Source organism: Pseudomonas sp. BN102, from assembly GCF_029871245.1.
GTDB lineage: Bacteria > Pseudomonadota > Gammaproteobacteria > Pseudomonadales > Pseudomonadaceae > Metapseudomonas.
In genome coordinates, this window is the sequence record NZ_SSON01000067.1 from 1 (window position 1) to 114009 (window position 114009).

General features: G+C 65.2%; 96 protein-coding genes and 1 pseudogene (1 of these 97 only partly in view). 52 read left to right on the forward strand and 45 right to left on the reverse strand.

The features are described 5' to 3' along the window. Nucleotides 1-1222, reverse strand: a 1222-nt coding sequence (locus E8F12_RS14570; protein WP_280325965.1) for a retention module-containing protein, incomplete at its 3' end; no start/stop codon positions are given. A gap of 351 nt (nt 1223-1573) precedes the next feature. Here E8F12_RS14570 and E8F12_RS14575 point away from each other — a divergent pair. The 3 genes from E8F12_RS14575 (at nt 1574) to E8F12_RS14585 (ending at nt 6543) form a co-directional block, all read left to right on the forward strand. Beyond that, nucleotides 1574-2926 (forward strand): TolC family outer membrane protein, encoded by a 1353-nt coding sequence (locus tag E8F12_RS14575; RefSeq protein ID WP_280325966.1) that lies wholly within the window; start codon nt 1574-1576, stop codon nt 2924-2926. Nucleotides 2927-3038: 112 nt separating this feature from the next. Continuing rightward, nucleotides 3039-5195: a type I secretion system permease/ATPase gene (locus E8F12_RS14580; protein WP_280325967.1), complete on the forward strand. Its 2157-nt coding sequence runs from the start codon at nt 3039-3041 to the stop codon at nt 5193-5195. Further along, nucleotides 5185-6543 (forward strand): HlyD family type I secretion periplasmic adaptor subunit, encoded by a 1359-nt coding sequence (locus tag E8F12_RS14585; RefSeq protein ID WP_280325968.1) that lies wholly within the window; start codon nt 5185-5187, stop codon nt 6541-6543. The genes E8F12_RS14580 and E8F12_RS14585 overlap by 11 nt, the downstream gene beginning before the upstream one ends. Before the next feature lie 188 nt (nt 6544-6731). Here E8F12_RS14585 and mmsB read toward each other — a convergent pair whose 3' ends face one another. Genes mmsB through E8F12_RS14610 form a run of 5 tightly spaced genes read right to left on the reverse strand, consistent with a single transcriptional unit; the run spans nt 6732 to nt 12286 of the window. Further along, nucleotides 6732-7616: a 3-hydroxyisobutyrate dehydrogenase gene (mmsB, locus tag E8F12_RS14590; protein WP_280325969.1), complete on the reverse strand. Its 885-nt coding sequence runs from the start codon at nt 7614-7616 to the stop codon at nt 6732-6734. A 43-nt stretch (nt 7617-7659) separates the two neighbouring features. Beyond that, a complete protein-coding gene (locus E8F12_RS14595; protein ID WP_280325970.1) occupies nt 7660-8763 on the reverse strand; it encodes an enoyl-CoA hydratase/isomerase family protein in 1104 nt (367 codons plus the stop codon). 23 nt (nt 8764-8786) lie between these two features. Further along, nucleotides 8787-9605: an enoyl-CoA hydratase gene (locus E8F12_RS14600; RefSeq protein ID WP_280325971.1), complete on the reverse strand. Its 819-nt coding sequence runs from the start codon at nt 9603-9605 to the stop codon at nt 8787-8789. A 10-nt stretch (nt 9606-9615) separates the two neighbouring features. Beyond that, nucleotides 9616-10779 (reverse strand): isobutyryl-CoA dehydrogenase, encoded by a 1164-nt coding sequence (locus E8F12_RS14605; RefSeq protein WP_280325972.1) that lies wholly within the window; start codon nt 10777-10779, stop codon nt 9616-9618. Nucleotides 10780-10792: 13 nt separating this feature from the next. After that, nucleotides 10793-12286 (reverse strand): CoA-acylating methylmalonate-semialdehyde dehydrogenase, encoded by a 1494-nt coding sequence (locus tag E8F12_RS14610; RefSeq protein WP_280325973.1) that lies wholly within the window; start codon nt 12284-12286, stop codon nt 10793-10795. A 131-nt stretch (nt 12287-12417) separates the two neighbouring features. Here E8F12_RS14610 and E8F12_RS14615 point away from each other — a divergent pair, with 131 nt between their 5' ends. After that, nucleotides 12418-13299, forward strand: a complete 882-nt coding sequence (locus E8F12_RS14615) for an AraC family transcriptional regulator (RefSeq protein ID WP_280325974.1) — start codon at nt 12418-12420, stop codon at nt 13297-13299. 107 nt (nt 13300-13406) lie between these two features. Here E8F12_RS14615 and E8F12_RS14620 read toward each other — a convergent pair whose 3' ends face one another. Further along, a complete protein-coding gene (locus E8F12_RS14620) occupies nt 13407-14249 on the reverse strand; it encodes an HDOD domain-containing protein (protein WP_280325975.1) in 843 nt (280 codons plus the stop codon). A 109-nt stretch (nt 14250-14358) separates the two neighbouring features. On the opposite strand from E8F12_RS14620, the gene ung reads away from it, so the two are divergent. Continuing rightward, entirely contained in the window at nt 14359-15054 is a 696-nt protein-coding gene (gene ung / locus E8F12_RS14625; RefSeq protein WP_280325976.1) for a uracil-DNA glycosylase, read from the forward strand. A 12-nt stretch (nt 15055-15066) separates the two neighbouring features. Here ung and E8F12_RS14630 read toward each other — a convergent pair whose 3' ends face one another. From E8F12_RS14630 to E8F12_RS14655, 6 genes are all read right to left on the reverse strand, one after another. Then, entirely contained in the window at nt 15067-15927 is an 861-nt protein-coding gene (locus E8F12_RS14630; RefSeq protein ID WP_280325977.1) for a DUF6279 family lipoprotein, read from the reverse strand. A gap of 159 nt (nt 15928-16086) precedes the next feature. After that, nucleotides 16087-17100, reverse strand: a complete 1014-nt coding sequence (locus E8F12_RS14635; RefSeq protein WP_280325978.1) for an AbrB family transcriptional regulator — start codon at nt 17098-17100, stop codon at nt 16087-16089. Further along, entirely contained in the window at nt 17093-18604 is a 1512-nt protein-coding gene (locus E8F12_RS14640) for a tripartite tricarboxylate transporter permease (RefSeq protein ID WP_280325979.1), read from the reverse strand. Before E8F12_RS14640 ends, E8F12_RS14635 begins: the two co-directional genes overlap by 8 nt. A 1-nt stretch (nt 18605) precedes the next feature. Continuing rightward, nucleotides 18606-19049: a tripartite tricarboxylate transporter TctB family protein gene (locus E8F12_RS14645; protein WP_280325980.1), complete on the reverse strand. Its 444-nt coding sequence runs from the start codon at nt 19047-19049 to the stop codon at nt 18606-18608. Nucleotides 19050-19145: 96 nt separating this feature from the next. Next, entirely contained in the window at nt 19146-20120 is a 975-nt protein-coding gene (locus E8F12_RS14650) for a tripartite tricarboxylate transporter substrate binding protein (RefSeq protein ID WP_280325981.1), read from the reverse strand. 38 nt (nt 20121-20158) lie between these two features. Further along, entirely contained in the window at nt 20159-21424 is a 1266-nt protein-coding gene (locus E8F12_RS14655; RefSeq protein WP_280325982.1) for an OprD family porin, read from the reverse strand. A gap of 201 nt (nt 21425-21625) precedes the next feature. Between E8F12_RS14655 and E8F12_RS14660 the strand changes: the two genes are divergently transcribed. Both E8F12_RS14660 and E8F12_RS14665 read left to right on the forward strand, forming a co-directional pair. Continuing rightward, nucleotides 21626-22297 carry a response regulator gene (locus E8F12_RS14660; protein WP_280325983.1) on the forward strand — a complete coding sequence of 224 codons (672 nt, stop codon included), beginning with the start codon at nt 21626-21628 and terminating at the stop codon, nt 22295-22297. After that, the gene (locus tag E8F12_RS14665) at nt 22290-23675 is read left to right on the forward strand and encodes a sensor histidine kinase (RefSeq protein ID WP_280325984.1); all 1386 of its coding nucleotides are present in this window, start codon (nt 22290-22292) and stop codon (nt 23673-23675) included. The genes E8F12_RS14660 and E8F12_RS14665 overlap by 8 nt, the downstream gene beginning before the upstream one ends. Before the next feature lie 40 nt (nt 23676-23715). On the opposite strand, the gene E8F12_RS14670 is transcribed toward E8F12_RS14665, so the two are convergent. The 3 genes from E8F12_RS14670 to E8F12_RS14680 all read right to left on the reverse strand — a co-directional run bounded on the left by E8F12_RS14670 (nt 23716) and on the right by E8F12_RS14680 (nt 26354). Further along, nucleotides 23716-24471 carry a transporter substrate-binding domain-containing protein gene (locus E8F12_RS14670; protein WP_280325985.1) on the reverse strand — a complete coding sequence of 252 codons (756 nt, stop codon included), beginning with the start codon at nt 24469-24471 and terminating at the stop codon, nt 23716-23718. A gap of 67 nt (nt 24472-24538) precedes the next feature. Beyond that, nucleotides 24539-25375 (reverse strand): HDOD domain-containing protein, encoded by an 837-nt coding sequence (locus E8F12_RS14675; protein WP_280325986.1) that lies wholly within the window; start codon nt 25373-25375, stop codon nt 24539-24541. 31 nt (nt 25376-25406) lie between these two features. Beyond that, nucleotides 25407-26354, reverse strand: a complete 948-nt coding sequence (locus E8F12_RS14680; RefSeq protein ID WP_280325987.1) for a folate-binding protein — start codon at nt 26352-26354, stop codon at nt 25407-25409. A 119-nt stretch (nt 26355-26473) separates the two neighbouring features. Here E8F12_RS14680 and E8F12_RS14685 point away from each other — a divergent pair, with 119 nt between their 5' ends. Together E8F12_RS14685 and E8F12_RS14690 are read left to right on the forward strand one after the other, a co-directional pair. Then, complete coding sequence (locus E8F12_RS14685; RefSeq protein ID WP_280325988.1) at nt 26474-26728, forward strand: succinate dehydrogenase assembly factor 2; 255 nt, start codon at nt 26474-26476, stop codon at nt 26726-26728. Further along, nucleotides 26712-27164, forward strand: coding sequence for a protein YgfX (locus tag E8F12_RS14690; RefSeq protein ID WP_280325989.1), 453 nt, complete (start codon nt 26712-26714; stop codon nt 27162-27164). Before E8F12_RS14685 ends, E8F12_RS14690 begins: the two co-directional genes overlap by 17 nt. Here E8F12_RS14690 and nadB read toward each other — a convergent pair. Beyond that, the gene (nadB, locus tag E8F12_RS14695; protein ID WP_280325990.1) at nt 27133-28749 is read right to left on the reverse strand and encodes an L-aspartate oxidase; all 1617 of its coding nucleotides are present in this window, start codon (nt 28747-28749) and stop codon (nt 27133-27135) included. The genes E8F12_RS14690 and nadB overlap by 32 nt on opposite strands. A gap of 384 nt (nt 28750-29133) precedes the next feature. On the opposite strand from nadB, the gene rpoE reads away from it, so the two are divergent. The 11 genes from rpoE (at nt 29134) to pdxJ (ending at nt 39244) form a co-directional block, all read left to right on the forward strand. Beyond that, nucleotides 29134-29715 (forward strand): RNA polymerase sigma factor RpoE, encoded by a 582-nt coding sequence (rpoE, locus tag E8F12_RS14700; protein ID WP_280325991.1) that lies wholly within the window; start codon nt 29134-29136, stop codon nt 29713-29715. A 31-nt stretch (nt 29716-29746) separates the two neighbouring features. After that, on the forward strand, nt 29747-30337 hold the full coding sequence (locus E8F12_RS14705; RefSeq protein WP_280325992.1) for an RseA family anti-sigma factor: 591 nt from the start codon (nt 29747-29749) through the stop codon (nt 30335-30337). 8 nt (nt 30338-30345) lie between these two features. Beyond that, nucleotides 30346-31296, forward strand: a complete 951-nt coding sequence (locus E8F12_RS14710; RefSeq protein ID WP_280325993.1) for a MucB/RseB C-terminal domain-containing protein — start codon at nt 30346-30348, stop codon at nt 31294-31296. Between the two features lie 192 nt (nt 31297-31488). Then, entirely contained in the window at nt 31489-32913 is a 1425-nt protein-coding gene (locus E8F12_RS14715) for a DegQ family serine endoprotease (protein WP_280325994.1), read from the forward strand. Nucleotides 32914-33064: 151 nt separating this feature from the next. Beyond that, nucleotides 33065-34864, forward strand: coding sequence for a translation elongation factor 4 (lepA, locus tag E8F12_RS14720; protein ID WP_280325995.1), 1800 nt, complete (start codon nt 33065-33067; stop codon nt 34862-34864). 5 nt (nt 34865-34869) lie between these two features. Further along, entirely contained in the window at nt 34870-35724 is an 855-nt protein-coding gene (gene lepB / locus E8F12_RS14725; protein WP_280325996.1) for a signal peptidase I, read from the forward strand. A 115-nt stretch (nt 35725-35839) separates the two neighbouring features. Continuing rightward, nucleotides 35840-36217: a DUF4845 domain-containing protein gene (locus E8F12_RS14730; RefSeq protein ID WP_280325997.1), complete on the forward strand. Its 378-nt coding sequence runs from the start codon at nt 35840-35842 to the stop codon at nt 36215-36217. Beyond that, complete coding sequence (gene rnc, locus E8F12_RS14735) at nt 36214-36903, forward strand: ribonuclease III (RefSeq protein WP_280290196.1); 690 nt, start codon at nt 36214-36216, stop codon at nt 36901-36903. Before E8F12_RS14730 ends, rnc begins: the two co-directional genes overlap by 4 nt. Beyond that, a complete protein-coding gene (gene era, locus E8F12_RS14740) occupies nt 36896-37798 on the forward strand; it encodes a GTPase Era (protein WP_280325998.1) in 903 nt (300 codons plus the stop codon). The genes rnc and era overlap by 8 nt, the downstream gene beginning before the upstream one ends. An 8-nt stretch (nt 37799-37806) precedes the next feature. Continuing rightward, a complete protein-coding gene (gene recO, locus E8F12_RS14745; protein WP_280325999.1) occupies nt 37807-38505 on the forward strand; it encodes a DNA repair protein RecO in 699 nt (232 codons plus the stop codon). Beyond that, on the forward strand, nt 38498-39244 hold the full coding sequence (gene pdxJ, locus E8F12_RS14750; protein ID WP_280326000.1) for a pyridoxine 5'-phosphate synthase: 747 nt from the start codon (nt 38498-38500) through the stop codon (nt 39242-39244). The genes recO and pdxJ overlap by 8 nt, the downstream gene beginning before the upstream one ends. Before the next feature lie 143 nt (nt 39245-39387). Here pdxJ and cra read toward each other — a convergent pair whose 3' ends face one another. Continuing rightward, complete coding sequence (gene cra / locus E8F12_RS14755) at nt 39388-40371, reverse strand: catabolite repressor/activator (protein WP_280326001.1); 984 nt, start codon at nt 40369-40371, stop codon at nt 39388-39390. 205 nt (nt 40372-40576) lie between these two features. Between cra and ptsP the strand changes: the two genes are divergently transcribed. From ptsP to arfB, 4 genes are all read left to right on the forward strand, one after another. Then, a complete protein-coding gene (ptsP, locus tag E8F12_RS14760) occupies nt 40577-43438 on the forward strand; it encodes a phosphoenolpyruvate--protein phosphotransferase (RefSeq protein ID WP_280326002.1) in 2862 nt (953 codons plus the stop codon). Further along, on the forward strand, nt 43438-44394 hold the full coding sequence (gene pfkB / locus E8F12_RS14765) for a 1-phosphofructokinase (RefSeq protein WP_280326003.1): 957 nt from the start codon (nt 43438-43440) through the stop codon (nt 44392-44394). Before ptsP ends, pfkB begins: the two co-directional genes overlap by 1 nt. Continuing rightward, nucleotides 44391-46133 (forward strand): fructose-specific PTS transporter subunit EIIC, encoded by a 1743-nt coding sequence (locus E8F12_RS14770; RefSeq protein WP_280326004.1) that lies wholly within the window; start codon nt 44391-44393, stop codon nt 46131-46133. Before pfkB ends, E8F12_RS14770 begins: the two co-directional genes overlap by 4 nt. Nucleotides 46134-46321: 188 nt before the next feature. Beyond that, nucleotides 46322-46735 carry an alternative ribosome rescue aminoacyl-tRNA hydrolase ArfB gene (gene arfB, locus E8F12_RS14775; RefSeq protein WP_280290189.1) on the forward strand — a complete coding sequence of 138 codons (414 nt, stop codon included), beginning with the start codon at nt 46322-46324 and terminating at the stop codon, nt 46733-46735. Nucleotides 46736-46830: 95 nt separating this feature from the next. Here arfB and E8F12_RS14780 read toward each other — a convergent pair whose 3' ends face one another. From E8F12_RS14780 to phhA, 3 genes are all read right to left on the reverse strand, one after another. Beyond that, nucleotides 46831-48024, reverse strand: coding sequence for an amino acid aminotransferase (locus E8F12_RS14780; RefSeq protein ID WP_280326005.1), 1194 nt, complete (start codon nt 48022-48024; stop codon nt 46831-46833). Beyond that, the gene (locus E8F12_RS14785; RefSeq protein WP_280290187.1) at nt 48021-48377 is read right to left on the reverse strand and encodes a 4a-hydroxytetrahydrobiopterin dehydratase; all 357 of its coding nucleotides are present in this window, start codon (nt 48375-48377) and stop codon (nt 48021-48023) included. Before E8F12_RS14785 ends, E8F12_RS14780 begins: the two co-directional genes overlap by 4 nt. 74 nt (nt 48378-48451) lie before the next feature. Continuing rightward, on the reverse strand, nt 48452-49237 hold the full coding sequence (phhA, locus tag E8F12_RS14790; RefSeq protein WP_280326006.1) for a phenylalanine 4-monooxygenase: 786 nt from the start codon (nt 49235-49237) through the stop codon (nt 48452-48454). Between the two features lie 259 nt (nt 49238-49496). Between phhA and E8F12_RS14795 the strand changes: the two genes are divergently transcribed. Further along, a complete protein-coding gene (locus tag E8F12_RS14795; protein ID WP_280326007.1) occupies nt 49497-51056 on the forward strand; it encodes a sigma-54-dependent transcriptional regulator in 1560 nt (519 codons plus the stop codon). A 246-nt stretch (nt 51057-51302) separates the two neighbouring features. Here E8F12_RS14795 and mdtI read toward each other — a convergent pair whose 3' ends face one another. The 3 genes from mdtI to E8F12_RS14810 form a co-directional block, all read right to left on the reverse strand. After that, complete coding sequence (mdtI, locus tag E8F12_RS14800) at nt 51303-51632, reverse strand: multidrug/spermidine efflux SMR transporter subunit MdtI (RefSeq protein WP_280326008.1); 330 nt, start codon at nt 51630-51632, stop codon at nt 51303-51305. Next, complete coding sequence (locus E8F12_RS14805) at nt 51629-51985, reverse strand: multidrug efflux SMR transporter (RefSeq protein WP_280326009.1); 357 nt, start codon at nt 51983-51985, stop codon at nt 51629-51631. Before E8F12_RS14805 ends, mdtI begins: the two co-directional genes overlap by 4 nt. 431 nt (nt 51986-52416) lie before the next feature. Further along, a complete protein-coding gene (locus tag E8F12_RS14810) occupies nt 52417-53298 on the reverse strand; it encodes a LysR substrate-binding domain-containing protein (RefSeq protein ID WP_280326010.1) in 882 nt (293 codons plus the stop codon). Nucleotides 53299-53435: 137 nt separating this feature from the next. On the opposite strand from E8F12_RS14810, the gene E8F12_RS14815 reads away from it, so the two are divergent. Both E8F12_RS14815 and E8F12_RS14820 read left to right on the forward strand, forming a co-directional pair. Then, nucleotides 53436-54074 (forward strand): NAD(P)H-dependent oxidoreductase, encoded by a 639-nt coding sequence (locus E8F12_RS14815; protein ID WP_280326011.1) that lies wholly within the window; start codon nt 53436-53438, stop codon nt 54072-54074. 11 nt (nt 54075-54085) lie between these two features. Further along, nucleotides 54086-54391 carry a multidrug efflux SMR transporter gene (locus E8F12_RS14820; RefSeq protein ID WP_280326012.1) on the forward strand — a complete coding sequence of 102 codons (306 nt, stop codon included), beginning with the start codon at nt 54086-54088 and terminating at the stop codon, nt 54389-54391. A 152-nt stretch (nt 54392-54543) separates the two neighbouring features. On the opposite strand, the gene E8F12_RS14825 is transcribed toward E8F12_RS14820, so the two are convergent. Next, nucleotides 54544-57483: a transglycosylase domain-containing protein gene (locus tag E8F12_RS14825; RefSeq protein WP_280326099.1), complete on the reverse strand. Its 2940-nt coding sequence runs from the start codon at nt 57481-57483 to the stop codon at nt 54544-54546. A 261-nt stretch (nt 57484-57744) separates the two neighbouring features. Between E8F12_RS14825 and E8F12_RS14830 the strand changes: the two genes are divergently transcribed. The 10 genes from E8F12_RS14830 to E8F12_RS14875 all read left to right on the forward strand — a co-directional run bounded on the left by E8F12_RS14830 (nt 57745) and on the right by E8F12_RS14875 (nt 68352). Continuing rightward, the gene (locus tag E8F12_RS14830) at nt 57745-58413 is read left to right on the forward strand and encodes a class I SAM-dependent methyltransferase (RefSeq protein WP_280326013.1); all 669 of its coding nucleotides are present in this window, start codon (nt 57745-57747) and stop codon (nt 58411-58413) included. A gap of 230 nt (nt 58414-58643) precedes the next feature. Next, on the forward strand, nt 58644-60044 hold the full coding sequence (locus E8F12_RS14835; RefSeq protein ID WP_280326014.1) for an amino acid permease: 1401 nt from the start codon (nt 58644-58646) through the stop codon (nt 60042-60044). A gap of 120 nt (nt 60045-60164) precedes the next feature. Then, nucleotides 60165-60572 carry a VOC family protein gene (locus tag E8F12_RS14840; RefSeq protein ID WP_280326015.1) on the forward strand — a complete coding sequence of 136 codons (408 nt, stop codon included), beginning with the start codon at nt 60165-60167 and terminating at the stop codon, nt 60570-60572. Between the two features lie 76 nt (nt 60573-60648). Further along, nucleotides 60649-61470 (forward strand): aldo/keto reductase, encoded by an 822-nt coding sequence (locus E8F12_RS14845; protein WP_280326016.1) that lies wholly within the window; start codon nt 60649-60651, stop codon nt 61468-61470. Nucleotides 61471-61660: 190 nt separating this feature from the next. Continuing rightward, entirely contained in the window at nt 61661-62440 is a 780-nt protein-coding gene (locus tag E8F12_RS14850; protein WP_280326017.1) for an efflux RND transporter periplasmic adaptor subunit, read from the forward strand. After that, a complete protein-coding gene (locus E8F12_RS14855; RefSeq protein ID WP_280326018.1) occupies nt 62437-63756 on the forward strand; it encodes an HlyD family efflux transporter periplasmic adaptor subunit in 1320 nt (439 codons plus the stop codon). The genes E8F12_RS14850 and E8F12_RS14855 overlap by 4 nt, the downstream gene beginning before the upstream one ends. Then, nucleotides 63753-65849, forward strand: a complete 2097-nt coding sequence (locus tag E8F12_RS14860) for an HlyD family efflux transporter periplasmic adaptor subunit (protein ID WP_280326100.1) — start codon at nt 63753-63755, stop codon at nt 65847-65849. The genes E8F12_RS14855 and E8F12_RS14860 overlap by 4 nt, the downstream gene beginning before the upstream one ends. 38 nt (nt 65850-65887) lie before the next feature. Beyond that, nucleotides 65888-66688 carry an aspartyl/asparaginyl beta-hydroxylase domain-containing protein gene (locus E8F12_RS14865; RefSeq protein WP_280326019.1) on the forward strand — a complete coding sequence of 267 codons (801 nt, stop codon included), beginning with the start codon at nt 65888-65890 and terminating at the stop codon, nt 66686-66688. Nucleotides 66689-66690: 2 nt separating this feature from the next. Then, a complete protein-coding gene (locus E8F12_RS14870; protein ID WP_280326020.1) occupies nt 66691-67650 on the forward strand; it encodes a sulfotransferase family protein in 960 nt (319 codons plus the stop codon). A 198-nt stretch (nt 67651-67848) separates the two neighbouring features. Continuing rightward, complete coding sequence (locus E8F12_RS14875) at nt 67849-68352, forward strand: GNAT family N-acetyltransferase (protein ID WP_280326021.1); 504 nt, start codon at nt 67849-67851, stop codon at nt 68350-68352. Between the two features lie 63 nt (nt 68353-68415). Here the strand turns inward: E8F12_RS14875 and E8F12_RS14880 are convergent, their stop codons facing one another. Beyond that, on the reverse strand, nt 68416-68727 hold the full coding sequence (locus E8F12_RS14880; protein ID WP_280326022.1) for a hypothetical protein: 312 nt from the start codon (nt 68725-68727) through the stop codon (nt 68416-68418). Nucleotides 68728-68780: 53 nt separating this feature from the next. Continuing rightward, nucleotides 68781-69368, reverse strand: a complete 588-nt coding sequence (locus E8F12_RS14885) for a tail fiber protein (RefSeq protein ID WP_280326023.1) — start codon at nt 69366-69368, stop codon at nt 68781-68783. A gap of 489 nt (nt 69369-69857) precedes the next feature. Between E8F12_RS14885 and E8F12_RS14890 the strand changes: the two genes are divergently transcribed. Genes E8F12_RS14890 through E8F12_RS14900 form a run of 3 tightly spaced genes read left to right on the forward strand, consistent with a single transcriptional unit; the run spans nt 69858 to nt 80405 of the window. After that, nucleotides 69858-70703 carry a sulfotransferase gene (locus E8F12_RS14890; RefSeq protein ID WP_280326024.1) on the forward strand — a complete coding sequence of 282 codons (846 nt, stop codon included), beginning with the start codon at nt 69858-69860 and terminating at the stop codon, nt 70701-70703. Between the two features lie 50 nt (nt 70704-70753). After that, a complete protein-coding gene (locus E8F12_RS14895; protein WP_280326025.1) occupies nt 70754-78856 on the forward strand; it encodes an Ig-like domain-containing protein in 8103 nt (2700 codons plus the stop codon). A gap of 52 nt (nt 78857-78908) precedes the next feature. Beyond that, on the forward strand, nt 78909-80405 hold the full coding sequence (locus E8F12_RS14900; protein WP_280326026.1) for a TolC family protein: 1497 nt from the start codon (nt 78909-78911) through the stop codon (nt 80403-80405). A gap of 274 nt (nt 80406-80679) precedes the next feature. Here the strand turns inward: E8F12_RS14900 and E8F12_RS14905 are convergent. The 4 genes and pseudogenes from E8F12_RS14905 to E8F12_RS14920 all read right to left on the reverse strand — a co-directional run. Continuing rightward, a pseudogene (locus tag E8F12_RS14905) lies at nt 80680-81234 on the reverse strand (cytochrome c); the annotation flags it as partial. A 10-nt stretch (nt 81235-81244) separates the two neighbouring features. Beyond that, nucleotides 81245-82174, reverse strand: a complete 930-nt coding sequence (locus E8F12_RS14910) for a copper resistance protein B (RefSeq protein WP_280326027.1) — start codon at nt 82172-82174, stop codon at nt 81245-81247. Next, on the reverse strand, nt 82164-82451 hold the full coding sequence (locus E8F12_RS14915) for a hypothetical protein (protein WP_280326028.1): 288 nt from the start codon (nt 82449-82451) through the stop codon (nt 82164-82166). The genes E8F12_RS14910 and E8F12_RS14915 overlap by 11 nt, the downstream gene beginning before the upstream one ends. Nucleotides 82452-82462: 11 nt before the next feature. Then, nucleotides 82463-84247, reverse strand: coding sequence for a copper resistance system multicopper oxidase (locus tag E8F12_RS14920; RefSeq protein WP_280326029.1), 1785 nt, complete (start codon nt 84245-84247; stop codon nt 82463-82465). A 325-nt stretch (nt 84248-84572) separates the two neighbouring features. Here E8F12_RS14920 and E8F12_RS14925 point away from each other — a divergent pair, with 325 nt between their 5' ends. Together E8F12_RS14925 and E8F12_RS14930 are read left to right on the forward strand one after the other, a co-directional pair. Then, a complete protein-coding gene (locus tag E8F12_RS14925; RefSeq protein WP_280326030.1) occupies nt 84573-86057 on the forward strand; it encodes a DUF3300 domain-containing protein in 1485 nt (494 codons plus the stop codon). Between the two features lie 12 nt (nt 86058-86069). Further along, on the forward strand, nt 86070-86960 hold the full coding sequence (locus tag E8F12_RS14930) for a DUF2950 domain-containing protein (protein ID WP_280326031.1): 891 nt from the start codon (nt 86070-86072) through the stop codon (nt 86958-86960). A 145-nt stretch (nt 86961-87105) separates the two neighbouring features. Here E8F12_RS14930 and E8F12_RS14935 read toward each other — a convergent pair whose 3' ends face one another. Then, nucleotides 87106-87762 carry a hypothetical protein gene (locus E8F12_RS14935; protein ID WP_280326032.1) on the reverse strand — a complete coding sequence of 219 codons (657 nt, stop codon included), beginning with the start codon at nt 87760-87762 and terminating at the stop codon, nt 87106-87108. Nucleotides 87763-88603: 841 nt separating this feature from the next. On the opposite strand from E8F12_RS14935, the gene E8F12_RS14940 reads away from it, so the two are divergent. Then, the gene (locus tag E8F12_RS14940; RefSeq protein WP_280326033.1) at nt 88604-89737 is read left to right on the forward strand and encodes a hypothetical protein; all 1134 of its coding nucleotides are present in this window, start codon (nt 88604-88606) and stop codon (nt 89735-89737) included. Between the two features lie 59 nt (nt 89738-89796). On the opposite strand, the gene E8F12_RS14945 is transcribed toward E8F12_RS14940, so the two are convergent. Beyond that, a complete protein-coding gene (locus E8F12_RS14945) occupies nt 89797-90168 on the reverse strand; it encodes a hypothetical protein (protein ID WP_280326034.1) in 372 nt (123 codons plus the stop codon). Next, on the reverse strand, nt 90165-90452 hold the full coding sequence (locus E8F12_RS14950; protein ID WP_280326035.1) for a hypothetical protein: 288 nt from the start codon (nt 90450-90452) through the stop codon (nt 90165-90167). Before E8F12_RS14950 ends, E8F12_RS14945 begins: the two co-directional genes overlap by 4 nt. 571 nt (nt 90453-91023) lie before the next feature. Between E8F12_RS14950 and E8F12_RS14955 the strand changes: the two genes are divergently transcribed. Further along, entirely contained in the window at nt 91024-91392 is a 369-nt protein-coding gene (locus E8F12_RS14955; protein ID WP_280326036.1) for a hypothetical protein, read from the forward strand. A gap of 143 nt (nt 91393-91535) precedes the next feature. On the opposite strand, the gene E8F12_RS14960 is transcribed toward E8F12_RS14955, so the two are convergent. Then, on the reverse strand, nt 91536-91733 hold the full coding sequence (locus E8F12_RS14960; RefSeq protein ID WP_280326037.1) for a hypothetical protein: 198 nt from the start codon (nt 91731-91733) through the stop codon (nt 91536-91538). Between the two features lie 253 nt (nt 91734-91986). On the opposite strand from E8F12_RS14960, the gene E8F12_RS14965 reads away from it, so the two are divergent. Both E8F12_RS14965 and E8F12_RS14970 read left to right on the forward strand, forming a co-directional pair. Then, entirely contained in the window at nt 91987-93372 is a 1386-nt protein-coding gene (locus E8F12_RS14965) for an FAD-binding oxidoreductase (RefSeq protein ID WP_280326038.1), read from the forward strand. Nucleotides 93373-95189: 1817 nt separating this feature from the next. Continuing rightward, nucleotides 95190-96206 carry a 1-aminocyclopropane-1-carboxylate deaminase gene (locus E8F12_RS14970; RefSeq protein WP_280326039.1) on the forward strand — a complete coding sequence of 339 codons (1017 nt, stop codon included), beginning with the start codon at nt 95190-95192 and terminating at the stop codon, nt 96204-96206. A 118-nt stretch (nt 96207-96324) separates the two neighbouring features. Here the strand turns inward: E8F12_RS14970 and E8F12_RS14975 are convergent, their stop codons facing one another. The 4 genes from E8F12_RS14975 to E8F12_RS14990 all read right to left on the reverse strand — a co-directional run bounded on the left by E8F12_RS14975 (nt 96325) and on the right by E8F12_RS14990 (nt 101026). Next, a complete protein-coding gene (locus tag E8F12_RS14975; RefSeq protein ID WP_280326040.1) occupies nt 96325-96990 on the reverse strand; it encodes a hypothetical protein in 666 nt (221 codons plus the stop codon). Between the two features lie 216 nt (nt 96991-97206). Next, a complete protein-coding gene (locus E8F12_RS14980; RefSeq protein WP_280286870.1) occupies nt 97207-97488 on the reverse strand; it encodes a peptidylprolyl isomerase in 282 nt (93 codons plus the stop codon). Between the two features lie 310 nt (nt 97489-97798). Then, a complete protein-coding gene (locus tag E8F12_RS14985; protein WP_280326041.1) occupies nt 97799-99937 on the reverse strand; it encodes a calcium-binding protein in 2139 nt (712 codons plus the stop codon). 201 nt (nt 99938-100138) lie between these two features. Further along, nucleotides 100139-101026, reverse strand: a complete 888-nt coding sequence (locus tag E8F12_RS14990; protein ID WP_280326042.1) for a LysR substrate-binding domain-containing protein — start codon at nt 101024-101026, stop codon at nt 100139-100141. A 188-nt stretch (nt 101027-101214) separates the two neighbouring features. Between E8F12_RS14990 and E8F12_RS14995 the strand changes: the two genes are divergently transcribed. From E8F12_RS14995 to E8F12_RS15020, 6 genes are all read left to right on the forward strand, one after another. Continuing rightward, complete coding sequence (locus tag E8F12_RS14995) at nt 101215-102678, forward strand: aldehyde dehydrogenase family protein (RefSeq protein WP_280326043.1); 1464 nt, start codon at nt 101215-101217, stop codon at nt 102676-102678. 488 nt (nt 102679-103166) lie between these two features. Further along, nucleotides 103167-104270, forward strand: coding sequence for an extracellular solute-binding protein (locus E8F12_RS15000; protein ID WP_280326044.1), 1104 nt, complete (start codon nt 103167-103169; stop codon nt 104268-104270). A gap of 95 nt (nt 104271-104365) precedes the next feature. Further along, nucleotides 104366-105274, forward strand: coding sequence for an ABC transporter permease (locus E8F12_RS15005; protein WP_280326045.1), 909 nt, complete (start codon nt 104366-104368; stop codon nt 105272-105274). Further along, a complete protein-coding gene (locus E8F12_RS15010) occupies nt 105271-106116 on the forward strand; it encodes an ABC transporter permease (protein ID WP_280326046.1) in 846 nt (281 codons plus the stop codon). The genes E8F12_RS15005 and E8F12_RS15010 overlap by 4 nt, the downstream gene beginning before the upstream one ends. A 13-nt stretch (nt 106117-106129) precedes the next feature. Continuing rightward, on the forward strand, nt 106130-107185 hold the full coding sequence (locus E8F12_RS15015) for an ABC transporter ATP-binding protein (RefSeq protein ID WP_280326047.1): 1056 nt from the start codon (nt 106130-106132) through the stop codon (nt 107183-107185). Nucleotides 107186-107266: 81 nt separating this feature from the next. Beyond that, on the forward strand, nt 107267-108049 hold the full coding sequence (locus E8F12_RS15020; protein WP_280326048.1) for an SDR family oxidoreductase: 783 nt from the start codon (nt 107267-107269) through the stop codon (nt 108047-108049). A gap of 120 nt (nt 108050-108169) precedes the next feature. Here the strand turns inward: E8F12_RS15020 and E8F12_RS15025 are convergent, their stop codons facing one another. The 6 genes from E8F12_RS15025 to E8F12_RS15050 form a co-directional block, all read right to left on the reverse strand. After that, entirely contained in the window at nt 108170-109783 is a 1614-nt protein-coding gene (locus E8F12_RS15025; protein WP_280326049.1) for an FMN-binding glutamate synthase family protein, read from the reverse strand. Between the two features lie 369 nt (nt 109784-110152). Then, nucleotides 110153-110854 carry an ATP-binding cassette domain-containing protein gene (locus tag E8F12_RS15030; RefSeq protein WP_280326050.1) on the reverse strand — a complete coding sequence of 234 codons (702 nt, stop codon included), beginning with the start codon at nt 110852-110854 and terminating at the stop codon, nt 110153-110155. Nucleotides 110855-110857: 3 nt separating this feature from the next. Next, complete coding sequence (livG, locus tag E8F12_RS15035) at nt 110858-111625, reverse strand: high-affinity branched-chain amino acid ABC transporter ATP-binding protein LivG (protein ID WP_280326051.1); 768 nt, start codon at nt 111623-111625, stop codon at nt 110858-110860. Next, complete coding sequence (locus E8F12_RS15040; protein ID WP_280326052.1) at nt 111622-112878, reverse strand: high-affinity branched-chain amino acid ABC transporter permease LivM; 1257 nt, start codon at nt 112876-112878, stop codon at nt 111622-111624. The genes livG and E8F12_RS15040 overlap by 4 nt, the downstream gene beginning before the upstream one ends. Next, nucleotides 112875-113798, reverse strand: a complete 924-nt coding sequence (gene livH, locus E8F12_RS15045; protein ID WP_280326053.1) for a high-affinity branched-chain amino acid ABC transporter permease LivH — start codon at nt 113796-113798, stop codon at nt 112875-112877. Before livH ends, E8F12_RS15040 begins: the two co-directional genes overlap by 4 nt. A gap of 115 nt (nt 113799-113913) precedes the next feature. Beyond that, on the reverse strand, nt 113914-114009 hold the final stretch of the coding sequence (locus E8F12_RS15050; RefSeq protein ID WP_280326054.1) for a branched-chain amino acid ABC transporter substrate-binding protein. The gene runs 1026 nt beyond the window's last position; the window shows 96 of its 1122 coding nt (coding positions 1027-1122); the start codon falls outside the window, past its right edge; the stop codon is at nt 113914-113916.

A 114009-nucleotide genomic window follows, 5' to 3' on the forward strand; every position in this document is an offset into this window, starting at 1 on the left:
CATTGCCGCTGGCCGGCGTGTCTTCGGTGACAGCGACCGGACCGTCATTGGCGGCGGCGGGGGCATCGTTGACCGGGAAAACATCAGCAAAGCTCAGCTCGCCGGTATCGGTAAGGTTGCCGTCGCTGACGGTGTAGGTGGCGGTCGGTACGGTACCGGTGTAGTTCGCCGCGGGAGTGAAGGTGTAGCTGCCGTTGGCATTGATCACCAGGGAACCGACGCCATTGATCACGGCAGTCTGGCCGGCCTGGTAGATGGAGCCGCCAACGTTGAACTGAGTAACGGTGAGGCTATCGCCATCGGCATCGCTGTCGTTGCTCAGCACATTGCCGCTGGCCGGAGTGTCTTCGGTGGCGGAAACGGGGCCGTCATTGGCTGCGGCCGGAGCGTCGTTCACCGGGTTCACGCCTATGGTGACCGTGATGGTGTCAGTGCCACCTTTGCCGTCATCGACAATGGCGGTGAAGCTGTCGCTGCCGTTGAAGTCGCCGTTCGGCGTGTAGGTGTAGGAGCCGTCCGGGTTGACCACCAGGGTGCCATTGCGCGGCCCGCTGTCCAGGCTGTAGGTGAGGGTGTCGCCATCCGGGTCGTTCGCACTCAGCTGGCCCTGCACCGGTGTGTCTTCGTCGGTGGTAATGCTGGCGCCCTGGCCTTGCGGGGAGCTGTTCGGGCCATCCGGCACCGGAACGGTTTCGCTCGGCAGGGAGTCCTGAGGCTGGGCGGCGACAAGCGGCAGCGCCTCTTCCTCGTCCAGCGCTTCGGTGGTCAGTGGTGCGGTGTCGGTGGCGAAGCCGATCGTGGGGTCGACGTTCGCGGCGGTGGCATCCAGCATGACGAAGCTGTGGCCGCCGCCGGCGCCACCGCTGCCAGACGCGCCACTGGCACCCGCGCCGGCCGCGGTGGCTTCGAGTTCCTTGGTCGGGTCGGCGCCAGCCTCGATCGCCTTCTGCAGCTGCGCTACGTCGTCGGCGGGAGTCTGGATTGCCAGCTGGGCGGGCGGGGCATCTGCAGCGGCAACGGCGTCACTCCATTGGCTGTCGCGACCCAGGTCGACGGTGCGGCCGTCGGTCAGTTCCAGGGTCGCCATGCCTTCATTGCCGGTCAGCAACTGGTCGCCCTTGAAGAGGCGATCGCCTTCCACGATCAAGCGTTGGAACCCCTCCGGCGACATGGCGTAGACCTGGCCAACAATGCTTTTGACGATCGCAATAACACTGCTCATGGGGCGACTCTCCTGGAGTGACTTTCAGTTGGCTTGCCGTCGCTGGCGTCGTTGTTGTCGACGACCCAGCGCAGGACTGACATTCCCTTCTATGATTTAAGTACGTGGCACAAAGATGGCGCCAGAATATTGGCTTATTACGTTTGGTTATTGCGGTTATGCCAAAGTATTGACCAATTGACTCTCATCCTAAACAATCAATTCAATGCTGTCACTTTGATATTTGCTTCCTCGTTTCAGGTCCTTCGGTGTGGCCTGGTTCACGAAGTCTGAAGGTGAACGAGAAGCGCTTTCGGCAGGTTTCCGGCGAGGTTTCCGGGCCTTCAATTCAATGAAAAGGATGCCAAGAACATGCGTTTGCGTTTCTCATCGGTTCTTCCGTTCGCCCTGGTCGCAAGCCTTCCAGCCCAAGCCCAGACCCTCTCCGAGGCCATGCAACGGGCCATGGACGTCCACCCGGAGGTCCAGGCCGGGGCTAACAGCCGCCTGTCGGCCGACAAACAGTTGCAGGCTGCCAAGGGTGGCTATCTCCCCTCCGTGGACCTATTGGGCGGATACGGCCGTGAAGGCACCGACAACACCACGACTCGCGCTACAGGCGATGACCACTGGGAGACCCTGAACCGTGGCGAGTCCCGCCTGCGCCTGCAGCAGATGGTGTTCGACGGTTTCGCGACCAAGAACGAGGTTGGCCGCCAACAGGCCACCGTGAATTCCCGTGCCTACGCCTTGCTCGGCACCTCCGAGCGCACCGCGCTGGATGTGGCCCAGGTCTATATCGACGTGCTGCGCCGCCAGGAGATGGTGCGCCTGGCCCAGGAGAACCTGCGCAGCCACGAGCGCATCTTCGACCAGATCAGCCTGCGCAGTGAGCGTGGGGTAGGGCGCCTGGCGGACCAGGATCAGGCCGAAGCGCGCCTGGCCCAGGCCCGCAACAATCTGATCACCGAGCAGACCAACCTCAGCGACGCCCGCACCAACTACTACAGCGTGGTGGGCATGGACCCGGCCGACCTGAGCGAACCGGCGGGCTTGCCGGGACAGCTTCCGGACTCCCTCGAGGCGGCCCGGCAGGCGCTCCAGGCCAATAGCCCGATCCTGCGTTCCGCGGAGTCCGACGTCGCCGCGGCCGAAAAGCAGTACGAGGCGGCCAAGTCGTTCTTCTATCCCCGCTTCGACGCCGAATTGTCCCGTGGGGCGGACAATGACCTGGACGGCGAGAACGGCCATTCCAACGACTGGCAGGCTATGTTGCGCATGCGTTACAACTTGTTCGCCGGTGGCAGCAACAAGGCGGACCTGGAGTCCAAGGCCTACCAGATCAACGAGGCGCTGGATATCCGCAACAACGCCATGCGGGTCCTGAACGAAGACCTGGGACTGTCCTGGAACGCGCTGAACAACGCCCGCGAGCAGGTGCCGATCGCCCAGCAGTACGTCGATTACAGCACCCGCGTGCGCGAGTCCTACCAGAAGCAATTCAGCATCGGCGAGCGCACCCTGCTCGACCTGCTGGACAGCGAGAACGAGCTTTTCACCGCTTCCCGTCGACTGGTCGATTTGCGCTACACCGAGCTGTTTACTCAGTACCGGATCAAAGCAACCCTAGGCGAGTTGCTGAAGAGCCAGGGAGTGGTGGCACCGATGGCATCGGTCGTACAGACCGAACTGAAGCCGCAGGCAACCCTTCCCGGCTTGAACTAGGAACCTGACTCGGATCTGCACGGCAGAGGTGGGATTGCTCCCGTCCCACCTGCGCCCGCGAGGTCCGGCCTAGGCCCTGTCTCCCGACGAACCCAGAGCAGAGTATCCAGGCGTGGATCCAGAAGTCAGTCGCGTACAAGTCAACATCGATCCCCGCGGGCAGCATGACGATCCCTTGCTGGATTCGCTGCTGTCCCTCTGCAAGCTGCACCGCAAACCTGCCAACCGGGCCATGCTCACCAGTGGCCTGCCGCTGCCCAGGCAACGCCTGACCGTCGAGTTGCTCCCCCGCGCGGCGGCTCGGGCCGGCTTGCAAGGGCGCCTGTTGCAGCGGCGCCTGGAGCAGATTCCGAAGATCGCCATGCCGGCGCTACTGCTGCTGAAGGAAAGCCGCTGCGCGGTGATCCTCGGCTGGGACGCCGATGGCGGTGCGCGCCTGCTGCTCAGCGAAAGCGATGGCGGCGAAGTGAAGGTCGCCCGCGACCTGCTGGAGGAGGATTACAGTGGCCAGGTGTTCTTCGCCCAGCCCCAGCACAAGTACGACCTCCACCAGGGCAGCCTGATCCCGCGTACCCAATCCTGGTTCCGCGACACCCTCAAGCGTTCCCGCTGGCTCTACATGGATGCGGTCGCCGCCAGCCTGCTGATTAACCTGATCGGCCTCGGTGCGCCGCTCTTCGTGATGAACGTCTACGACCGCGTGGTACCCAACCAGGCCGTCGCCACCCTCTGGGTCCTGGCCATTGGCATTTCCGGCGCCTACATCTTCGACCTGCTGCTCAAGACCATGCGCGGTCTGTGCCTGGACCTGGCCGGCAAGAAGACCGACCTGATCATCTCCGCCACCCTGTTCGAGCGGATCGTCGGCATGGCGATGAAGTACCGTCCGATGCGGGTCGGCAGCTTTGCCCAGAACATCCACGAATTCCAGACACTGCGGGACTTCCTCGCCTCGCTGACCCTGACCAGCGTCATCGACCTGCCCTTCACCCTGTTGATCCTCCTGGTGATCGGCATGCTCGGCGGACATCTGGTCTGGGTGCCGCTGCTGGCCTTCCCCCTGGCCATGGGCATCAGTTGGCTGTTGCAGAAGCCGCTGGTGGCGACCATGGACCGCACCATGGCGCTGGCCGCCGAACGCCAGTCGAGCCTGATCGAAACCCTTTCCGGCCTCGATGCGGTGAAGGTCAACAACGCCGAGAGCGACCGCCAATATCTCTGGGAACAGACCATCGGCACCCTCGGCCGTCTCGAACTGCGGGTGAAGATGCTCTCCAGCCTGGCGATGAACCTCACCCTGATGATCCAGCAGCTGGCGGGCGTGGTGATGATAGTCGCCGGCGTCTACCTGATCATGGCCGGCGACCTCAGTATGGGCGGCCTGATCGCCTGCTACATGCTCAACGGTCGCGCCCTCGGTCCGCTGACCCAGCTGTCCGGCCTGTTCACCCGCTACCAGCAGGCGCGCCTGACCATGCACTCGGTGGACCAGATGATGGACCTGCCGCAGGAGCGCCAGGAGGGCGAGCAGCCCCTGGTCCGCTCCAAGCTGCAGGGCAGCCTCGAGCTGCGCCAGGTCAACTTCACCTATCCGCACCAGCAGACCCCCGCCCTGAGCGAAGTCAACCTGATCATTCGCCCGGGCGAGAAGATCGGCATCATTGGCCGCAGCGGCTCGGGTAAGAGTTCCCTGGCCAAGCTTATCGTCGGGCTCTACCAGGCCGACTCGGGCAGCCTGCTGGTGGACGGCACCGACATCCGCCAACTGGACGTCAGCGAGCTGCGCCACAACATCGGTTACGTGCCCCAGGACATCCAGTTGTTCAGCGGCACCCTGCGCGACAACCTGGTGTCCGGCGCCCGCTACGTCGAGGACGAACTGGTGCTGCAGGCGGCGGAACTCTCCGGCGTGCACGAGTTCGCCAGTCTGCATCCGCAGGGTTATGAGCTGCAGGTTGGCGAGCGCGGCCAGAACCTTTCGGGCGGTCAGCGGCAGAACGTTGCCCTGGCCCGCGCGTTGCTGCTGGACCCGCCCATACTGCTGCTAGACGAGCCCACCAGTTCCATGGACAACCCCGGCGAAGAGCGCCTGAAAGAGCGCCTGACCGCCATGATCGCCAACAAGACCCTGCTGCTGGTCACCCACCGCGCCTCCATGCTCTCGCTGGTGGATCGGCTGCTTATCGTCGACCGTGGCCGGGTCATCGCCGACGGTCCGAAGGACGCGGTAATGGAAGCGCTGAAGAAGGGGCAGATCAGTGTCGCATAAGGGTTTCGGCGTGCTTCGCCAGTATTTCAAGGGCAGCGAATCTTTGTCGGACCAGCCCCTGCCGGAGGTCAACAAGGCGTTGGTGGAGGACGCGCCGCGCGTAGTGCGCCTGACCATCTGGACGCTCATCGGCTTCACCCTGTTCATGCTGGTCTGGGCGCATCTCGCTCAGGTGGACGAGGTCACCCGTGGCGATGGCAAGGCCATTCCCTCGTCCAAGTTGCAGAAGGTGCAGAACCTCGAGGGCGGCATCGTCTCCGAACTGTTCGTCCGCGAGGGGCAGGTGGTGGAAATAGGCGACCCGCTGCTGCGCCTGGACCCAACCCGTTTCCAATCCAACGTCGGTGAGACCGAGGCCGACCGCACCGCCATGCTGTTGCGAGTCGAGCGCCTGAGCGCCGAAGTCGAGGATCGTGCGTTGCGGATCTCGGAAGAAGTTCGCAAGCTTGTGCCCGAGCAGGCGGCCAGCGAGGAAGCCCTCTACCGCAGCCGCCAGCAGCAGCTGCAGGACGAGGTGGCCGGCCTTGAAGAGCAACTGGTGCAACGGCAGCAGGAGCTGCGCGAGTTCGTCTCCAAGCAGGGCCAGTACCGCAACAGCCTGCAGCTGCTGCGTCAGGAGATCGCCATCTCCGAGCCGCTGGTGGCCCAGGGCGCCATTTCCAAGGTGGAGGTCCTGCGCCTGCGCCGAGCCGAGGTGGAGAACCGTGGCGAACTGGAGGCCACTGGCCTTGCCATTCCCCGAGCCGAGTCGGCGATCAAGGAAGTGGAACGCAAGATCGCCGAGACCCGCTCGCGCTTCCGCAGCGAGGCGCTGACCCAGCTCAACGAGGCGCGTACCGACCTGAGCAAGGCCAATGCCACCGGCAGGGCGCTGGAGGACAGGGTCAAGCGCACCCTGGTCACCTCGCCTGTGCGCGGCATCGTCAAGCAACTGCTGGTCAACACCATTGGCGGAGTGATCCAGCCGGGCAGCGACCTGGTGGAGATAGTGCCGCTGGACGACACCTTGCTGGTGGAAGCACGGATCAGGCCCCAGGACATCGCCTTCCTGCATCCGGGGCAGCACGCCATGGTCAAGTTCACCGCCTACGACTACACCATCTACGGCGGATTGCCGGGCGAGCTGGAGCAGATCGGCGCCGACACCATCACCGACGACGAAGGCAACAGCTTCTACCTGATCAAGCTGCGTACCCAGAAGAGCCACCTGGGCACCGACGAGAACCCGCTGCTGATCATTCCCGGGATGGTCGCCTCGGTCGACATCATGACCGGCAAGAAGAGCATCCTCAGCTACCTGCTCAAACCCATCATCCGGGCCAAGGCCGAGGCGCTTCGCGAGCGCTGATCCCGTAGGTTGGTGCTGAGCCTGCGAAGCCCAACATTGGGTGGCAGGGCGTCTCGGCAGTGCTGCGCGCCCCTTGTTGGGCTTCGCTGCGCTCTGCCCAACCTACGCTTGCCGTCTCGTTCCGGCCGAAGCCCGGATGAAATCCGGGAATTGCGCGGCTGATCGTGCATGGTGCGGGAGACTCAGCGTCACTCGGTGAACAGCTTCTGCACCACCGAGAAATCCTTCTTGCCCTTGCCCTGCTTGAGCAGCAGGCGATAGAGCTGCAGCGCCAGGGCGCCCATGGGGGTGCTGCTGAGGCTGTTCTGCGCGGTTTCCTGGGCGAGGCCAAGGTCCTTGGCCATCAGCTCGGCCATGAAGCCGCCTTCGTATTCCTTGCTCGCCGGCGCGTTGGGCATCACCCCCGGCCAGGGGTTGTAGCGCTCCAGCACCCAGTTGCCGCCCGAGCTCTGGCGCATGATTTCGGCGAGGATGGTTGGGTCCAGGCCATTGGCTACGCCCAGGGCCATGGATTCGGCGGTGCCGATCATCTGCACCGCCAGCAACTGGTTGTTGCACACCTTGGCCACCTGTCCAGCGCCGTCGGGGCCGGCGTGGAAGATGTTCTTGCCCATGGCTTCGAATATCGGCCGCGCCTTCTCCAGCGCCGCCGCCTCGCCGCCGACCATGAAGGTCAGGGTACCGGCCGCGGCGCCGGCGGTGCCGCCAGACACCGGGGCGTCCAGCAGCTCGATACCGCGTACCTTGGCCGCCGCGTGTACCTTGCGCGCGGACTCGGGGGCGATGGTGGAGCACTCCAGCACCAGGCTGCCCGGAGCGATGGACTGCAGCAGACCGCCTTCGCCCAGCAGCAAGCCTTCCACATGCTTGCTGGCGGGCAGCATGGTGATCACCACCTGCGCACTGCTGACGGCGTCCCGCGCATCCCGCGCCGGCCTGGCGCCTTCGGCGGCCAGTTCGTCGACGGCCGCCTGCACCAGGTCGTAGGTCGCGAGCGTGTGGCCCGCCTTGAGCAGGTTGCGGGCCATGGGCAGGCCCATATGGCCGAGTCCGATAAAGGCGATCTTGCTCATCGTGCTTCTCCTTGGCCGGGGCCGCGCGGCTGCCGGCTGGTTGTCAGAGATCGTCCAGCGGGTGCCGGCCTTCCCACACCGGCTCGAAATGGGCGTCGATCACCGCCCGCGGAATCGCCGCCACATCCGGCCAGTGCCAGCGCGGTGCGTTGTCCTTGTCGATCAGCCGGGCACGCACGCCTTCGGGGAATTCCGGATGGCGGCAGCAGTTCAGGCTCATGGCGTATTCCATGCGGAAGACTTCGGCCAGCGAAAGGTGCTTTGCCCGGCGGATCTGCTCCCAGACCAGGTGGGCAGTGAGCGGGCAGCCGGCGGCCAGGGTCTTGGCGGCGCGAGCCAGGGGCACGTCGCTGTCGTGCTGCAAGGCGGTCATGGCCTTCCAGGCGGCAGGCAGGTCGGCCACGTCCAGCAGCTCGTCGATGCGCTTGCGCCGCGGCAGCCACTGGGCTTCCGGCAACTGGCCGCGGGCTTCGTGTTCCAGCGCCTTGAGCAGGCTGTTGAGCTGGGTCCGGGACTTGTCCTGCCAGTTGAGCTGCACCAGGCCATTGATCAGGGCGTCCTGCTGGTCTTCCAGGAGGAAGCGGTCGGCCAGGTCCAGGTCCAGGGCGTCATGGGCGTTGATGGCGCTGGCACCCAGGCCGAGGAAGAGGCCGAGCTTGCCCGGCAGGCGGGCGAGGAACCAGCTGCCGCCGACATCGGGGTAGAGGCCGATGTTGATTTCCGGCATGCCGAGGCGGCTGGAGGGCGTGACGATGCGGATCGCAGCGCCCTGCATCAGGCCCATGCCGCCGCCCAATACATGGCCGTGGGCCCAGCAGATCAGCGGCTTGGGATAGGTGTGGATGCGGTGGTCGAGGCGGTATTCGTCGGCGAAGAAGCGGCCCGCCAGCGGCGGCACTACGCCCGGGTGCTCGCGGCAGGCGTCCACCAGATGGCGCACGTCGCCACCGGCGCAGAAGGCCTTGGGCCCGTTGCCGCGCAGCAGCACGCAGACGATCTCCGGGTCCTTGGCCCAGGCGCGCAATTTCGCATCCAGGGCTTCGATCATCGGCAGGGACAGGGCATTCAGGCTCGCTTCGGCATCCAGGCTGGCGATGCCGATGCGGGCGCCATGCAGGCCGTTGCGTTCTTCGAAACTCACATTCATGGTCGTTCTCGTCGGGCTCTCGATCATTTGTTGCGCCAGTGCGGGTCGCGTTTTTCCAGGAAGGCGTTGACGCCCTCGCGGGTGTCGTCAGCGTCGAACAGGTCGACGAAGCGCTCACGCTCTTCCGGCAACCAGCCGTTCGGTCCGCGCTCCCGGGCGCCCTGGATCAGCGGCTTGATGGTGCGCACTGCCACCGGGCTCTGCCGCGCCACCTTGGCCGCCAGCAGCAGGGCGGTGCCGCGGGCCTCGCCGCTGTCCACCACCTGCTCCACCAGGCCGATGCGCAGGGCGGTTTCGGCGTCCACCCGTTCGCCACAGAGAATCATGCGCTTGGCCCAGCCTTCGCCCACCATCCAGGGCAGGGCCTGGGTGCCGCCGGCGCAGGGCAGCAGGCCCACGGCGGCTTCGGGCAGGGCCATCAGGGCCTGGCGCTCGGCGATACGGATGTCGCAGGCCAGGGCGCATTCCAGGCCGCCGCCCATGGCGTAGCCATTGATCGCGGCGATCGACACGCCACGGAAGTCCCGCAATGCCTCGAAGGCTTCGCCGAAGCGCCGGGCCATCTCGCGGGCGCGGGCTTTGTCGCCATCGGCGAACAGGTTGAGATCGGCGCCGGCACTGAAGAACTTCGGCCCCTGGCCGGTTACCACCAGAGCGTAGATCTCGTCGTCGTGGTTGAGGTGCTCGATCAGCTGCTTGAGGCCGATCAGCGACTCGCGGTCCCAGGTGTTGGCCGGTGGGTGGTTGATGGTGATCAGCGCGGTATGCCCGTGCTTTTCCACCGTGAGTTTGTGGGTCAGGTCGAAGATCCCGGGCTGGTAGGGTTCAACGGCAGTGGTCATGTGCATCTCCTTACAGCAGGCGGTCGAGCGTGCCGCCTTGTTCCAGTAAACGACGCGCCACGATGACGCGCATGATTTCATTGGTGCCTTCGAGAATCTGGTGCACCCGGGTATCCCGCACCCAGCGTTCCAGAGGATAGTCGTTCAAATAGCCGTAGCCGCCGTGCAGCTGCAATGCCTCGTTGCACAGCTCGAAGCACTGGTCGGTGGCGAAGCGCTTGGCCATGGCGCAATAGAGGCTGGCTTCGGCGTGGCGCTGGTCCAGGCGATGGGCGGCCAGGCGCACCATCTGCCGGCTGGCGGTGAGGGCGGTGAGCATGTCGGCGAGCTTGAACTGCAGGGCCTGGAACTCGGCCAGGGGCTTGCCAAACTGCTTGCGCTCCTCCACATAGCGCAGGCTCTGCTCCAGGGCCGCCTGGGCGGCGCCGAGGGAGCAACTGGCGATGTTCAGGCGGCCACCGTCCAGGCCCTTCATCGCGTAGACGAATCCCTGGCCCTCGGGGCCGATGCGGTTGCCGACGGGAATGCGCACGTTCTCGAAGGTGATGGTGCGCGTGGGCTGGGCGCGCCAGCCCATCTTGTCCTCGTTGCGCCCGTAGCGGACACCCTCGGCATCGGCCGGCACCAGGAAGCAGGAAATGCCCTTGGCGCCGTCCGCTCCCGTGCGCGCCATGACGATCAGCACCTCGGTGCTGCCGGCACCGGAAATGAAGCACTTGCTGCCGTCCAGCACGTAATCCTCGCCATCGCGGCGGGCGCGGGTGCGCAGGTGGGCGGCGTCGGAGCCGGCGTCCGGTTCGGTCAGGCAGTAGGAGGCGAGCCGTTCGCCGTTCACCAGGCCGGGCAGCCAGCGTGCCTTGAGGTCGGCATCGCCGAAGGAGGCGAGCATCCAGGCGGCCATGTTGTGGATGGTCAGGTAGGCGGTGGTGGCCACGCAGCCGGCGGCCAGTTGTTCGAAGATCAGCGCGGCGCTGAGCCGGGACAACCCAAGCCCGCCGTCTTCCTCGGCTATGTAGAGGCCTAGGTAGCCCTGCTCGGCGGCACGGCGGATCACTTCCAGCGGGAAGTGGTGGCCGCGGTCCCATTCCGCTGCATGGGGCGCCAGCTCATGGCTGGCGAAGGCGCGCGCGCTGTCCACCAGCAGGCGTTGTTCTTCGCTCAGGTCGAAATCCATGGGACGTCCCCGTTCATTTGAGCTGGATGGTCATGTTGGGGCCGGTGACCGGCGTGTCGTCGAACCAGCGCGTGGTGACCGTCTTGGTCTCGGTATAGAAGCGTACCGCCTGCTTGCCGTAGGCGTGCAGGTCGCCATAGAAGGAGCCCTTCCAGCCGGTGAAGGAGAAGAAGGGCAGGGGCACCGGGATCGGTACGTTGATCCCCACCTGGCCGACTTCCACCGCGTGCTGGAAGTGCCGCGCGGCGCCGCCGGAGCGCGTGAACAGGCTGGTGCCGTTGCCGTAGGGGTTGGCGTTGACCAGGGCGATGGCGTCTTCCAGGCTGTCCACCTCCATGCATACCAGGGCCGGGCCGAAGATTTCCTCGCGGTAGAGGCCCATCTTCGCTGTCACGCCGCGGAACAGGGTCGGGCCCAGCCAGTTGCCGTTCGGGTAGCCGGGCACCTGGCACTGGGAACCGTCCAGCAGGCATTCGGCGCCTTCAGCCTTGCCCTCGGCGATCAACCGCAGCACCCGTTGGCGCGCCTGTTGGCTGATCAGCGGGCCAAAGGCCGAGTGGGCGTCCTTCCAGTGGCCGGGGCGCAACTCGGCCATCTGTGCGGCCAGTTCGGGAATCCACTGGCGCGCCTCGCCGACGAAGATCGCCACGCTGATGGCCATGCAGCGCTGCCCGGCGGCGCCGCAACTGGCGCCCACGAGGTTGCTCAGCACCTGGTCCTTGTGGGCGTCGGGCAAAACCACCATGTGGTTCTTGGCGCCGGCGAAGGCCTGCACCCGTTTCAGGTGGGCGGTGCCGGTGCGGTAGATATGCTGACCCACCGGCACCGAGCCGACGAAGGAGATGGCGCGCACGTCCGGATGGGTGAGCAGGGCGTCGACCTGTTCGCGTCCGCCATGGATCACCTGCAGCACGCCCTTGGGCGCGCCGGCCTCGATGAAGAGTTCGGCGAGGCGGTTGGGAGTCAGCGGGTCCTGCTCGGAGGGCTTGAGGACGAAGGTGTTGCCGCAGGCGATGGCCAGCGGAAACATCCACAGCGGGATCATTGCCGGGAAATTGAAGGGAGTGACGCCGACGCACACACCCAGTGGCTGGACCCAGCTGGCGGTGTCGATCTCGCGGGCGACGTTTTCCATGGTCTCGCCCATCATCAGGCTGGCCACGTTGGCCGCGTGCTCGACCACCTCGATGCCGCGCCAGACGTCGCCCTTGGCATCGGCCAGGGTCTTGCCGGTGTCGCTGGCGAGCAGTTCGCCCAGCTCGTCGTGGTGCTCCTTGAGCAGCTGCTGGTAGCGCAGCATGAGCCGGGCGCGTTCCGGCACCGGCACTTCACGCCAGCTCTGGAAGGCGTCCTTGGCGCTGGCGACGGCGGCCTCGATCTCTTCGGCGGTGGCCTTGGGCGCCAGGGCCAGGACTTCCTGGGTCGCCGGGTCGGTGATCTCGATCAGCTCACGGGCGCGGCTTTCGCGCCACTCGCCATCTATCAATTGCGGGATTGCCTTGGCCATCTGGTCCTCCACCCGTAAGACGGGACCTTGTTGTTTCTTGCTCTTATAGCGGCCGCCGATCCAGATGTGGATTGACGATCTTGGTTGGGGGATGGACGATCTTGGGATTGCAGATCACAACAAGAACTCTCATGAGCCGCTCTGTGGATACCTCCAACTGGCCCCTGCCGGCCAATGGCGTGCGCTTCACCACGCCACCGCGGCTGCGCCGCCTGCTGGCCCGCCATCCGCTGACTTCAGCCTGTTATCCACTGGCCCTGGGCTACTACCCGGAGGCCCTGGGCCACCGCATGCAGCGCCAGGTGCCGGAGGACAACCTGCTGATCTACTGCCGTTCCGGGCAGGGCTGGCTGGAGGGCGAGGATGGACGATTCGAGGTGGGTGGTGGCGACCTTCTACTATTGCCGAAGGGCCGCCTGCATGCCTACGGCGCCGATGCGCAGCGGCCCTGGAGCATCTACTGGGTGCACTTCGAGGGCGAGCTGGTGGCGGAATACCTGCGTCCCCTCGGTCAGTCGGCACTGCGCCGTATCGGCGTGCAGCCACGCCTGCTGGCGGACTTTGATGCCCTGCTGGCGTTGCGCAAGCAGGGGCTGAACCTGCCGCACTTCATCCATGCCGCTCATCAGTTGCAGACCCTGCTCACCTCCCTGGCCGTGCTGCCGGTGCGCGGTTACCTCAAATCCGGCCGGGTGCTGGACGTGGACGCCGTGCAGGCGGTGATGCGGGCGCACCTGCACGACAGCCTCAACCTCGACCAGTTGGCGGCGCAGTTCAAGTTGTCGCGCTTCCACTTCGCCAAGACCTACCGCGCCCTGACCGGCCATGCGCCGATACAGGACTTCATCCAGCTGAAAATGGCCCAAGCCTGCCGGCTGCTGGACGAAGGCGACCAGGGCGTGCGGCAGATTGCCGAGCAGCTGGGGTACGAGGATGTCTATTACTTCTCGCGCCTGTTCAGGAAGGTGGTGGGCATGGCGCCCAGTCACTACCGGGCATTGCACCAGGGGTAGGGGCGATTTCAATCGCCAAGCGAACCGCAGGTTCGCCCTTGGGGCTTGCCTGGGGCAGCTACGCCGCCCTTGGCGAATGAATTCGCCCCTACAGATGATCGCGCCGTTCAATCTTCCTCCAGCGGCCTTCCACCCAGCAGTTTCAACCAGAGCGCCACCACTTCCGCCAGCTCCGCCCGCAGCACCTGCGGTGTCGGCAGTTCCAGCCGCTGATAGGCCGGCAGCCTGGCCAGGCGGACGTCGTCGCGGGGTTCTTCCAGCAGTTGGCCGGCGACCTGCACCACATCCGCCAGGTCGGCCGGTCCCTTGTGCTGGCGGCACCAGTCGCGGCGCAGGCGGGCGCAGTCCACCAGGGCCGAGGGCAGCTTCCAGGCGCTCAGCAGCAATACGCCCAGTTCGGCAGAGAGTTGTTCGCAGAGGCGCTGCACATCGCATTCCAGGCGCGAGACCTGCGGCCAGCGGTGCAGTTCCTGCAGCAGCGGCAGGCTGCCGACGTCCTGCACCAGGCCGGCCAGCAGGGCGTCCTCCTCCTTCAGGTGGGGCAGATGCTGGGCCAGGCCGGCGCTGAACGCCGCGCGCCGCAGGCTGAGGCTCCAGCGCTTGTTGAAGACCTTCTGCAGGCTCGGTTCCTGCCCGTCGAACAGCTGGCGCAGCTCGAAGGCCAGCACCAGATTGGCCAGTCGCTTGCTGTCGAGCTGTTGCACCACTTCCGGCAGCCGTGTGCTAGGCCGGATATGGCCGAGCAGGGGCAGGGCGGCGAACTGCATCAGGCGTTCGACCAAGTCCGGGGATTGTTCCAGCAAGGCGCTGACCTTTTCGACCGAGGGGTGTTCGGCGGCCAGCAGCCGGCGCAGCTGCAGCGAGCTGTCCGGCATCGGCGGCAGCGCGCTGGCGTCCTTGAGAAAACGCTCGTAGAGCGCGAGTTTCACGGCGTCGTGGCGATTTTCCATGCAGGCTTGCTCCTGGCGTCCTTGATTGACAAGGGTAGTGGGCATTTCTTAGGGTGCCCGACCATCGGACGGGAAGCGCCCCGGCACCCGCAACGGAACAGAATGAGCAATGACTGAAAACGACGATCGGATAAAGCTCGATGCGAGCTGGAAAGAAGCCCTGCGCGACGAGTTCGAGAAGCCCTACATGAAGTCCCTGGGGGACTTCTTGCGCCAGGAGAAGTCCGCCGGCAAGGTGATATTCCCGCCGGGGCCGTTGATCTTCAACGCCCTCAACTCCACGCCGCTGGAGCAGGTGAAGGTGGTGATCATCGGCCAGGATCCCTACCACGGGCCGGGCCAGGCCCACGGCCTGTGCTTCTCGGTGCAGCCCGGGGTACCGGCGCCGCCGTCCTTGCAGAACATCTACAAGGAGCTCAAGCGCGACCTCAATATCGAGATCCCGTCCCACGGCTACCTGCAGTCCTGGGCGGAGCAGGGTGTATTGCTGCTCAACACGTCTCTCACCGTCGAGCAGGCCCGCGCCGGCTCCCATGCTGCTGCCGGTTGGCACCATTTCACCGACAAGGTGATCGAAGTCGTCAGCCAGAAGCGCCCACGCCTGGTGTTCCTGCTCTGGGGCTCCCATGCCCAGGGCAAGGAGCGGCTGATCGACCCCACCAAGCACCTGATCCTGAAGTCGGCGCACCCGTCGCCGCTCTCTGCCTACCGGGGCTTCCTCGGCAATGGTCATTTCAGCCGCTGCAACAAGTTCCTCGCCCAGCACGGGCTGGAGCCCATCGACTGGAGCCTGCCGGCGCTCTGAGAGGCTGAGATCTCAGCCCGGATAGCACCCCAGTCCCTTGAGATCTGTGCTCAGTTCCCCGATACGCTCGCGCAATACGGTGCGCTGGCGTTCGTCGGTGCTGTTGAACAGATCGGCCAGCAAGCTCGCCAGGGCCTGCTCCACGGCCGGGTAGGCCTTTCGATAGGCCGGAGTCCAGAAGGCCTCGGGCTGCTGCAGCAGCAGCGTCAGGCGCCGCGAGAAGTCCGGTGTGTGGCGGCCATACAGCGTATTGCGCAGCTCCTTCTGCCAGTTCTCGCGGTTCACCGCCCATAGCCGGTTGTAGTCGCCCTGGGCTTTGGCCCAGGTGTCGATGCGTGCCTGCTGGGTCGGCCGCAAGGGGCCGATCCAATCCTCGACCCGCTTCCGCATGCGCTGCGCCCGTGCCTGCACCTGGGCTTTCAGCGGCGGTGCGGCGTGCTCCGCGCGCAGTTCCGCGTTGCGTTCATCCATCGATACATAGAGCTCGCCCATCTGCGTCGGGGTCAGGCTTTCCGTGAGGCCCAGCACCGTAGGGGTGATTTGCACCGCTACGTCCTGCATGGCGTCGCGGATCTGCGTCATCTGCCCCAGTACGTCCGACGGGGTCAGCCTGGCCTGCCGACTCATCTGGTCGAACTGCTCCAGCCAGGCGACATAGCTCGGCAGCTGGGTGCTGCAGTGCCAGGCCAGGTGCTTCTGCAGGCGAGGCTCGAGCCAGCTTTTCTGCTGGTCGTCGAGGCTGACGAAGTTGCTGATCCACCAGGGAATGATCAGGTCGAGGTTGCGGTAGGCCAGGTCGAGGCGGCTGCAGGCTGCCAGCAGTAGAGTGAAGGCGAGCAGAAAGAGGCGGAAGGGGGCGATGCGTCCGGACATGGAAGGCAGCCTTGGCGACGACCGAATAGGGGAGAGCATAGGCCCGGTTGAGCGCCGGGAAGGGACGATACGTCGATTCGCGAATGTATCGGTTCTCAGGGGGGTATGACCCCGAGAACCCAAAAAAGAGCCCGCACAAGGCGGGCTAAGCGTGGGTCTCTATTTTATTTTCTGCCAGCGGCGGAATACCGGCTCGGCGAGGAACAGCACCAGCAGCAGCCTCAGTACCTGCAAGGCCGTCACCAGCGGTACCGAGAGTTGCAGGGCCTCGGCCGTCAGGCAGAGTTCGGCGATACCGCCGGGCATCATGCCCAGCATCAACGCCCGATGATCGAGGCCGTCCAGCCAGCCCAGGGCCTCGGCCGCAAGGGCCGCGAAGGCCATGCCCAGGGAGGTGGCGAGCAGGGTGCGGGCGATGAAGGAGGGCGCGTGGCGAAAGAAGGCGCGGTCGAAATGGCAACCCAGCGCGCTGCCGATCAACCATTGGCCCAGCTGGCTACCGCCTGGCGGCAATCCTATCTGTAGGTCGAAGCCAGTGCTCAGGGCGGCGCTGACCAGCAGCGGGCCGATCAGCCAGGGGTTGGGTTGGTGGTAGCGCTGCATGAGCCAGGCCAGCGCGGCTCCAGCGGCCAGCAGGATCGCCAGCCAGCCCCAATCCGTGGGCACGGCATGGGCCGACGCGGGCGGCGCGCCGAGGACCCATTGGAACAGCGCCGGTACGCTGAGCACGACCAGCAGCAGGCGCAGGCTCTGGCCGGCGGCAACACGGCTGATTACCGCCCCGTTGCGCTGGCCGAGGTTGACCATCTCGCTGGCGCCGCCCGGCATGCTGGAGAAGAACGCGGTGGCGCGATCCTCGCCGCTGCGCAGCATCAGGCTGATGCCGATGACGCTGGAGAGGGTGGTGGCGATGGCGCCGACCAGGACGATGCCGCCGTGCGCCAGCACCTGTTCGATCACCGCGGGGGTGAAGTGCAGGCCGATGCCGACGCCGACTATCCACTGGCCGCATTTGCGCCCACCCGGCACCTCCGCCAGCGGCAGGTTGCCGATGCAACGCACGGCGATCACCGCCAGCAAGGATCCGACCATCCAGGGCAGCGGCCAGCCCACCAGGCTGGCCAGCCAACCCCCGGCGGCGCCCGCCACCGGCGTGAGCAGCCACTTAGGCATGAGCCAGCTTCGCCTTGGCCCGGCGTGTGCGCATCCAGCGGATGCCCGGCAGGGCCAGCATCAGTGCGGTGAGGCCCCAGAGGGCGATGGTGATGGGGCTGCTCCAGAGGATGCCAAGGTCGCCGTTGGTGATGGACAGGGCGCGGCGCAGGTTGGATTCCATCAGCTCGCCAAGGACGAAACCGAGGATCAGCGACGACAGCGGGAAGTCCATCTTGCGCAGCAGGTAGCCGAACACCCCGAGGGCGGCCATCAGCACCAGGTCGAAAGTGGTGCTGTGCACGGCGTATACCCCCACCACGCTGACGATGGTGATGGCCGGCACCAGGATCCAGGTCGGCACGCTGAGCATGCGTGCGAACAGGCCAACCAGCGGGATGTTCATCACCAGCAGGATGACGTTGCCGATGAACAGCGAGGCGATCAGGCCCCAGACCACATCGGGCTGCTGCTCGAACAGCAGCGGGCCGGGGGTGATGTTGTAGAGGGTCAGGGCGCCAATCATCACCGCGGTGGTACCCGAGCCGGGTACGCCGAGGGTCAGCATCGGGATCAGCGAGCCGCAGGCCGAGGCGTTGTTGGCCGCCTCGGGCGCTGCCACGCCGCGCAGGTCACCGTTGCCGAAGGTGCCGGAGCTTCCGGCCATGCGCTTCTCGCTCATGTAGGTGATGGCACTGGCGATGGTAGCGCCGGCCCCCGGCAGCACGCCGATGACGAAGCCGGCCAGGGAGCTGCGCACGCTGCTCCACCAGGTGAAGGCGAATTCCTTGAAGTTGAACAGCATGCGCCCGCTGGCCTTCACCGCCTGCTGGCCGGTGGCGGTGTGTTCGAGCATCAACAGCACTTCGCTGACGCTGAACAGGCCGATGACCACGATCACGAACTGGATGCCGTCGGACAGCCCGACGCTGTCGAAGGTGAAGCGGTAGACACCGGTGGTGGCGTCCACGCCGACGGTGGCCAGCCCCAGGCCGATCAGCGCCGAGAGCAGGGTCTTGACCGGCTTGTCGCCGACCATGCCGCCCAGGCAGGCGATAGCGAAGACCATCAGCATGAAGTATTCCGCCGGACCGAAGGCCACCGCCCAGTTCGCCAGGATCGGCGCGAAGAGCACCACGCCAATGGTGGCGATGGTGCTGCCGATGAAGGAGCTCATGGCCGACAGCGACAGGGCGATGCCGCCCTTGCCCTGGCGCGCCAAGGGGTAGCCGTCGAGGGTGGTCATGATGGCGGCGGCATCGCCCGGCACGTTGAGCAGGATGGCCGAGATGCGCCCGCCGTACTCGCAGCCGAGGTACACGGCGGCCAGCAGGATCAGTGCGGTTTCCGGCGGCAGGCCGAGGGCGAAGGCCAGCGGCAGCAGGATGGCCACGCCGTTGATCGGCCCCAGGCCCGGCAGCAGGCCGACCACGGTGCCGACGAAGGCACCGAACAGCGCCACCAGCAGGTTGATCGGGCGCAGGGCGACGTCGAAGCCCTGGGCCAGGAAGTTCAGGGTTTCCATATCAGTTCTCCAGGATTTCCAGCAGGCCCATGGGCAGCGGAACGTCCAGCAGGTAGTCGAACAGGCCGTAGAGCGAGAGGGCCATCATTATCCCGCTGATCAGGCTTGGTAGCGGCCGTCCCATGAACAGCAGGCCCAGGCCGAAGCCCACCAGCGATGTGCTGACGATGAAGCCCAGCGGCTCGAAGAGCAGGGCATAGGCGAACAGGGCGCCGACGCAGAGGGCGACCTTGCGTGCCAGGGACCAGGAGATCGGCAGGTCATCGCCATCGCCCGGCTTGTAGAGCAGCCAGACGGCGGCAGTGGCCATCAGGAACAGCAGCAGCAGGGGGTAGGCGCGCGGGCCGACCGGGTCGTAGCTGAAGGGCGCCTGGAAGCCCCAGGCGACCACGGCGAGCAGGGCGCAGACGAGCAGCCAGACCGCAGCGAAGATTCGTACGTACATGGCGGTTTACCTAGAAATTGTTGATCTCCCCTCTCCCGTTGGGAGAGGGGCCGGGGGTGAGGGGATTGGTTACCTCACCTGATCTTCAAGGGCTGCTTACTGCGCCAGGCCGAATTCGCCGGCGAGTTGCTTGTACTGCTTCACCTGGTCGAAGACGTAGGCCTTCAACTGGTCGCCGGTGAGGCTGAGGGGGAACAGGTCGCGCTGTTCACGGAGCTTGGCGAACTCCTCGCTGGCCAGCAGGGTGTCGAACTGCTGCTTCCACCAGGCGAACTCCTCGTCGCTGACTTCCGGGCCCATGTAGAAGCCGCGGATCACCGGCCAGGTGATGTCGAAGCCCTGTTCCTTGGCGGTGGGGATGTCCGCCAGCTTGCCCGGCAGGCGCTGGTCGGAGAGCACGGCGAGGACGCGGATCTTGCCGGCGGCGAGCTGCGGGGTGATCTCGCCGAGGCCGCTGCTGGTGACCTGAACATGGCCGCCGAGCATGGCGGTGAGGGTTTCGCCGCCGCCTTCGAAGGCCACGTAGCGCAGCTTCTGCGGGTCGATGCCGGCGGCGCGGGCGATCAGCGCGGTCTGCATCCAGTCCTGGCCACCGATGGTGGCGCCAGCGCCGAAGACGGTGCCGGCCGGGTCCTTCTTCACCGCTTCGACCAGTTCGCCGAGGGTCTTGTACGGGGAATCGGCACGTACCGAGATGGCGCCATAGTCGGTGCCGATGCCGGCCAGCCAGCGCACGGCATTCTCGTCGTAGCGGCCGAACTTGCCCTGGGCCAGGTTGAGCAGGGAACCGGAGGAGAAGGCGGTGATGGTGCCGGCATCCTTCGGACGTTGGGCCACCACAGCGTTATAGGCCACGGCGCCGACACCGCCCGGCATGTAGGTGACGCGCATCGGCGCCTTGAGCAGGCCGCCGTCCTTCAGGCCGCTCTGGGCCAGCTTGCAGGTGAGGTCAAAGCCGCCGCCGGGCTTGGCCGGGGCGATGCACTCGGGACGCTTGGGTTCGGCCAGCAGCTGGGTGGACAAGAGCAGGCCGGAGGTGATCAGGGCGATGCGGGACAGGGCGGATTTCATCAAAGGTTCTCCTGTGGAGTTTTATTGTGGTTCAAGCATCACCAGATCGGCAGTGCGTAACTGACGATCAGGCGCAGTTCGTCCGCATCGCGGGCGAAGTTGGAGCGGAATCCGGCGTGGCGGGCGCGCAAGGTGAGGTTCTTCAGGCTGCCGCTAGGCACCACGTACTTGAACTCGACATCGCGTTCCCACTCGCGGCCTTCCTCGCTGCTACCGGTCACTTCGGCGTTGTCGCTGGTGACGTAGCGGGTCATGAAGCTCAGGCCCGGCGCGCCCATGGCGGCGAAGTCCAGGTCGTAGCGCGCCTGCCAGGAACGCTGATCGGCGTTGGCGAAGTCGTTGATCTGCACAAAGTTGATCAGGAAGGGGTCGCTGCCATCGATGTAGGCATAGCCGGTGTCGCCGCTCATGCGCTGGTAGCCGAGGCCGACCTTGTGGCTGCCCTGGCCGTAGCTGAGCATGCCGTTGAGGGCGCGGTTGTCCACCTTGCCAGCTTCGGCGCGGCCGCTGTCGTCGCTGACGGCGTAGCGCAGGTCGGCGCTCAGGGTGCCGGCACCCAGCGGCTGGCTGGCCAGCAGGCCGAAGAAGTGCTGGCGGTAGACCTCGTCCAGTTCGGCGAAGTAGTAGCGGCCGGTGTAGTGCTCGCTGAAGGCGTAGTCGGCGCCGGCGAGGTCGAAATGATCGCCCGTGGCGGCCGCGGCGAAGCGCTTGTTCTTGTTGCTGATGGCCAGGTCTTCGGAGTTGGTGGAGGCGCGGTCCTTGACCTCCGAGAGGCGCCCGCCGGTGAAGGTCAGGTTGCTGATCTCCTTCGAGCTGAGCAGGCCGCCCTCGAACACCTGGGGCAGGATGCGGCTGTCGCTGGCCTTGACCACCGGCAGTTCGGGTATGTGGGTGCCGAGACGCAGCTCGCTTTTGGATGCCCTGACCTTGGCGGTCAGGCCCAGCTTGCTGTACTCGTCCGGGGTGCCGCCGTCGTCCTGCACCGGCAGCAGGTCGGTGCCGCTGGTGCCGCGACCGGAGTCCAGCTTGATGCCGAGCATGCCGAGGGCATCGAGGCCGAAACCCACGGTGCCTTCGGTGTAGCCGGATTCCAGGTTGAGGATGAAACCTTGCGCCCATTCATCGCGCTTGGACTGGCCGCTGCCGTCGCGGAAGTCGCGGTTCAGATAGATGTTGCGGGCTTCGAGGGTCGCCGAACTGTCCTTGATGAACTCGGCGTGGGCCTGGGGGGCCAGGGTACAGCCCGCGATGGCGAGGCTGAGGATGCGAACAGGCGGCAATGCGCGCCGTGCGGCAGTGTGCATCGAGTGGTCTCCATTGTTGTTCTTGTCAGCCGGCGCAACCACGGGCCGGCTTTTTACGGGTGGTCCTTGCCACCCTGTCGCGATGCTATGCAGCGAAGCTTTCGCCAGGCTTTCAGGCTGAAAGAAATCCGGCGCGGCGTTCACAGTGGGCGATGGGCCGTTAAACTTCTGACCGATCGCTGCCATTTCGGAGACCTTGTCGTGCGAATCCTGCTGGTCGAAGACCATCCCCAACTGGCCGAAAGCGTCGCCCAGGTGCTCAAGGGCGCGGGCTGGACGGTGGACGTGCTGCATGATGGCGTGACCGCCGACCTGGCCCTGTCCAGCGAGGACTACGCCCTTGCGGTGCTGGACGTGGGCCTGCCGCGTATGGACGGCTTCGAGGTGCTGGCGCGCTTGCGTGGGCGCGGCAAGACCTTGCCGGTGCTGATGCTCACCGCCCGTGGCGAGGTGAAGGACCGGGTCCACGGCCTCAACCTCGGGGCCGATGACTACCTCGCCAAACCCTTCGAGCTGTCCGAGCTGGAGGCGAGGGTCAAGGCCTTGCTCCGCCGCAGCGTGCTCGGCGGCGAGCAGCAGCAGCGCTGCGGCGCCCTGGTCTACGACCTGGGCACCCGGCGCTTCAGCCTCGCCGATGAGATCCTCAGCCTGACCTCCCGCGAGCAATCGGTGCTGGAGGCGCTGATCGCCCGGCCGGGCAGGGTGATGAGCAAGGAACAGCTGGCCTCCCAGGTGTTCGGTCTGGACGAGGAAGCCAGTCCGGAAGCCATCGAGATCTACATCCACCGCCTGCGCAAGAAGCTCGAAGGTAGTGCGGTGCGCATCGTCACCTTCCGCGGTCTGGGCTACCTGCTGGAGAGCCAGGATGCGTGAAGCCGGCAGCCTGCGCGGGCGCCTGCTGCGGCGCCTGGCGCTGATGCTGGGCGTGCTGCTGCTGATCGCCAGTCTGAGTTCCTACTGGAATGCCCGTGGCGCCGCCGATACCGCCTATGACCGCACCCTGTTGGCTTCGGCCCGGGCCATCGCCGACGGCCTCTACGAGGCCGACGGGCGTCTGAAGGCCGACGTGCCCTACGTGGCGCTGGACATCTTCGCCTACGACAGCGCCGGGCGGATCTTCTACCAGGTGCTGGACCCGGATGGAAAACTGGTATCGGGCTACGAGAACCTGCCGCCTCCGCCGCCAGGCACCAAACGCACCGACGACTACCCGGCCCTGGCGCGCTTCTATGACGGCGAATACCAAGGCGTGGGCATTCGGGTCGTCAGCCTCCTGCAGCCGGTGAGCGAGCCGCGCCTGAATGGTATTGCCGAGATTCGCGTGGCCGAGACCGAGAGCGCCCGCGAGCGCCTGGCCCGCGGCCTGCTGGTGGACAGCCTGTGGCGCCTGGTGCTGCTGGTGGTGGCGGCGCTGGTGCTGGTCTGGCTGGCGGTCAGCGCTGCCCTCAGGCCGCTGAACAAGTTGCGCCTGGCGGTGGAAGAGCGCCAGGTCGACGACCTGCGGCCCCTGCCGGAAGTCGCGGTGCAGCGCGAGCTGCGGCCGCTGGTGGATGCCCTGAACCAGTTCACCGAACGCCTGCGCGGACTGTTCCAGCGCCAAGCGGATTTCATCGCCGACGCGTCCCATGAGCTGCGCACACCGCTTGCGGCGCTCAAGGCGCGGGTCGACCTGGGGTTACGCGAACGGGACCCGGAGGTCTGGCGCGCCACCCTGGTGGAAGCGGCGCAGAACACCGACCGGCTGACTCATCTGGCCAACCAGCTGCTGTCCCTGGCGCGCATCGAGAGCGGTGCGCGGGCCATCGCCGAAGGCGGCGCCGAACGTATCGAGCTGGGTCAGCTCGCCCGCGAACTGGGCATGGCCCTGGCGCCCCTGGCCCACGCCCGCGGCATCGCCCTGGCCCTGGAGGCCGAGGACCAGGCCTGGGTAATGGGCGAGCCCACGCTGCTCAATGAGCTGCTGTGTAACCTGGTGGATAACGCCCTGGCCCACACGCCGAGGGGAGGCAACGTGGTGCTGCGGGTCTGCGCACCAGCGATGCTGGAGGTGGAGGATGACGGCAGCGGTATTCCCCCGGAAGAGCGCGACAAAGTGTTCCAGCGCTTCTACCGGCGCAATGCCCAGGGCAGCGGCGCAGGGCTCGGGCTGGCGATAGTCGGCGAAATCTGCCGGGCGCATCAGGCCGAAATCAGCCTGCACGATGGCGTCGGGGGCGGGCTCAAGGTGAGGGTCAGCTTCCCGCCGGCGTGATTCGGTATCGGGGCTGAACCCTACAGGGTGGGGAATCGACCTAGGGTGCGAGGCTCAGCGGCTGCTGCACTTCCAACAGGTACTGGGCCACCGTGCCGCTTTCCCGCAGCAGGGCCAGGCCCCGGTTGAAGCGTGCGATCAGCGCGGCATTGCCGGGCACCTCGCGGGACAGCATCAGGTGCAGGCTGTCGCTGCGCAGGGGGTGGGGGTGGAAGCTCATCTGGGCGCGCTCGGCGGAGCTGAACTGGTCGTTGAGCAGGGCGAAGGCCACCACTTTGTCCATGGGGAAGGCGTCGAGCCGGCCGGCCAGCACCATGCGCAAGCCTTGCTCCTCGTTGCTCAGGCGCTGCACCTTCAGGCTTCGCTGCTGCTCGGCCTGCTGGAAGGCGGCCCCGTAGTCGTAGCCGATGGCGCCGCCCAGGCGCAGGCGCTGGAGGTCGGAAACCTGCTTCCAGTCGAAGGGGCGATCCTTGCGATGAAACAGGTGGTAGGCGGTCTCGATCACCGGGTCGCTGACATGGAAAAGCTTGTCGCGCTCGGGGCTGCGCAGCCAGACGGCGGTGCCGTCCCGCTCGCCGCGCTCGGCCAGGTGCAGCGAGCGCGCCCAGGGATAGAACTCCCAGCGAACCTTTACGCCTTCCAGGGCGAAGGCTTCTTCCACTATGCGCGAGGCCACGCCCTGGTGCGGCAAGCTGGCGCCCAGGTAAGGCGCCCATTCACCGTTGGTCAGCCGCACTGCGTCCGCAGCGGCCAGGCCGCAGCAGAGGAGGCAGAGTGTGAGCAGCAATGCGCGCATCCGGATCCTTCCAGCGACATCAGGGGAGGACTGAGTCTAGCGCTGGAAGGCGGAGTGCGCGTGGTAATTACTGGAGCATGCTCATGGCCGCTTCCATGGCGGCGGAGAGGTCTTCGTCGGCCTGCATGTCGACATTTGGGTCGAGGCCGAGCTTGGCGAAGGCGGGTACCTGGCTCCAGTCGAGCTGGGTGTAGGGATGTTCGCTTCCCAGGTAGCTCTGAAGGGTCGCGACCTGCACGATGTCGATGTAGTCGGGCCGGGCCGAGTTGCGACCGAAGTCCAGGTACTGGCTGGGCACGGCGGCGATCGGCTCCGGGAATTCCCAGGCCCGCAGGATGTGGTCGCCGACCAGGGGGTGGATGCGCTCGATCACGTGGTTGAGGCTGATGGAGTCGGCCAGCAGCTCGTTGTGTTCTTCGGCGTAGGTGAGGATGGGCAGTATGCCGATCTGGTGCACCAGGCCGGCCAGTGTGGCCTGGTCGGGCATCAGGCGGGTGTAGTGCCGGCAGAGCACGTGGCAGATGCCGGCGATTTCGGTGCTCTTGTTCCACACTTCGCGCATCTTGCGGTCGACCACGTCGGAGGTGGCCTGGAACATCTGTTCCATGGCCAGGCCCGTGGCCAGGTTGCTGGTGTAGTTGATGCCCAGGCGGCTGATGGCCATCTGCAGATCGGTGATTTCCTTGTTGGTGCGCAGCAGCGGGCTGTTCACCACCTTGATGATGCGAGCGGTCAATGCCGCGTCGTTGCCGATTACCTTGGTCAGGTCCTGGATGCTGGCGTTCGGGTCTTCGGCGGTCTCGCGCACGCGCAGCGCCACCTCCGGCAGGGTCGGCAGCACCAGTTCGTCGTTGTCGATGGCCTGGATCAGTTCCTGTTGGACTTTGTCGGCAAGCTTGCTCATTGGAGTTCTCGTCAGGGCCGGCAAGGGCGGGCTAGCGTTGGATTTCGCGGTCGGCGTCCAGGGTATAGGGCAGGCTGAGCAGCTTCAGGGCAGCGCCGTCGGCGGCGCCCAGGTGGATTCGGCCATCGTTGACAGCATCTTCCTGGAGGACGGCGAGCAGCTCGCAACCGCCACCGCCATCTGCCGGGGCAGCCAGCACCACTTCGCCCACCGAGCTCTGATGCACCGGGGAGAAGAGTTCGAGGCCGGCCTCGGGCGCCTCGCCGTCGGCCAGGGCCAGGCGGTAGAGTCGGCGCTTGAGTTTGCCCAGGTACTGCATGCGGGCGACGATTTCCTGGCCGGTGTAACAGCCTTTCTTGAAGCTGACGCCGCCCAGGGCCTGGAGGTTGATCATCTGTGGGATGAACAGCTCGCGGGTGGCGCCGAAGACCTGGCCGATGCCGGCCCGGACCTGGGCCAGCAGCCAGGCGTCCAGCGCGGCCAGTGGCAACTGCGCGGCGAGGCGGGCCTGGAGCGTGGCGGCTTCGGCCTGGGGCGCCCAGAGCTCGGCACGGCCATCGGAGAGGCGCAGGGCGATCAGGTTGCCATCGCGGGCGACGCTGTCGACGGTCTGCGGCAGATCCAGGCCCAGGGCGAGCAGGGCGCCATCGCCCCGGCTCAGGCCGAAACGTGCCCAGTCGGCGCTTTCGTCGGTCAATTTGGACTTGGAGAACACGGCGTACTTTTTCAGGTCGGCCAGTTGGGCGTCGATCAGGTCGCTGGACAGCGCCAGGAGGAAGCCGTCGCCTTCGGCCAGGATGCGAAAACTGGAGATCATCCGCCCTTTGGGGGTGCAGCGGGCGCCCAGGCTGCTGGTGGCCTGGTCCAGGTAACTGAGGTTGCAAGTCAGCTGGCCCTGGAGGAACTTCGCGGCATCCACGCCGCGGACGGCGAGCAGGCCTTCATGGGTGAGCGGACAGAAGAATGCTGAGTCGGCCATTGCGGATCGCTGGAAAAAAGTCTGGGGCGCCATCATAGAGTCCCGCCGGTGGCTTGTCAGCGGGTGCCCGGGGAGGCGGCTGTGGTTATAATGCGCGCCTCTTCCCTGGAGGCGCTGTGATGGCCGACGCAACTGAACTCAATCGACTCTTCTGGCACAGCCGCCGCGGCATGCTCGAACTGGACGTGCTCCTGGTGCCCTTCGTGAGAGAGGTCTACCCCAGCCTCGACGCCGAAGACCAGGCCCGCTACCGCAAACTGCTGGAGTGCGAAGACCAGGACCTGTTCGGCTGGTTCATGCAGCGTGGCGAGCCGGAGGATGCGGACCTGCTGCGCATGGTTCGCATGATCCTGGATCGTGTCCAGCCCAAGTAACGTCTTCGAATGCCACTGGCGCCCCTCGCGGCGCCTGCTGGCCCTCTACCTGACCCTGCAGTGCCTGGCCATCCTGGCCGTACTGCTCGCCGAACTGCCGCCCTGGGCGCGCATTACCGGCGTGCTGGTCTGTCTGGGTCATGCCGCCTGGTGCCTGCCCAGGCAGATCCTGCTGAATTCCCCCAGGGCCTTTACCGGATTGCGTCTGAACGAGGACGGCTGGCAGCTCTGGCGCGCCGCCGATGGCTGGCGACCGGTGCAGCTGCGGCCGGACAGCATGGCGCTGCCGGTCGCGGTGATCCTGCGTTTTCGCCTGCCGGGGCAGTGGTGGGGGCGGGGACTGTGTATCCCGGCGGATGCCCTGGATCGGGAGCAGCACCGCCGGTTGCGGGTGAGGCTGGGGTTCAGTCGCCGAAGGTGGGCGGCGCCAGGATAGTGTCCTTGGCCTCCGGCAACAGGTCGGGGTAGTCCAGGGTGTAGTGCAGGCCGCGGCTTTCGCGGCGCTGCATGGCCGAGCGGATGATGAGTTCTGCCACCAGTGCCAGATTGCGCAGCTCGATCAGGTCGCGGCTGACCTTGTAGTTGCTGTAGAACTCGTCGATCTCGCTGAGCAGCAAGCGCACCCGGTGCTGGGCGCGCTGCAGGCGCTTGCTGGTGCGGACGATGCCGACGTAGTCCCACATGAACCGCCGCAACTCGTCCCAGTTGTGGGCGATGATCACGTCCTCGTCCGAATCGGTCACCTGGCTGGCGTCCCAGGTCGGCAGGTCGGCCGGCATCGGCACCTCGTCCAGCTGGCGGACCATGTCTTCCGCGGCCGAGCGGCCATAGACGAAGCATTCCAGCAAGGAGTTGCTGGCCATGCGGTTGGCGCCGTGCAGGCCGGTGAAGCTGGTTTCGCCAATGGCGTAGAGGCCGGGAATGTCGGTGCGGCCATGCTGGTCCACCACCACGCCGCCGCAGGTGTAGTGCGCCGCCGGGACCACCGGTATCGGCTCGCGGGTGATGTCGATGCCGAAGTCCAGGCAGCGCTCGTAGACGGTGGGGAAGTGGCTCTTCACGAACTCGGCGGGCTTGTGGCTGATGTCCAGGTAGACGCAGTCCACGCCCAGGCGCTTCATTTCATGGTCGATGGCGCGGGCCACCACGTCTCGCGGTGCCAGTTCGGCGCGCGGGTGGAAGCGCTGCATGAAGCGCTCGCCGTTGGGCAACTTGAGCAGGCCGCCTTCGCCGCGAACGGCTTCGGTGATCAGGAAACTCTTGGCCTGCGGATGATAGAGGCAGGTCGGGTGGAACTGGTTGAACTCCAGGTTGCCCACCCGGCAGCCGGCGCGCCAGGCCATGGCAATGCCATCGCCGCAGGCGCTGTCGGGATTGCTGGTATAGAGGTAGACCTTGGCTGCGCCGCCGGAGGCGAGCACGGTGAAGCGCGCATGGTAGGTGTCCACTTCGCCGCTGTTGCGGTTGAGCACGTAGGCGCCCAGGCAGCGCTGGCCCTCCAGGCCGAGCTTGCGCTCGGTGATCAGGTCGACGGCGACACGCTGCTCCAGCAGCTGGATGTTCGGCCGTTTCTTGGCCTGCTCCAGCAGGGTGTTGAAGATGGCTGCGCCGGTGGCGTCGGCGGCATGGATGATGCGCCTGTGGCTGTGGCCGCCCTCGCGGGTGAGATGGAACTCGAAACCGCCATCCTCGCGAGCATTCTCGTCGTCGCGGGTGAAGGGCACACCCTGATCGATCAGCCATTGGATGGACGCGCGGCTATGCTCAACGGTGAAGCGTACGGCGTCTTCGCGGCACAGGCCGGCACCGGCGACCAGGGTGTCTTCGACGTGGGAATCGACCGTGTCGGTATCGTCCAGCACCGCGGCCACGCCGCCTTGGGCCCAATAGGTCGAACCATTGCTGAGATCGGCCTTGCTCAGCACCACGATATTGAGGTTCGAGGGCAGGGTGAGGGCCAGGGTCAAGCCGGCGGCGCCGCTGCCGATGACCAGTACGTCTTGCTGGAAATGTTGGCTCATATCGGTTCCCGCGAGAAAAGCGGCGGCTAGTATATAGCCGGGGTGGGCGGCAAAATAGCGTGCTTATGACCATGTGTGGCGCCAGGGAACTTTTTAAGTCTTTCAGGTTCCATTCAGGGTCACCCATTTGAAGAGACGGTGCTTGCTTACATTGACGCAACGAATGCACATGAAATGTGCAACCGGGATGCCTGTAGATCAAGCGACTTATATTCGGCGCAGCATGGCCCGCGGCCCTGCTGCGCCATTCCGTGCGGATGAGAAAAGATCAATCTGCAGGAAGCTTGCTTGGAGGGGAGAACTTTTGCGCAACGCTCGAGTCTATTTTGGCAGGCCGATCCACTGGCTGGCGCAGCACCCCTTCGAGACCGACGAGGAGTGTTCATGCTAAGCCAGGAACAGGATCAGCAGCTGGTCGAGCGGGTGCAGCAGGGCGACAAGCGGGCTTTCGATTTGCTGGTGCTGAAGTACCAGCACAAGATTCTCGGGCTGATCGTGCGATTCGTGCACGACGCCCAGGAAGCCCAGGATGTAGCCCAGGAAGCCTTCATCAAGGCTTACCGCGCACTCGGCAACTTCCGCGGTGACAGCGCCTTTTATACCTGGCTGTACCGCATCGCCATCAACACGGCGAAAAACCATCTGGTGGCACGTGGAAGACGTCCGCCGGACAGTGATGTAAGTGCTGAGGACGCCGAGTTTTATGACGGCGACCACGCCCTCAAGGATATCGAGTCGCCGGAGCGAGCCCTGCTGCGCGACGAGATCGAGGCCACAGTGCACAGGAGCATCCAGCAACTGCCGGAAGATTTACGCACGGCGCTGACTTTGCGTGAGTTCGATGGTCTTAGTTATGAAGACATTGCAAGTGTTATGCAGTGTCCGGTGGGTACTGTGCGATCCCGCATCTTCAGGGCGCGGGAAGCCATCGATAAAGCCTTGCAACCTTTGTTGCAGGGAACCTGAGACAGCGGCGACAGCCAAGAGGGGAACCGCCATGAGTCGTGAAGCTTTGCAGGAATCGCTGTCCGCGGTGATGGATAACGAGGCGGACGAACTGGAGCTGCGTCGAGTTCTCGCCGCCAGCGAAGATCAAGAATTGCGGGCTACCTGGTCGCGTTACCAGATTGCTCGCGCCGTGATGCACAAGGAGCTGCTGGAGCCGCGCCTTGACATCGCCGCAGCCGTTTCGGCTGCGTTGGCCGAAGAAGCCGTGCCCGCCAAGGTGGTGCGTGGTCCGTGGCGTACCCTTGGCCGTCTGGCGGTGGCCGCTTCGGTGACCCTGGCCGTGCTCGCCGGTGTGCGCCTGTACAATCAGGACGATGTCGCGGGTACCCAGCAACTGGCGCAGCAGCAAGCCACACAGCCGGCGATGACGATGCCGCAGGCGCAGCAGGGTGCTGTCCTGGCCGGCTATAGTGAAGAAGGCAAGCAGGCACAGCAGCCGATCGGCGCGACCCAGGCGTCGTCCGGTTGGCACGAAAAACGCCTCCCGGCCTATCTGCGGCAACATGCCCAACAGGCCGCGATGAGCGGTAGCGACAGCGCACTGCCCTATGCCCGCGCTGCCAGTCTGGAGAGCCGCTGAGGAGGAACATGCGCGCACTACCGGTTTTCATCTTGCTTGGCGGCTGGCTGACGCAATCAGCCTTTGCCGCCGACGCTCAGGACTGGCTGCAGCGCCTCGCTGACGCGGAGCAGCGCCAGAGTTTCCAGGGAGTTTTCGTCTACGAACGAAATGGGAGCTTCTCCACCCACGAAGTCTGGCACCAGGTCCAGCAGGGCGGCGAAGTACGCGAGCGTCTGTTGCAGCTCGATGGTCCGGCGCAGGAGGTGGTGCGTGTCAACGGCCGCACCCAATGCGTGAGTGGCGCCCTTTCCGACCAGATGTCCGATGGCCAGGTCTGGCCCGCCCGGCGTCTGGATGCAAAGCAGCTCGCCGAGTGGTACGACCTGCGCTTGGCTGGTGAGTCCCGCGTGGCGGGGCGGCCAGCCGTGGTGCTGACCCTGACCCCCCGCGACCAGCACCGCTATGGCTTCGAGCTGCACTTGGACCGTGACACCGGCCTGCCGCTCAAGTCGCTGCTGCTGAGCGACAAGGGCCAGTTGCTGGAGCGCTTCCAGTTCACCCGCATCGACACTGCCGGCGACCTGGATGACGGCAAGCTGCAGCCCGGCGAGAGCTGCAAGGCGGTACGCGTCAGCGAAGCGCCGAAGGACAAACCGGCCCACTGGCGTTCCGAGTGGCTGCCGCCCGGCTTCAGCCTGACCAGTGCACTGGAACGGCGCAGTCCCGCGTCGTCCGACCCTGTGTCCAGCCTGCTCTACAGCGACGGCCTGGCGCGTTTCTCCGTATTCCTCGAGCCCCTGCACGGCGCTGTCGTCGAAGACGCGCGCAGCCAGCTGGGGCCCACCGTCATGGTGTCCAAGCGGGTCAGCACCGCAGATGGTGATGTGATGGTGACCGTGGTCGGCGAGATTCCCCTGGGGACCGCCGAGCGGGTGGCTCTGTCCATGCGCGCAGCGGAGGCTTCTGCGACGCAATGATCCCCGCTGCAGGAGCTTCAAGCGATTTTCGGTGCGGGAGCCCAGGCTCCCGCCGTGTCTTTTTCACGATGTTCCACCGAGCCTGGGGCTGACGCTCCGGGCTCTTTTTGCTTTTGTGTTTCAGTTTTGCTCGCCGAGCCGGGCGGCTCGGCGAGTTCATACCACTCGTTATGCGACGGGAGCTGTATGTCGATGCTTAACCTCAAATCCTGCATGACCGCTGTGGCAGCCTTGCTGCTGCTCGGTCAAACCCTTGTGGTCCGTGCCGATCTGCCGGACTTCACGCCCCTGGTCGAAGAGGCGTCTCCGGCGGTGGTCAATATCAGCACCCGGCAGAAGCTGCCGCAGCGTGGTGCGGGTGGTGCCCAGGTGATGCCAGACCTGGAAGGACTGCCGCCCATGCTGCGCGAGTTCTTCGAGCGCAACATGCCGCCGGCGCCGCGCAATCCCCAGGGCGGCCGCCAGCGCGAGGCCCAGTCCCTCGGTTCCGGCTTCATCATCTCCAAGGATGGCTACGTCCTGACCAACAACCACGTGGTGGCCGGTGCCGATGAAATCATCGTGCGCCTGTCCGACCGCAGCGAGCTTGAAGCCAAGCTGATCGGCGCCGATCCGCGCACCGACGTCGCCCTGCTCAAGGTCGAGGGCAAGGATCTGCCAATCGTGAAGATCGGCAAGTCCGACGAACTCAAGGTGGGTGGCTGGGTGCTGGCCATCGGCTCGCCCTTCGGCTTCGATCATTCGGTGACGGCCGGTATCGTCAGCGCCAAGGGCCGCAGCCTGCCGAACGAGAACTATGTACCGTTCATCCAGACGGACGTGGCGATCAACCCGGGTAACTCCGGCGGCCCGCTGTTCAACCTGGACGGCGAGGTGGTCGGCATCAACTCGCAGATCTTCACCCGTTCCGGCGGCTTCATGGGCCTGTCCTTCGCCATCCCGATCGATGTCGCCATGAGCGTTGCCGACCAGCTCAAGGCTGAAGGCAAGGTGAGCCGCGGCTGGCTGGGCGTGGTGATTCAGGAAGTGAACAAGGACCTGGCCGAATCCTTTGGTCTCGACAAGCCGGCTGGCGCCCTGGTGGCCCAGGTCCTGGAAGGCGGCCCGGCGGACAAGGGCGGCCTGCAGGTAGGCGACGTCATTCTCAGCATGAACGGCCAGCCGATCGTCCTTTCCGCCGACCTGCCGCACCTGGTGGGGGCGCTCAAGCCGGGCAGCAAGATCGATCTGGACGTGGTGCGCGGCGGAACCCGCAAGACGCTCACCATGGCCATTGGCGCGCTGCCTGAGGAAGGCGAGGAAATGGCCGCCTCCGGTGCCGAAGGCGTCGAGCGCAGCAGCAATCGCCTCGGCGTGAGCGTGGTCGAGCTGACCGACGAGCAGAAGAAGGCCCTGGACATCCAGGGTGGCGTGGTGATCAAGGACGTGCTGGAAGGTCCGGCTGCCATGATGGGCCTGCGCCCGGGTGACGTGATCACCCACCTGAACAACCAGGCCATCAGCTCCGCCAAGACCTTCACCCAGATCGCCAAGGACCTGCCGAAGAATCGTTCGGTATCCATGCGCGTACTGCGTCAGGGGCGCGCCAGCTTCATTACCTTCAAGCTGGCCGAATAAAGCGGTTCCAGGGAAAAGGGCGGCCTGGTGCCGCCCTTTTTCGTTTCCGCCGTCCGCTGCATGGACGTGACGGGTCCACTGCCGATCAGGTAAACTCCCCCGCTATTTTTCGGCGAGCAAGCCTGCTCGCGGCTTTCTTGAGTGTTGATCCGTGAGTGACCTGAGTCATATCCGCAATTTCTCCATCATCGCCCACATCGACCATGGCAAGTCGACCCTGGCAGACCGCTTCATTCAGATGTGCGGTGGCCTGTCCGACCGCGAGATGGAGGCCCAGGTACTGGACTCCATGGACCTGGAGCGCGAGCGTGGCATCACCATCAAGGCCCACAGCGTCACCCTGCACTACAAGTCGCAGGACGGTAAGACCTACCAGTTGAACTTCATCGACACCCCCGGCCACGTGGACTTCACCTACGAAGTCAGCCGCTCCCTGGCGGCCTGTGAAGGCGCGCTGCTGGTGGTGGACGCCGGCCAGGGCGTGGAAGCCCAGTCCGTTGCCAACTGCTACACCGCCATCGAGCAGGGCCTCGAGGTCATGCCGGTGCTGAACAAGATGGACCTGCCCCAGGCCGAGCCGGAGCGGGTCAAGGACGAAATCGAGCACATCATCGGCATCGACGCCACCGACGCCGTGCCCTGCAGCGCCAAGAGCGGCATGGGCGTGATCGATGTGCTGGAACAGCTGGTCAAGGTCATCCCGCCGCCTGAAGGCGAGATCGAGGCGCCGCTGCAGGCGCTGATCATCGACTCCTGGTTCGACAACTACCTGGGCGTGGTCTCGCTGGTCCGCGTGAAGCACGGCCGGGTGAAGAAGGGCGACAAGATCCTGGTGAAGTCCACCGGCAAGATCCACCAGGTGGACAGCGTCGGCGTATTCACCCCGAAGCACACCGAGATGGCCGACCTCAAGGCCGGTGAAGTGGGCTTCATCATCGCCGGCATCAAGGACATCCACGGCGCCCCCGTGGGCGACACCCTGACCCTCTCCAATACCCCCGACGTCGACGTGCTTCCGGGCTTCCAGCGCATCAAGCCGCAGGTCTATGCCGGCCTGTTCCCGGTCAGCTCCGATGATTTCGAGGACTTCCGCGAAGCCCTGCAGAAGCTGACCCTGAACGACGCCGCGCTGCAGTACGAGCCGGAAAGCTCCGAGGCCCTGGGCTTCGGCTTCCGCATCGGCTTCCTCGGCATGCTGCACATGGAGATCATCCAGGAGCGCCTGGAGCGCGAATACGACCTGGACCTGATCACGACCGCGCCGACCGTGGTCTTCGAAGTGGTGCAGAAGAACGGCGAGACGGTCTACGTCGACAACCCGTCCAAGCTGCCCGACCTCTCGTCCATCGACGAGATGCGCGAGCCCATCGTGCGCGCCAATATCCTGGTTCCCCAGGAGCACCTGGGCAACGTCATCACCCTGTGCATCGAGAAACGCGGCGTCCAGCGCGACATGCAGTTCCTCAGCAGCCAGGTTCAGGTTTGCTACGACCTGCCGATGAACGAAGTGGTGCTGGACTTCTTCGACCGCCTGAAGTCGGTAAGTCGTGGCTACGCGTCGCTGGACTACAGCTTCGACCGCTTCGAACCGGCTAATCTGGTGAAGCTGGACGTACTGATCAACGGCGAGAAGGTCGACGCCCTGGCGCTGATCGTGCATCGCGACCAGGCCCACTACAAGGGCCGTGCGTTGACCGAGAAAATGAAGGAACTGATCCCGCGGCAGATGTTCGACGTGGCGATTCAGGCGGCGATCGGTGGTCAGATCGTTGCACGTACTACCGTGAAGGCGCTCAGGAAGAACGTTCTGGCCAAGTGCTACGGCGGCGACGTCAGCCGTAAGAAAAAACTGCTGGAGAAGCAGAAGGCCGGTAAGAAAAGGATGAAGCAGGTCGGCAGCGTGGAAATCCCGCAGGAAGCCTTCCTCGCTGTGCTCAAAGTGGATAGCTAGGGTCTATGTCGATCAATTTCCCGCTGTTGTTGGTTATCGCCGTGGCAGTCTGCGGCATGCTCGCCCTCGTCGACCTGGTTCTGCTGGCCCCGCGCCGGCGTTCCGCGATCGCCACCTACGAGGGGCAGGTCGGCGAGCCCGATCCGGAGGTACTCGACCGGCTGAACAAGGAACCGCTGCTGATTGAGTACGGGAAGTCCTTCTTCCCGGTGCTTGCCATCGTCCTGGTGCTGCGTTCCTTCCTGGTCGAGCCCTTCCAGATCCCGTCCGGCTCGATGAAGCCCACGCTGGAAGTCGGTGATTTCATCCTGGTCAACAAGTTCGCCTACGGCATTCGCCTGCCCGTGCTGGACAACAAGGTGATCGAAGTGGGTGACCCGCAACGCGGCGATGTCATGGTGTTCCGCTACCCCAGCGACCCGAACATCAACTACATCAAGCGTGTGATTGGTTTGCCGGGCGACCGCATCGCCTACAGCAGCGGCAAGCACCTGACCGTCAACGGTCAGCCGGTGGCGGAGAAGCTGCTGGGCGAGGAGCCGGGTACCCTGGGCAGCGCCATGCTCTACGAAGAGAAGCTGGGCGAAGCCGAGCACCTGATCCGCAAGGAAATGAAGCGCTACCGCATGGAGCCGGGTCGCGAGTGGGTGGTGCCGCAAGGGCACTACTTCATGATGGGCGACAATCGGGACAACTCCAACGACAGCCGCTACTGGAACGACCCCCGTATCCCGAAGGACCTGCTGGGCATGGTTCCGGACCGGAATATCGTCGGCAAGGCGTTTGCCGTCTGGATGAGCTGGCCCGACCCGAAGCTGCGCAACCTGCCGAACTTCTCCCGAGTGGGCCTCATTCACTGATAGCCCGCTTGCCATCGTGGTTTTGCGGCGTTGTTCATGACAGCGCCGCAGACGCCATATAGTCTTGCTTGCGGGCCATTCGGCCTCCAAAAAAATATAGACATTGAGGTCGATCATGACGTTCGCGCGTAAGCAGAAGGGTATGTCGGTTCTGGGCTGGCTGCTGATCCTGGCCGTAGTGGCTTTCCTCGCCAGCACCGCCTTCAAGATCATCCCGCATTACCTCGATTTCTTCTCTCTGGAGAAGATCATCGGTTCGGTGGAAACCGAGAAGGCCCTGGACATCAGGACCATTCCCGACTTCTACAGCCATGTCAGCAAGGGCATGCAGGTCAACGGTATCCGCGACCTGGACCTGAACAAGGCACTGAAGGTGACCCTGGAAAACAACGAGTTCCAGGCCCATCTCCAGTATGAAAAACGCGAATCCCTGGTCGAGAACCTCGATCTGGTGGTGCGCTTCGACAAAGAATTCCGTGTGCGAGCCCAGTGAGCGTATCTCTCAGCCGTCTCGAGCGTAAGCTCGGCTATACCTTCAAGGACCAGGGCCTGATGACCCTGGCCCTGACCCACCGCAGTTACGCGGGGCGCAACAACGAGCGTCTCGAATTCCTCGGCGATGCCATTCTCAACTTCGTCGCCGGCGAGGCGCTGTTCGAACGCTTTCCCCAGGCTCGCGAGGGCCAGCTGTCACGGCTGCGCGCGCGGCTGGTGAAGGGCGAAACCCTGGCCTTGTTGGCCCGTGGCTTCGAGTTGGGCGAGTACCTGCGCCTGGGCTCGGGCGAGCTGAAGAGCGGCGGTTTCCGCCGCGAGTCGATACTCGCCGATGCGCTGGAAGCGCTGATTGGCGCCATCTACCTGGATTCCGGCATGGACGCTGCCCGCGAGCGCGTCCTCGCCTGGTTGGCCAACGAACTCGAAGGCCTGACCCTGGTGGATACCAACAAGGATCCGAAGACCCGGCTGCAGGAGTTCCTGCAGTCCCGGGCCTGTGAACTGCCACGCTATGAAGTGGTGGATATACAGGGTGAACCGCACTGCCGTACGTTCTTCGTCGAGTGCCAGGTCACCCTGCTGAATGACAAGACCCAGGGCCAGGGCGCCAGCCGCCGTATCGCCGAACAGGTGGCCGCGGCCGCCGCCCTGGTTGCCCTCGGCGTGGAGAACGGTAATGACTGATTTCGATACCCCCCGCTGCGGCTACGTCGCCATCGTCGGCCGCCCCAACGTGGGCAAGTCCACGCTGCTCAACCACATCCTCGGGCAAAAGCTGGCGATCACCTCGCGCAAGCCGCAGACCACCCGCCACAACATGCTCGGCATCAAGACCGAGGGCAATGTCCAGGCGATCTACGTCGACACCCCCGGCCTGCACAAGAAGAGCGACAAGGCGCTGAACCGCTATATGAACCGCAGCGCCTCGGCGGCCTTGAAGGACGTGGACGTGGTGGTCTTCGTGGTCGATCGCGACCGCTGGACCGAGGAAGACCAACTGGTGCTGGAGCGTGTGCAGTACGTGCAGGGTCCGGTACTGCTCGCGGTGAACAAGACCGACCGCATGGACGAGAAGGGCGACCTGATCCCGCACCTGTCCTGGCTTCAGGAACAACTGCCGAACGCCGAGCTGGTGCCGATCTCTGCCCTCCAGGGTCACAACCTGGACACCCTGGAGCGCCTGGTGGCCGAGCGTCTGCCGGAAGGTGACCATTTCTTCCCGGAAGATCAGATCACCGACCGCAGCAGCCGCTTCCTCGCCGCCGAACTGGTGCGCGAGAAGATCATGCGCCAGCTGGGCGCGGAACTGCCGTACCAGATCACCGTGGAAATCGAAGAGTTCAAGCAGGAAGGCCATGTCCTGCACATCCATGCCCTGATCCTGGTGGAACGCGACGGTCAGAAGAAAATCATCATCGGCGACGGCGGCGAGCGCATCAAACGCATCGGCCAGGACGCGCGCAAGGACATGGAAGTGCTGTTCGACTCCAAGGTCATGCTCAACCTCTGGGTGAAAGTGAAGGGCGGCTGGTCCGATGACGAGCGTGCCCTGCGTTCCCTGGGCTACAACGACCTCTGAGCCTCTCCATGCACAGCGCGGCGCTACCGGCCTTCGTCCTGCACAGCAGGGCCTATCGGGAAAGCAGCGCGCTGGTTGACTTCTTCACCCCCGAAGGCCGCCTGCGCGCCGTGCTGCGCGGTGCCCGTGGCAAGGCCGGCACCCTGGCGCGGCCGTTCCTGCCGCTGGAGGCCGAGTTCCGCGGCCGCGGCGAGCTGAAGAACGTCGGCCGCCTGGACAGCGCCGGCATCCCCAACCTGCTTGCCGGCGAGGCCCTGTTCAGTGGCCTCTATCTCAACGAACTGCTGGTCCGCCTGCTGCCGCCTGAAGACCCGCAGCCCGCGCTCTTCGAGCACTATGCCGCGACCCTCCAGGCCCTGGCAGCCAATCGTCCGCTGGAGCCCCTGCTGCGCGCCTTCGAATGGCGCCTGCTGGATGAGCTGGGCTATGGTTTCGCCCTAGATACGGACCTGGCCGGGCAGCCCATCGCGGCCGATGGCATCTACCGGCTGCTGCCCGATGCCGGGCTGGAGCCGGTGGGCCAATTGCAGCCCGGCCTGTTCCAGGGCCGCGAACTCCTCGCCCTGGCTGAAGCCGACTGGGACGCCCCCGGCGCCCTCGGCGCGGCTAAGCGCCTGATGCGCCAAGCCCTGGCACCTCACCTGGGCGGCCGACCTCTGGTCAGCCGCGAGCTATTCATGACGATCAAGGAACCTCCCCGTGACTGAAGCCAACCGCGTACTTCTCGGCGTCAACATTGACCACGTCGCCACCCTCCGCCAGGCCCGCGGCACCCGCTACCCGGACCCGGTCAAGGCAGCCCTGGACGCCGAAGAGGCCGGCGCGGACGGCATCACCGTGCACCTGCGCGAAGACCGCCGGCACATCCAGGAACGCGACGTTCGCTTGCTCAAGGACGTGCTGCAGACGCGAATGAACTTCGAGATGGGCGTCACCGAGGAGATGATGGCGTTCGCCGAGGAAATCCGTCCGGCGCACGTCTGCCTGGTACCGGAAACCCGTCAGGAACTGACCACCGAAGGCGGCCTCGACGTCGCCGGCCAGGAAGCCCGTCTCAAGGCGGCCGTGGAACGCCTGGCCAAGGTGGGCAGCGAAGTCTCGCTGTTCATCGATGCCGATGCTGCGCAAATCGAGGCGGCCCATCGTGTTGGCGCTCCGGCCATCGAACTGCACACCGGCCGCTACGCCGATGCCCATACACCGGAAGAAGCGGCCCGCGAGCTGCAGCGCATCCAGGACGGCGTCGCTCTTGGTCTCAAGCTGGGCCTGATCGTCAACGCCGGCCACGGCCTGCACTACCACAACGTCGAGCCGGTGGCGGCGATTCCGGGCATCAACGAGCTGAACATCGGCCACGCCCTGGTGGCCCATGCGCTCTTCGTCGGCTTCAAGCAGGCGGTCGTGGAGATGAAGCAACTGATCATCGGAGCGGCTGCGCGGGGCTGATTCATCCACTCGAATCACCCCTCTCCCTCGGGGGAGGGGTGGCTGAAGCTGAGGCGGGCGGAGGCATTTCTCCGGCACCTGGTCCCTGCATGCAGACCACCTGGGATCGCAACAGCTAGAGCCGTTCCCACAGGGAAAGCCCCTCAGCGCTCCTTCAGCAGTCGCGCAACGCCCTGGACCCCCGGTTCGTAGCGCTCCTGCTCCACCGCTGCCAACGCCAGGCGAAGCACCTGCTCGGCGATCAGTTCGTGCTGCTGGTACATGGAGTTCACCGGCAGCGGCAGGAAGTCCAGCAACTGGGTGTCGCCGAAGGTGCCCACGCGCATCCGCTCCGGCCAGTCGCCGCGTTCGCGCAGCACGTCCAGTACGCCGGCCAGCAACACGTAGGCGGTGGTGATCAACACATCCGGCAGTTCGCCCTGGCGCTCCAGCAGTTCGCTCATCAGACGCCGGCCGCAGTCGCGGCTGAATTCCTCGCCCTGTTCCTCCAGCACGTCGCAATCCAGCCCGGCCAGCGCCTCGCGAAAGCCCGCGCTGCGCTCGGAGCTGATGGGCAGCTCTGGCCGCGCGCCGAGCAGGGCGATGCGCCGGGGCGCCGGTTGCAGCAGGCTGCGGGTGAGTTGCAGGCAGGCCTGGCGGTCGTCGCTGACCACTGAACAGAAACGCTGCGGATCACGCATGCGGTCGACGGCTATCACCGGCAGCCCCTCGTCCAGTAGCTGCCCCAGGCTGTCGTCATCGTCCGGCAGGCAACTGGCGACTATCAGTGCATCGCAGCGCCGCGCACGGAACAGCTTGAGCAACTGCCGTTCACTTTCCGGCTCGTCGTCGGAACTGGCGATCAGCAGCTGGTAGCCCCTTGCCCGCGCACCCTGTTCCAGCAGTTTGGCCAGGCGCGCGTAGCTGGGGTTTTCCAGGTCCGGAAGGATGAAACCCAAGGTGCGCGTCTGCCGGCTGCGCAGACCGGCGGCCTGGGGGTTCGGCTTGAAACCATGCTCGTCCACTACCGCCCGCACGCGCTCGACGGTCGCCGGGCTGATGCGCTTCTGCTCGGCCTTGCCGTTGATCACGTAGCTGGCCGTGGTCACCGAGACACCAGCCAGGCGGGCGATATCACTGAGTTTCAACTTGATGACTCCTGTTATGCGGAACCGTTTCATCGGACGGGCTTCAAGAATCGAAGATTATCGAGTAACGTGCCCGCTCAGTTTAGTGAAACGATTCAGCATGCGTTCTGTCTACTCTTTGGCCAACCATTTCGACGGTTGGCAGCGCAGGCTGATGGCAGGTGACAAATACAATAAGGGCGCAAGGCCCGTGAGAGGTGACGCAATGCTCGAACTGACCGCAGGGCAGATTTCCATGGGCCTGGCCGCGGCGGACAAGGCCGCGGCGTTGCGGATGCTCGCCGAGCAGCTGGAGGACGACGGCTTGGTCGCCCCAGGCTACCTGGCCGGGCTCGAGGCCCGCGAGGCCCAGGGCTCCACCTACCTCGGCCAGGGCATCGCCATTCCCCATGGCACCCCGCAGACCCGCGAGCTGGTGTTCAACACCGGCGTGCGCCTGATGCAGTTCCCCGAAGGCGTGGACTGGGGCGATGGCCAGCGTGTCTTCCTCGCCATCGGCATCGCCGCCAGGTCCGACGAACACTTGCGCCTCTTGCAGATACTCACCCGCGCCCTGGGCGAGGCTGACCTGGGCAGCGAACTGCGCCGCGCCGAAACCCCGGAGGAGATCCTCAAGCTGCTGCAGAGTGCGCCCCAGGAGTTGGCGCTGGACGACCAACTGGTCGGCCTCGGCGTGCCGGTGGAGGACTACGACGAATTGGTGCTGCAAGGCGCCCGCCTGCTGCGCCGAGCAGAGTGCGTGGGGGGCGGTTTCGCCGCCGCGCTGCTGCAGGGCGAGCCGCTGCCGCTCGGCGACGGCCTCTGGTGGCTGCACAGCGACCAGTCAGTGCAACGCCCGGGCCTGGCCTACCTGACCCCGGAAAAGTCACTGCGCTACCTCGACCAGCCACTCAACGGTCTGTTCTGCCTGGCCAGCCTGGGGGATGCCCACCTGGCCCTGCTGGAGCGCCTGTGTGCCCTGCTGATCGAGGGTCGTGGCCGTGAGCTGGCCCGCGCCACCCAGCGCCGCGCCGTACTCGAAGCCCTGGGCGGCGAAACCCAGCCCGACTGGCCCAGCCTGCGCCTGCCGCTGGCCAACGCCCACGGCCTGCATGCCCGTCCGGCCAAGGAGCTGGTGCAGCTGGCCAAGGCGTTCGAGGGCGATATCCGCGTGCGGGTGGCCGACAGTGGCGCCGCTGCGGTATCGGCGAAGAGCCTCAGCAAGTTGCTCAGCCTCGGTGTGCGTCGTGGCCAGGTGCTGGAAATCCTCGCCGAGCCGGCCATCGCCGAGGCGGCGCTGCCGGCCCTGAAGACCGCCATCGAACTGGGACTGGGCGAGGAAATCGAACCATTGCCGCTCAACGAGGCGCCCATGGTGGACGCCGAACCGGAGGCCCAGCCTTTGGCAGCGCCCACGCCGGGCAGCCAGCTCCAGGCGGTCCCCGCCGCGCCCGGCATCGCCGTTGGTCCCGCGCATATTCATCTGCACAAGGAGCTGGACTACCCCCTGCGCGGCGAGTCCCCCGATCTCGAGCGTGAGCGCCTGCAACAGGCCCTGGTCCATGTGCGCGGCGAGATCGAGGCGCTGGTGCTGCGCAGCGAGGCCAAGGCCATCCGCGAAATCTTCATCACCCACCTGGAGATGCTTGCCGACCCCGAACTGGGTGACGAGGTGGACGCCCGTCTGAAACAAGGGGAAAGCGCTGCCGCCGCCTGGATGACCGTGATCGAAGCCGCCGCCACCCAGCAGGAGAGCCTGCACGATGCGCTGCTCGCCGAGCGGGCCGCCGACTTGCGCGATATCGGCCGGCGCGTGCTCGCCCAACTCTGCGGCGTGGAAGACGCCCCCGAGCCGGAAGAGCCCTACATTCTGCTGATGGACGAGATGGCACCTTCTGACGTGGCGCGGCTGGACCGCAACCGCGTGGCCGGCATCCTCACCGCCCGTGGTGGCGCCACCTCCCACAGCGCCATAGTCGCCCGCGCCCTGGGCATTCCAGCCCTGGTGGGTGCCGGTGCCGCCGTACTGCTGCTGCCGCCGCGCACCTCACTGTTGCTGGACGGCCAGCGCGGCCGTCTGATCGTTGCGCCCGACAACGCCCAGCTGGAGCGTGCCCGCCAGGAGCAGGAAGGCCGCCAGCGTCGCCTGCAACTGGCCGATGCCCACAAGCTGGAGCCGGCCATTACCCGCGACGGCCATCGCCTGGAAATCTGTGCCAACCTGGGCGACAGCGCCGGCGCCGCCAAAGCCGTTGCCCAGGGCGCTGAGGGCGTGGGCCTGCTGCGCACCGAATTCATCTTCATGGCCCATCCCCAAGCGCCGGACCTGGCCACCCAGGAGGCCGAGTACCGCCGCGTGTTCGATGCGCTCGATGGCCGCCCGCTGGTGGCCCGCACCCTTGACGTCGGCGGCGACAAGCCCTTGCCCTACTGGCCGGTGCCGGAAGAGGAGAACCCCTTTCTCGGCGTGCGCGGCGTGCGCCTGACCCTGCAGCGCCCGCACCTGATGGAAACCCAGCTGCGCGCGCTGCTGCGAGCCAGCGACGGGCGACCGCTGCGGATCATGTTCCCCATGGTCGGCAGCGTCGAGGAATGGCGCCAGGCCCGGGATATGAGCCTGCGCCTGGCCGCCGAGATTCCCCAGGCCGACCTGCAGCTGGGGATCATGGTCGAGGTGCCCTCGGCCGCGCTGATCGCCCCGGTGTTGGCTCGCGAAGTCGACTTCTTCAGCATCGGCACCAATGACCTGACCCAGTACTGCCTGGCCATCGATCGTGGTCATCCGACGCTCTCGGCCCAGGCCGACGGCCTGCACCCGGCGGTGCTGCAACTGATCGATCTCACGGTGCGCGCCGCCCACGCCCAGGGCAAATGGGTGGGGGTGTGCGGCGAGCTGGCCGGCGACCCGCTGGCCGTCCCGCTGCTGGTGGGTCTGGGGGTGGACGAACTGAGCCTCTCCGCAGGCGGCATCCCCGAGGTCAAGGCGCGGGTGCGCGAGTTCAGCCTGTCGGCAGCCCGCGAGCTGGCCGAAGGCGCGCTGTCGCTGGAAAGCGCGGCGGCGGTGCGCGAGCTGGCGGAGCGTTTCTGATGGCGCGCATCCTCAGTCTCACCCTGAATCCCGCCCTGGACCTGACCCTGAGCCTGGAGCGTCTCACGCCCGGCCAGGTCAACCGCAGCCAGGCCCAGGCCAGCCACGCCGCCGGCAAGGGCCTGAATGTGGCGCAAGTGTTGGCGGACCTGGGGCACAGCCTGACCGTCTCGGGATTCCTCGGCATGGACAATCCTGGAGCCTTCGAGGCGCTGTTCGCCCGGCGGGGCTTCGTCGACGCCTTCGTCCGCGTGCCGGGGGAGACCCGCAGCAATATCAAGCTCGCCGAAGCCGACGGGCGCATCACTGATATCAACGGCGCCGGTCCTCTGGTGGATGCCGCTGCCCAGACGGAACTCCTCGCGCGTCTCGATGCCATCGCTCCCGGCCACGACCTGGTGGTGGTCGCCGGCAGCCTGCCGCGCGGGGTGGAGCCGCGCTTTCTCGGCGAACTGCTGCAACGCCTCAAGGGCCTGGGCCTGAAGGTGGCGCTGGACAGCAGCGGCGAGGCCCTGCGTGCCGGCCTGCTGGCGGCGCCCTGGCTGATCAAGCCGAATACCGACGAACTGGCCGAAATCTGCGGCCGCTCCCTGGCCGACATCGACGCCCAGCGCGACGAGGCTGAGCAACTGCAGGCGCTGGGTATCGAGCAGATCGTCATCTCCCAAGGCGCCCAGGGCGTGAACTGGTTCGGCCCGGGCCTTGCCCTCCATGCCCAGCCGCCACGGGTCACGGTGGTCAGCACAGTGGGGGCGGGTGACTCCCTGCTGGCCGGCATGGTCCATGGCTTGCTCAGCGGCTGGCCGGCGGCGCGCACCCTGCGTCATGCCACCGCCATCGCCGCCCAGGCGGTGACCCAGGTGGGCTTCGGCATCAACGATTCCGCGCAACTGCAACAGCTCGAAGGCGCCGTGGTGGTCCAGGCGCTGCCAGAACAACAAGAGGTGCCCCGATGAAACTCGCCATAGTCACTGCCTGCCCCAATGGCATGGTCACCAGCGTGCTCTGCGCGCGCCTGCTGGACGCCGCCGCCCAGCGCCTGGGCTGGAGCACCAGCGTCGAAGTGGTGGACCCGCAGCACCCGGAACATCAGCTGTCTGCCGCCATCCTGGAGGCTGCCGACTGGCTTCTGGTGGTGCGCAGCGGCCCCCTGGACCTGTCCCGTTTCGCCGGCAAGCGCCTGTTCCTCGCTACCCCGGCCGAGGCCCTGCGTGATAGCGAGGCCTTTCTCTTGCGCGCCGCCGTGGAGGCGAAGGAGCAGCCGGTCGAGGTACAGGCCGCCGCGCCCGTTGCCGGCGCGAGGCCGCGCCTGGTCGCCGTGACCGCCTGCCCGACCGGGGTCGCGCACACCTTCATGGCCGCCGAAGCGCTGAAGCAGGCGGCCCAGCGCCTGGACTGCGAACTCCAGGTGGAGACCCAGGGCTCGGTGGGCGCCCGCGATCCCCTGAGCCTTGATGCCATTGCCGCCGCCGACGCGGTGCTGCTGGCCACGGATATCGAAGTCGATACCGCCCGTTTCGTCGGCAAGAAAGTGTTCCGCTGCGGCACCGGCGTTGCCCTCAAGCAGGCCGAGGTCACCTTGAAGCGCGCCCTGGCCGAGGGCCAGCCACTGGAGGCCAAGGCCGGTGACGCGCAACCGGGCAAGACCAAAGTCGAGCCCAAGGGCGCCTACAAGCACCTGCTCACCGGCGTCTCCTACATGCTGCCGATGGTGGTGGCGGGCGGTCTGCTGATCGCGCTGTCCTTCGTCTTCGGCATCGAGGCCTTCAAGGAGGAGGGCACCCTGGCCGCCGCCCTGATGCAGATCGGCGGCGAAGCGGCCTTCAAGCTGATGGTGCCGCTGCTGGCCGGCTATATTGCCTACTCCATCGCCGACCGGCCGGGTCTCGCGCCCGGCATGATCGGCGGACTGCTGGCCAGTACCCTGGGCGCCGGCTTCATCGGCGGCATCATCGCGGGCTTTCTTGCCGGCTATTCGGCGCGCGCGATCAATCGCCACCTGAAGCTGCCCCCGAGCGTCGAGGCACTGAAACCCATCCTCATCATCCCGCTGCTCTCCAGCCTGTTCACCGGCCTGGTGATGATCTACGTGGTCGGCAAGCCGGTGGCCGGCATGCTCGCCAGCCTCACCCACTTCCTCGACAACATGGGGACCTCCAATGCCATCCTCCTCGGCCTGTTGCTGGGCGGGATGATGTGCGTGGACCTCGGCGGGCCGATCAACAAGGCCGCCTATGCCTTCTCCGTGGGCCTGCTGGCGTCCCAGAGCTACGCGCCCATGGCCGCCACCATGGCCGCCGGCATGGTGCCGCCCATCGGCATGGGCCTGGCCACCCTGCTGATGCGCCGCAAGTTCGCCCAGAGTGAACGCGAGGCCGGTAAGGCGGCGCTGGTGCTGGGGCTGTGCTTCATCTCCGAGGGCGCCATTCCCTTCGCTGCCAAGGACCCGCTACGGGTGATCCCGGCCAGCATCGCCGGCGGCGCCTTGACTGGCGCGCTGTCCATGTACTTCAGCTGCAAGCTGATGGCGCCACACGGCGGGCTGTTCGTGATGCTGATCCCCAATGCCATCAACCATGCGCTGCTCTACCTGGTGGCGATAGTGGCCGGCAGCGTGCTGACCGGGGTGCTCTATGCGCTGCTCAAGCGCGGTGCGGAGCAGGAGATGGTGCTGGAAGAGGGGCGCACGGCCTGAGGACGGCTTCAAGTGTGGGATGTGGGCTGATCGGGGGCTGCTTTCGCGTGGGGGCGATTTCAATCGCTAAGCAGGCCGCAGGTCTGCCCGGAATCCTTGGGGAGCAACTGCGTTGCTCATAGCGAATGAATTCGCCCCCACAGGTACGGGGAGTATCCTTGGCGCTCTCGCCTTCTGGTCCTCGAGCCATGCTGCTGATCTCCAACAACGTCCACCTGCCCGACGATGAAGTCGAGCTGACCGCCATCCGCGCCCAGGGCGCCGGCGGGCAGAACGTCAACAAGGTGTCCAGCGCGGTGCACCTGCGCTTCGATATCAACGCCTCGTCCCTGCCGCCCTTTTACAAGGAGCGGCTGCTGGCGCTGCGCGACAACCGCATCACCGGCGAGGGCGTGATCGTGATCAAGGCCCAGCAATACCGCACCCAGGAGCAGAACCGCGCGGATGCCCTGGAGCGCCTGGCGGAGCTGATCCGCAGCGTGGCCAAGGTGGAAAAGGCGCGGCGGCCGACCAAACCCACACTGGGCTCGAAGAAGCGCCGGCTGGAAGGCAAGGCCAAGCGCGGGGCGGTCAAGGCGGGGAGGGGGAAGGTGGATTATTGAATTGAGCGTAGGGGCGAATTCATTCGCCGGGCAGGCTGAAGGCCTGCCGTAGGTTGGGCCGCCCGGCCCAACCTACGAGCTGGCGAGGGGACTGCTCAACATACCTTGGCGATGGCTGCCGCCAGCTCTTCGATGCGGCTGAAATCCAGACCCGCCACGTTGGCCCGCCCGGTGCTGACCATGTACACGCTGAACTCCGCACGCAGCCGCGCCACCTGCGCAGGCGACAGGCCGGTGTAGGAGAACATGCCACGCTGTTCGCCGATGTGGGCGAAGCGTTCGGCAAGGCCGTAAGGCTGCAGGGCTTCCACCAGGCCGAGGCGCAGGCCGGCGACGCGTTGGCGCATGGCGTCCAGTTCTTCCACCCATTTCGCCTTCAGGGCCGCGTCACCGAGGATGGTCGCGACCACGGCGGCGCCATGGGCCGGCGGGGTGGACCAGAGGTTGCGGGCGAGGAAGGCCAGCTGGCTGCGCACGTCGGTGAGCTTGTCGGCGTCGCCGGCGCAGACGATCAGCGCGCCGGTGCGCTCGCGGTAGAGGCCGAAGTTCTTCGAGCAGGAGCTGGTGACCAGCAGTTCCGGTAGCGCCTCGGCGAACAGACGCACGGCCCACGCGTCCTGCTCCAGGCCGTCACCGAAGCCTTGGTAGGCGAAGTCGATCAGCGGTAGCAGTTCGCGCGCCTTCACCACTTCCAGCACCCGGCGCCAGTCGTCCTGGCTCAAGTCGAAGCCGGTGGGGTTGTGGCAGCAGGCGTGCAGCAGCACCACGTCGCCGGCCGGCACTTTCTCCAGCGCTTTGATCATGGCGTCCACGTCCAGGCGGTTGGTCGCATCCACATAGGGGTAGTGACCGACCTTGAGGCCGGCGCCGCCAAAAATGGTTTCGTGGATCGGCCAGGTCGGGTCGCTCAGCCAGATGCCACGGCCTGGCAGGTTGCTGGCGATGAACTCCGCCGCCAGGCGCAGGGCGCCGGTGCCGCCCGGGGTCTGGGTGGCGCCGGCGCGGCCGGCGGCCTCCAGCGGGTTGCCAGTGCCCAGTACCAGGTCCAGCAGCAGGCGGCCGAAGGCTGCGTCACCGTGGCCGCCGACATAGGTCTTGGTGGTTTCGGTATCCACCAGGCGCTGCTCGGCGAGCTTCACTGCCTGGGGGATGGGCGTCAGACCGCGGGCGTCCTTGTACACGCCCACGCCCAGGTCCAGCTTGGCCGGGTTGGGGTCCAGGCGGTACGCATCCATCAAGCCGAGGATAGGGTCGCCGGGCACCCGGCCGACCTTGGCGAAATGGCTCATTTACGGCCCTCGGCGGTGGCGGCCACCTCGTCGGTGCGGGCCGACATGATGAAGTCATTGCGGTGCAGGCCTTTGGCCTCGTGGCTCCACCAGGTCACGGTGACTTTGCCCCACTCGGTGAGCAGGCCCGGGTGGTGGCCTTCTTCCTCGGCGATGGCGCCGACGGCGTTGGTGAAAGCCAGGGCATAGCGGAAGTTCTTGAAGCGGAACTCCTTCTCCAGCTGCATGATCCCGTCGCGGACTTCGATGTTCCAGTCGGGGATCTGCTTGATCAGCACGGCCAGTTCTTCGTCGGAGACTTTCGGCGCATCGGCGCGGCAGGCTTCGCAATGGGCTTGGGACAGGGCGGTCATGGTCGTTCTTCCAGAATGAGGTTCGTCGGTAGGGTGGATGGCGTTTTATCCATCCACCATTCGCGGGGGACGGGTCAGGCCGCCTTCGGCGGGAACTTCGGCGTGTGCAGGCCCATGGTCATGGCCTTGTGCACCAGGGCCATGATGTCTTCATGGGCGAGTTCGAACAGGCGCTTGAGTTCCGGCAGCACGAAGTAGAGCGGTTGCAGGATGTCGATGCGGTACGGCGTGCGCATGCATTCCAGCGGGTCGAAGGCCTGGTGCTCGGGTTCGCCGGATAGAGCGTAGACGGTCTCCTTGGGCGAGGAGAGGATGCCGCCGCCGTAGATGCGCCGGCCCTGCGGGGTGTCCGTCAGGCCGAACTCGATGGTCATCCAGTACAGGCGGGCGAGGTAGACACGCTCTTCCTTGGTCGCCTTGAGGCCGAGCTTGCCGTAGGTGTGGGTGAATTCGGCGAACCAGGGGTTGGTCAGCAGCGGGCAGTGGCCAAAGATCTCGTGGAAGATATCCGGCTCCTGCAGGTAGTCCAGTTCTTCCGGGGTACGGATGAAGGTGGCCACCGGGAATTGCTGGCTGGCCAGCAGTTCGAAGAAGGTCTGGAAGGGGATCAGCGCCGGCACGCGGGCAACGCGCCAACCGGTGGCGGCCTGGAGCACCTTGTTGATCTCGCCCAGTTGCGGGATGCGGTCATGGGGCATGCCCAGCCGCTCGATGCCATCGAGGTATTCCTGGCACGCACGGCCCTCGATCACTTTCAGCTGGCGGGTGATCAGGGTGTTCCACACCTGATGCTCGGAATCCGGGTAGTGGATGAAACCGTTGGCATCGGGTTCACGGGCCACGTACTGCGTTGCTTTCATTCGGCCTCCTGGGGGTGGGGCTTCGTTGTTGTGTTGCCCTATCGATAGCGCAGGATGGGCCGCGACGCAGCAGGGGCGGGGGCTCAAGGAGTCGCCGCGCAGCCTGGAAATCGTAAGGAAATTTTTACATTGGCGGCGAGGCGGCCAGATATCGCCTTGTCGCAGTGCTGATTTGTCACATATTCTTGACGGAAAAATAGGGTCGAGAACGGATTTTTCTGTCCGGAACCCAAGCAAAAGCCCGACCCAGGGGTGCCTGATGCGTATCAAAGTCCATTGTCAGAACCGCGTGGGGATCCTGCGCGACATCCTCAACCTGCTCGTCGATTACGGCATCAACGTCAATCGCGGTGAAGTCGGCGGCGACCAGGGCAACGCCATCTACCTGCTCTGTCCGAACCTGATCAACCTGCAGCTGCAGTCCCTGCGGCCGAAGCTTGAAGCCATACCCGGCGTGTTCGGCGTCAAACGCGTCGGCCTGATGCCCAGCGAGCGCCGCCACCTGGAGCTGAACGCCCTGCTGGGCGCGCTGGACTTCCCGGTGCTGTCCATCGACATGGGCGGTTCCATAGTCGCCGCCAACCGCGCCGCCGCGCAGCTGCTCGGGGTACGGGTGGACGAGGTGCCGGGCATTCCGCTGGCGCGCTATGTGGAAGACTTCGACCTGCCGGAGCTGGTGCGCGCCAACAAGGCGCGGATCAATGGCCTGCGCATCAAGGTCAAGGGCGACACCTACCTCGCCGATATCGCGCCGCTGCAATCCGAGCACGACGAAAGCGAAGCCCTGGCGGGCGCGGTGCTCACCCTGCACCGCGCCGACCGTGTCGGCGAGCGTATCTACAACGTGCGCAAGCACGAGTTGCGTGGCTTCGACAGCATCTTCCAGAGCTCGCGGGTGATGGCCGCCGTGGTGCGCGAGGCAAGGCGCATGGCGCCCCTGGACGCGCCGCTGCTGATCGAGGGCGAGACCGGCACCGGCAAGGAGCTGCTCGCCCGCGCCTGCCACCTGGCCAGCCCGCGCGGCCAGTCGCCCTTCATGGCGCTGAACTGCGCCGGCCTGCCGGAATCCATGGCCGAGACCGAGCTGTTCGGCTACGGCCCCGGCGCCTTCGAGGGCGCCCGCCCGGAAGGCAAGCTGGGCCTGCTGGAGCTCACCGCCGGCGGCACCCTGTTTCTCGACGGCGTCGGCGAGATGAGCCCGCGCTTGCAGGCCAAGCTGCTGCGCTTCCTGCAGGACGGCTGCTTCCGCCGGGTCGGCAGCGACGAGGAGGTTTACCTCGACGTGCGAGTGATTTGCGCCACCCAGGTGGACTTGTCCGAACTCTGCGCCAAGAGCGAATTCCGCCAGGACCTCTACCACCGCCTCAATGTGCTGTCCCTGCATATCCCGCCGCTGCGCGAGTGCCTGGATGGCCTGCCGCCCCTGGTCGAGCACTTCCTCGATTCGGCCAGCCGACAGATCGGCTGCGGCCTGCCGAAACTGGCGCCGCAAGTGCTGGACAAGCTCAGTCATTACCACTGGCCGGGCAATGTGCGGCAGCTGGAGAACGTGCTGTTCCAGGCGGTTTCCCTGTGCGATGGCGGCACCGTCAAGCCCGAGCACATCCGCCTGCCGGACTATGGCGCGCCCCAGCCGCTGGGCGATTTCTCCCTGGACGGCGGGCTGGACGTGATTCTCGGCCGCTTCGAGAAGGCCGTGCTGGAGCGCCTCTATGCCGAGCATCCGAGCAGCCGCCTGCTGGGCAAGCGGCTCGGGGTGTCGCACACCACCATCGCTAACAAACTGCGCTTGCATGGATTGGGCAAGGAAGAGAGTTAGACCATCGTTCAATGGTCCGGGGGGATGACGGGGCGTAAAAAGGGTCTTGTCTGAATCTTGCGTGATGCGGACACAAGCGTTTCTGACATTCCTCTCCCGGAATGATTGGGCGGGCGACCGGATGGTCGCCCATTTTTTTGTCCGTGATTTCTGGTGGGAAGATCGATGGGTTTCGCTGTGCTCTAGCGGAACGCCGCCCGCACCATCCCACGGTGCAACGGCTACGCCATCCTTTCAACCCATGGGCTAGGCCAGTTTCAGCAGGCCCATCCCCACCAGCAGCAACCCCAGTCCCAGCCAGCCTTTCCAGGCCAGTCTCTGGCCGAACAGCGTCCAGCCTACGGCCACGGTGGCGAGAATGCCGAAGCCGCCCCAGATGGCATAGGCCAGGGACAGGTCGATCCCGCGTACCGCCTGGGCCAGCGCGGTGAATGCCGCCAGGACGCTGAGAATCGACGCCGCCCCCAGCAGCCGACGGCGGAAGCCGTCGGAGTACTTCAGTAGTACGTTGGCCAGCACCTCCAGGGCAATGGCCACGCCCAGCCAGGCGAAATGAATCCAGGTCACGCTGTTCATGCCAAAACCTCCTGCTCGCGCGTCTCGGGTGCGCTGCGGGTACCAGACTTGATCAGCAGGATGCCGGCGATCATCACAGCCAGACCCAGGGCCTTGTACGGGCCGATGCTCTCGCCCAGCCAGGCGACGCTGACGGCGGTGATCAGCACGATGCCGATGCCTTCCCACAAGGCGTAGGCCACGCCTACCGGCACGCGCTTGACCGCCAGCGCGAGGAAGAAATACGACAGACCGATCAGGCCATACATCAGCAGGTAACCAAGCAGAGGCGAGTACTCGGTGGCGAATTTCATCGAAGTGGTGCCGACGACCTCGAAGAGGATCGCGGCAAGGAGATAAAACCAGGAACGCATGGTGCCCTCCCTTGGGCAATGCAGGGCCCTTCGCCTACGGGCGAACGGCGTATGTGCAGGAAGTCCTGGCCATGGCGAGACGGGGCATGCCCGAAGTCTCCACGGCAAAGAGGAAAGGGGAGGGGCTACAGGTCGCCGGTCCAGTGGCGCTCGCGGGAGGCGAGGCGGGCGAAGTGGAAGGGGTGAATCGTTGTGTTCAACATAATGAACACAATATTAGCCGTTCTGGTCTGTGTAAGGCAAATTTGTAGGTTTTGCGGCGTTTGTTGAGCGTATATGTTCGTTATTTTGTTCGGGTGGCTGGGTCGCCTTTCCTGTAGGGGCGAATTCATTCGCCAAGGACTGCGTAGCAGTCCCCGCCTGGGCATGGCAGACCTTCGGCTTGCTTGGCGAATGAATTCGCCCCTACAAGGTGCACCGATGCGGCCGGATCACCCCACCTCCCGGCTCAGCCAGTCGAAGAAAGCCTTCACCGGCGGATGCCGTTCCCGCCCCGGTACACAGAGGGTCAAATAGCCCGCGCCGGCCACCCTCACCTCCGGTCGATAGGGCACCAGCAGTCCACTGGCGAGGCTTTCCGAAACCAGAATGGAGCTGGCCAGCACCAGACCCTGGCCGGCGATGGCGGCTTGCAGGGCGTAATGTTCTTCGTCGTATTCCCGTTGCGGGGCGATCTCCAGCAGCCGTTCCTCGCCCGCTGCCTGGCACCAGGCCTTCCAGCCCAGTTCGTAGAGCACGGCGTTGCGCCACCGCACGGTGATCAGCGTCGGCACCTGGTCTCCGAGGCTGGAGACCAGGGCCGGCGCGCCGTAGACCCCGAAGCATTCATTCAACAGGCACTGGCTGTGCAGGTTGGGGTATTGGCCCATGCCGTAGCGGATCACCAGGTCGACGCTGGCGTCCTGGTGCAGGTCGATCAGCGCGTTGCTTGTGTCCAGGCGCAGGTTGATTTCCGGGTGTTCGGCGTAGAAGCGACCAAGGCGCGGGATCAGCCAAAGGGCGGCGAAGGCCGGCGTGGTGGAGAGCGTCAGGTTGCCGCTGCTGCGTTGCGGGCGGAGCTGGTCGAGGATCTGGGTGATCTCCAGCAGGGCGCCATGGAGGCTGCCGAACAGGCGCTGGCCGCAGTCGGTGAGACGCACGCTGCGGGGCAGGCGATCGAACAGCGGCACCCCCAGCCAGCTTTCCAGGCCGCGGATCTGGTGGGACACCGCCGTGGGGGTCACCGCCAGTTCCGCAGCCGCCGCCTTGAAGCTGGACAGGCGTGCGGCGGCTTCGAAGGTGCGCAGCGCGGTGAGGGGCAGGCTGGAAAACATGGAGGCTCCATGAATGAATTGAATTCATCCAAATGAACTAATGCTCATTTGTCCGTGATGGTTGGGGTAACTAGCGTAGCGCCTGAGTTTCCGCCAAATCATGTGCTTCTGAAAGAATAGACATCAAGGAGATTGAGATGAGTACCATTCTTTCCGTGCAAGGCAGCCCCCGTGGCGAACGTTCCCATTCCCGCCGTCTGCAGGAGTCTTTCCTCAAGGCTTGGCAGGCTCGCCAGGAAGGCCGCCAGGTCCTGCGCCGTGAAGTGGGCCGAGTGGCCATTCCGCTGGTCACCGAGGGCTGGATCGCCGCCTCCTTCCATCCCGAATCCGAGGCGCGCAGCGAGGTGATGAAGGCCGACCTGGCAGTGAGCGACCTGTTGGTGGACGAACTGCTCGCCGCCGATGGCCTGGTGATCTCCGCACCCATGTACAACTTCAGCGTTCCCGCCGGGGTGAAGGCCTGGATCGACCAGGTCATGCGTGTGCGCCGTACCTTCGGCCTCGATCTGAGCAACCCCGCCAACCCCTATACCCCGTTGGTGCTGGGGCGCAAGGCGCTGATCATCACCACCCGTGGCGACCACGGCTACGGCCCTGGCGGCGCCAATGCCCACATGAACCACGCCGATACCTACCTGCGCCTGGTGCTGGGCCATATGGGCATCACCGATGCGACGGTGGTGGCGGTGGAGGACGACGAATTCGGTGGCGAAGGCTTCCAGCAGTCCTACCAGCGCGCCGAGCGGGCGCTGGCGGACCTGGCGGAAACCTTCTGAGGAGCACGGCCATGGCCTGGATGTTCCTGCTGCTGGCGGCCTTCTTCGAAGTGCTGTTCGCCATGGGCATGAAGTACGCCGAAGGCTTCACCCGGCCCTGGCCCAGCCTGCTGGTGGTGGTGGCCGCGGTGGCCGGTATCTACTTCCTGACCCTGTCCATGCGGGTGCTGCCGGTGAGCATCGCCTACCCCATCTGGACCGCCATCGGCACCCTAGGCACCGTGCTGCTGGGCTTTCTGCTGCTGGGCGAGGCGCTGACGCCGGCGAAGCTGGTGTCGGTGGGGTTGATAGTCGTGGGGGTGGCGGGGCTACGGTAGGTTGTGGCTGAGCTCAGGGAAGCCCAACGATCGGGCCCGCTTCGCGTGCCATGTTGGGCTTCGTTCCTCAGCGCCAACCTACGGGGCGGCGGTGCCGCCCAATCGCGAATGAATTCGCCCCTACAGGCAGCGCGCAGCTCCAGCTTTCGGCTCTAGCGCCGGCTCACCTGCACCGCCGGCGCCAGGTCCTGGCACTGGGTGTTCAGGCCGGGTACCAGGTAGGGCTGGAGGATCGGCGCCATGCCCTTGAGCACTTGCACGGGCAGGGCGGAGGTGAAGCTGAACTTGTCGGCCTGGCTGCCTTCGACAAAGGCGGTCAGGGTGCCGAAGTGACGCGGCCCCAGGTAGAAGACGAAAGTGGCGGTGCGGTTCATCGGCTTGGAGCTCTTCACAGCGCCATAGCGGGTCACGGTCTGGATGCGGTTGTCGCCGGTGCCGGTCTTGCCTCCCAGCACCAGGGGGTGGCCGTCGGGCAGGGTGAAGCTGCCTTGCAGGCGCCGCGCGGTTCCGCCTTCCACCACCTTGGACAGTGCGTCGCGCAGGGTCGCGGCGACTTCCGACGTCATCACTCGCTTGCCTTCGCCGGTCTGGTGGCCCACCAGGGTCTCGTAGGGCGTATCGGCGGCGAAGTGCAGTTGGTCGATTCGCAGGGTGGGCTGGCGGATGCCGTCGTTGAGGACGATGCCCATCAGTTCGGCCAGGGCGGCCGGCCGGTCGCCGGAGCTGCCCAGGGCGGTGGCCAGCGACGCCACCAGGTGGTCGAAGGGGTAGCCCAGGCTCTTCCAGTGTTCGTGGATGTCGAGAAAGGCCTCGACCTCCAGCATGATGCGGATGCGTTTGTCGCGGGCATATTTGCGCTTGGACTTGAACAGCCAGCCATACACTTCACGGCGCTCGTCACCGCTGGCTTCCACGGCTTCGCGGTAGGTCGCCGTCGGGTGCGCCTGCAGGTAGCCCAGCAACCAGAGTTCCAGCGGGTGCACGCGGGCCACGTAGCCCTGGTCGTTGAGGTTGAAGGCGCCCGGTCCGTAGCGGGTGTAGAGGTCCTCGATGCGCTTGTCGGTCAGCGCCGGATTGGCCTTGGGCACCCGCTCGCGCATGAAGGCGGCGAAGGTGGCGAGGTCGGCCTGGGGCTGCAGGTAGCGGTGGATGGCGGCCATTCGCGCGCCCCAGGGGTTGAGGCCGTCGAGGAAGGTGGACAGACGCTGTTCCGCATCCTTGCCCTGGTACTTGTTCCAGAACCGGCGCAGGTAGGTCTGGCTTTCGCGGGAGATGAACAGGTCCAGGTAGCCCTGGCGGCGCGGGTCCTTGTCGTCGCTGAGCAGCTGCATCTTGCCGCCGTCGGGGCGGTACATGTCGTGCCGCACCAGGTCGCGCAGCAGCCGCACGAAGGGCAGGTTGATCGACTCGCGCAGGGCATCGCGCAGGGTCGGCCGGCGGTCGTTGTCTTCCTTGCGGAAGTTGTTGAAGGCATGCAGGCCGCCGCCGGTGAAGAAACTTTCATAGGGGCTGGCCGAATACTTGCGGTCCATGGCGCCCTGAAGCATGGCGGTGAGATCGCGGTCCTTGGTCTGGATCAGGTAGTCGATGGCCCAGCGGGTGATGAAATCGAGCTTGTCGACCGGCACCTTGCGCAACTCTTCCGGGGTCATGCCGGCATAGCGCCGATGCAGCGTGGCGACGTTCTCCAGGTAGGTGGCCAATACCCGCAGCTTGGCGGTGGAGCCCAGTTCCAGCTTGCTGCCCTCATTGATGTCGAAGGGTTGGTCGGTGTTGTCGGTCTGCACCCGCACGCGATTGCCGGACGGGGTGCGCTCGAAGAGGGTGAAGCTGTAGCGCACTTCGCGGGTCTTCTCCGGCGACAGCAGGCGTTCGCCGTAGAGGCCCACCTGTTCGGCGAAGGCCGGGTCGGCCAGTCGCCGCAGGTAGTCGGTGACGGCATTCTGCAGCTCGCTCTGCAGGGTGCTGCTGGCGGTGAGGTCGAGGCGATCGAGGTCGTAGAGCGGCATTTTCAGCAGGCCGGAGAGGCGGCTGCGGGCGACGCTGATGCCCTTGTTGGCTTCCACGCTCTGCATGGCCGGCTCTTCCACCCAGTTGCGGAAGCGCAGGCGCGCGCCGAGGGCGGCATCGCGCAGGGCAGGGTCAATGACCCCAGCGGCGGCCAGCACGCGGATATGGCTGTCGGTCAGGGCGTTCAGCTCTTCATGGGCGCTGGACAGGTAATAGGAAGGGCGGCGCTGGGCGATGAACAGCGAGAGCACCTGGCGCATGGCCAGGCCGCGCTCGGCAAGCCCACTGTCCTTGCTCGCCAGCACCTGGTTGACCTTGTTGAAATCCGCGCCGTACCAGACCCGCAGGCCGTCGGCGATGCCGTGCACCTCGCCATGCCCCGGCGCCGCCGACAGCGGCACGCTGTTGAGGTAGTCCATGACGATGCGTTCGCGTATGGCCAGGGTTTCCGGGCCGTTCCGGTAGGCGCGCACGCTGGCGGAGACCATCTGGCGGATCTTCTCGGCAGCCGAGACCGTACGGCCGAAGGGGGAGTGGCGATATTTCTCCAGCTGGGTGGCCAGGGTACTGCCGCCCGCGGACTGGCCGTCCAGGTCGATGGCCTTGCCCATCTGGGTCAGCGCCGCCTTGGAAAAGCGTGGCCAGTCAACAGCGGGGTTGGCCAGGGGTTCGTTGTGGTCCAGCAGCTTGCGGTTTTCGATGAACAGCAGGCTGCTCACCAACAGCGGCGGGATGCTGTCAAAGCTCGGGTAGCGCTGCTGCGGGTAGCTGAACTGGTAGAAGGGCAGCCCGCGGCAGTCGCAGATGCTGATGCCGGCCTGGACCTTTTCCCGGTAGGGCGGGAACAGTCCGCGCTCGGTGTAGTTGACCAGGGCCGGGGAGAAGCGGGCCTGCTGCTGGATCTCGAAGCCGCGCTTTTCCAGGCGGTCGAGCATCTGCGGCAGGAAGGCGTAGCCCAGGCGACGGTCGAAGGGACCGTCACCGGGGTACCTGATGGAATTACTCGGGCCGTCCCCCAGCTTGTAGCTCAGGGTGGCTGCGTAACGGCTGAATTCGCGTGCCTGGAACTTCGAAGTGCGCATTTCATGGGTGGCGGCCAGCCCCACTATGCCGACGGTCAGCAGGCAGACGCTCCAGAACAGCAAGCGGTGTTTGCGACGTGGCTTTTTCGGGGGAATGGCGGGGTCATTGAGATGACCTTGGGGTACCTCGTTTCTGGCTTCGTCGGATTGCCATATTGCGCCCATAGTCCACCGGCCTGGCCTGCTACCGCTCTTGCTTCCAATCTTAGTAGGTCGTTGGCCGGCTGCATGCCGGAGTGGCGGCAAAATGGGAGCGAATCAATGGCAGGCGATAATCGGAAGCAACTCAGTCACAGCTGGCGTGCCAACGCCCTGGCTTGGACCCGTGCGGTGCGGGAAAGTCGCATTGAAAGCAGGCAGCTGGCCACTGACCGGGCCATCATCGAGGCGGTGCTGGCGCGGCAGCCGGCGCGGGTGCTGGACCTCGGTTGCGGCGAGGGCTGGCTGTGCCGGGCCCTGGCCGGGGAGGGAGTGGAGGTGTTGGGCGTCGACGCTTCGGCACCTCTGGTGGACGCAGCGCGGGAGGCGGGCGGCGATTTCCTCTGTCTGGACTACGGCAAACTTCAGGCAGATCCCGGCCAATTGGGCCAATTTGCCGCGGTTGTGTGCAATTTCGCCTTGTTCGAGGAGCGGCTGGACCCGCTGCTGGCCGCCGTGCGTGCCCTCCTGGCGGCTGATGGCGTGCTGCTGATCCAGACCGTCCACCCCTGGCAGGCGCGAGGCCAGGAGGGTTACCGGGATGGCTGGCGATGCGAGGACTTCGCCGCTTTCGCAGGCGAGTTCCCGGAGCCCATGCCCTGGTACTTCCGCACCCTGGAGTCCTGGTGTGAACTGCTGCGGCGCAGTGGTTACCGGATCGAGACGCTGCGCGAGCCGGCACACCCGGATACCGGCGAGCCGCTGTCCCTGCTGCTGGAAGCGACAACGTAACCGCGAGACCGCAGCGAATGTGCTTTCTGTTACTCGTGTGCACCAAAAGTAGGCATGACGTTGCCTTTTCTTTATGCAAGACTCGCCGCCGATCTCGGACGCGTCCGCTCCCGCATGACTGTCCCGCCCCACAAGGACGGGCCTGTCAGGCGGCCAAGGGTCGTCACCACGCCCCGGTTATCCGGCTACGCGCCTGACTCCTCGACAACTACAAGATGAGGTACCACTGCATGTCCGTTGCTGATCATCAGCCACAACATGAATCGCTGCACCGAGACCTCGGTGAGCGGCATATTCGCCTGATGGCCCTGGGCGCCTGCATCGGCGTCGGCCTGTTCCTCGGTTCGGCCAAGGCGATCCAGATGGCCGGTCCGGCCATCATGCTCTCCTACATCATCGGCGGCCTCGCCATCCTGGTGATCATGCGCGCCCTCGGCGAAATGGCCGTGCACAACCCCGTGGCCGGCTCCTTCAGCCGCTACGCCCAGGACTACCTCGGCCCGCTGGCCGGTTTCCTCACCGGCTGGAACTACTGGTTCCTCTGGCTGGTGACCTGCGTGGCGGAAATCACCGCCGTGGCCATCTACATGGGCGTCTGGTTCCCCGAGGTGCCACGCTGGATCTGGGCCCTGGCGGCGCTGGTCAGCATGGGCAGCATCAACCTGATCGCCGTGCGCGCCTTCGGTGAGTTCGAGTTCTGGTTCGCCCTGATCAAGATCGTCACCATCATCGCCATGGTGGTCGCCGGCACCGGCATGATCGTCTTCGGCCTGGGTAACGACGGCGTCGCCACCGGCATCGCCAACCTCTGGGAACACGGCGGCTTCATGCCCAATGGCGTACAGGGCGTGCTGATGTCCCTGCAGATGGTCATGTTCGCCTACCTCGGCGTAGAGATGATCGGCCTCACCGCCGGCGAGGCGAAGAACCCGCAGAAGACCATTCCCCAGGCCATCGGCTCGGTGTTCTGGCGCATCCTGCTGTTCTATGTCGGCGCGCTGTTCGTGATCCTCTCGATTTATCCCTGGAACGAGATCGGCACCCAGGGCAGCCCCTTCGTGATGACCTTCGAGAGCCTGGGCATCAAGACCGCCGCCGGCATCATCAACTTCGTGGTGATCACCGCCGCGCTGAGCTCCTGCAACGGCGGCATCTTCAGCACCGGCCGCATGCTCTACAGCCTGGCCCAGCAAGGCCAGGCGCCGCGCGCCTTCGCCGTCACCTCCAATGGCGTGCCGCGCCGCGCCCTGCTGCTGTCCGGCGCCGCGCTGCTGCTGGGCGTGCTGCTGAACTACCTGGTGCCGGAGAAGGTATTCGTCTGGGTGACCTCCATCGCCACCTTCGGCGCGATCTGGACCTGGGCGATGATCCTGCTGGCGCAGCTGAAATTCCGCCGCAGCCTCAGCCCCGCCGAACAGGGCAAGCTGCAGTACCGCATGTGGCTGTTCCCGGTCAGCTCGTACCTGGCGATGGCGTTCCTGGTGCTGGTGGTCGGCCTGATGGCCTACTTCCCCGACACCCGCGTCGCCCTCTACGTGGGCCCGGCCTTCCTGGCCCTGCTGGTGGTGCTCTACAAGGTGTTCAACCTGGCGCCGGCCAAGGCCGCCGAGCCGGTTGGCGACGCCGCCTGACGCCTGCCTTCGCGATGACCATCGGGCCCGCCATGTGCGGGCCCGATGCATTCTGGGGGTTGGACCCCGGCGTAAGCGGCTAGGCTGAATCAATCCGTCTACTGAATGGAGGTCACCGCCATGGCCGGTTCTACAGCAATTCCCTGTCTGCGTTACCGCGACGCGCCCGCCGCCATCGCCTGGCTCTGTCGCACCTTCGGTTTCGTCGAGCACCTGGTGGTGGCTGAACAGGACGACAGCATCGCCCACGCCCAGCTCAACCTCGGCGGCGGCATGGTCATGCTCGGCTCGGTGCGCGACAACGAGTACGGTCGCCAGCTACAGCAGCCCGACGAGGCCGGTGGGCTGGGCAGCCAGGGCATCTACCTGGTGGTGGCCGACGTCGATGCCGTGCATGCCCGCGCCCTGGCCGCCGGCGCCACAATCGTCCTGCCGCTGAAGGATGAGGACTACGGCGGCCGCGGCTTCAGCTGCCGCGACCCGGAAGGCCACCTGTGGAGCATCGGTTCCTACGACCCCTGGGCTTGAGCCGTGCCATGCATTGCCGGAATATCGCGCCCCAGCTGCCGGCAATCCACTGAACGGACTTCCTGAGGACCGAGCCATGCACAGCATTACCTTCCCCGACGGCACCCGGGTGCCCGCCATTGGCCAGGGCACCTGGCACATGGGCGAGAGCCGCAGCGAGCGCAAGCGCGAAATCGCGGCCCTGCGGCAGGGCCTGGACCTGGGCCTGAAACTGATCGATACCGCCGAGATGTACGCCGAAGGCGGCGCCGAGGAGGTGGTGGGCGAAGCCATCGCCGGCCTGCGCGACGAGGTCTTCCTGGTCAGCAAGGTCTATCCCTGGAACGCCAGTCGCAAGGGCACCGCCCTGGCTTGCGAGAGCAGCCTCAGGCGACTTGGCACCGACCACCTCGACCTCTACCTGCTGCACTGGCGCGGCGAGCATCCGCTGGAGGAGACCGTCGAAGCCTTCGAGCGCCTGCGCGAGCAGGGCAAGATCGCCCGCTGGGGCGTCTCCAACCTCGATCTCGACGACCTCCATGAACTGCCCCCCGGTTGCGCCGCCAACCAGGTGCTCTACAACCCCGAGGCGCGCGGCGTCGAGTTCGGCCTGCTGCCCTTCCAGCAGCAACAGGGCGTACCGCTCATGGCGTACTGCCCGGTGGGGCAGGGCGGCAAGCTGCTGCGCAATGCCGCTCTCCAGGAAGTGGCCCGCCGCCATGCCGCCAGCCCCGCCCAGGTCGCCCTGGCCTGGGCCCTGCGCCAGGATGGGGTGATGGTCATTCCCAAGGCCGTCGCCCCGGCGCATATCCGACAGAACGCCGAAGCCCATCGGCTCGAACTCAGCGCCGACGACCTGGCGCTGATCGACCACAGCTTCCCGCCGCCCCGGCGCAAGGGGCCATTGGAGATGGTCTGAGGTCCGGCTTTCTACGGGCCGAGCGCAACGACCTCGGCACACAATCTGTTGGGCTTCGCTGCGCTCCGCACCAACCTAGGACGAGCAGGGTCATTTTCGGCCAAAATCCTCGGAAACCTCCTTCGTTTCCGTTCCTATTGTCCGATAGCTCTCATAGACTCTTGCCCAGCTCTTTCCAGGGAAGGTCCTTATGAAACGCACGCTGTGGACGCTGTTGGGCTTGGTGGGACTGGTCGCGACTTCCTGGGCCGAGGAACCGCCCGCGCAGGACCCGCTGCTCGACGCTCCGGCAGCGGCTGCCTCCGCCAGCAGCGACGCCCGCGGCGTGCTGCGTGCCCGCCACCAGGCGGTGCTGGCCAGCGAATTGGCCGGACGCATTGTCGAAATGCCCTATGCCGAAGGTCAGGCGTTCAAGAAGGGCGAGGTGCTGGTGCGCTTCGACTGCAGCGCCTACCAGGCCCAACTGAACGCGGCCAACGCTGCCGTGCGCGCGGCGCGGGAAGAGCTCCGGAACAAACAGCAATTGGCGGCCCTCAACTCGGTGGGACGCTTCGAAGTGGCCCTGGCCGAGGCGCGCCAGGCCCAGTCCCAGGCCGAGGCCCAGGTCTACCAGGTGCAGGTGCAGCGCTGCCAGGTAAAAGCACCCTTTGACGGCCAGGTGGTGGCGCGCAAAGTGCAGCCCCACGAGAGCGTGGCCAGCGGCGCGCCGCTGCTGGAAGTTGTGGATAACCGCACCCTTGAGATCCACCTGCTGGTGCCCTCGCGCTGGCTGAACCGGCTCAAGCCGGATCAGGCCTTCAGCTTCGTTCCCGATGAAACTGGTCAACCCTTGCAGGCGGTGGTCAAGCGCCTGGGCGCGCGGATCGACGAAGGCAGCCAGACCCTGCTGCTGATCGGCGGCCTGCCGGACGACGCCCCGGGCCTGCTGGCCGGCATGAGCGGCACCGCGCACTTCCCGGAGACGCCATGAGCGCGGCCCTGCCCGGAGCCGCCGAGCGCGTCTTCGCGCTCTTTCTCGGCCTGGAGAAGCAGGCCCGCCAGGCCGCCAGCACCGAGCAACTGGCGTTCTGCATGGTCAACGACGGCCAGTCGCTGTTCGGTTTCCGCCATGCCGCGCTGCTGATCGCCGGCAAGGTGCAGGCCCTCACCGGCATCAGCCTGGTGGAGCCCAACGCCCCCTTTGTGGCCTTCGTCGAACGCGCTGCCGGGCAGTTGCTCGGCCAGGGCCAGTTGGACGAGCCCCGCGCTGTCGACGCAACGCTGCTGGACGAGCAATCCCGCGCCGACTGGCAGGCGCTGTCCGCCGCCCGGGCGTTCTGGCTGCCATTGAAGGACCGGGGCGGCGAAGTTTTCGGCGGCCTCTGGCTGGCTCGCGACCAGGCCTTCAACGACGCCGAACAGGCCCTGCTGGCCCAGCTCGGCGATATGTACGCCCACGCCTGGCTGGCCCTGCAGCCGCGCAAGCCCTGGCGCCTGCGCTGGCCGAAGAAGAAGCTCCTGGCCATTGCCAGCGGCCTCTGCCTGCTGCTCCTGCTGCCGGTTCGCCAGTCGGTGCTGGCGCCGGCAGAAGTGGTGCCCCTGGGCGGTCGGGTGGTGGCTGCGCCGCTGGAGGGGGTGATAGCCGAGTTCCTGGTCAAACCCAACCAGAGCGTGGCCGCCGGCGACCTGCTGGTGCGCTTCGACGCCACCAGCCTCAAAGCCCAGGCCGACGTCGCCGAGCGCGCCCTCGGTGTGGCCGAAGCGGAGCTCAAGGCAAACAGCCAGCGCGCCTTCGCCGATGCCGAATCCAGCGCGCGCATCGACCTGCTGGCGGCGCGGGTGGAGCAGAAGCGCGCCGAGCGTGACTACGCCCGCCAGTTGCTGGCGCGCAGCGAAGTGCGCGCCGAACGCGCCGGCATCGCGGTGTTTGCCGATGCCGAACGCTGGACCGGCAAACCGGTGCAGACCGGCGAACGCCTGATGCAGATCGCCGACCCGGCCCAGGCCGAGTTGCGCATCGAGCTGCCAGTGGGGGACGCCATCGCCCTGCAGCCTGGCGCCGAGGTGGCGCTATTCCTCGACAGCGATCCGCTCGACCGCCACAGCGCACGGCTCGAACGCGCCGCCTATGAAGCCCAGGCCACCGCCGCTGGGCAACTGGCCTACCGTCTTGATGCCGCCTTCGCCGAAGCGCCACCACGCATCGGCCTGCGTGGCACCGCCAAATTGTTCGGCGAGCGCGCGCCGCTGGCCTATTACCTGCTGCGCCGGCCCCTGGCGGCGCTGCGCCAGGGGCTGGGCTTCTGATGCTGCCGGCCCTGCGCCCCGATCTGCAGCTGTCGCCAGCCGCCCCCGGCTTGGACGGCGCGCCCCAGTGGACCTTGGCCGACCCGTTGCGCGGGCGTTACTTCAAGCTCGGCGCCGCCGCCGTACGCCTGCTGCGCCACTGGGCCCTGAGCGATCCGCAGCGGGTACTGAACGCGGCCAACGCCGAGCCGGGCCTGCCCCTGGGCGCCGCCGAACTGGAAGAGTTGCTGCGCTTTCTCCGTGGCCATGACCTGATCGCCGCGCTGGACGGGGAACAGCGCGCCAGCTATGGCGCCAAGGCTGCCTCTCAGCGGCAGAGCCTCGCGAAACGGGTGCTGCACCAGTACCTGTTCTTCCGTATTCCGTTGTGGCGCCCGGATGCCTTCCTCAACCGTGCCTGGCCCGTGCTGCAGCGCAATGGCCGCTGGCTGCTGCGCTGGGGGCTACCGCTGGTATTCGCTCTCGGCCTGTTCCTGGTGGCGCGCGACTGGGAGCGCTTCCTCGCCACCTTCCCGCATCTGTTCAGCCTGGGCGGCGCCATGGCTTTCGGGATCGCCCTGACTTTCGCCAAGCTCTGCCACGAGTTCGGCCACGCCTTCATGGCCAAGCGCGCCGGCTGCCGGGTGCAGAGCATGGGCCTGGCGTTCATGGTGCTGCTGCCGATGTTCTATACCGACGTCAGCGACGCCTGGCGGGTCAACGACCGCCGCTCGCGGCTGTTGATCGGCGCCGGCGGCGTGCTGGCCGAACTGGTGCTGGCGGTGCTGGCGCTGCTGGCCTGGTCGCTGCTGCCGGATGGCCCGCTGCGCACCTCGGCCTTCATGCTCGCCAGCGCCACCTGGATCACCACCCTGGTGATCAACCTCAACCCCTTCATGCGCTTCGATGGCTACTTCCTACTCAGCGACCTCTGGGCTGTGGATAACCTCCAGGCGCGGGCCTTCGCGCTTTGCCGCTGGCGCCTGCGCGAGGCGCTGTTCGGCTACGGCGAGCCCATGCCCGAACCCTGGCAACCGGCCATGACGCGGCGCTTGCTGGCCTGGGGCTACGGCGCCTGGCTGTGGCGTGCGGTGCTGTTCTTCGGCATCGCCCTGGCGGTCTACCACCTGTTCTTCAAGGTACTGGGCATCTTCCTGATGCTGGTGGAGTTGGTCTGGTTCATCGGCCTGCCGATCTGGAAGGAGCTGCGCGAATGGTGGCAGCGCCGCGACCAGGCGCAGCCGGGCAAGGTGCTGCTGACCGGCGCCGGGCTGTTCGTCCTGCTGGCGTTGCTGATGTTGCCCTGGCGCAGCTCGGTGGAAGTGCCGGCCCTGCTGGAAGCCTCCCGCACCACGGCCCTGCACGCGCCGCTCGCGGCGCGGTTGAAGCAGCTGCACGTGGTGGACGGCCAGGCGGTGGGGCAGGGCGACCTGCTGCTGGAGCTGGAGTCCCCCGACCTGGACTCGCGCCAGGCCATCGTTCGCCGCGAAATCGAAATCCTCCAGCTGCAGCTGCGCCGCCAGGCCGGACGCAGCGAAACGGCGGCCGACGCCGGCATCCTCGAACAGCGCCTGGCCGAGGCCGTGGCCGAGTACCGTGGCCTCGCCGCCCAGCGGGAGCGCCTGCAGCTGCGCGCGCCCCAGGCCGGGGTGGTACGCGACCTGCTGCCGGACCTCACGGCCGGCCGCTGGCTCAGCCCCGCCGATGCGCTGGCGCGGGTGGTGGAGCCTGGCCTGCGCCTGCGTGGCTACCTGGCTGAAGAAGAGCTCTGGCGTGTCGAGCCCGGCGCCGAAGGGCGCTTCATCGCCGACGACCCGGCACGCCCGGCGCTGCCGGTGCGGCTGGACGAAGTGGATGCCACCGGCGTCGCTTACCTGGAGCTGGAAGCCCTGAGTTCCGACCACCACGGCCCGATTGCCGTACGTCGCGACGCCCAGCAGCGTGCCGAGCCGGTTCAGGCCCAGTACGGCGCGCGCCTGAGCCTGCTGGATGCTTCGATCCAGCCGGCCCAGCCCCTGCGCGGTGTGGTGGTGCTGGATGGGCAGGGGCAGTCGCTGCTCGGCTTCACCTGGCTCCGGCTGGCCGCGCTCGGGGTCAGAGAAAGCGGTTTCTGAGGCAAGGCCACCCACCACACAGGAGCAAGGACGGTTCCATGACAACGCCACCACTACCGGTCTGCTCGCGTCTGCCTCTGCGTTTCGAGCTGGCGCCCCTGTTGGAGGCGCTGGCGCGGGTAGACGCCGGCGCATGGCAGGGGCACTTCAACACCGGTTACTACGAGGGCGACTGGAGCGGCGTCGCCCTGATCACACCCGAGGACGCGCCATTGCCGCTGGCCCCCGGCCAGGGGGCGCCGAGGCGCAGCGGCTGGTGGCAACAGGAGGCGGCCTGGAACGACCTGCTGGCTGCCTTCCGCACCACGGTGCGCAGTGCACGCCTGCTGCGCCTGGGGCCGGGCTCGCGCATCCATGAACACTGCGACCCCGACCTGGGCCTGCCGGGCAGCGACCTGCGCCTGCACATTCCGCTGCTGAGCCCGCCGGGGGTGGAATTCCTCGTCGATAGTCTGCAGGTGCCGATGCGACCCGGCGAATGCTGGTTCCTCGACCTGTCCCGCCCGCACCGTGTGGATAACCCCGGCCCCGGCGAGCGCATCCACCTGGTGCTGGATTGCCAGCCCAATGACTGGCTGCTTGCGGGTGTCCGCCAAGGGTTGCCGGACACCCCCGCGTTGCAGCCGGGGAGGGCGGTGCAGGCGTTCGCAGAATTCCGCCGGCAGGTGGAAGGGGATGGCGCGCTTGCCCGGCAACTGCAGGGCCTGACCGATGTGCGCGACTTCATCCGCGAAACGCTGCGACTGGGCGCGGAACTGGGCCTGCCCTTTGCCGAGGCGGAAGTCCGCGCGGCCATGCGCCAGGGCAAGCAGGCATGGAGCGAACAATGGAAGGCTTGAGCATGAGCGAAGACCTGCACGGCTGGTTGCCCATCCGCGCCTGGTGGCGTGGCGGCGAGTGGCGGGCGGACTGGTGCTGGTTCGGCGAGCAGCAACTGAGCCGGCCATTCTTCCGTGACGACGTGGAACTGGCCCTGCGCCTGCCCTTCAACCAGGCCTTTTGCCGCGACACCCCGCTGGCGACCTTGCTCGACTGGCAGGCCGCCAGCCCCGGCCTGGCTCCTGGCGCCTTGATCTTCCACGCCTCGCGCTGCGGCTCTACCTTGCTGGCGCAGCTGCTCGCCGGCATCGAACGCAACATTGTGCTGTCCGAGCCGCCGCCGCTGGACAGCCTGTTGCGCGCGCACTTCCTCGATCCCGAAGCGGCCACGCAGCAGGCCGACTGGGTGCGCGCTCTTATGTCAGCCTACGGCCAGCGCCGGCGCGGCATTGAAGAACGGCTGGTAATCAAGCTCGATGCCTGGAACGTCTTCGAGGCACCGCTGCTGAGCGAGCTCTACCCGGACACGCCGCGCATCTTCCTCTACCGCGACCCGCTGGAAATCGTCGTCTCGCAACTACGCCAGCCCGGCATGCACAGCGTGCCGGGCTTGCTGGGCCCCTCGGCGCTGGACTTTTCCGAGGAAGACGCCCAGGCCATTTCGCCGCTGGAATTCATCAGCCGCAGCATCGGCCGCATCCTCGAACAGGGTCTGGAACTGTGCCGGCGCCACGGCGCTGTGCCGGTCAACTACAGCGAACTGCCCGACGCCCTCTGGAGCCGCCTGGCGCCCCTGTTCGACGTGCGCGAAGCCGATGTGCCGCGCATGCGGGAGATGGCCGCCTTCGACGCCAAGCAGCCGGCCATGTGGTTCAGCGCCGATAGCCAGCGCAAGCGCGAGGCGGCCGATGACCGGGTGCGCGAAGCGGTGGATCGCTGGGCCCGCGCGCCCTACGAATCCCTGGAGGGGCTGCGTCGTTAGAGTAGAAACTTCATGCGAATGTCTAGGAATTACCTATTGATCCTTGCGAAAACATTGGCGAGTGACAGGCAGCCCGAGACAGCCGTTGCGTGGCGTGGTGGTGCTGCAGGGGCGTCGCGAGTGGCCTGGCGGCGTCTGGCGGCGCTGGACGTCAGGGAAAGTGGGTTCTGAAGACAGGGAATTTCAGGGAGAACGCGAATGCTGCACAACGACTCAGCCATGTCCGACGGTCTGGTGGTCCGCCCGTCGCGGCCCACCGACGGGCCGTTTCTGCAAAGCCTTTACCGTTCGGCACGCAGCGATCTGCAATGGATCGATGGCGAACAGGAGCAGGTCGAACAGGTGATCGCCCAGCAGTTCCAGATCCAGGAGCGGGGCGCGGGCGAGAACTTCCCCAACGCCATGCACTACGTGATCGAGAAGCTCGGCACCGCCATCGGTGCCTTGACCACCGATTTCGGCCCCAATGAAATCCGCGTGCTGTACCTGGCGTTCATCCCTGCCGCCCGCGGCCGGGGATATGGCCGCACCGTATTGCAAGGCGTGCAGAAAGCCGCTGAGCAGGTCCGCTGCCCGGTGGCTACTGTGGTCTGGGCCAGCAACCCGCATGCGCGCCGGCATTACCTGGCGCTGGGGTTTCAGGTCGAGGAAGCCAACCCGGCGGCCGAGCGGCTGGTCTGGTATCCCGGCCAGCGCAAATGACCGGCGCAAGCTGGCGCAGAGGTTGAGCCAGTGCCTGGGACGGAGTCTTCAGGCACTGCGATTTCAGTTGAAGGCGATAAAGAAATACGCCAGCGCCGGATCGCGGCCCAGGGCCGGCACCCTTGAGACGAACATGTCTTGCAGGAGGCCGAATCCGGGCAGCTCCAGGTCGCACAAGCCGTCGACGAAAGAGGTCGGCTCCAGGCTGTTCAGCTCGACGCAGAAGGGCATGCGCGAACTGTTCGGCATGCGTGCCTGCGGCGTGTCCTTGATGGACTCGATATGGATCGGCAAGACGCTGCCGTCCGGTAGCAACAGATTGCAGGTTTGCCCCAGCAATGGCTGGAAATGCTCACTTTGCAGCAGATGCAGCATGGCGTGACTCCTGGCCGGAAAAAGGGCCGGGGGATTTCCCCCCGGCGCGAACTTCAATTGCGCGACGGGAACAGGCCGTTCAGGGCCACGCTGAAGTTGATCACCAGGAACGGGTTCATCACCTCTAGCGGCAGTCCGTTACCGGCGGGCGCGATAGTGCCGGAGATAGCAGTACTGACCCCTTGGAGCGGCACCGGCGTGGCGCCCTGTTGGTCGGAATAGATCGTGGCGGTACCCGGCCCGCCAGCGGAGGTACCGATAAACGAGTTGGTTGCCGTCGGGACACTGACCGGGTTGCTGGCGGGGTTGGCCAGTTGCACCGTGGTGGCGGCGCTCAGGCTGGCGAGGGTATGGGTGTGGGAGGGCAGGTTGTTGAGGGTGGGGGTGACGTTTTCGGTGCCGGAAACTTCGCCAATGACCCGTGGCGTCAGGCCGAGCCCGTTACCCTGGCCGATGGGAAGCCGTCCTTGCAGGTTCGGCAACTGGAAATTGGTGGTGCCATTGCCACCGTAGTAAGTCCCCAGCAGCGAAAACAGCGCCTGGTACTGCGAGATCCCTAGCGTCTGCCCATAACACGAGGCCCAGCCGTTAGGGGGGAAGTTAAAGGAAAAAGCTTGAATGGTGCCCATGAACACTTCCATAGTTTTTTATCCTTCAGGTTAATCTGCGTTACTCCCTGAGCCGGTCCCTGGTGTCTGGCCTGACAGCTTGACCGATACGGTCAGAACGCCAGGCTGGCTCGTTGACAGCATCGGATAGCGTAGACACTCTTCCGCCTGTCGCCTGGGGTTATGAGCAGATTTATGTCTGGCCGGATAAACAGCGATAGCGACATCTGGTTGCATTCCGCCCACGATGTGCACCCGCCGCTCTACTTCATGCTGCTGCACGGCTAGATCGAAGTCTTTGGCGACGGCATCTTTTCAATCTGCAGTTTCAGCGCCTGGCCGGGGATTGCCTGTATCGGGATTGGCGTGTTGCTTAATCGATTAACTCTCAGACATAGAGAGGCTGGCGGCTTCTTGAGCACATATTCCTTTTGGTTTTGCTTCAAGTTGATATTAAAACACCACTAGTCTGTCTTCTTACCTTGCACTAGGATCTGTCCTACAAATGGACTTGGGTCTAGGGTGAAAGGATTGCCGCAGTTCCACTTTATCTCCGGTTTACCGCGCTCAGGGTCTACCCTGCTGTCTGCCATTCTGTTGCAGAACCCGCGTTTTCATGCCGGCATGACCAGCCCGGTCGGTGCGCTGTTCAGCGGCATCCTCGAACAATGCAGTGCCGGCAGCGAATTCGGTGCCGTCATCGACATCGACATGCGCCGCCGCTTGCTGCGCGGACTGTTCGACTCCTACTACGCCGACAAGGCCGACAAACCCGTCATCTTCGATACCAATCGCCAATGGTGCGCGCGCCTGCCGGCCCTGCAAGACCTGTTTCCCAAGGCCAAGACCATTGCCTGTGTGCGCAATGTCGCCTGGGTCATGGACAGCCTCGAACGGCTGTACCGGGCCAACCCGTTCGAAAACACCAAGCTGTTCGGCGATGCGTCCGAGCGCAACTCGGTTTACAGCCGCTGCGAAACCCTGGCCCAGCACAACCGGCTGGTGGGTTATGCCTGGACGGCCCTGAAAGAAGCCTATTACGGCGAAAACGCCGGTTCGATGCTGATCGTCGACTACGACCTGCTGAGCCAGGCTCCCGATCGGGTGATGCGGCTGGTTTATGACTTTATCGGCGAACCCTGGTTCGAGCACGATTTCGACAGCCTGGCCTACGACGCGCCCGAGTTCGATCAGGCGCTGGGGGTCTCGGGCCTGCACAAGGTCAAGGCCAGGGTGGCGCTGGAACCACGGCGCACCATCCTGCCGCCGGATCTGTTCGAGAAGTATGCAGAGCTGTCTTTCTGGAGAGATGGGGCGTCCAGCGCCGCCAACGTCATTCGTATGAAGTCCGACACCGCGATCCGTTGATCGCGGTTTTCATTTTGGGCCTTTCAGAACTTCGAGTCCGGGTGAGCATCATGTGGTGGAGCAAAGGTAAGTCGCGGGTTACACAACGGGCCGCCGGGCAGGCGAACGCCCTGGCCTCACCGATGATCATGCCTCTGGAACCGCGCATGCTGCTCGATGGCGCGGTGGCAGCCACGGTGGCCGACGCCGCCCAGCCGGACAGCAACGCCACGACGGATGCGGCCAAGACGCCCACCGCCTCCGATCAGCCGAGTGCCAGCAAAGACACCCACGCCCAGACCGATGCGACGCTGGCAGCGGCTCCGACGGCGGTACCGGGCCAGACGGTGGTGTTCGTCGATTCGCGGGTCAAGGACGCCGACAGCCTGCTCAACGGCATGGCGCCCGGTACCCAGGTGGTGCAACTGGGCGCCGGCCAGGATGGCCTGCAGCAGATCGCCGATTACCTGGACCAGCATCAGGGCTTCAGCTCGTTGCAGATCATTGCCCACGGCAATGCCGGGGACCTGTGGCTCGGCGACAGCTACCTGTCGGCCGACAACGTCGAGGCCCGCAGTGCCGTGCTGGCGGAAATCGGCAAGGACATGAACGCCGGCGGCGATATCCTCATCTATGCCTGCTACACCGCCGAAGGCGAGCGTGGGGTGAGCTTCGTCGATTCCCTGGCCCAGCTCAGCGGACGCGACGTGGCCGCTTCGAGCAATCGCACCGGGGTGGGCGGCGACTGGGACCTGGAGATCGCCACTGGCACTATCGAAAGCGCCAACGTGCTGTCCGGCCAGGCGATGAACGACTACCAGTGGGGGCTGGCGACCTGGACTGCCACCAACAACGCCAACACCGGCGTGGGTTCGCTGCGGGCGGCGCTGGCGTCGGCGCAGAACGGCGACATCGTTACCTTCAACGGCAGCATGACGGTGCAGCTGACCTCCGAACTGCTGGTCAACAAGAACGTCACCATCGATGGCGACCTGAACAACGACGGCGCGGCGGACGTGATCCTGGACGGCCAGTACAGGACCCGGGTCATTGAGGTGACCGCGGGCAGTACCGTAACCCTGGATGGCCTGGTGATCACCCGAGGCCTGATCTCGGGCAACGGTGGCAACGGCGGGTATGGCGCGACCGGCGCCATGGCCGGGGGGATTTTCAACGCCGGCAATCTTACCCTCAGGAACGTCACCGTGACCTCCAACGCGGCCTCGGGCGGCGGCGGCGGGGGTGGCGTCACCGGAGCGTTTTACGGCGGTGGCGGCGGTGGTGGCGGCGGGCTGGGGGGCCAGGGTGGCGGCCACGGCGGTTCCGCCGGCCCCGGCACCGGCACACTGGGCGGCCAGGCCGGCGGCGGTGGCGTGGGCGGTTATGGCGGCGGCTACGACGCCACCCACATGGGCGGTCGCGGCGGTACCAGCACTGGCGGCGCGGGCGGTCTGGGCGTGTCTTATTACAGCAACGGCGGCAACGGCGCCACGGCCACCAACGGCACCATTTCCATCGGCGGGGGCGGCGGCGGCGCGGGTTGGGACAAGGTCGGTGGTGCGGGCGGCAACGCCGCCGGCGGTATCTATAACGCCTCCAGCGGCACCATCACCGTGATTGGCACGTCGACCATCAGCAACAACATCGGCGCGGGCGGCGGCGGTGGCGGTGGTGGAGGCTACGGCAGCAACGCCAGCAACGGCGGGATCGGTGGCCGGGGCGTCGGCGCGGTCTGGAACAAGGGCACATTCCTGATCACCGCGGCCAACTTCGCCGCCTTGAGCGGTAACGCGGCTGCCAGTGGCGCCGGTGGTACAGCGCAGGGTGGTGGCACCACCGGTACTTCACCGACGTCTGTAGCGACCATCTACAACGACGGCGGCATCCTCAACACCGCCTTTGCACCACCACCCACCGCGACCATCGTAGTGGCGGATACCGCGCTGAGAATCGGCGAAACCTCGCTGGTGACCATCACCTTCTCCGAGGCAGTGACCGGTTTCACCAATGCCGACTTGACCATTGCCAACGGCACGCTGACCGCCGTGAGCAGCAGCGACGGTGGCATCACCTGGACTGCCACCTTCACCCCGACTTCGAGCATCACCGATACCAGCAACGTGATCACCCTGGATAACACCGGGGTGATCAATAGCCTTGGCACCGCCGGGGTCGGCACCACCAATTCCAGCAACTATGCGATCGATACCGTACGGCCGACGGCGACTATCGTGGTGGCGGACAATGCCTTGAGAGTCGGCGAAACTTCGCTGGTGACCATCACCTTCAGCGAGGCAGTGAGCGGTCTCACCAATGCCGACCTGACCATCGCCAACGGCACCCTGAGCGCGGTGAGCAGCAGCGACGGCGGCATCACCTGGACCGCCACCTTCACCCCGAGCGCCAGCATCAGCGATACCAGCAACCTGATCACCCTGGACAACACCGGCATCGCCGATCTGGCCGGCAACGCCGGTAGCGGCACCACAGATTCCAACAACTACGTCATCGACACCGTACGCCCGACCGCGACTATCGTGGTCGCCGACAGCACCCTCGCGGCGGGCGAAACCTCCCTGGTGACCATTACCTTCAGCGAGGCGGTGAGCGGTTTCACCAACGCCGACCTGACCATCGCCAACGGCACGCTGAGCGCAGTGAGCAGCAGCGACGGCGGCATCACCTGGACCGCCACCTTCACCCCGACCGATGGCATCAGCGATGCCAGCAACCTGATCACCCTGAACAACACCGGGATCAGCGACCTGGCCGGCAATACCGGCAGTGGCACCACGAACTCGGGCAACTATGTGATCAACACCGCGCACCCGACCGCGACTATCGTGGTCGCCGACAATGCCTTGAGGATCGGTGAAACCTCGCTGGTGACCATCACCTTCTCCGAAGCGGTGAGCGGCTTCACCAATGCCGACCTGACGGTGTCCAACGGCACCCTGAGCGCGGTGAGCAGCAGCGACGGCGGCATCACCTGGACCGCGACCTTCACCCCGACGGCCAGCATCACCGACACAACCAACCTGATCACCCTGGACAACACCGGCGTACAGAACGCCGTGGGCAACCTGGGCGTGGGCACCACCAACTCGAACAACTACGCCATCGATACGGTTCGGCCGACCGCGACCATAGTGGTAGCGGACACCGCGCTGAGGGTTGGTGAAACCTCGCTGGTGACCATCACCTTCAGCGAGGCGGTGAGCGGTTTCACCAACGCCGACCTGACGATCGCCAACGGCACCCTGAGCGCCGTCAGCAGCAGCGACGGCGGCATCACCTGGACTGCGACCTTCACCCCGAGCGCCAGCATCAGCGATACCAGCAACCTGATCACCCTGGACAACACCGGCATCGCCGATCTGGCCGGCAACGCCGGTAGCGGCACCACCGACTCCAACAACTACGCAATCGATACGGTGCGGCCGACCGCGACCATCGTGGTCGCCGACAGCAGCCTCAGCGCCGGTGAAACTACCCTGGTGACCATTACCTTCAGCGAGGCGGTGAGCGGCTTCACCAACGCCGACCTGACCATCGCCAACGGTACCCTGACCGCGGTGAGCAGCAGCGATGGCGGCATTACCTGGACCGCGACCTTTACCCCGACCGTCGGTATCGCCGATGCCAGCAACCTGATCACCCTGAACAACACCGGGGTCACCGACCTGGCTGGAAACACCGGCACCGGGACGACCAACTCGAACAACTACAGCATCGACACCGTCCTACCGACCGCGACCATCATAGTGGCGGACAACGCCTTGAAAATCGGTGAAACCTCGCTGGTGACCATCACCTTCTCCGAGGCAGTGACCGGCCTTACCAACGCCGACCTGACGATCGCCAACGGCACCTTGACCGCGGTGAGCAGCAGCGACGGTGGCATCACCTGGACCGCCACCTTCACCCCGACTTCGAGCATCACTGATACCACCAACCTGATTACCCTGGATAACAGCGGTGTGACCAACGCCTCTGGCAACGCCGGCAGCGGCACCACCGATTCCAACAATTACGCCATCGATACGGTTCGGCCGACGGCGACCATAGTCGTCGCCGACAGCGCCCTGGGCGTAGGACAGACGTCATTGGTGACCTTCACCTTCTCCGAGGCGGTGAGCGGCTTCACCAACGCTGACTTGACCGTCGCCAATGGCACCTTGAGCGCGGTGAGCAGCAGCGACGGCGGCATCACCTGGACCGCCACCTTCACCCCGACGGCGGGCATCACCGATACCAGCAACATCATTCAGCTGAACAACAGCGGGATCCAGGACCTGTCCGGCAATGCCGGCAGCGGCACCACCGATTCCAACAATTACGCGATCGACAGCCAGCGTCCGACCGCCACCATCGTCCTCGCCGATTCGACCCTCAAGGCCGGCGAAACCTCGTTGGTGACCATCACTTTCAGCGAGGCGGTGAGCGGTTTCACCAACGCCGACCTGACCATCGCCAACGGCAGCTTGAGCGCCGTCAGCAGCAGCGACGGCGGCATCACCTGGACCGCCACCTTCACCCCGACAGCGGGCATCACTGACCTGAGCAACCTCATCAGCCTGAACAACGCCGGGGTCAGCGACCTAGCGGGCAACGTCGGAACCGGCACCACCAACTCCGGCAACTACAGCATCGAAACCGTAGTGCCGACGGCCACCATCGTGATCGCCGACACGGCCCTGAAAGCCGGTGAAACCAGCCTGGTGACCATCACCTTCAGCGAGGCGGTGAGCGGCTTCACCAACGCCGACCTGACGATCGCCAACGGCACCCTGAGTGCCGTCAGCAGCAGCGACGGCGGTATCACCTGGACTGCGACCTTCACCCCGAGCGCCAGCATCAGCGATACCAGCAACGTCATCACCCTGGACAATAGCGGTGTGACCAACGCCTCCGGCAACGCCGGCAGCGGCACCACCGACTCGAACAACTACGCTATCGACACCGCTCGCCCGACCGCGACCATCGTGGTCACGGACAGCGCCCTGGGGGTGGGCCAGACCTCGCTGGTGACCATCACCTTCAGCGAGGCGGTGAGCGGTTTCACCAACGCCGACCTGATCATCGACAACGGCACCTTGAGTGCGGTCAGCAGCAGCGATGGCGGTATCACCTGGACTGCCACCCTGACCCCGGCAGCAGGCATCACCGATACCAGCAACCTCATCCAGCTGGACAACAGCGGGGTCCAGGACCTGTCCGGCAATGCCGGCAGCGGTACCACCAGCTCCAACAACTATGTGATCGATACCGTACGGCCCACCGCCAGCATCGTGGTGGCCGATACGGCGTTGAAGGCCGGCGAAACTTCGCTGGTGACCATCACTTTTTCTGAAGCCGTGAGCGGCTTCAGCAACGCCGACCTGATCATCGCCAACGGCACGCTGAGCGCCGTCAGCAGCAGCGACGGCGGCATCACCTGGACGGCGACGCTGACCCCAGCGGCGGGTATTACCGATACCAGCAACCTGATCAACCTGGATAACACCGGTGTGACGGATCTGGCGGGCAATAGCGGAACCGGCACCACCGATTCCAACAACTACGTCATCGATGTCGTGGCCCCCACGGTGACCTCAGTCAACGTACCGGCCAACGGCACCTATGTGGCCGGGCAGAACCTCGACTTCACCGTCAACCTGAGCGAAGCGGTGACCGTCGACACCACGGGCGGCACGCCGCGCCTGGCCGTCACCCTGGACAGCGGCGGCACTGTCTTCGCCGACTACCTCAGCGGCTCCGGCAGCACCGCGCTGGTGTTTCGCCTGACCGTTGCCAGCGGGCAGCTGGACAGCAACGGCATCAGCGTCGGCAGCGCCATCCAGGCCAACGGCGCGACCCTGCGCGATGGGCTGGGCAATGACGCCGACCCCAGCCTGAACAACGTTGCCAGCACCACCGGTGTGCAGGTGGATGCCGTGGCGCCGGGTGTGGCCAGCGTCAGCGTACCGAGCTGGCTTCAATACAGGGCCGGCGACCTGCTGACCTTCGTGGTCAACGCCAGCGAGGTGGTGTTCGTCAACGGCACCCCGCGTCTGGCCCTGGATATCGGCGGCAGCACCGTATTCGCCGACTACCTGTCCGGTTCCGGCACCAACGCCCTGGTGTTCCGGTACAGCGTGCAACCCGGCGACAACGACGCCGACGGCATCACCGTGACCGGCCTGGCCAACAATGGCGCGACCCTGCGCGATGTCGCCGGCAATGACATGACCCTGAGCCTGAATAATGTGGGCGATACCCGCGGCGTGGTGATCGACACCCGGTTGCCGAGTGCCAGTGGCATAGCGCGGGTCGATGCCAGCCCGACCAATGCGGGCAGCGTGCGCTACACCATCACCTTCGACGAGGACGTGAGTGGCGTCGACCTGGCCGACTTCAGCCTGGTGACCACCGGGACTGCCAGCGGCAGCCTGGACAGCCTGGTCCAGGTGGATGGCCGCACCTATACCCTGACCGTCAATGGCTTGTCCGGCACTGGTACCCTCGGCCTCGACCTGAATGCCAGCGGCACCGGCATTATCGACGGTGCCCGCAACCCCCTCGGCGGCGGACTGGTGGGCGCCCTGTACAGCCTGGACCGCGATGCGCCAGCGGTCACCAGCGTGGATGTGCCGGCCAACGGCACCTACGTGGCCGGGCAGAACCTCGACTTCACCGTCAACCTCAGCGAAGCGGTAACCGTCGATACCAGCGGCGGCACGCCGCGCATCGCCATCAGCCTGGAGGGCGGCGGCACGGTGTTCGCCGAGTACCTCAGCGGTTCAGGCACCACCGCCTTGATGTTCCGCCTGACCATCGCCAGTGGCCAGTTCGACAGCAACGGCATCAGCGTCGGCAGCGCCGTCCTGGCCAACGGCGCGACCCTGCGCGATGCCGTGGGCAACGACGCAGTCACCACCCTCAACGGTGCGGGCAGCACCACGGATGTGCGGTTGGACGCGGTAGTGCCCACCGTGGGCAGCGTCAGCGTGCCGGCGGGCGTGCAATACAACGCCGGCGATGTGCTGACCTTCGTGGTCAATGCCAGCGAGGCGGTGATCGTCAATGGCACGCCGCGCCTGGCCCTGGAAATCGGCGGCACCACAGTGTTCGCCGACTATGTGGCCGGCTCCGGCACTGCCACCCTGGTGTTCCAGTACCGTGTCCAGGCGGGCGACAGCGACGCCGATGGTATCGCCGTCAGCGGTCTCGCCAGCAATGGCGCGACTCTGCGCGATGCGGCCGGCAATGCCATGCCCCTGAGCCTGAACGGCGTAGGCGACACCCGCGGGGTGATCGTCGACACCACCGCGCCCAGCGCCGACAGCCTGGTTCGCGCCGACGCCTCGCCCACCGCGGCCCGCACCCTGCGTTTCACCCTGACTTTCAGCGAGGGCGTCTCCGGACTGGAACTCGACTACTTCAGCCTGAACACCACCGGGAATGCCGTCGGCACCCTGCAATCGCTGGTGCAGGTGGACGCGCGGACCTACCAGGTCATCGTCGGCAATGTCGCCGGCAACGGTTCGCTGGGCATCAGCCTGAACAGCCCCGGCAACGGCATCAGCGATGCCGCCGGGAACCTCCTGGTCGGCAGCCTGGTGGGCGAAAGCTATGTGCTCAGCCAGAGCGACGGTGACCCGCAGTTCCGCGTCGAATCGCCGGTGAGCATCCTGGAAACACCCCATGTGCCGATCGACATACTCCTGCCGGGGCCACCGCCGCCGCCCTTCAGCTCGCCGCTGTTGCCGCTGCCGCTGTTCGAAGTGCAGACCCTGGGCAGCGGCTTCCCGACCCTGGGCAGCATCTTCAGCCACAGCGGCGCCGTGGCGCCCAGCTTCATCGCCCAGGTATTCGCCGGCGGCGGGGCCGGTGGAGGCGAGGGCATGGACAGCAGCTTCCTCGGTTTCGGCGGGGGCGACGCCGGGGTATTCGGCACCAGCAACCTGTCCAGCTTCTTCGACAAGGACATGCCGCAGGATTCCGCCGAGATGAACATTTTCGACGGCAAGCAATGGCGCGGCTCGGGGGAGACCGGTCAGGGCCAGCGGGGCGGCTTCGGCGCGCCGACGCTGGGCCAGCAACTGCAGGACATCAAGGACAACGAACAACGCCAGCTCAAGGAGCTGGCCTGGGCACTGGGGCAGGTCGGTAGCAACCGGCCCCAGGCGTGATCGGACTCGAATCATAAAAATGTATGTGCCGCGATTAGGGGGCGGACCAGGGATGAGCAGAACAGGGAAATTCTTCAGTGTCAGCGTGCTGGCGCTGGCCATCAGCGGTTGCGCGGTAACCAGCCAGCCCATCGACCGCAGCGTCAGCGAGCAGCGTGCGCGCCAGGACCTGCAGACGATGTTCAAGGACCAGGAGCCCGTGAGCGGGCCCCTTACCCTGCATGAGGCCATGGCCCGTGCGGTCAAGTACAACCTCGAGGCGCGCCTGAAGGTGATGGAAGAGGCCCTGGCCAAGCGGCAGGTGGACCTCGCCAGCTTCGACATGCTGCCGCGCATGGCCATGGAAGCGGGCTACGCCGGGCGCAGCAACGTCAGCGCCGCCAGCAGCCGGAGCGTACTGACCAACACCCAGTCCCTGGAGCCCTCGACTTCCCAGGACCGCGACCGTGGCGTGGCCGACCTGACCATGGTCTGGAACGTGCTGGACTTCGGTGTCAGCTATGTCAGCGCCAAGCAGCAGGCCGACCAGCGTCTGATCGTCCAGGAGCGCCGCCGCAAGGTGGTCCACACCATCATCCAGGATGTGCGCTCGGCCTACTGGCGCGCCGTGGCCGCCGACCGCCTGCTGAAGCAGATCGACGGCCTGATGGCGCGCGTCGATGAAGCCCGCGACAGCAGCCAGCGCATGAGCCGGGAACGCATCGGCGACCCGGTGCAGGCGCTCAGCTACCAGCGCGCCCTGATCGATGCCACCCGCCAGCTGGAAGAGCAGCGCCGCGCGCTGTCCCTGGCCAAGACCGAACTGGCCGCGCTGATCAACCTGCCGTTAAACACCGACTTCAGCCTGGCTGCCAGCCCCGACTACCAGGTGCCGGAACTCAAGGTGGACATCGGCCGCCTGGAAGAAGAAGCCCTGGCCAGCCGTCCCGAACTGCGCGAGCAAGACTATCAGGCACGCATCAGCGCCGCGGAAACCCGCAAGGCCATGCTGCGCTTGCTGCCGGGCCTGGAGTTCTCCGCTGGCGGCCACTACGACAGCAACTCCTTCCTGGTGAACCAGAGCTGGGCCGACTACGGCGTGAAAGTCACCTGGAACCTGTTCAACGCCATTTCCGCACCGGCCGCCATCGACGTCGCCAAGGCCGGCGAGTCCGTCGCTGCTGCCCGCCGCCAGGCCATGTCCATGGCCGTGCTGGCGCAGCTCTACGTGGCCAACGCCAACTTCCACGAAGCCCAGCGCCAATTCCAGACCAACCAGCAACTGGCCGACCTGGATGGCCAGATCGCCGAGCAACTGCGCAACCGCTACAAGACCCAGAGCATCGGCGAACTGGACCTGATCCAGGGCGAACTCAACACCCTCAATGCCCAGCTCGAGCGCGACCTCTCCTACGCCGAACTGCGCAACGCCTACGCCCAGCTCTTCGTCAGCGCCGGCGTCGATCCGCTGCCGGAAACCCTGCCGGACAGCAACCTCAGCACCATCGCCGGCGCGCTGGAAAGCAGCGAATCGCGCTGGGCGAGCGGGGATATCGGAGTGGCGAAGTAGGGTAGAGGGACGGGGATGAGGGGCCGTGCGGCCCTTGGTGGAAATCGCTTCGCGGTCTCCACCGGGCCCGGCTGGCGCGAAAGCCCCAGGCGCGCGTCATCTCTCCGTAGGTTGGGCTGAGCTCTGCGAAGCCCAACGGTCCAGACGTCGGAGCCCGGGCTGTTGGGCTTCGCTTCGCTCTGCGCCAACCTACGAGATCGAGTCCACCCGCAACGCGGGTTGCCTGGCACCGCCCCAACCCTTAATGCGCATGCCCTTCCTCCTCCACCACATCCCCCTCATGCCCATGCACGGCACCTTCCCCGCCGCCATGCTGGTGCCCGGCGCTGCCGGCCACCAATTGGCGATACTCGGACGCATTCATTGCCGGTAACCGCTGCAGGAAGGCCACCATGCCCCAGATGTGCTCATCACCCATGCTCTTGCCCCAGGCCGGCATGCCGGTGGCCTTGATGCCGTGCTTGATCACCCAGAAGGCCGCCGCCGGGTCGCCGTCCGCACCCTGGCGGGCGAGGTTCGGCGGGGCGGGGTAGAGCGCCTGGCTGAGCTCGCTGGCGTCCACATCGGGGGCGAGGTGGCAGCCCACGCACATGGAGTCGTAATTGCCAGCGCCGGCGCGGACCAGCGCCGGGTCATCCAGCGGCGGCACCTGGATATCGCGCGCCCGTACTTCGATGGAGCGGTCCCGCGCGGCGGTGAGGAAGGCGTGCACCAGGGAATAGTGCGGGTCGTCGGCGGCGACGTTCACCACGCCGCTGTAGACCACGCCGCCCACGCCGGCGGCGGTCACCAGGCCGGCGAGGGCCAGGGTCTTTATTGTTCTTTTCATTGAAGGGGTCTCAGAACCAGAAGCGGATACCGGCGACGAAGCGCGCCTCGTCGTTGTCATCACCTTCCTCGCGGGCGAAGTCGGCGGTGTTGCCGTAATTGCGATTCCAGGTCACGCCGATGTAGGGCGCGAACTCGCGGACGATCTCGTAGCGCAGGCGCAGGCCCACCTCGGTGTTGCCCAGCCCTGAACCCACGCCGCGTTCGTGGTCGTTGCGGCCGTAGAGGTTCACCTCCGCCGTGGGCTGCAGGATCAGCCGGTTGCTCAGCAGGATGTCGTAGTCGCCTTCCAGCCGCAGGGCGCTCTGGCCGTTCTCGCCGAAAAAGGCCGTGGCCTCGGTTTCCAGGCCGTACAGGGGCATGCCTTGCACGCCGAAGGCCGCCCAGGTCTGTGGCGAGCCGGGCTTGAAGTCCTGGCGGACACCGGCCACCAGCTCCCACCAGGGGCTGACGGCGCGACCGTAGAGCGCCTGCACTTCGGCTTCCTCGGTCTTGCCGTTGGCACGTTCGCCTTCCGTGCGGAACCAGAATCGGTTGATGTCGCGGCCTATCCAGCCCGAAGCATCCCAACTCAGCACGCTGGCGTCGTCGGCGTCCTGGTATTCCAGCTTATCCATCAGGAAGAGGCTGTTGATGCTGCCGGTGTGCATGTGGTGGGGAGGCTGCTGCGGGAAGGCGGCGGCGCGGTCGGCCTCGGTAGGCACGGGGATGGGTGTGCGGCTGCCATAGCCGGACGGCTGTGCCTGGTCCTTCTCGCCGTGATCCATCTGGCCGTGGTTCATCTGGCTGTGCTCCATGGAGCCGTGATCCATCTGGCCGTGGTTCATCTGGCTATGGTCCATTGAACCGTGATCCATGGTTTCGGCCGCCCTCGCGCTACCGGCCGCGGCAAGGGCCACGGCCAGGGCGAGCAGGGCAGGGCGCTTGAGACTACTGGTCATCTTTGCGATCCGTCTTGGGCTTGCCGTCGTGGCCCTGTTGCATGGCGCCATGGTCCATCTTGCTGTGGTCCATGCCCTGCATCTTGCTGTGATCCATGTTCTGCATCTGGCTGTGGTCCATCTGCCCGTGGTTCATCTGTCCATGGCTCATCTGGTCATGGTTCATCGACTGCGCGTCGGCGGCATTTGTCTTCTGCTTGTCACCGGCCCAGGCGGCGGGTGCCAGCAGGGCGAAGGCCAGGGCGGCGGCGGTAAGGGTCTGCATGGCTTTGTTCATTGGTCTCTCCTTCATTCGTCCACACGGACTTCGCGGAACATGCCCATTTCCATGTGGAAGAGCAGGTGGCAGTGGTAGGCCCAGCGGCCCAGGGCGTCGGCCGTGACGCGGTAGCTGCGTTTCGAGCCGGGCGGAATATCGACGGTGTGCTTGCGCACCAGGAAGTTGCCCGCCTCGTCCTCCAGGTCGCTCCACATACCGTGGAGGTGGATGGGGTGGGTCATCATGGTGTCGTTGACCAGGGTGACGCGCAGGCGCTCGCCGTACTTCAGAACCAGCGGTTCTGCGTCGGCAAAGGGAATGCCGTTGAAGGACCAGGAGAAGCGCTCCATGTGCCCCGTGAGGTGCAGTTCGATGGTGCGGCTCGGCTCGCGGCCGTCCGGGTCGGGGAAGGTGCTGCGCAGGTCGGCGTAGGTCAGCACCCGGCGGCCGTTATCACGCAGGCCGATGCCGGGGTCGGCCAGCTTGGGTACCGGCGTCATGGTCTGCATGTCCACCAGCGGGTTGTCGGTTTCCGAGGCGGGATGGGCCTGCATCTGGCTGCCCATGCCGGCCATGCCGGAGTGGTCCATACCGGCCATCTTGGAATGGTCCATGCCTGACATGCCGGAATGGTCCATGCCGGCCATGCCCGAGTGATCCATCCCCGCCATCTCGCCATGGCCCATGCCGCCGTGGTCCATGCCCATGTCGGCCATGTCGATCAGCGGGCGCGGGTCAGGCTCCGGCACTGGCGCGCTCAGCCCCTCGCGCACGGCCAGGGTGCCGCGGGCGTAGCCGGAGCGGTCCATGGACTGGGCGAAAATCGTGTAGGCCTCTCCGCCTGCGGGCTCCACCAGCACGTCATAGGTTTCGGCTACGGCGATGCGGAATTCGTCCACGCTCACCGGCTCCACCGGCTGGCCGTCGGCGGCCACCACCGTCATCTTCAGGCCGGGGATGCGCACGTCGAAGTAGCTCATGGCCGAGCCGTTGATAAAGCGCAGGCGGATCTTCTCTCCCGGCTGAAACAGCCCCGTCCAGTTGCCGTTCGGCGCCTGGCCGTTGAGCAGGTAGGTGTAGGTGGCGCCGCTCACGTCCGCGAGATCGGTAGGGCTCATCTTCATCTCCGCCCACATCTTGCGGTCGGCCATGGCAGCGGCCCAGCCCTGCTCGCTGACGTCATCGATGAAGTCGCCGACGGTGCGCCTGTGCTGGTTGTAGTAGTCGGACTGCTTCTTCAGCTTGGCCATGACGCGGGCCGGGTCTTCGTCGGTCCAGTCGCTCAGCATCACCACGTAGTCGCGGTCGTACTGGAAGGGTTCCGGCTCCTTCGGGTCGATCACCAGGGGGCCGTACACGCCCACCTGTTCCTGGAAGCCGGAATGGCTGTGGTACCAGTAGGTGCCGTGCTGCTTAACCTGGAAGCGGTACTCGTACATGCCATCCGGGGCGATGCCGGCGAAGCTGAAGCCCGGCACGCCGTCCATGTTGGCCGGCAGGATGATGCCGTGCCAGTGGATGGAGGTCTCCTCGTCCAGGCGGTTGCGCACCCGCAGGGTCACGGTGTCGCCCTCGCGCCAGCGCAGCAGCGGGCCGGGCAGGGTGCCGTTGATAGTCTTGGCGAGTCGCGCCTTGCCGGTGAGGTTCACCGGCGTCTCGCCAATGAACAGGTCGAATTCGGTGCCGCTGAGCACCGCAGGCGCGCCCGGGCTGGTCACCGCCCAGACGGGCGTCTTCCACAGCCCCAGGCCACCAAGTATGCCGCCAGCGGCCAGGCCTTTGACGAAGGTCCGCCGCGAGGTTTTGCACTGCATGCCGTTTCAATCCAGTCAGTCGAAAGAGGCACCGCGCAGCACTCTCGCTGCGCGGTTCGAGTGCAAAACTCTCATATCCGGCGCCGACGGGTGATTACATTTCTGTCAGGCAGGGGCGCGGATGGGCCTGTGCAGGACGGCGCGGGCGGCGTTCCGCGAGCGCAACGCTACCCATCTGCGGATTGCCGGATATCGCGTTGCCCGCCCCGAGCTGCAAATGACGCCAGCTCACTCCCCATCCCTGGGCTATCGTTTTCAGACGGCAGCGGTAGGGCGCGCGCCTTTGCCTGGTTCAGGACAACCACCTTTCTGCGGGAGAAGCACCATGCCCATCCGCAACCGTTTCAGTGCCTTTTTGCTTGCTTTGCTGGCCTGTAGCGGCACCCCGTCCATGGCCGCCACGGATGCCGGCATCTCCGCAGCCGAAGACGACACTGGCCCCAGCGCCGGTGTCTCCGCCGCGCCCGAAGCCGCTCCGGCGCCCACCGCCCAGCCCCCGGCGACCCAGGCCGTGTTCAAGCCCGAAGAGCTCGACCAGATGATGGCGCCGCTGGCCCTCTACCCGGACTCCCTCCTGGCCCAGGTGCTGATGGCCGCCACCTATCCCGGCAACGTGGCCGACGCCGTGGCCTGGTCCAAGGCGCACCCGGATGTCAGTGGCGACGCTGCCGTGAAGCAGGTGGCCAACCAGCCCTGGGACCCCAGCGTTCAATCCCTGGTGGCCTTCCCCCAAGTGCTCGCCACCCTCGGCCAGGACCCGGCATGGGTGCAGCGCGTCGGCGATGCCTTCCTCGCCCAGCCCAACGACGTGATGGACTCCGTCCAGCGCCTGCGGCGCCAGGCCCAGGCCGCCGGCAACCTGCAATCCAACGAACAGCAGAAGGTCACGGTGCAGGAGGCGCCGCCGCCCACTTCCACCACCACCGTGGTGCAACCGGCTGCCAGCACCCAGACCATCGTCATCGAGCCCGCCAACCCGCAAGTGGTCTACGTGCCGAGCTATAACCCCACGGTGGTCTACGGCACCTGGGCCTATCCGTCCTATCCGCCGCCTTACTACCCGCCGCCGCCCAGCTACGGCTACCCCATCGCCACTGGCCTGGCGGCGGGCCTGGCCTTCGGCGTCGGCGTGGGCATCGTCAACTCCCTCTGGGGCGACTGCGACTGGGGCGGTGGCGACGTCGATATCGACGTCAACAAGTACAACAACATCAACACCAACCGGCAGATCGACCGCAGCCAGAACAAATTCGTCCACAACCCGGTCAACCGTGATGGCGTGCCCTACCGCGACAATCGCAATCGCCAGCAGAACGGCCTGCGCATGTCCGGCGGCGAACAGCGCCAGGCCCTGCGTGGCTATGATGCCCAGCGCACCGCCGAGCGCCAGCGTGCCAGTCAGAGCCTGCAGCAGCGCGGCATCCAGGCCCCGGCCGCCAGCAACCAGCAAGCCCGCGAAAGGGCCCAGGCCGCCACCCGCGATCTGCGCAATGAGCCCCAGGCACGCCAGCGTGCCCAAGCCACCACCCAGCAGCGCCAGCGTGCCCAGTCCAGCGCCCAGCAGCGCCCGCGCGCGCAGAACAACCAGCAAGTGCGGCAGCAGGCCCGCCAGCAGCAAACGGCTGCCCGGCAGGGGCCGCGCAACAACGCCTTCGCCGGCGCCCGCCAGCCGTCACAGTCCCGAATGTCCGCCAGCCGGGGCGAGGCCAGTCGGCAATCCGCCGCGCGCCCCCAGAAGGCATCCGCTGGCCGACAAGTGCAAAGACCCGCCCACTCGCCGTCACGGGGCGGCGGCGGCCGCCGTCGTTGAGAGGAACTCGACATGACAGTGCTTTTCCGCAGCTTCGCCCTTGCCTTGCTGGCCCTGCTGACCCCGCTGTGCTGGGCGCAACAGGCCTTTCCCACTCCGGAGGCCGCCGCCGAAGCCTTCGTCGCCGCCCTGGGCACGGAAAAGGCCGACGAAGGTCGCCTGGCCGCCCTGCTGGGCGCCGACTGGAAGGACTTCATCCCCATCAAGGGCATCGAGCGTGGGGACGTGGACGCCTTCCTCTCCCATTACCGTGACAAGCACGGCATCCAGGCCGGTCCCAAGGGGCACGCGCACATAGTGGTCGGCAACGACCCCTGGACCCTGCCCATCCCCCTGGTCCAGGGCAAGGATGGCTGGAGCTTCGACGCCAAGGCTGCTGGCGAGGAAATCCGCCTGCGCCGCATCGGCCGCAACGAACTGGCCGCCATCCAGGCCGCCGAGGCCTACCACGACGCACAGATGGACTACGCCGAAGTCGACCGCAACGGCGATGGCGTGCTCGAGTACGCACAGAAATTCATCAGCAGCGATGGGCAGTTCGACGGCCTCTATTGGCCGGAAGAGGAGGGCCTGGAAGAAAGCCCGCTGGGCCCGCTGTTCGGTGACGAGAAGCGCGGCGACGACTGGCACGGCTACCACTTCCGCATCCTCACCGCCCAGGGTCCCTCGGCGCCCGGTGGCGCCTACAACTATATGCTGGGTAACGCGATGAGCCGGGGCTTCGCCCTCGTCGCCTGGCCTGCCCGGTACGGCGACAGCGGCGTGATGAGCTTCATGATCAGCCACGAAGGCCAGATCTTTCAGAAAGACCTCGGCCCCGACAGCGAAAAGATCGCCCTGGCCATGACCCGCTTCGACCCCGACAGTAGCTGGGATGAAGTCCAGACCCTGGCCGCGAAATGAGTCCTGCGGGCGTTGTCCCGGCTGGGGCAATCCAGCAAGGACTCAAGGCAATGGGGAATCGGCAGGGCTTAAACGAAAAAGCCGCAGGGTGCCATGGGCACCCTGCGGCTCTTGTATAAGGTCGGGCTTCCTTGCCCGCCCACGCTTACCAGGAGGCGAGCGCGGGATTCAGTCGGGCAGGAGCCTTGGCTTCAGCGCGGTTAGCGGCCCACTTGACCAGCAGGGTCATGGCGGCGAAACCAAGGCAGATGAGCACCGGGTAGGCGACCATGATTTCGCCCAGGGAGTACTTCCAGCTCAGCGGACGGGCGATACCCAGCATCGCACCGTAGAACCAGGACACCCCGGAAACGACGCCCGAGAACAGCGCGATGGTGCGGGCATTGATATCAAGCTTGAGCAGGCTGCCGGCCTTGTCCATCGCAGGCATTACCACGCTGTGCAGCACCCACCCGTTGATGGTCAGGAGTACGACGACCAGGATCTTGGACTGCAGCTTGGGGTTGAGGAAGTACATCGCGCCCTTCTGCGAGTAGTCCAGCGCCAGGATGCCGATACCGGTCACCCAGAGTGCGGCCAGCGCAAGCAGCACGGTCTTCTTCAACATGTGCAGGTGTTCCTTGTCGGCAGCGGTCGAATCCGTGCCCTGGAACAGTTGCTTGATCATGGCGATATCGCTGGTCAGCACCAGGCCGATGGCCACGCAGCAAGCGATGAGGTGGGCGTAAACAACCCCCATCCGGGTCAGCTCCATGGTTACGGGCTGTTGAAGCACGGAAGCGATAAGGTGAAAAAGCTCCATGATTTACCTCTTTCTAACAATTTAAGCGGCTGTACTGATGCAACAGCGGCATTGGAATTATGAGTTTGTATGTTCGCCATTTACCGCGAACGAAAGGCCCTGTTCGGAAGATGCGACACCTGGGTTGCAGGCGTACATCTGCCATATGCCTTTTTTCGAAACGAGAAAGCCCCTGCACATGAACTTGTGCATGCGGAGTCGTTCCGGGTTTTCCAAAAATGGTAGTCGCGCTATCGATGGTGTTAATGACAGGGCACGACTGAATCGCCGGGCCATAATAATCGCAACATGCGGATTTTGCTCAAAAAACGATCAAAACCCCGACCAGTGGCGCTGCCGCCGATGGTTATAACAGCCCTGCAAAATGTGTGGGATCGCCTCTAAATCGGTGGTTTCCGGAAGGCCTCACCCCCTTCCAGGCACCGCGAAAATTTCGGGTATCGATAGATGACAAATAAGCCATTTAGTGGCCTATTTGCCACTTATATACATGCGGCGATGAAGGTTCCCCCTGGTGACCCAGACCACGAAATCCATCTGAATCCGGCCTCCACCCCTCACGAAATCACTCCCCTGTAGGAGCGAATTCATTCGCGAAATGCCCCGTAGGGGCACCCTCACGAGAATCCCCTGCGCCCGTGCAGATAGCCTTCCAATGGTTCCGGTTGGTCAGCCAACCCCCTTGGCCGCCGATTGGTAACCGCTGCCCGACGAGAGGGAAATCCCCGCCTGGGGAACCGGTTCAGGGGCATCTAAAGTGTTGGGTAATCGCGTTGTGCCATTAGTGCTGTGCCAGCGCATGCACCTGAACCGGGCAGTCAGCCCAGGAAAGGAAGCAGCAATGATGAAGGCGCTCCTCCATGCGTTCTGGGCTTGCGCTGTCGGCACATTGCTGCCGGGCTTCGCACAAGCTACGCCTTGGCCGTTCCTGGTATTCGAAGACGATTTCCACGTCCTGGAGGGCAGTGAGCTGCAGATTGAAAACATGCCCAGGACCACCAACCAGCAAGGCTTCGGCAATTGCTTCGCGCATTCTGCGGCCATGATCTTCAACTTCTACGCATGCAGGTCCCACGGGATCGATTGCCCAAGTGCGCCAACGGGCCTACTGGCATCGACCCTCGATATGACCCGCTTCGGTTCCATGCCCGATGGCGAGCCGGACTATCCGTCTTCCTACAGCAGAATCGATGAGGGCGGCTCAGGAGCGCTGGCCTTGCATATTTCGACTGTCCTCGTCGGCACGGTTGCCAGCGAAGCCTGCTTCCCCTCGCAGACCCTGTACAAAGACATGGTCGCTACCGACCAGACGCTTACCCAGGATCAACTGCTCATGCAGCGGAACAATCTCGAACGCCTGAAAGAGTTCTATGAGGCCTACCGGGGTATCGTTCCGCCTTGTGCCGACTGTCCCCTGGACGATGTCGGCCCGGTTCTGGAATTCAGCCAGTTGAGCAACGCGCAGCCCACCGCGGAGCAACTGTATCGAGCGCTTGGCGAGGCTTCGTTCGGAGCCTTCCTGGAGCGAGCTATTTTCCCCGAACCCTGCAGTGAAACCGAAGGCAGAGCCCATTTCGAGTTCAAGGACTCCATGGTTTTCAACTTCTACCCAAGGGCCGAGAAGCAGCGAAACTATGCGTCGGTCATGGCTGCCATAAAGAAGTCCATCAGGGCGAACAATCCTGTGCTTCTTCAGAATGTCTGCGTCAAGGAAGAGGGCGAGAGTTGCTTCAAGGGGGATGAGAATGGCCACTCCGTGGTCATCTATGGCTATCGCCGCATGTGTGCCGACGATGAAATCGAGTGTTACGACGCCCTGCGGATAAAGAACAGTTGGGGTGAGCAGTGGCAGCGGGAACACGATGACGGCTGGGTTGCCGCTGGGGAAATGCTGGATTCGACGGGCTACCGGAAAGGCATCTTGAGTTGGCTCGATTTTGCCGGGACGGACAAAGGGCAACGAGCTTCTCGATAATTCGTGAAGCCCTTGTTTTCTGTCTGCCACCGGCCAACCCACTTCCTGTAGGCGCGAACTCATTCGCAAAGGGCTGCAGAGCCGCCCCGTAGGTTGGGCTGAGCCTGCGAAGCCCAACAAACCCAACCACCATGCTCATGTCTTGCCGGGCCTCGCGCTTCCCCGCGCCACAAGGGCAGGGCGCGGCAATGCTCCGTTGCCGGCACGCAGTTCCCGACTGGCCGCTGCAGTGCTTTCAGCAGCTCCTCATCGTCCTGCACGGCCTGCGCCGCCAATTCGAACATCAGGTACGCATCCACCAGCAGATGCTCCACCTGCACCAGCCGAAACCTGCCCAGGTCACGAAAGGCCGCAGGCGGCGAACTGGCATTCACCTCCCGCACCTGCTCGGGGAAGTCCGACAGCCTGGGAAAACGCGCTGTACGCCTCATGCCAAGCCTCTCGGACCTTGCGATTCCATCGCCCGGTCGTGGGCCGCCTCGTAGAGCGTGCGGGCATCGGCCAGCAACAGGCTGATCACGAAGGACAGGCGCGCGGCCTCCCGCTGCGCGAAGTCCGCGTTCTCGCTCTGCTCGATCATCTGCAGCAGGTCCAGCACCGCATGCATGCGCTGCTGGGCGGTTTCGAACAGGTGACTGGGGCAGGCCTGCGCATTGAAGAACATCACATCGTGGTAGGGCTGGGCGGGGGAGGGGAAGGCTTTGAAGTCACGCATGGCGTACCTCCGGGGTGGAGGTAGTGGCGAGGCTGAAGATGGCGCGAAGGCGCGCGTGGGTAAAAGGCGGGAAACGCATGTCCGTTGCTCCCTTCGTATCCAGAGGAGCCGCCACCCCCCGTTTCGACTCGGCATAAGGTGGCGGGCCGTGCGGAGGTCGAAATACCGGTTACGAAGGAACCCGGCCAGGCCGAGGCCTGCCCCGCACGGCCCACCATAGATGCACGAAAGTTACAGGCAGAAAAAAGCGCCTTTGCTTTGTGGCTATGGCGCTACCGCGCCTTCGTAGAAATCACACCGGGTTTCGACCCCCGGTCACGGGATTGACCGTGACGGGGCCGGACTCTAACGAGGGCGCTTGTAGGCCCTCAAGGCTAAAGAGGTGTGGGAAATTTCTCTGTAGGACGGTTTGAAAGGAGTACAGAAAACGCCGTAGGAAAAGGCCTTCACCGTGCGTCGCCGTGACCTCAGCCAGCCGACACAAGGTAGCCTCGAAACCCAGGTGAAACTGGTCAAAAACTATAATGACAATGCGGGGGTAAAGCTGGGGGGACCATGCAGGAGGGCTGCCATGCGCATCCTCAAGCTACTCATTCTCCTCCTCGCCTGCGCCGCAGGCGGCCAAGCCCTCGCCGGCCAACCCATGCCCACCACCGGCAGCAGCGACCCGCTCCTGCTCGCCTGGAACAATGGCAACCACGGCGGCCGCCACTTCAACAAACACCACCATCACGGCTTCAAGCACAGACACTTCCGCCGTCACGACCACTTCTACGGCCACCGCCCGCACTTCATCGTCACCCCCAGGTACTACGGCGGCATCATCGTGGGCCCGCAGCCGTACTACTACCGCCCCTACTACCGCAGCCCGCGCGTCGTGATTCAGTTCTACGATCCGAGGCTGGGGATATTTGTGGGGTCGGAGATTAGAGATTATTGAGGGGATGTTTGGCGGGGCTGACTCTTGGAGTCAGCCCCGGGGATGCGGGGGCTGCTTTCGACCCGAAGCTACCTATCAGGTCAGGCAGTAACCGGCCAAAGGCAGGCGCTGCATAGTGCCTATTGAATCTAGGCTTAGCTATATCACCCCGTACTGGCGTGAATCTTCCAGGCAATGAAGGCCGCGAAAGGCGCCAACAGCATGAGGCTACCTAGCGCCACGGCCCAGCCCCAAGCAAAACCGCGTTCGCCCTTGAAGCGGCCGCCGGTCAGCGCCTTGAGGATCAACACACCGATGCGATGGGCCAGAACGGTGAAAAGGATGTCAGCGAGGAAGTCCATTTCGTGGCCTTGAGCTTTTTGTTGAAAGGCGGATTTCGACCCGAAGCGGACCTGCGGTGTTTGTTACCTCTGCCTCGTCATTCGGCAAACCGTACTTTCCGGTCTAGTCTTGTTCGATGTCGTCTTTTCCGAAAGCGTGTCTAAAGCCACAGCCACCTAGACCTCGGCGAGGAATGTTGTCCGACATAGGCACGGAAGTTGTGCGACAGGAAAGTCGTCTAATAGTAGTTGGGCTGTAGTAAAGGAGACACGCATGAAGCAGCTACAAAAGACGACGATCGACGAGTTCAAAGCGGACTTCCGAGGGGATGTACTTCTCCCTGACGACGGGGGCTACAACGAGGTGCGGCAAATCTGGAATGCCACGATCGACCGTAGGCCAGCGCTGATCGCCCGCTGCACGTCGCCAGAAGATGTCGTCCAGGCCGTCAAGCTCGCACGCAACCAAAACCTGCTCGTCTCAATCCGGGGAGGCGGGCACAACATCGCGGGCAATGCCGTTTGCGACGACGGCCTCATGATCGACCTCGCGCTGATGAAGGGCGTCCAGGTGGACCCGAGCGCCCGCCGGGCAACCGTCGAGCCCGGTTGCACCCTCGGTGAGTTCGACGCCGCCGTACAAGCGCATGGCCTCGCCACGCCGCTGGGCATCAACTCGACCACGGGCGTGGCCGGCCTAACCCTCGGTGGTGGCTTCGGCTGGCTGAGCCGGAAGTACGGCATGACCATCGACAACCTGCTCTCCGCGGATGTCGTTACGGCAGATGGCAGTCAGGTGCACGCTAGCGAAACGGAAAACGCTGACCTCTTCTGGGGACTGCGTGGTGGCGGTGGGAACTTCGGCATCGTTACCCGCTTCGAGTTTCAGCTTCATCCCGTCGGGCCGGATGTGCTGAGCGGGCTCATCGTCTTTCCGTTCGACCAGGCGAAATCGGTGCTCACGCAGTTCGCCCGTTTCACCGAGACAATGCCGGATGACCTCAACGTCTGGATAGTTACTCGGAAGGCGCCCCCGCTACCCTTCCTGCCCGCGGACGTCCACGGTAAAGAGATGGTCGCACTTGCCCTGTTCTATGCGGGCGACCCCACGCAGGGCCAAAAGCTCATCGAGCCGCTCCGCGGATTCGGCACGGCGCTTGGCGAGCACATCGGCGTGCAGCCGTACACCGACTGGCAGCAGGCCTTCGATCCCCTCTTGACGAAGGGTGCGCGCAACTACTGGAAGTCGCACAACTTCTCGCGGCTCAGCGACGGCGCGATCGACGCCATCATCGAATATGCCGGTAAGCTCCCGTCTCCCCAGTGCGAGATCTTCGTCGGCACGATCGGCGGCCAGACGGCCCGCGTAGCGCCCGAGGCAATGGCCTACTCGAGCCGAGACGCAAACTATGTGATCAACGTGCACGGCCGCTGGGAGTCGGCCGCCGAGGACGAGCGCTGCATTGCCTGGGCGCGCGAGTTCTTCGCCAAGTCGCAGCCGTTCGCCAGCGCGGGCGCGTACATCAACTTCCTTACCCAAGACGAGACAGACCGCGTCGCGTTCGCTTACGGAGCGACGTACAACCGACTGGTGGAGCTCAAGAAAAAGTACGACCCGATGAACTTCTTCCGGATGAACCAGAACATCAAGCCGGTCTGAGACGAGGTCATACGCCTAACAACCGCATGCACCTGACCGCCGCAAGCGAGCTCGCGGTTCCCTCGGGCCGCTGGCCCGAGGCAGCAGGTGATGCGGAGCGTTAGACCCGTATAGCCGCACGACCACGCTGGGCCGCTGGGCGGCCAAGAGCAATGGCGCTTTTGTGACAAGTGCCGGGTGATGTTCCGAAACGGCGAGGCAAATAAAGGAACCTGTACGGCGGGCGGTGCTCATGACGCACAGGGCTTTAACTTCAAGCTCGACTACACGTCCTGAGCAAGCATCGGCTCCAGCCAGCATCACCGATCCGACAGGAATAAGACCACATAGCGACTATCGACACTTGTCAGAGCCTAACAACCGGTGCAGCGGACGGCGCTCCGCCGCCGCTGAACCGGAGTGTTAGCCAACGACCGCTATTGGCTGATTCTGTTGAAAAGGTCGGTGCCGTCTCGGTTCGCTTGCACAAAACCGAGAAAACGTCCAATTGAGGCGTTGCTACACGAAATCTGGAGCAGTTCGGTGTCGGCATTAGCTCGGATTTCAACGTCAGCCGCCCACTTTCGCACGCAGAGTATGTGGAGGGCGTTTTTCAACAGAATCAGCCGAGAGCAGCCATTAATAGAAAACTCGGAAAGTATCTGCCGACTTGCGCGCATGTCACTCACCCCATCGGACTAAACCCATTCCCGGAACTGCAATACCTTTGCTCCATCTTCCTGCTCCAGGCCTCCCGATCACTTTCCCAGCGCAATTCCCAGGCTCGCACTTTTCTTTGAAGAACTGCTTCGCCCCTTTACGGCATTCGCGGTAGTCGATCGAGCCGCGTTTGTGGTTGGCGCAAACACTGGCGCCGTCGATGCGGTTGTTGAACACCTTCCATGCGGCCAGGTACTGGCCGCCGCCACTCCATTTCCTTACCCACTGTGCGTCCTGCTCGTAGCTATTGCGGGCCTAGTTGCTGTTGCTGGTCCGTTCTTCCCGCTCGTTGCGCAAGCGCTCCATGTATTCGGCGGGGCGTACTCGATGGGGGCTTGGGCGATGGGCTGGGGATTCTGGTTTAGCCATTTACCCAGCGGGCCGTGCTGGAGCAGCAGGTAAAGAGTGGCGCTGATAACGCAGAAGACGCCGGCGACATTTAGCAGGGAGGAAGGAAGTGCGGAGTGGCGGGAACGGGGACGCAGGATGCGTTTACGGACGGGCTCCGGGGCATCGTTCCAGCGGTTGTCGTTCCAGTCGTCCCTGTTGGCCATGGCAATCATTTTTTCACCTGAATCCATATGGCGGGAGCTTTGTATGCAAAGCCCTACATGTGGTCGGGAGAATAATCGGGCTGATGCTGAGTGGCCAGTATCTGGCGTTGCACTTTGGTCGGGGTAATGCGGGGCGAGTGGGGCGGGGAAGTGGAGTGGTCAGCCTCGGCGGCTAAAGGCTCGCCGCCGCAGCCGGGTCGATGCACTGGCAGGGCGGGAGGCGGCTCCGGCGTTCATCTCCACCGGAGCCGCCATCCTCATACGCGTGAGATGGCCTCGACTTTCAGCAGGTATCTTTCGTCCAGGCGCTGGATCTGGGCTGGTGCAGGTTGCGCAGAAATCCAGAGGAGCGGTCATCCCAGAAAAGGCCAAGTAAGTGCCATTCAAATCTGTCCCCTTTCCTATTGGAAATAACAGTAGTTCGCCTAATTATAAAAGCCTGCAACACACCTCTTTCGGATTTTACTTACCATTAAACTTATCGAAGCACCCTGAAAAAGGTTGGCAACAGTCTTCCCATTTCGATTTTGGCGCTTGGATATCCCAATAACGAGGAGAACAGCCATGAACCTGAGTCGCTTTAAGCGCTATCCGCTGACGTTCGGTCCTTCTCCCATAATGCCGTTGAAACGCCTCAGCGCTCACCTGGGCAGCAAGGTGGAGCTGTATGCCAAGCGTGACGACTGCAACAGTGGCCTGGCCTTCGGCGGGAACAAGACGCGCAAGCTCGAATACCTGGTCCCTGAAGCCATCGACCAGGGATGCGACACCCTGGTTTCCATCGGCGGTATCCAGTCGAACCATACCCGCCAGGTAGCCGCCGTCGCCGCTCACTTGGGCATGAAGTGCGTGCTGGTACAGGAGAACTGGGTGAACTACTCGGACGCTGTGTACGACCGGGTTGGCAACATCGAGATGTCGCGCATCATGGGCGCTGAGGTGCGGCTGGATGCGGCGGGCTTCGACATCGGCATCCGGCCCAGCTGGGAGAAGGCCATGGCCGATGTGGCCGAGCAAGGCGGTAAACCGTTTCCGATTCCGGCGGGTTGTTCGGAACATCCCTACGGCGGCCTGGGGTACGTCGGCTTTGCCGAGGAAGTGCGGCAGCAGGAAGCGGAACTGGGCTTCAAGTTCGACTACATAGTGGTCTGCTCGGTTACCGGCAGTACTCAGGCCGGCATGGTGGTCGGCTTCGCCGCAGACGGCCGCTCGCAGCGCGTCATCGGCGTCGACGGCTCGGCCACGCCAGAGAAGACCAGGGCGCAGATTCTGCGCATCGCCCGCAACACTGCCGAACTGGTCGAACTAGGCCGCGAGATCACAGAAGACGACGTGGTTCTCGATACCCGCTTCGCCTACCCGGAATACGGCCTGCCCAACGAGGGTACGCTGGAAGCCATCCGACTCTGCGGGCGCCTCGAGGGTGTGCTGACGGACCCGGTCTACGAGGGCAAATCCATGCATGCAATGATCGAAATGGTCCGCCGGGGCGAGTTCCCCGAAGGTTCCAGGGTGCTATACGCGCACTTGGGCGGGGTGCCTGCGCTGAATGCATACAGCTTCTTGTTCCGCAATGGCTGAGCGAGGGTAATAGGGGACAGACCACGGTTAACTCTTCCGAATGGGTGAAATCGTGGTCTGTCCCCTATTTGTTGTAGTCATCCAAGTTGAGCGGTCTTCCACGATGGGGATAACCATCCTAAATCGCTGTGTTGCAATTACCTTGATAAGGCACTATGCGGTCGGCGGAGTCGAAGTCGAAAATAGAGCGCCAGGGTTCTACGTCTTCATAAATAACTATTTTGCCCAGGTTCATTGGGTCGGCTCGGCTAGGACCGGCACCAATGAGTGCTTGATCATCGGTGGTACTCGGATCGCTGTCGCGATCAAAGAGCAGGAATCCCAGCGAGTTCTCGCCCTTGTAAGCTTCTGGCCTGGGGCGTTGCTTCCGATATATCGATGCCTTTTCTCCTTCTTCCGCAACCTTCGGCACGAATTTCTTTGGGTTGCCGTTCGGGAAGACAATGTTTCCGTTCACGTATGCTTGGAGCAATTGGTCACTGGCATCGAAATCGACCGATATGTTCCAGCGCCAAATGTAGTAATGGCATAAATCAATATCGTAGATGTATTTCTCGATACTGGAATCGCCTTCCTTGACCTTTAGTGTTGCGCTCCCTTCTTCTACAAATATGCGCCGGACATTTTCGCGAGAAGATCCAAGCGGGGCTTGCGACCTGATCAGTGACGACATGTCATCGAGCGTTTCGACTGATTCGAAGGAGAATGTTGGTTCAGCGCAAGCTGCTTTAGTTCCGCATAAAACAAGCAAGAGCACGAAACTGGCAGAACAGAATTTGCCCATGGGAACTCCGGCATTTCAGTCGTCTCTGTCGGCGATGGCAATCCTTCTGCCTGAGTCCGTGCGGGTTGTATGAAAAGCCCTATGTCTGGGTACGAGACTAGTTGGGGTAATGCCAAGTGGCCAGTACCTGGCGTTGTACGTTGGACGGGGGATTTGCGAGGCGGGGCAGAGCGGGGGAGGAAGCAGGCGCCGCCAGGCGGCGGCGCCTTGGGACCATCAGTCCTGGCGGCTGGTGACTTCCAGCAGGTGGTAGCCGAACTGGGTTTTCACCGGGCCTTGCACGACGTTCAGCGGGGCGCTGAAGACGACCGCGTCGAATTCCTTGACCATCTGGCCGCGGCCGAAGGAACCGAGGTTGCCGCCGTCGCGGCTGGAGGGGCAGGTGGAGTGTTGTTTGGCGATTTCAGCGAAGTCGGCGCCGGCTTCGATGGCGGCTTTGAGTTCGTTGCACTTGGCTTCGGTGGCAACCAGGATGTGGCGGGCAGTGGCTCGGGCCATGGTGGGGTAACTCCTTTCAATTGAGGTTGCAGAGCCTAGCGGAATCGGTGGGTGATTCAAGGCTATTTGTCTGGTGGAAGGTGTGTGCGGGGGGGATTGTCGGCCGGTCCTGCGGGCCGGTTGGCGAATGAATTCGCCCCTACAGCAGACTCGGCCTGGGTTGGAGGATGCGCTGTGCGCACCGCCTCCTGCGGTTGGGTGTAATCCGTAGTTGGCCCTGGCTGCAATCGGTGCGCATGGCGCACCCTACCGCGCAGCCTTGTGCCCCGCGAAGGCCAGCCCGCAGGGCGGGCATGGCCGGTGGGTGGGGTCAGGCGAAGACGAAGTCGTCTGCGTTGATGTTGGCGGCGGGGACGCCGGTCAGGGTGATGCTGCCAATTTCGCCGTTGGCGTCGGCGGTCACCGTGATCCGGGTGCTGCCGGAGAAGTCGGCGATGGTGAGGGCGGCGAAGGTCTGGCCGCTGGCGCTGAGGTCGAGTTTTTCGACGCCGTCTTCGAAGTCGAATATTTCGTCATTCCCCCAGATCGCGCCGAACTTGAACTGGTCCGTTCCGGCGGGAGATCCGAAGAGGACGTCACCGACCATGAAGTCGCGGACGTTGCTGCCCACCAGCACGTCGGCGCCTTCACCGCCTTGCATCACGGCACCAGTGGCACCTGCGGTCAGGGTGTCGTTGCCGGCGTCACCGTTGAGGTTTGAGCCGAAGGGGTCGTTGCCGCCGAACAACTGGTCATCGCCATCGCCGCCATTGGCATTGGCGAATTCCTGCACGATCAGGGTGTCGTTGCCGGTCCCGCCGAACAACTCGTCGAAGCCCGGACCGCTGTCGATGGTGTCGTCACCGCTGCCGCCATCGAGGAAGTCGGCCCCTTCCAGGCCGAAGATCTGGTCATTGCCGCCCAGGCCGAAGATGCGGTCGTCGCCGTTGGTACCGGTAAGAACGTCATCGCCGTCGGTACCGGCGGTGATGAAGGTGGTGTTGTTGCCGAAGTCCCCCTCCGTCAGGTTGTGCGTGCCCAGCAGGCGCAGGGTGAAGTCGGCGTTGTCGAGCAGGCCGTCGTCGTTCTCGTCAGCGATCAGCCAGGTGCTGTTCTGGTGAAAGGTATAGAGCAGGTCGGTCACGCCGTTGCCGCCACCCACCAGCACCGCGCCCAGATTCGGGTTGATGTCCACCAGGCCGCGGAAGAAGAACTCATCGCGCAGCTCCAGGGTGTCGCCGCCGTCCACGCCGGCGCCCTGGAAGTCGGTCAGGGTATCGAAGGTGGCGAACGGCGAACTGGGGTTGAAGCTGCCGAGGAAGAAAATGAACTCGTCGTCGCCGGCGTCCCCCGAGAGTTGGTCTGCACCGGCATCGCCTTCGATGCGGTCGTTGCCGTTGCCACCCGACAGGCTGTCGTTGCCGTCGTCGCCGAAGAGTTCGTCCGCGCCATCTTCGCCGAAGATGCTGTCATTGCCGTCGCCGCCGAAGAAGTCGTCGTTGCCAGTGCCGCCGAACAACTGGTCGTTGCCGGCATCGCCATCGAGGGTATCGTTGCCGTCACCGCCATTGACGATGTCGTTGCCAGCGCCGCCGGACAGGGTGGTGTCGTTGCCGGCGCCACCGTTGATGATGTCGTTACCCTCGTTGCCGACCAGCAGGTCGCGGTCGGCATCGCCGTTGAGAATGTCATTGCCGGCGCCGCCGGTGAGGCGGTCGATGCCCTGGCCGCCGTTGAGGGTGTCGTTGCCGTCGCCACCATTGACGATGTCGTTGCCGCCATTGCCATTGATCACGTCGTTGCCGCCCAGGCCGAAGATGGTGTCGGGATCATTGGTGCCATCGATCACATCGCCGCCTTCGGTGCCGGGCAGGACGAAGTCGGTGGTGCCGAAGTCGCTCCTGACGAGGTTGTGGATGCCATCCAACTGCACGGCGAAGTCACTGGCGTCGAAAATGCCGTTGTCGTTGGAGTCGGCGAACAGCAGGGTGCTGGCGGCGCCAACGGCGTAGAAGACCTCGGTGAAGTTGTTATTGCCGAAACCGAGGCTGGTCCCCGCGGTGGGTATGCCATTGTGGGCGCCCTGGAAGACCAGGCGCCTGGAGAAACTGGAGAGACGCAGGATGTCGCCGCCGACCAGGCCCGAGCCTTCGAAGTCGGTGACATGGTCCAGGCTCGGGGAGCTGGACTCGTCACCGGTTGCCACGGACCAGAAGAAGGTGTCGACGCCGATGCCGCCGGTGAGGAGGTCGGCGTCGAGCCCGCCGGTGAGGCTGTCGTTGCCGTTGCCTCCGAGGAGTGTGTCGTTGCCGCCGTCGCCGGAGAGGTCGTCGTTTCCGTCACCGCCGTCGATCGTGTCATTGCCGCCGAAGCCGAACAGGAAGTCGTTGCCGGCCAGGCCGGTTATCAGATCGTCGTCATCAGTACCGAATAGAAAGTCGTCATCTGGGGTGCCGGGGATAGTAGCCATGGATCATTCCTCCATCAGTGGAAAGAGCGAACCGCTACGACTGGTTCGGGCGTAGGTATAGACAGTCATTCTCGAATGGCGTGGGCCACCGGATGCCCGGTCCGGCCCGGGAGGGCTAGCCATGCCGCGCTTCATATGATCGCGACTGACTGGCGCGGGCGGCCGGCGATGCCCGGCGGCATGGCGGGGGGACACCCCTTGTTACATTTGCCCGGATTGCGCCTGGACCATCAGCCAGTCCACCAGTTCGCGCAGCTGAGGGCTGGGCGCGGGGCGTTCCGGGTAGACCAGGAAGTAGGCGCCGCCGGTGGGCACCTTGAGGTCGAAAGGGGCCACCAGGCGGCCGGTGGCGAGGTCTTCGCCGATCAGCGCCCAGTCGCCCAGTGCCACGCCATTGCCCTGGGCAGCGACGGAAAGGGCGAGGTCGAGGGTGTCGAAGTGGTGCCCGCTGCCGAGCTTGCCGAGGGTGACGCCGGCGGCAAGGAGCCAGGTTTTCCAATCCTGTTCGTCGCGGGTGGGGTGCAGCAGGGTGTGCCGGGCCAGGTCGGCGGCGCTGGTCAGCGGCACGGGGCCGGTCATCAACTGCTGGGAGCACACGGGGGTGAGCTGCTCATCGAACAGGTGGTGGGCGACCTGGGCACTGCCGGGCTGGGTGCCGTAGATCACCGCGGCGTCGAACTCTTCGCGGCGAAAATCCACGCCGTACTGCACGGTGGTGGTGAGTTCCACCGGTACGTCCGGACGTTCGGCCTGCCATTGCATCAGCCGCGGCAGGAGCCAGCGCATCACGCAGGTGGGGGCCTTGAGTTGCAGCGCTTCGCGCTTTGCACCCACCTGTTCGACGGCTTCATCGATCAGGGTGAAGACGTGCTGGATGCGCGGCAGCAGCTCGCGGCCCTGAGCGGTGAGGCTGAGGCCCCGCGCCTGGCGCTGGAACAGCGGGTAGCCCAGGTGGCTTTCCAGCCCGGCGATCTGCCGGCTCACGGCGCCTTGGGTGAGGTGCAGCAGCTCGGCGGCGCGGGTGAAGTTGCAGCATTGGGCGGTGACCAGGAAGGTGTGCAGCGCAGGCAGGGGCGGGAGGCGTTTCATCAGGGCAGCCATGACGTGAGGACATGGCAAGTATGACGATTTTTGCCTTGTCATGGCCGCCGCCCGGCGGGTCCAATTGCGCATCCTGCCTGCCCCGGCTCTTGCTGCCGCGCATCGAGTGGCAAGGCGCTCCATCGTCATCCGCGCCGACTGCAGGTTCGGCCGCCCTGAATCAACGGAATCACGCAATGCAGAACACGCTCCCGACCTACACCGAAACCCTCGCAGGCGTTTACATCGACGGCCAGTGGCTGACCGGCGGCGCCGAACTTGCGGTGATCAACCCCGCCACCGAGGCGCCCCTGGCGACTGTCGGCAGCGGTGATGCCGCCAGCGTCGACCAGGCGGTGCAGGCCGCCAGCGTCGCCTTCCCGGCCTGGGCCCGCAGCAGCGGCGCCGAGCGTGGTGCCTGCCTGCGCCGCATTGCCGAGGGCGTGCGCCAGCGCCGCGAGACGCTGATCCAGCTGCAGTCGGCCAACAACGGCAAGCCGTTGTTCGAAGCGGCCATCGATGTAGATGACGTGATCGGCACCTTCGAGTACTACGCGGGCCTCGCTGAAGGCCTGGACGCCCAGCAGGACCGCCCGGTGGAGCTGCCCAGCGAGGACTTCGCCGCGCGCCTGCGCCGCGAGCCCTGCGGCGTGGTGGGGCTGATCGTGCCGTGGAACTTCCCCATGGTCACCACCGCCTGGAAACTCGCCCCGGCCCTGGCCGCCGGCTGCGCCGTGGTGCTCAAGCCCTCCGAGGTGACGCCGCTGCCGGAGCTGGAACTGGCCCGCATCATCCACGACAGTGGCCTGCCAGCCGGCGTGTTCAACCTGGTGTGCGGCACCGGCCTGGCGGTGGGTGCGCCGCTGTCGGCCCACCCGAAAGTGGCGAAGATGTCCTTTACCGGCAGCAATGCCGTGGGCGTACAGGTGATGCAGCGCGCGGCGGAAACCGTGAAGGGCGTGAGCCTGGAGCTGGGCGGCAAGTCGTCGCTGCTGGTGCTGGAGGATGCCGACCTGGAGCTGGCCGTTGAACTGGCTTGCGGTGGCGCCTTCTTCAACGCCGGGCAGATGTGCTCGGCGACCAGCCGTGTGCTGGTGGCCGCGCCGCTGATGGCGGACTTCCTGGCGCGGGTGCAGGCCCGCGCCGAGGCTATCCGCGTGGGTGACCCCTTCGTCGAAGGCGTGGAGATGGGCGCCCTGGTGAACCAGGCGCAGTACCAGCGGGTGCGTGGCCATATCGAGCGCGGTCTGGGGCAGGGGGCACGCCTGGTGTGCGGCGGTGAGCGTCCGGCGGACCTGGAGACGGGCTACTTCCTCCAGCCGACGGTGTTCACCGACGTGCCGAAGGACAGCGCCCTGTGGAACGAGGAAATCTTCGGGCCGGTGCTCTGCGTGCGCAGCTTCGCCAGCGAGGCAGAGGCCATCGAACTGGCCAACGACAGCGAGTTCGGCCTGGTGGCCAGCGTGGTCAGCCGTGACGCCGAAGCTGCCGAGCGCGTGGCCAATGCCCTGCAGGCCGGCATGGTGTGGATCAACTCGCCGCAGGTGATCTTCCCGCAGACCTCCTGGGGTGGCTACAAGCAGAGCAGCATCGGCCGCGAGCTCGGCCCCTGGGGCCTCTCCGCCTTCCAGGAGATCAAGCACGTGGTAAGGGCGGTCTGACCGCCCCGACTTCCATGGTGAGGGCAATCTCACTGTAGGGGCGATTTCAATCGCCAAGCAGGCCGCAGGGCTGCCCGACTGAGCATAGTCGGGGCCGCTACGCGCCCCTTGGCGAATGAATTCGCCCCTACAAAGAGCTCTCACGCTTCACCGATCCACCATCGCGCGTGGGATTGGCTGCGATGGTGGATATGAAGAGCGATATCCACCCTACATCCCGGTCACCCGCTGAGTTTCCGTTTGGGGGCGATTTCAATGTAGGGGCGATTTCAATCGCCAAGCAGGCCGCAGGGCTGCCCCACAAAGCACAGCATGAAACCCGACAAAGCCGCCTTCGGGCGGCTTTGTCATGCCTGGGATCAAGCCATGCGTTGAGGACATGGCTCCGATGACGAATTTTCGATTGTTGCTCCCCCCGGTGCGCCGCAGGATGACCGCGCCGGGCACTTCGCTGCCGCAGCTCCATACAAGAACAAGAGGAGTCCTCAATGGGCGAGCATGATCTGAGCAGAAGAAATTTCATCAAGACGGTAGGTGTCGCTTCGGTGGCGGCCGCCACTCTGTCGATGCCTTTCATCCGGGCCAGCGCCAGCGATACGCGGTTCCAGGGCAAGACCCTGCGCCTGCTGACCTGGTCGGACGACACCGGGCTGGCGGCGCTGCGCAACATCGCGGCCACCTTCGAGGCCAAGACCGGCGCCAAGGTGATCGCCGACCGCACCGGCAGCACCTCGGAAATGGTCGCCAAGCTGAAGGCCGGTGGTGACCGCCCGCAGTACGACATCATCACCCTCGCCGGGGTGGGCGCCGAAGGACTGGCCAGCGCCGGCCTGCTGGAAAAGCCCGACCTCAACCGCATTCCCAACCTCAAGGACGTGCCCGCCCAGTACCAGACCGGCGCCAACGGCCACGGCATCGGCTACCTGCTGTGGTGCAACAGCCTGGTCTACAACACCCGCACCGTGAAGGACGTGCCGGACAGCTACGCCGCGCTCTGGGACCCGGCCTACGAAGGCCGCCTTTTCCTGCCGCCGCCGAACTGGACCGAGGCCATGGACCTGATCATCATCGCCGCCAAGCTGGCCGGTGGTGACGTGCACAACATCGAGCCCGGCTTCAAGAAGCTGGAAGAGCTGAAGGACCGCGTGATGACCCTGGGGGAAAACCCCAACCAGATCGCCGAGCTGTTCCGCACCAACTCGCTGGACATGGGCGGCCTCTACGCCCCGGCCTTCTTCCCCAAGCAGATCCGCGACCCCGCCTACAGCCTGGGCGCCACCTTCGGCATGAAGGAAGGCTTCTACACCGACCTGATGCTCTCGGTCATGCCCAAGCACCGTCCAGGCGATACCGACCTGGCCTACGCCTTCCTCGACCATTCGTTGGACCCGCTGGTGCAGGGCAAGATGGCCGAGGACATCTACAACGGTCCGGTCAATGCCAAGGCGATCATCTCCGCCGAGGCGCGCAAGAGCCCCTTCATCCTCACGCCGGAGCAGATCGCGGAGAAGGCGATCATGCACGACAACGCTTTCCTCGCCACGGTCCACGACCAGTGGATTCGCCGCTACACGGAAATCTTCTCTTCCTGATGCAGCCACGGCGCCTGCCGTGATTCGCGCTGGGCGGTTGGTCTGCGGCCGCCCGCCCCGGTGCGAGGTTTCCCAGTTCTGACGAGACGAGCGATATGGAACACATTGATCTGACCCAACCGGTCGGCGAGGCGCCCCTGCGCCCGGCCAGGGCGGTGACCCCCACGGCGCGGGCCTGGCTCTTCCTCACCCCGTCGATGCTTTTCCTGGCCGTGCTGGTGGCCGCCAGCCTGCTGGTGCTGCGCATGAGCATCGGCGAGAAGGGCGCCGAGTGGAGCGGCTTCAGCCTGGCCAGCTATGCCCAGCTGGCCGAGCCCTACTACCTGAAATCCCTGCTGCTGACCTTGCGCCTGGCCTTCTTCAGCGCGCTGATTGCGGTGGCCCTGGCGATTCCGGTGGGCTATTGCATGTCGCGCTTGCAGTCGCCCTTCCTGCGCCGGGTATTCCTGGCCGCCGTGCTGTTGCCGCTGCTGGTCAACCTGCTGCTGCAGAGCTACGGCTGGCTGGTGATCCTCGGTCCTGCGGGCATGCTCAACCAGGCCCTGATGGGGCTTGGGCTGATCGACCGGCCGGTGATGTTGCTCTACAACCAGACCGGCGTGCTGTTGGGCCTGGTGCAGACGGCCTTCCCCCTGGCAGTGTTGCCGATCGCCAGTGCCATGCGCGGCGTGGCACGCAGCTATGAGGAGGCGGCCGCCACCCTGGGCGCCAGCCGCTTGCAGGTGTTCCGCCAGGTGGTGCTGCCGATGAGCCTGCCGGGCATTTTCACCGGCGCCACCCTGGTGTTCGCCTACAACGCCAGCAGCTTCGTGGTGCCGCTGCTGCTCGGTGGCCGACGCGTGCCGATGCTGGCGGTGATGGTGCATGACCAGATCGCCCCGCTGATGAACTGGCCCGCGGCCTCCGCCGCCGGCGTGGTGCTGATCGTCACTACCCTGGCGATCATGGCCTTTTCCGAATACGTCACCGGCCGTCGCCGCCGCATGCTGGAGGCTTCGCAATGAGCAATCCCTTCCGTTCCCACGCGGCACTGCCGGGGGAAACCGGCCGCTTTGCGATGATCCTCTCTGGGGTGATCCTGCTGCTGGCGGTGCTGCCGATCCTGACCATGATCGTGATGTCCTTCAGCGGCGCCTCGAACCTCGATTTCCCGCCGTCGAGCTTCAGCCTGCAGTGGTACGAGGCGGCCTGGCGCACCTTCGTTTCGCCGGATGCCAGCGATGTGCTGAGCCTGGGCCAGGCGCTGGGCACCAGCCTGCTGGTGTCCTGCCTGACCATGCTGCTGGCGACCCTGGTGGCGGTGCCGGCGTCCTATGCGCTGACCCGTTGCGAGTTCCGCGGCAAGGCGGTGGCGCTGCAACTGATGTCGCTGCCGCTGGTGTTCCCCATGGTGGTGCTGGGCCTGGCGCTGTTGCTGGTGTTCGACAGCCTGCCGTTCCACATGGACACCTCGCGGCTGGTGATCGCCCACGTGATCCTGGCGCTGCCCTTCGTGGTGAAGAACTGCACGGCGGCCATGGTTTCCATCGGTACCGAGGTGGAGGAGGCCGCGCAGATGCTCGGCGCATCGCCGACGAGGGCGATCCTGGATGTGGTGGTGCCGCTGATGCGCTCGGGCATCCTGGCCGGGATGCTGCTGGCCTTCATCGTCTCGTTCAACGAGTTCACCGTGACCTACTTCCTCTACAACATCGATGTGATGACCGTGCCGATCTGGATGTACAGCCGCACCGTGTCGTCCCTCGATCCCACCGTATTTTCCTTTGCCGTGCTGATCGTGCTGATCGACTTCGCCCTGATCTGGGCGCTGGAGAAGCTGGTCGGCGATGGCGGCGTGTCCTTCTGATTCGAGGTGAAGCATGTCTGGACTGATTCTGCAAAAAGTCGAAAAACGCTACGGCTCCATCTGCGCCGTGACCGACGTCAACCTGCATCTGCCGGAGGGCAAGCTGGTGTGCTTCCTCGGCCCTTCGGGTTGCGGCAAGACCACCCTGCTGCGGATGATCGCCGGCCTGGAGAGCCTGAGCTCCGGGCAGATCCTCCTGGATGGCAAGAACATCAGCTACACCCCGGCGCACCAGCGCAACTTCGGCATGGTGTTCCAATCCCTGGCGCTGTTCCCGCACATGACGGTGGGCGAGAACATTGCCTACCCGCTGCGCCTGCGCAACGTGGGCAAGGCCGAGCAGCAGGCGCGGGTGGCCGAGTTGCTGCAGTTGATCCAGCTGCAGGAAATGGTCGACCGGCCGGTGTCGCGGCTTTCCGGCGGGCAGCGCCAACGCGTGGCCATCGCCCGCGCCATCGCTTCGCACCCCAAGTTGCTGCTGCTGGACGAACCGTTGTCGGCGCTGGACGCCAAGCTGCGCGAATCGATGCAGATCGAGATCCGCCAGCTGCAGCAGCGCCTGAACATCACCACCATCATGGTCACCCACGACCAGCGCGAGGCCATGACCATGGCCGACATAGTGGTGGTGCTGGGCGAGCACCGGGTGCAGCAGGTGGGCACGCCGATCGAGATCTACCGCAACCCGGCCAACGAGTTCGTCGCCGACTTCATCGGCACCGGCAATATCTTCCCAGCTACCGCCCTGGGTAGCGGCCGCGTCGGCCTGCCTGGCGGTGCGTCGATCCAGGCACCGATCTGCTCCAGCATCCAGGCCGGCAAGCCGATCAAGTTGCTGGTGCGTCCGGAGGACCTGCAGCTGTCCGCGCCCCATACCGGCGGCACCAACAGCGTGCCGGGCACGGTGACTTTCGTGCGGGATATCGGCGCCACCATCGAAACCACGGTGGAGTGCTCCGGCGTTTCCCTCACCGCGCTGACCACGCCCAGCCAGGATATCGGCCTGGCGATCGGCAACCCGGTGTCGGTGACCATTCCGGAACATGCCTGCCGGGTGCTCTCGGCGTGACGAAGAAGGGCCGATTGCAGATTGGCCTTCTCCCCCGCCAGGCGCACACTGGCGGGTGAACCTGGAAATGGAGTGCTGAACATGGACCTTCAACTTGAAAACCGCAGTGCGCTGGTATGCGGCGGCAGCTCCGGGTTGGGCTTCGGCGTGGCCGAAGCGCTGGCCAGGGAAGGTGCGCGGGTCTGCCTGCTGGCGCGCAACCTGTCGAAGCTGGACCTGGCGGTGGAGCGCATCCGCAAGGATGGCGGCGAAGCCCAGGCGGTGGCGGTGGACCTGAACGACCTGGGTGCCGTGGACATGGCCATCGAACAGGTGGTGGCGGCCATCGGCGCGCCGGACATTCTTGTCGCGAACAACGGTGGGCCGCCGCCGATCAACGCGGTGGACTTCGACCCGCAGCTCTGGCACCGCCAGCTGGATGCCATGCTGCTGAGCAGCATGGCGCTGGTAAACGCCTTCCTGCCCGGCATGCGCCAGCGGCGCTTCGGCCGCATCCTGATGATTTCCTCCACTAGCGTGGTGGAACCGATTCCCGGCCTGGTGCTGTCCAGCGCCTTGCGCGCGGCCCTGGCCAACTGGGCCAAGACCCTCTCGGCCGAAGTGGCCGCCGATGGGGTGACGGTGAACACCCTGATGCCCGGCTCGTTCTGGACCGAGCGCACCGAGACCCTGACGTTGCGCGCCGCTGAACGCAGCGGCACGCCGGTGGCGAGCCTGATGGCCAAGGAGCAGGCGGCGATTCCGGTGGGGCGCTACGGCGCGACCGAGGAGTTCGGCGCGGTGGCGGCCTTTCTGGCGAGCCCGCTGGCGAGTTATGTCACCGGGGCGTTGATACCGGTTGATGGTGGGGTGTTGAAGGGTTGAACTCGGTAGGGCAGCCCTGCGGGCTGCTCAGCGAATGAATTCGCCCCCACAGGAAAAGCGCGTGCTGCTCTTGTGGGGGCGATTTCAATCGCCAAGGGCCGCGCAGCGGCCCCGGATCATTCACCACACGCACGACGGCTCGAAGCTGTCCGCCCGCGCCATTACCCACATGCGTTCGTAGAAGTCCGCCTCGATCTTTTCCTTGAGCAGGTCGCCCGGCTTGAGGAAGACGTGAATCTGGGAAAAGAGGCGGATCTCCTTGTCCGACACACGTCGCACCACGTGGCGCGGTTCAAGCTGGTTGGGGTGTTCCAGGCCTGCGGCGGCGAGCATTTCCGCCAGCGCCTTGAGGGTGTTGCGGTGGAACATCTGCACCCGTTGGGCCTTGTCCGGCACCACCAGGGCGCGCTGGCGCAGTTTGTCCTGGGTGGCGACACCGGTCGGGCACTTGTTGGTGTGGCAGCTCTGGGACTGGATGCAGCCGATGGCGAACATGAAGCCGCGCGCGGAGTTGGCCCAGTCGGCGCCTATGGCCAGTACGCTGGCGATGTCGAAGGCGCTGATGATCTTGCCGCTGGCGCCGAGCTTGATCTTGTCCCGCAGGTTCAGGCCCACCAGGGTGTTGTGCACGAACAGCAAGCCTTCGCGCAGTGGCACGCCGATATGGTCGGTGAATTCCAGGGGCGCCGCGCCGGTGCCGCCTTCCTTGCCGTCGACGACGATGAAGTCGGGGAGGATGCCGGTCTCCAGCATGGCCTTGGCGATGCCCATGAACTCCCAGGGGTGGCCCAGGCAGAACTTGAAGCCCACCGGCTTGCCGCCGGACAGCTCTCGCAGCCTGGCGATGAACTGCAGCATCTCGATGGGCGTGGAGAAGGCGCTGTGCCGCGAGGGGGAGATGCAGTCCTCGCCCATGGGCACGCCACGGGTGAGGGAGATTTCTTCGGTGACCTTGTGCTTGGGCAGGATGCCGCCGTGGCCGGGTTTGGCACCCTGGCTGAGTTTGATTTCGATCATCCGCACCTGCGGGCTGCGCGCCTGGGTGGCGAAGCGTTCTGGGTCGAACTGGCCGTCGCTGGTGCGGCAACCGAAGTAGCCGCTGCCCAGTTCCCAGACCAGATCGCCGCCGTTCTCGCGGTGGTAGGGGCTGATGCTGCCTTCGCCGGTGTCGTGATAGAAGTTGCCCAGCTTGGCGCCGCGGTTCAGCGCGCGGATGGCGTTGGCGCTGAGGGAGCCGAAGCTCATGGCCGAGATGTTGAACACCGAGGCCGAGTAGGGCTGGCTGCACTGCGGCCCGCCTACCACCACGCGGAAGCTGGACGGGTCGCTGAGCGGCGCCGGGCGCATGGAGTGGCCGATGAATTCGTAGCCGGCCCGGTAGACGTCGATCAGGGTGCCGAAGGGCTTGTCGCCGCCCTCGTTCTTGGCCCGTGCGTAGACCAGCGAGCGCTGGGCGCGGGAGAAAGGCAGGCGGTCGTCGTCGGCTTCCAGCAGGTACTGGCGGATTTCCGGGCGGATGCCTTCCACCAGATAGCGGATATTGCCGAGGATCGGGTAGTTGCGCCGCACCGCGTGGGGCGCCTGCAGCAGGTCGAAGATACCCAGCAGGCTCAGCGCTCCGGCTAGCAGGGTGAAGGGCCAGACCCAGTCATGGTCGGTGAAGGGCAGGCTGAACAGGGTGAACAGCACGCAGAAGGCGAAGAAGGCGTAACGGCTCAGCAGCGAAAGGCTCATGCGGACTCCTTGATTGCAGGTACCGGCATAGGGTAGTGCCTGTGCGCAGGAATTGCCTTGCGATGGCTCAACGACGGGGGTAGGACCTGGAATTGGCGAGAGGGAAGGGGGCCGCTTCGCGCCCCTTGGCGAATGAATTCGCCCCTACAGGAATAGGCGGCCTGGCCCATGGCGTGGTGCCGATGCCGGCAATGTCCGGTGCGCATGGCGCACCCTACGGTGGACCGTGCGACGTGAGGGGTTAGATCGTAGGGTGCGCCGTGCGCACCAAGGTAGTCGGGGATTCGCGAATGATTCCATTCCCCAAAAAAGGGCGCTGCCGCAAAAGAAAACGGCCCGCGAGGGGCCGTTTCTTGTGGGGCAGGGCGCTTAACCGCCGAGGTAGGCGTCGCGCACCTTAGGGTCGTTGAGCAGGTCCTCGCCGGTGCCCTGCATGACGATCCGTCCGTTCTCCAGCACGTAGCCGCGGTCGGCCAGCTTGAGCGCCTGGTTGGCGTTCTGCTCCACCAGGAACACGGTCACGCCGTCCCTGCGCAGCTGTTCGATGATGTCGAAGATCTGCTGGATGATGATGGGCGCAAGACCCAGAGACGGTTCGTCGAGCAGCAGCAGCTTGGGCTTGCTCATCAGCGCGCGGCCGATGGCGAGCATCTGCTGTTCGCCGCCGGACATGGTGCCGGCGCGCTGCTCGAAACGTTCCTTCAGGCGCGGGAACAGGTGCAGCACCTTGTCCATCTGCTCCTGGTAGTCGCCCTTGTCGGTGAAGAAGCCGCCCATGGCCAGGTTCTCTTCGACGGTCAGGCGGGAGAACACGCGACGGCCTTCCGGCACGACGGCGATGCTCTTGCGCATGATGTCGCAGGACTCCTGGCCCACCAGCTCGTCGCCCTCATAGCGAATGCTGCCGCTGGCCGCCCGCGGCGAGCCGCAGAGGGTCATCAGCAGGGTCGACTTGCCGGCGCCGTTGGCACCGATGAGGGTGACGATCTCGCCTTTCTTGACATCCATGCTGACGCCGTGCAGCGCCTGGATCTTGCCGTAGAAGGTGGAAACCTTGTCGAAACTAAGCATGGCTCAGGCCTCCCCCAGATAGGCTTTGATCACTTCGGGGTTGCTGCGGATCTGCTCCGGCGTGCCGTCGGCCAGGGGAGTGCCCTGGTTGATCACATAGATATGGTCGGAAATGCTCATTACCAGCTTCATGTCGTGCTCGATCAGCAGCACGGTCACGTTGTGCTCGTTGCGCAGCATGGCGATCAGCGCTTTGAGATCGTCGGTTTCGCGCGGGTTGAGACCGGCGGCCGGTTCGTCGAGCATGAGGATGCGCGGGCGCGTCATCATGCAGCGGGCAATCTCCAGACGGCGCTGCTGACCATAGGCCAGGGTGCCGGCGGGACGGTTGGCGAAGTCGGTGAGGTTGACCTTCTCCAGCCAGTGGGCGGCGTAGTCCATGGCCTCGCGCTCGCTCTTGCGGAAGCCCGGGGTCTTCAGCAGGCCGGCGAGGAAGTTGGTGTTGAGGTGGCGATGCTGGGCGACCAGCAGGTTTTCCACCGCAGTCATTTCCTTGAACAGACGGACGTTCTGGAAGGTCCGGACCACGCCGCGGTGAGCGATCTTGTGGCCGGGCAGGGCCTCGATCTGCTCGCCATCCAGGCGGATGCTGCCCGAGGTCGGCTGGTAGAAACCGGTCAGGCAGTTGAACACGGTGGTCTTGCCGGCGCCGTTCGGGCCGATCATGGAGACCACTTGCTTTTCATGCACGGTCAGCCCCACCCCGTTGACGGCCAGCAGGCCGCCGAAGCGCATGGAGAGACCGCTTACTTCCAGGATCGCGCGGCTCATTGTTTCAGCTCCAGGTGGGGACGTTGCATCGGCATCAGGCCCTGCGGACGCCAGATCATCATCAGCACCATCAGGGCGCCGAACATCAGCATGCGGTACTCGCTGAACTCACGCATGAGTTCGGGCAGCAAGATCATCACGACTGCAGCGAGGATCACACCCAACTGGGAGCCCAGGCCACCCAGCACGACGATGGCGAGGATGGTCGCCGACTCGATGAAGGTGAAGGACTCGGGAGTCACCAGGCCCTGGCGCGCGGCGAAGAAGCTGCCGGCAAAACCCGCGAAGCAGGCGCCCAGGGTGAAGGCGGAGAGCTTGATGATGGTCGGGTTGAGACCCAGCGCGCGGCAGGCGATCTCGTCTTCGCGCAGGGCTTCCCAGGCGCGGCCCAGCGGCATGCGCAGCAGGCGGTTGATCACGAACAGGGCGAGCAGGGCCAGCAGCAGGGCGACCAGGTAGAGGAAGACCACCTTGTTTACCGAGTTGTAGGCGATGCCGAAATACTCGTGGAAGGTCTGCATGCCTTCTTCGGCGCGGCGCTCGAAGGTCAAACCGAACAGGGTCGGCTTGTCGATGTTGCTGATGCCGTTGGGGCCGCCGGTGAGCCAGGTGAGGTTACGCAGCAGGATGCGGATGATCTCGCCGAAGCCCAGGGTCACGATGGCCAGGTAGTCCCCGCGCAGGCGCAGCACCGGGAAGCCGAGGATGAAGCCGAAGAAGGCCGCCATCAGGCCGGCGATCGGCAGACAGATCCAGAAACCCAGGCCGTAGTAGTGCGAGAGCAGGGCGTAGCTGTAGGCGCCGACGGCGTAGAAGCCGACGTAACCCAGGTCCAGCAGGCCCGCCAGGCCGACCACGATGTTCAGGCCGAGGCCGAGCAGCACGTAGATCAGGATCAGGGTGGCGATGTCCACCGCCCCACGCGAACCGAAGAACGGCCAGACCAGGGCGACCACGATCAGCCCCATCACGGCCCAGCGCTGGGTCGAGGGCAGGGTGAGGAAGTGGCTGGTCTTGCTCGACAGGTGCGGCACTTTGGGCGCACCGGCCCAGGCATTGCTAACCTGCTCACGGAACATCTGCCAGATGAACATGGCCACGGCGCAGGCTGCGATGGCCAGCAGAGTGGGGGTGTTGGCGCCGGTGACCACCAGGCCCACGCCGACCACGCTGAGTTTCAGGCCGAGCACGGGGTAGGCGACGGCCAGCACCAGGAGGGCGCTGAAGAACGCCGTTTTGAGTCGAGTGTTCATACCTTCTCCACCTCCGGACGGCCAAGGATGCCGGTCGGCCGGAACAACAGGACCAGAACCAGCAGGCTGAAGGCCACGACGTCCTTGTACTGGTCGCCGAAGACGTCGGCGCCGAAGGCTTCGGCTACGCCCAGCACCAGGCCGCCGAGCATGGCGCCCGGAATGCTGCCGATGCCGCCGAGCACGGCCGCGGTGAAGGCCTTGATACCGGCGAGGAAGCCGATATGCGGGTTGATCACGCCGTATTGCATGCCCAGCAGCACCGCGGCCACGGCGGCCAGGGTGGCGCCGATGACGAAGGTCAGGGCGATGATGTTGTTGGTGTTGATGCCCAGCAGGTTCGCCATCCGGATATCTTCGGCGCAGGCGCGGCAGGCACGGCCCAGGCGCGAGCGGGAGATGAACAGGGTGAGGCCGTACATGACCAGGAAGGTGACGACGAAGATGAGGATCTGCATATAGGAGATCACGACGCCGTTCATGCTGCTTTCACCCAGGATGAAGTTCCCCGGGATCAGGTTGGGGATAGCCTTGTCCTTGGAGTCCTGGGTCAGCAGTACTTCGTTTTGCAGGAAGATCGACATGCCGATCGCGGAGATCAGCGGGATCAGACGGTTGCTGCCGCGAAGGGGACGATAGGCGACCCGCTCGATGCTGTAACCGTATGCGCTTGCAACGATGATGCTCGCGGCGAAGGCCGCGACTATGACGATCGGCAGGCTTTCCAGACCGAGCATGGTAAGCCCGGCGATTACGATGAAGGCTACGTACGAGCCAAGCATGTAAACCTCGCCGTGGGCGAAGTTGATCATGCCGATGATGCCGTAGACCATGGTGTAGCCGATGGCGATCAGGGCATAAGTGCTGCCAACGGTCAGCCCGTTAACCAGCTGTTGCAGATAGTGGTAGAGATCAGGCATTCCCTAACTCCTCGGGCATCACGAAAAGCGGCGCTTGTGGCGCAGCGGAGCCCGTAAAACACGGATAAACAAAGCCCACTGCGCGAGCAGTGGGCTTTGCGTTCAGGCGGGAAGCTTATTTAGCTTCGGTCTTGGTGCCGTCCTTGTGCCACTCGTACACCACGAAGCTGAAGTCCTTCAGATCGCCCTTCTCGTCGAAGGCCAGGTTGCC

What these genes read in the sequence shown, in the direction of transcription:
- E8F12_RS14575 (WP_280325966.1), top strand. Translation starts at nt 1,574, where the DNA reads ATGCGTTTGCGTTTCTCATCGGTTCTTCCGTTCGCCCTGGTCGCAAGC.
- mmsB (WP_280325969.1), bottom strand. Translation starts at nt 7,616, where the DNA reads ATGAGCAAGATCGCCTTTATCGGACTCGGCCATATGGGCCTGCCCATG.
- E8F12_RS14595 (WP_280325970.1), bottom strand. Translation starts at nt 8,763, where the DNA reads ATGAATGTGAGTTTCGAAGAACGCAACGGCCTGCATGGCGCCCGCATC.
- E8F12_RS14600 (WP_280325971.1), bottom strand. Translation starts at nt 9,605, where the DNA reads ATGACCACTGCCGTTGAACCCTACCAGCCCGGGATCTTCGACCTGACC.
- E8F12_RS14605 (WP_280325972.1), bottom strand. Translation starts at nt 10,779, where the DNA reads ATGGATTTCGACCTGAGCGAAGAACAACGCCTGCTGGTGGACAGCGCG.
- E8F12_RS14610 (WP_280325973.1), bottom strand. Translation starts at nt 12,286, where the DNA reads ATGGCCAAGGCAATCCCGCAATTGATAGATGGCGAGTGGCGCGAAAGC.
- E8F12_RS14615 (WP_280325974.1), top strand. Translation starts at nt 12,418, where the DNA reads ATGAGCCGCTCTGTGGATACCTCCAACTGGCCCCTGCCGGCCAATGGC.
- E8F12_RS14620 (WP_280325975.1), bottom strand. Translation starts at nt 14,249, where the DNA reads ATGGAAAATCGCCACGACGCCGTGAAACTCGCGCTCTACGAGCGTTTT.
- ung (WP_280325976.1), top strand. Translation starts at nt 14,359, where the DNA reads ATGACTGAAAACGACGATCGGATAAAGCTCGATGCGAGCTGGAAAGAA.
- E8F12_RS14630 (WP_280325977.1), bottom strand. Translation starts at nt 15,927, where the DNA reads ATGTCCGGACGCATCGCCCCCTTCCGCCTCTTTCTGCTCGCCTTCACT.
- E8F12_RS14635 (WP_280325978.1), bottom strand. Translation starts at nt 17,100, where the DNA reads ATGCCTAAGTGGCTGCTCACGCCGGTGGCGGGCGCCGCCGGGGGTTGG.
- E8F12_RS14640 (WP_280325979.1), bottom strand. Translation starts at nt 18,604, where the DNA reads ATGGAAACCCTGAACTTCCTGGCCCAGGGCTTCGACGTCGCCCTGCGC.
- E8F12_RS14645 (WP_280325980.1), bottom strand. Translation starts at nt 19,049, where the DNA reads ATGTACGTACGAATCTTCGCTGCGGTCTGGCTGCTCGTCTGCGCCCTG.
- E8F12_RS14650 (WP_280325981.1), bottom strand. Translation starts at nt 20,120, where the DNA reads ATGAAATCCGCCCTGTCCCGCATCGCCCTGATCACCTCCGGCCTGCTC.
- E8F12_RS14655 (WP_280325982.1), bottom strand. Translation starts at nt 21,424, where the DNA reads ATGCACACTGCCGCACGGCGCGCATTGCCGCCTGTTCGCATCCTCAGC.
- E8F12_RS14665 (WP_280325984.1), top strand. Translation starts at nt 22,290, where the DNA reads ATGCGTGAAGCCGGCAGCCTGCGCGGGCGCCTGCTGCGGCGCCTGGCG.
- E8F12_RS14670 (WP_280325985.1), bottom strand. Translation starts at nt 24,471, where the DNA reads ATGCGCGCATTGCTGCTCACACTCTGCCTCCTCTGCTGCGGCCTGGCC.
- E8F12_RS14675 (WP_280325986.1), bottom strand. Translation starts at nt 25,375, where the DNA reads ATGAGCAAGCTTGCCGACAAAGTCCAACAGGAACTGATCCAGGCCATC.
- E8F12_RS14680 (WP_280325987.1), bottom strand. Translation starts at nt 26,354, where the DNA reads ATGGCCGACTCAGCATTCTTCTGTCCGCTCACCCATGAAGGCCTGCTC.
- E8F12_RS14685 (WP_280325988.1), top strand. Translation starts at nt 26,474, where the DNA reads ATGGCCGACGCAACTGAACTCAATCGACTCTTCTGGCACAGCCGCCGC.
- nadB (WP_280325990.1), bottom strand. Translation starts at nt 28,749, where the DNA reads ATGAGCCAACATTTCCAGCAAGACGTACTGGTCATCGGCAGCGGCGCC.
- rpoE (WP_280325991.1), top strand. Translation starts at nt 29,134, where the DNA reads ATGCTAAGCCAGGAACAGGATCAGCAGCTGGTCGAGCGGGTGCAGCAG.
- E8F12_RS14705 (WP_280325992.1), top strand. Translation starts at nt 29,747, where the DNA reads ATGAGTCGTGAAGCTTTGCAGGAATCGCTGTCCGCGGTGATGGATAAC.
- E8F12_RS14710 (WP_280325993.1), top strand. Translation starts at nt 30,346, where the DNA reads ATGCGCGCACTACCGGTTTTCATCTTGCTTGGCGGCTGGCTGACGCAA.
- E8F12_RS14715 (WP_280325994.1), top strand. Translation starts at nt 31,489, where the DNA reads ATGCTTAACCTCAAATCCTGCATGACCGCTGTGGCAGCCTTGCTGCTG.
- lepB (WP_280325996.1), top strand. Translation starts at nt 34,870, where the DNA reads ATGTCGATCAATTTCCCGCTGTTGTTGGTTATCGCCGTGGCAGTCTGC.
- E8F12_RS14730 (WP_280325997.1), top strand. Translation starts at nt 35,840, where the DNA reads ATGACGTTCGCGCGTAAGCAGAAGGGTATGTCGGTTCTGGGCTGGCTG.
- era (WP_280325998.1), top strand. Translation starts at nt 36,896, where the DNA reads ATGACTGATTTCGATACCCCCCGCTGCGGCTACGTCGCCATCGTCGGC.
- recO (WP_280325999.1), top strand. Translation starts at nt 37,807, where the DNA reads ATGCACAGCGCGGCGCTACCGGCCTTCGTCCTGCACAGCAGGGCCTAT.
- ptsP (WP_280326002.1), top strand. Translation starts at nt 40,577, where the DNA reads ATGCTCGAACTGACCGCAGGGCAGATTTCCATGGGCCTGGCCGCGGCG.
- pfkB (WP_280326003.1), top strand. Translation starts at nt 43,438, where the DNA reads ATGGCGCGCATCCTCAGTCTCACCCTGAATCCCGCCCTGGACCTGACC.
- E8F12_RS14770 (WP_280326004.1), top strand. Translation starts at nt 44,391, where the DNA reads ATGAAACTCGCCATAGTCACTGCCTGCCCCAATGGCATGGTCACCAGC.
- arfB (WP_280290189.1), top strand. Translation starts at nt 46,322, where the DNA reads ATGCTGCTGATCTCCAACAACGTCCACCTGCCCGACGATGAAGTCGAG.
- E8F12_RS14780 (WP_280326005.1), bottom strand. Translation starts at nt 48,024, where the DNA reads ATGAGCCATTTCGCCAAGGTCGGCCGGGTGCCCGGCGACCCTATCCTC.
- E8F12_RS14785 (WP_280290187.1), bottom strand. Translation starts at nt 48,377, where the DNA reads ATGACCGCCCTGTCCCAAGCCCATTGCGAAGCCTGCCGCGCCGATGCG.
- phhA (WP_280326006.1), bottom strand. Translation starts at nt 49,237, where the DNA reads ATGAAAGCAACGCAGTACGTGGCCCGTGAACCCGATGCCAACGGTTTC.
- E8F12_RS14795 (WP_280326007.1), top strand. Translation starts at nt 49,497, where the DNA reads ATGCGTATCAAAGTCCATTGTCAGAACCGCGTGGGGATCCTGCGCGAC.
- mdtI (WP_280326008.1), bottom strand. Translation starts at nt 51,632, where the DNA reads ATGAACAGCGTGACCTGGATTCATTTCGCCTGGCTGGGCGTGGCCATT.
- E8F12_RS14805 (WP_280326009.1), bottom strand. Translation starts at nt 51,985, where the DNA reads ATGCGTTCCTGGTTTTATCTCCTTGCCGCGATCCTCTTCGAGGTCGTC.
- E8F12_RS14810 (WP_280326010.1), bottom strand. Translation starts at nt 53,298, where the DNA reads ATGTTTTCCAGCCTGCCCCTCACCGCGCTGCGCACCTTCGAAGCCGCC.
- E8F12_RS14815 (WP_280326011.1), top strand. Translation starts at nt 53,436, where the DNA reads ATGAGTACCATTCTTTCCGTGCAAGGCAGCCCCCGTGGCGAACGTTCC.
- E8F12_RS14820 (WP_280326012.1), top strand. Translation starts at nt 54,086, where the DNA reads ATGGCCTGGATGTTCCTGCTGCTGGCGGCCTTCTTCGAAGTGCTGTTC.
- E8F12_RS14825 (WP_280326099.1), bottom strand. Translation starts at nt 57,483, where the DNA reads ATGCGCACTTCGAAGTTCCAGGCACGCGAATTCAGCCGTTACGCAGCC.
- E8F12_RS14830 (WP_280326013.1), top strand. Translation starts at nt 57,745, where the DNA reads ATGGCAGGCGATAATCGGAAGCAACTCAGTCACAGCTGGCGTGCCAAC.
- E8F12_RS14835 (WP_280326014.1), top strand. Translation starts at nt 58,644, where the DNA reads ATGTCCGTTGCTGATCATCAGCCACAACATGAATCGCTGCACCGAGAC.
- E8F12_RS14840 (WP_280326015.1), top strand. Translation starts at nt 60,165, where the DNA reads ATGGCCGGTTCTACAGCAATTCCCTGTCTGCGTTACCGCGACGCGCCC.
- E8F12_RS14845 (WP_280326016.1), top strand. Translation starts at nt 60,649, where the DNA reads ATGCACAGCATTACCTTCCCCGACGGCACCCGGGTGCCCGCCATTGGC.
- E8F12_RS14850 (WP_280326017.1), top strand. Translation starts at nt 61,661, where the DNA reads ATGAAACGCACGCTGTGGACGCTGTTGGGCTTGGTGGGACTGGTCGCG.
- E8F12_RS14855 (WP_280326018.1), top strand. Translation starts at nt 62,437, where the DNA reads ATGAGCGCGGCCCTGCCCGGAGCCGCCGAGCGCGTCTTCGCGCTCTTT.
- E8F12_RS14865 (WP_280326019.1), top strand. Translation starts at nt 65,888, where the DNA reads ATGACAACGCCACCACTACCGGTCTGCTCGCGTCTGCCTCTGCGTTTC.
- E8F12_RS14870 (WP_280326020.1), top strand. Translation starts at nt 66,691, where the DNA reads ATGAGCGAAGACCTGCACGGCTGGTTGCCCATCCGCGCCTGGTGGCGT.
- E8F12_RS14875 (WP_280326021.1), top strand. Translation starts at nt 67,849, where the DNA reads ATGCTGCACAACGACTCAGCCATGTCCGACGGTCTGGTGGTCCGCCCG.
- E8F12_RS14880 (WP_280326022.1), bottom strand. Translation starts at nt 68,727, where the DNA reads ATGCTGCATCTGCTGCAAAGTGAGCATTTCCAGCCATTGCTGGGGCAA.
- E8F12_RS14885 (WP_280326023.1), bottom strand. Translation starts at nt 69,368, where the DNA reads ATGGAAGTGTTCATGGGCACCATTCAAGCTTTTTCCTTTAACTTCCCC.
- E8F12_RS14895 (WP_280326025.1), top strand. Translation starts at nt 70,754, where the DNA reads ATGTGGTGGAGCAAAGGTAAGTCGCGGGTTACACAACGGGCCGCCGGG.
- E8F12_RS14900 (WP_280326026.1), top strand. Translation starts at nt 78,909, where the DNA reads ATGAGCAGAACAGGGAAATTCTTCAGTGTCAGCGTGCTGGCGCTGGCC.
- E8F12_RS14910 (WP_280326027.1), bottom strand. Translation starts at nt 82,174, where the DNA reads ATGACCAGTAGTCTCAAGCGCCCTGCCCTGCTCGCCCTGGCCGTGGCC.
- E8F12_RS14915 (WP_280326028.1), bottom strand. Translation starts at nt 82,451, where the DNA reads ATGAACAAAGCCATGCAGACCCTTACCGCCGCCGCCCTGGCCTTCGCC.
- E8F12_RS14920 (WP_280326029.1), bottom strand. Translation starts at nt 84,247, where the DNA reads ATGCAGTGCAAAACCTCGCGGCGGACCTTCGTCAAAGGCCTGGCCGCT.
- E8F12_RS14925 (WP_280326030.1), top strand. Translation starts at nt 84,573, where the DNA reads ATGCCCATCCGCAACCGTTTCAGTGCCTTTTTGCTTGCTTTGCTGGCC.
- E8F12_RS14930 (WP_280326031.1), top strand. Translation starts at nt 86,070, where the DNA reads ATGACAGTGCTTTTCCGCAGCTTCGCCCTTGCCTTGCTGGCCCTGCTG.
- E8F12_RS14935 (WP_280326032.1), bottom strand. Translation starts at nt 87,762, where the DNA reads ATGGAGCTTTTTCACCTTATCGCTTCCGTGCTTCAACAGCCCGTAACC.
- E8F12_RS14940 (WP_280326033.1), top strand. Translation starts at nt 88,604, where the DNA reads ATGATGAAGGCGCTCCTCCATGCGTTCTGGGCTTGCGCTGTCGGCACA.
- E8F12_RS14945 (WP_280326034.1), bottom strand. Translation starts at nt 90,168, where the DNA reads ATGAGGCGTACAGCGCGTTTTCCCAGGCTGTCGGACTTCCCCGAGCAG.
- E8F12_RS14950 (WP_280326035.1), bottom strand. Translation starts at nt 90,452, where the DNA reads ATGCGTGACTTCAAAGCCTTCCCCTCCCCCGCCCAGCCCTACCACGAT.
- E8F12_RS14955 (WP_280326036.1), top strand. Translation starts at nt 91,024, where the DNA reads ATGCGCATCCTCAAGCTACTCATTCTCCTCCTCGCCTGCGCCGCAGGC.
- E8F12_RS14960 (WP_280326037.1), bottom strand. Translation starts at nt 91,733, where the DNA reads ATGGACTTCCTCGCTGACATCCTTTTCACCGTTCTGGCCCATCGCATC.
- E8F12_RS14965 (WP_280326038.1), top strand. Translation starts at nt 91,987, where the DNA reads ATGAAGCAGCTACAAAAGACGACGATCGACGAGTTCAAAGCGGACTTC.
- E8F12_RS14970 (WP_280326039.1), top strand. Translation starts at nt 95,190, where the DNA reads ATGAACCTGAGTCGCTTTAAGCGCTATCCGCTGACGTTCGGTCCTTCT.
- E8F12_RS14975 (WP_280326040.1), bottom strand. Translation starts at nt 96,990, where the DNA reads ATGGGCAAATTCTGTTCTGCCAGTTTCGTGCTCTTGCTTGTTTTATGC.
- E8F12_RS14980 (WP_280286870.1), bottom strand. Translation starts at nt 97,488, where the DNA reads ATGGCCCGAGCCACTGCCCGCCACATCCTGGTTGCCACCGAAGCCAAG.
- E8F12_RS14985 (WP_280326041.1), bottom strand. Translation starts at nt 99,937, where the DNA reads ATGGCTACTATCCCCGGCACCCCAGATGACGACTTTCTATTCGGTACT.
- E8F12_RS14990 (WP_280326042.1), bottom strand. Translation starts at nt 101,026, where the DNA reads ATGAAACGCCTCCCGCCCCTGCCTGCGCTGCACACCTTCCTGGTCACC.
- E8F12_RS14995 (WP_280326043.1), top strand. Translation starts at nt 101,215, where the DNA reads ATGCAGAACACGCTCCCGACCTACACCGAAACCCTCGCAGGCGTTTAC.
- E8F12_RS15000 (WP_280326044.1), top strand. Translation starts at nt 103,167, where the DNA reads ATGGGCGAGCATGATCTGAGCAGAAGAAATTTCATCAAGACGGTAGGT.
- E8F12_RS15005 (WP_280326045.1), top strand. Translation starts at nt 104,366, where the DNA reads ATGGAACACATTGATCTGACCCAACCGGTCGGCGAGGCGCCCCTGCGC.
- E8F12_RS15010 (WP_280326046.1), top strand. Translation starts at nt 105,271, where the DNA reads ATGAGCAATCCCTTCCGTTCCCACGCGGCACTGCCGGGGGAAACCGGC.
- E8F12_RS15015 (WP_280326047.1), top strand. Translation starts at nt 106,130, where the DNA reads ATGTCTGGACTGATTCTGCAAAAAGTCGAAAAACGCTACGGCTCCATC.
- E8F12_RS15020 (WP_280326048.1), top strand. Translation starts at nt 107,267, where the DNA reads ATGGACCTTCAACTTGAAAACCGCAGTGCGCTGGTATGCGGCGGCAGC.
- E8F12_RS15025 (WP_280326049.1), bottom strand. Translation starts at nt 109,783, where the DNA reads ATGAGCCTTTCGCTGCTGAGCCGTTACGCCTTCTTCGCCTTCTGCGTG.
- E8F12_RS15030 (WP_280326050.1), bottom strand. Translation starts at nt 110,854, where the DNA reads ATGCTTAGTTTCGACAAGGTTTCCACCTTCTACGGCAAGATCCAGGCG.
- livG (WP_280326051.1), bottom strand. Translation starts at nt 111,625, where the DNA reads ATGAGCCGCGCGATCCTGGAAGTAAGCGGTCTCTCCATGCGCTTCGGC.
- E8F12_RS15040 (WP_280326052.1), bottom strand. Translation starts at nt 112,878, where the DNA reads ATGAACACTCGACTCAAAACGGCGTTCTTCAGCGCCCTCCTGGTGCTG.
- livH (WP_280326053.1), bottom strand. Translation starts at nt 113,798, where the DNA reads ATGCCTGATCTCTACCACTATCTGCAACAGCTGGTTAACGGGCTGACC.